Source organism: Allobosea sp. 05T438 (genome assembly GCF_056396025.1).
Genome location: NZ_JBFTKQ010000001.1, coordinates 447,679 through 558,637 on the forward strand (window position 1 = coordinate 447,679; position 110,959 = coordinate 558,637).

Consider the following 110,959-nt stretch of genomic DNA (forward strand, 5'->3'; position numbering starts at 1 on the left):
TCTCGCGCACGGTCAGGGTCTCGTCGAGCTTCGGCTCCTGCGGCAGATAGCCGACGCGCGCGCCCTCCGCGACCCAGGCCTCGCCGGTCCACTCCTTGTCGAACCCGGCCATGATCTTGAGCAGGGTCGACTTGCCCGCGCCGTTGACGCCGAGCACGCCGATCTTGGCGTCCGGATAGAACGAGAGATGGATGTCCTTCAAAACCTGCTTGCCGCCCGGATAGGTCTTGGACAGGCCGCGCATATGGTAGATGAACTGGCGGGACATGAGGCGAGCGGGCTCCGCTTTCAGGCGCTTGGCGACGAGATGTCGGGAAATCTGGCCGCTATGTAGCGAGCGGCAGCCCGCGCCGCAACCGCATCGGGCGGATTGCGGCCGCCGCGCGCCTCCTGAACAATGCGGACCGACCGCGGCAAAGACCTGATCCGAGATGTCAGACCAGAACGGCAAGGCCCTGATCGAGCTGAGGCTGCGCGACGGCGCGCAGCTCTACAACAGCCTCGACCCTTTCCCCTTTCGCGAAGGCGACCTCGCCGCCGAGGCCGAGGAGTACATCCTCGACTGGGCCCGCGATCTGCCGAAGGATCGGCGGATCGCAATCGTGATCCATCTGGAAAGGCCCGACACGCCCGACAGGCCGCTGCCGGACCTCGCCGCTACCATCACCCGCTGGTTCGCCGGCCGGGCCAGCGCCGAGACCCGGGCGATGCACGAGCTCTTCCGGGACGGCCGGCTGGCCTTGATGATCGGCTTCGCCGGGCTCGCCGCCTGCCTGTTCCTCAGCTGGCTGCTGACCCGGGGACAGGAGGGCCCCTTCGCGCGCGTCTTCCAGGAGAGCCTGATCATCATCGGCTGGGTCGTGATCTGGCGCCCGGCGGAGATGTTTCTCTACGACTGGGTGCCGATTCTGCGGCGCAGGAAGCTTTACCGGCGCCTCGCCGAGGCGAATGTCGAGGTCAGATTGCCCAAACAGTGAAATGCGGGTCGCGGGCCGCCCCTCGGCGCCAGTTCACAAAACCGCCAGAGCGCTTCCAACGGCCCACCCTTTGCCTGATCGTCGCAGGCAAAGGAAAGCAGGAGCCGTCCGATGAATCTGTCGAGCCCCTTCGCAGCACTGGCATTTGTTGTCGCCGCTATCGCAGGTTTCATCCCCTCGCCCACCCGCGCCCAATCCGGCGAGCCGGGCTGCCGCCCGGAGATGGCGCGCCTCGGCCTGCCGATCCAGCGCGTGCAATTGGCGAAGGACGAGGTCCGGCTCACCTTCGTCGGCCATGCCACCTTCCTGATCGAGACGCCCGGCGGCGTGAAGATCGCGACCGACTACAACGACTATATCCGCCCCCCGGTCACGCCCGACATCGCCACGATGAACAAGGCGCATTCGACCCATTACTCGAACCATCCCGACCCGGGCATCAAGCAAGTGCTGCGCGGCTGGGATCCTGAGGGCAAGGGCGCCGCCCATCATGACGTCACGCTCGGCGATGTTCGCGTCCGCAACGTGCCGACCAATATCCGAACCTATGACGGCGGCACCGATTACGACGGCAACTCGATCTTCGTCTTCGAGATCGGCGATCTCTGCATCGCCCATCTCGGCCATCTGCATCACCCGCTCGAACCCGGCCATCTGCGCGCGCTCGGCCGGGTCGATGTGGTGCTCTTTCCGGTGGACGGCAGCTACACGCTCGACCAGGAAGGCATGGTGGAGGTGCTGAAGTCGCTGCAGGCTCGCGTGATGATCCCGATGCATTTCTTCGGCGGCGGCACGCTGAACCGCTTCCTCGCCCGCACGCGGGATCTCTGGCCGGTCGAGCGCCGCGAGCAGCCGACGATCACGCTGAGCAAGGCCACGCTGCCGGCGACGCCCACCGTGATCGTCATGCCCGGGCATTAGAAAACCTCCCGAGCGCCATGGTCACGAGATGCTCGGGTTCAAGCCCGAGCATGACGGCGCCATTTCAGGTGTTGACGCCGCCGTCGATGGCGAAGCCGGCACCGGTGATGAAGCGGCCCTCATCGCTGGCGAGATAGGCGACGGCCCCGGCGATATCTTCCGGCCTGCCATAGGCGGGAATGGCCATGCGCGCGAGCTGCGCCTCCGCGCCCGGACCGTTGGCCGGGTTCATGTCGGTATCGGTCGAGCCGGGATGGACGATGTTGACCGTAATGCCGCGCCGGCCGAGATCGCGCGCCAGCCCTTTTGTGAAGCCGATCAGCGCCGCCTTGCTCATTGCATAGAGCGTGATGTCGGACTCGACCACCCGCTCAGCAAGGCAGGAGCCGATCGAGATGATACGCCCGCCCTCGCCCAGATGCGCAGCCGCGGCCTGCGAGGCCAGCACCACGGCGCGGATGTTCACGGCGAGCGTCGCGTCGATATCGGCGAGGCTCCAATCTGCGACCGGGCCACCGCGATAGATGCCGGCGTTGTTGACGAGGATGTCGAGACCGCCGAGCGCCTTCGTCGCCTCGTTGACCGAACGCTTCACGGCCTCGGCATCGGCGCTGTCGGCGGCGATGGCGACGCCTTTGCGACCGAGCGCCTCGATCGCATTCACGACCTCGGCGGCCTTGTCGGCGGAACGTTCATAGGTGAGCGCGACATCCGCACCTTCGGCAGCCAGCCGCTTGGCGATGGCAGCGCCGATCCCGCGGCTACCGCCGGTGACGAGAGCACGCTTTCCTGCGAGGCGGGACATGGCAACTCCATTTATGTGATGATCGCTACATAAACGAATGACGTGCTTGCCTGAAGGCGTCAAGCAAAATACATAGTGATCGACACAGAATTATTTCGGAGGGGGGAGCGGCATGGCCGAACGAGGCCGCCCACGCAGTTTCGACCGGCAAGCAGCGCTGGAACGCGCCACGGACGTGTTCTGGGAGCGCGGCTACCAGGCGGCGTCGATGAGCGACCTCACCGACGCCATGGGCATCAATTCGCCCAGCCTCTACGCCGCCTTCGGCAGCAAGGAGGAACTCTATCGAGAGGCCATTGCCCATTTCGCCGCGACAGAGAGCGACGACATCGTCGCCCCCCTGCAGAACGCACCGACCGCGCGCGCGGCGGTCGAGGGCTATCTCATGGCGAGCGCCGCGACCTTCACCCGGCCCGGCCGCCCGCCCGGCTGCATGGTCGTGCTCTCGGCCGTCAATGCGGTCGGCGTCGGCGAGGAAACCAGCCGAATCCTGCGCGAGATGCGGGCCGGCAGCGTCACCATGATCGAAGAGCGGCTGAACCGGGCGATCGCGGCAGGCGAACTGCCCGCCTCCCTCGATCCGCGCCCGATCGCGAGCTACTACGTCACGGTTCAGCAGGGCATGTCGATCCAGGCCCGGGACGGCGCCTCGCGCACGATGCTCGAAGCGATCGTGCGCGGCGCCATGGCGGCATGGGACAGCCTGACCCGGGAACATGCGGCAGCCTGACCATTCGCGTTAACGCCTCGCTGATGCTGATCCGAGGCTTTCCTTGCCGTTGCGGCAGATCGCGGCATCCTGCCTGCAATCGGGAGATCGCTCCATGCGCCGCATTGCTGCCCTCGCCTGCCTGCTCGCTGCCGCCACCTTCCTGCCGGTGCAGGCGGAGGCAGCCAGATTCCGTGGTGGCCGCAGCGGCGCCACCGCCAAGACCAGCCGCAGCATCGTCATCGTCCCCGGCGCAGCCGCCGCCAATCGCACTCAGGCTGCAGAAGCTGGCAAACCCGAGCGGGTGCCCTTCCCGCCCTCCGGCACACCGCGCGAGGAACCCGTTCCGCTGCGCCTGACCGCCAACGAAGGCGACCAGAAGACCTGGTGCCGGACCGAGGTGGTGGTCGGCGGCTTCTGCATCCTGAACTGAGCTGACGCCCGCACTCAGAGGCCGTTTGGGAACTCCAGCCCTCATCCTTAGGAGCCATTCCTGCCGGAAGGGCTCCTAAGGATGAGGGTTCAGTGAATTTTCAAACAGTCTCTCAGCTCTCCCCGCCGATGTCGTCGGGCAAATTCGCCGGGATCTGGCCGGGTCGCTTCGGCTTCGTCAGCGGCGTCGGGGTCGGCGCGTTGTTCCTGAGGAGTTCGCGCCCGGAGTAGAGATCACCCGCCAGCTGAAGGTCGAAGCGCTCGTCGTCGCGGCGGCGCACATCCGCCTCGATCGCGTCGGCCTCATCCTCGGGAACGCCGAGGCATTTCAACAGTGCCGTGCCGAAGACCATCGCCGATTCGAAGGTCTCCCGGATCTGATACTCGACGCCGGCATGGACGAGGTCGAGCGCATGACCTCGGTCATAGGCACGCACGAACAGCTTGGCATGTGGGAATTCGGCCTGCGCCAGCCGCACGATCGCATCCGCGGTCTGCCGCCGGTCGACGCAGACCACGATCACCTCGGCCCGCTCGGCGCCGGCGGCGTGGAGGATGTCGCTCCGCGTTCCGTCGCCATAATAGAGCTTGAAGCCGAACTGCGACGCAGCCCGGATCATCTCGACATCGAAATCGATGATCGAGACGCTGATGCCGCGGGCGAGCAGTGCCTGGCTCGCAACCTGGCCGAAGCGGCCGAAACCGACGATCAGCGCCTGCCCCTTCAGCCCGTCAGCGACCTCAATGCCATCGAGATCGGTCGGCGGCGCAGGCATGAAGCGGTCGAGCGCCAGCGCGAGCAGCGGCGTCAACGCCATCGAGATGATCACGGTGCCGCTGGCGATGGCGGTCATGCGCGAATCGAAGATGCCGGCGGCAGCGGCGGCGGCATAGAGCACGAAGGCGAACTCGCCACCTTGCGAGAACAGCGCGACGCGCGTGATCGCCTCGCGCCAGTCCGACCCAAAGAGCTTGGCAACGATGAAGATGCCGAGCGCCTTGACCGCCGTGAAGCCGATGACGGCGGCCAGGACCAGGCGCCATTCGCGCGCCACGACACCGAGATCGAGCGACATGCCGACGGCGAGAAAGAAGAGCCCGAGCAGGATGCCGCGGAACGGCTCGATGTCTGCTTCGAGCTGATGGCGGAAGGTGGATTCGGACAGGAGCACGCCGGCCAGAAACGCGCCCATCGCCATCGACAGGCCACCGAGTTGCATGGCGAGCGCCGCGCCGAGCACCACGAGCAGCGCTGCGGCGGTCATGACCTCCCGCGCCTCGGCGGCCGCCAGCACGCGGAACATCGGGTTGAGCAGCCAGCGCCCGGCTGCGATCAGCCCGCCGAGCGCGCCCGCGGCAATGGCGAAGGAGACCCAGGCCTGTTCGTGGCCGCCCCGCTGCGGCGACAGGAACGCGACGATGGCGAGCAGCGGCACGATGGCGAGGTCTTCGAGCAGCAGGATCGAGACCGCCTTCTGCCCCTGCGGCGTCGAGGTCTCGCCACGCTCGTTGAGCATCTGCATGACCACGGCCGTCGATGACAGCACGAAGCCCATCCCCGCAATGAAGGCGACCTTGGCACCGAGGCCGCCGGCCATGCCGAACAGCGTCAGCAGGAAGCCGCAGGCGAGAACCTGCGCGATGCCGAGCCCGAAGATGCTGCTCCTCAGGCCCCAGAGCCGGGAGGGCTGCATCTCGAGCCCGATCACGAACAGGAACATCACCACGCCGAATTCGGCGATGTGCAGGATGCCTTCGGGATTGGAAAACAGGCCGAGGCCGAAGGGGCCGATCACGATACCCGCGCCGAAATAGCCGAGCACGGAACCGAGCCCGAGCTTGCGGAAGACCGGCACCGCCACGACGCCGGCGCCGAGCAGCGCCACGACCTTGACGAGGTCGCTCGTCAGTCCTGCCTCGGCCGCCATTCGCCCTTCCTTCGCGGCGGGCTCCCTGGGGCCCGCCGTTCAAACTAGCGGGCGCGCCCAATGTTCAACAAGCCAAGCGTTCAACAAAGCAGGTGTTCGATCTGCCCGGACAGTACTAACCCGCCCGGCTGATCCGCCCTTCGAGCGGATAGGCCGGATCGGAATAGCCAGGCGTCGAGGGGTGGCCCGGCGGCACGAGGCTGTCGACCAGCGCCTCGTCCTCCTTGTCGAAACCGGCGTCGAGCGCCGCAAGATAGGCCTGCCATTGCTCGAAGGTGCGCGGCCCAGCGATCGCCGCCGTGACGAAGGCGTTGTTCAGCACCCAGCGCACGGCAAACTGGATCGGGGTCAGCCCCTTCCTGGCGGCATGCTCCTTGAACGTCTGGGCGATGACGAGGCTCTCCTCGCGCCATTCCGCCTGCATGATCCGCCGGTCGCCGCGCCCGGCGCGCGTGCCCTCGGCCGGAGCCTCGCCGGGCGCGTACTTCGCCGTCAGCACGCCGCGCGCCAGTGGCGAATAGGAGGCGACGCCGAGCCCGAAATAGCCGCAGGCCGGCAGATGCTCGACCTCGGGCATGCGATTCATCGCGTTGTAATAAGGCTGGCTGACGACGGGCCGGTCGATGCCGAGCTCGTCGCAGAGCCGGCAGATCTCGGCCAGCCGCCAGGCCCGATAGTTCGAGACGCCGAAATGCCGGATCTTGCCCTGGCGGACGAGATCGGCAATCGCATGCACCGTCTCCTCCAGCGGCGTCTGATGATCCTCCTTGTGGAGATAGTAGATGTCGATCGTCTCCGTGCCGAGCCGGCGCAGGCTATCCTCGCAGGCGCGCATCATCCAGCGACGCGACAGGCCGCCGCTCATCGGGCCCGGCCCCATCGCATTCGCCACCTTGGTCGCCAGCACCCAGTCGTGGCGATTGGCGGCGATGGCGCGGCCGGTGACCTCCTCCGAGCGCCCCTCGTTGTAGACATCGGCCGTGTCGATGAAGTTGATGCCCGTCTCGCGGGCGCTGTCGACGATCCGGCGCGAGGTCGCCTCATCCGTCGGGCCGCCGAACATCATCGTACCCAGGCACAACGGCGAGACCTTGAGGCCGGAGCGGCCGAGACGGCGATAATCCATGGCAGTCAACCTTCGGATGGGGGAGCGCCGAGCCTGCCGCAGCGCTGCGGGCGACGCCAGAGCCGACGGCGCAGGCGCGCCCTGCGCGGCACGGCCAACAGCAAGGAAACGCTTAATCTTTCGTGACAGGATGGGCCGTCGTCACATGGCAGCCAGATGAACCTCACCCAGCTCGTCAAGAGCCAGACCTTTGCCACCCTGCTGCAGGCGCTCGAAGCGGCGGGCGAGCTGACGGCTGGCCGGACGGTGCAGGCCAGGTTGCTCTCTCTGGAGACGGACGGCACGGCAACGGCCATGATCGGCGACAGCAAGGTCGCCCTCGTGCTGGCCGGCCCTCAGGCGAAGCAGGCGGAGCTACAGCCTGGAGCCACCCTGCTGCTGCGCCTCGACCCTCCCGAGCAACCCGGCGGCGATCTGCGCGCCACTCTGGTCGAGGTGCGTCCGCCCCCAGCCTCGCCCCCGAGCCCGGCAGCCGCGCAACCGGCCGTCGCGTTTCCGAGCCCGCGCCCGGACATGTCGCGGCCGGCCGGCAACCCGGCATCCACCGCGCCAGCACCGGCTCCGGTTCCAACGCCTTTGCCGCCAGCCACCAGCCAGGCGCCGCAATCTGCTCCGACGGCCGCTCCTGCCAATGCGCCCGCACCATCTGCGGGCAGCCCACTTGCCACCTCTTCTCCTGCCATCCCTGCCGGCGTGGCCGCGCAGCCCGGGGCGCCCCCGGCTGGCCCCGTCATTCCAAACCCCGCAGCGGCGCGCATGCTTGCCGGGCCATTGCTCGGCTCCGTGCTGCAAACCCAGGACAGCCTCGCCCCGCTCTTCGCCAATCTGCGCGGCCTGGCGCAGGGCTCGATCGCACTGACCTTGCCGAAGCCCCTGCTGGCGGCCATCGATCGCGTTCTGGCTCAAGCGATACCTGCTGAACGTCAGCCGGTCACGGCGCTGCGCCTGAAGGAAGCGTTCCAGGGTTCAGGTCTATTCACGGAGGCTCGCCAGGCTGCCGGGGCGCCCGCCCCGAGGCAGGGCGATCTCAAGACCAGCCTCCAGGCGCTGCGCGAGACGCTGCAGCCGATCATCGACAGCCTGTCGCCGGGGCCGAAGGCGAGCCAGCTGGACCGCGCCGCCGCTGCGCTCGCGCCCGACCGGCCATCCGACAGCCTGCCGGGCACCGCAGCGGACAACGCCAACCGCACCGCCCCGCCTCGGCGGGATGGCCCGCTGCTGCCCCAGGCCGCCGTCGAGCCGACGCTTTCGCCGGGCGAGAAGCCGCTCGCCATTGCTGAGACGCTGCTCGATCAGACCGACGCGGCGCTCGACCGCATCAAGCTCACCCAATACGCCTCGCTGCCTCTCGATCAGGCGCGGCAGGACATCAGCCAGCCGGCGCAGCGCTGGCTTGCCGAGATCCCGATCGCCTTCCAGCACGGCACCGCGATCCTGCCGCTGCAAGTCGAGCGCGAAGCCCCGCGGAGGGATGTCCAGGGTGTAACTCCGCCGCTCTGGCGCATCCGCTTCGCCCTCGATGTCGAGCCGATGGGACCGTTGCAAGGCGTCGTGACCCTGCAGGCGCGCGATGTCGGCGTGACGCTCTGGGCAGAGCGCGAGGAAACCAGCCGGCTCCTGCGCGGCGCGGCACCCGGCCTGGAAAGCGCCTTGCTCCATGCCGATTTCGCCAGTGGCGCCGTCGATATCCACACCGGCCAGCCCCGCGTGATGCAGCAGACAGCCGGCCAGTTCCTGGACCGCCTGTCATGAGTGCGCCGCAGCCGCCCCGAATCGCCGTCGCGCTCGAATATGACGGGCATGGCGCGCCGCGCGTCACCGCCAAGGGCCGTGGCGAACTGGCGGAACGTATCGTCGCCACAGCGCGCGAGCATGATGTCGCGATCGAACAGAACGCCATCCTCGCCCAGGCGCTCTCGGCCGTCGAACTCGACGACGAGATTCCGGAGGAGCTTTATCGGGCAACGGCGCAGGTGATCGCCTTCGTGCTGGCGCTGCGCGGCGAACTGCACCGGCTGAACCGCGACGGCCATCGACTTTGACCAGTATCGTCGTCAGGCGCATCGGCCCAGCCGCTTATGCGGAACTGGGCCCGGCTTTCGCGGAGCTCGCCCATCACGCGCTCGAGCCCAATCCGCATATGGCGCCGGCTGCCGTCCGCGCGGCAACCCTGCTCGTCCCCGAGGACGAGATCATCGTGCTCTGCGCCTGGTTCAGCGAAGCGCTCGATTTCGAGCGGCTGGTTGGTGTCTGGGCATTCCGGCGCGAACAGGGCTGGCGCAGCGGCTTCGCCGGCGCCCTCGCCTCGCCGCTCGTGCCACTCTACGAAGTCTCCTCGCTGCCGGTGCTCGACCACGACCACGCGGCGGAGTCTGCCCGGGCGTTGATGCGCTATCTCCTTGCCTCACGCGACCTGCCGCATGTGCTTCTGCTGCCACTGCTGCCGCTCGACGGCCCCTGCTACGCCGCCCTTTCGGAAGCTTCCCGCCAGACGGGCAGCCGGATCTCGATCTACGAGCGCTGGAGCCGGCCGGTGATGATCCCCCAGCCCGGCGACGATATGGAGCGCTATCTGCGGCGCTCCCTCGGCTCCAGCTACAAGAAGCGGATGCAGCAGTTCCGGGCGGTGGCGAAGCATGGCGCGCTGACCTTCCGCCGCAGCCGCGGCCGCGCGGCGCTCGACGCGCTCGACACCTTCCTCACGCTCGAAGCCTCGGGCTGGAAGGGCGCGGCCGGGACGGCGATCGCCTGCCTGCCGGCGGACGCCGCCTATATCCGCCGGATGGCCGAGCTCTTCGCCGGCGCCGACGCCCTGCAGATGGATACCCTGCTGCTCGACGGCCAGGTCCTTGCCATGGGCCTGCTCGTCGAAAGCGGCGACCGCCGCCACTTCCTCAAGATCGCCTATGACGAAGCGCAGGCGCGCCATTCCCCTGGCCGCACCCTGACGATCGCGATGCTGCAGGCCGATCTTGCCGGCACGCCGCCCGCCTTTTTCGACAGCGGCGCCGGTGAAGGCGTCGATGCCGGCACCTATGCGTGGGGCGAGCGCCGCGAGATGGCCAACGCCATCATCCGCATCGGCCCCGGCCGGCCCGGCGCGGCGCAGTTCGCGGCCCTCGGCCGGATGTGGCTGCGGCGCCTGCGGGAGGCAGCCCGAGCCCGATCGGGGCAAGCATCCCCTTCCAAGCGGTCTTGAGAAGCAGGCCGAGGGGAGAGCCCGCACGGCTCCCGCGCTTGACCACCCTTCGGGCTCGCCGATAGAGCCGGAGCGCTACGCAGGAGACGCCAGATGTCCGCCATCGCCCGCATTGGAATCGTCACTGTTTCGGACCGCGCCTCGGCCGGCGTCTATGCCGACGAAGGAGGGCCGGCGATCCGTGACTACATGGCGAAGGTGCTGACCTCTCCCTGGGAAGCCATCGAGCGCGTCATCCCCGACGACCGCGGGCTCATCGCCGAGACCCTGATCGCGCTCGCCGACCGTGAGGGCTGCTGCATTGTCGTCACCACCGGCGGCACCGGCCCTGCCCCGCGCGACGTCACGCCGGAAGCGACCGAGGACGTGATCGAGAAGCCGATGCCGGGTTTCGGCGAACTGATGCGGCAGGTCAGCCTCGCCAAGGTGCCGACCGCGATCCTCTCGCGACAGACGGCCGGGATCCGCGGCAAGACCCTGATCGTCAACCTGCCGGGCCGTCCACGCGCCATCGCCGAATGCCTCGACGCGGTGATGCCGGCGATCCCCTACTGCATCGACCTGATCGAAGGGCCCTATATCGAGACCGATCCGGCTTTGATCGCGGCTTTCCGGCCGAAGAAGTAAAAGCACCCATACACTTGCTAACCCTCATCCTGAGCAGTAAGCGCAGCTTGCGTCTCGAAGGATGCTTCAGGAGGCTCTTGCGACATCTTGATCATCCTTCGAGACGCAGCCTCCGGCTGCTCCTCAGGATGAGGGCTGGGCTGAAAGCCTATCCCGCCGCCAATTCCCGCCCGATCGCCTGGACGAGCTGCGGGGAGAGCGGATCGGTTGCCGCAGGGAAGCCGCCTATCAGCGTGCCGTCGCGGCCGATCAGATATTTGTGGAAGTTCCAGCGCGGCGCCTCGGCCGGTCGCTGCGCTGCCGCCCAGCGATAGAAGGGGTGCGCCTCGGGCCCGCGCACGACGGTCTTTTCGACGAAGGCATAGGTCGCGCCATAGCTCTCCCGCGCCGCCTCGGCGATGGCAGCGCCTTCGAGCGGCTCCTGCCCGCCGAAATCATTGCTCGGCACGGCGACGAGCATCATCCCGCGCGCCTGGTAGCGCTGCCAGAGCTGTTCCAGCGTCGCCATCTGCCCGGCATAGCCGCAACGCGTCGCCGTGTTGACGACGAGGACCGGCCGGTCGCGGTAGTCGGACAGGGCAAGCCGTCCGCCGCCCGGCCGGTCGAAGCCGAAGGCATGGGCGCCGGTCAGAGCCTGCGCCACAGTTGCACGTGCCCCGATACCCGTGGCGACGGCTCCGGCGATCCCAGCCACGATCTGGCGGCGTGACAGCAGCATGGCTTCTCTCCGGTTTGACCGTCGAACAGGCGGCATCATGCCCCAAAGCAAAAAGCCCCGCAGCCGGTCGGCGCAGGGCTTTGCTTCACGATGGCGAGACCGGGTGCCTCAGCAGGCGAGGACCTTCTTCACCCGCACTTCGAGGTCGCGCAGCTCGTAGGGCTTCACGACATAATGGTCGGCGCCGTTGCTGGTCGCCTCGTCCATCTTGTCGACCGAGCGCTCGGAGGTCGCCATGATGATCTTGATCTGGTTCAGCTCCGGCACGGAGCGGATGGCGCGCAGCAGGTCGATGCCGCTCATGCCTTCCATGTTCCAGTCGAGCAGCAGCAGATCGTAGCGCTTCTGCTGCATCTTCATCAGCGCCTCGCGGGCGTTCTCCGCCTCGTCGATGTCCTGAAACTCGATCTGCTTCAGGAAATAGGTCGCCAGACCGCGCATGCTCTTCTGGTCGTCGACCACCAGGATGCGGAACTCGCTTCTGGCCTTTGACATAACTTTGCTCCTTACGCGCTCCGCAGATTCGGGCGCTCGCCGATCAGCTGCGCGACCGCCGCGCCGATCTGGCTGAGCGGAACGACCCTGTCGGCGGCTCCTATCTCGAAGGCCGCTTTCGGCATCCCGTTTACCACGCAGGTCTCACCACTTTGGATTAACGTCTCGGCCCCTGCTTTGCGCATAGCTAACAAACCGTCAGCGCCGTCACGGCCCATGCCCGTGAGCAGGATGCCGACCGCATGAGCGCCCAGGCTGCGCGCCACCGAATGGAACATGACGTCGACCGAGGGCGAATGGCCGCTGACGAGCGGGCCCTCCTTCAGGACGCAGACAAGCTCGCCGCGCCGCTCCTCGATTTCGAGATGGCGCAAGCCCCCCGGCGCCACCACGGCCATTCCCGGTCGCAAACGGTCGCCATCCGCCGCCTCGCGGACATCGAGGCCCGTCGCCGTCGCGAGCCGCGTCGCGAACTTTGCCGTGTAGCCCGGCGGCATGTGCTGCACCACGACGACCGGCATGCGCAGATGGGCGAGATCACGCATGACCGTCTGGACGGCCGGCACGCCGCCGGTTGAAGCGCCGATCGCGATCAGCGAGGTCTTGCCGGCGCGCGCCGGCTCCTTCGGCGGCGCCGGGCGCGCCGGCGCGGCGATCTGCGCCATCTGGCGGGCGGCGGCGATCATCTTGCGGCTCGCCGCGGCGCGCTGCAGCGCCGCGACCAGATGCTTCATGAAGCCTTCGAGCGTGTGGGTGGTGCCGTCCGGCTTCTCGATAAAGTCGATGGCGCCGAGCTCGAGCGCCTGGATCGTGTTGTCGGCGCCCGGGCCGCCGAAGGCCGAGACGATCAGAACGGGCAGCGGGTCCTGCTTCAGCACCCGCGCCAAGAGCTTGAGGCCGTGCCGACCGGGCAATTCGAGATCGAGCGTCAACACGTCGGGCCGGAGCTCCTGGATGGCATCCCAGCCCTCCTCGGCGCTGCCGGCGACGCCGATCACCTGGAAGCCCGGCGCAGAATCGATGATCTTGGTCATCAGCTTCTGCATCAGGATGGAATCGTCGACGACGAGAACCTTGACAGGTGATGCGGAGGACGTCGGCATGTTCATCACCAAACCTCCACTTCACCAGCCACGGGCTGGCTCTTGAGCCGGTTGAGATAGGCGATTTCCTGCTCGTGGCCGCTGTCGCGTGCCGTGGGCTGGACATGCTGAACCCAGGCCCGGCCCGTCGAGGGCTGGTAGTGGATGCGTCGCGAGCGCGTGCCGCCGACATCCCGAGAGACGACGGGAATGCCCTCGACCCTCAGGAACTCATTGACGAAGGCGATGTTGCCGTCGCCGATCGCCAGCATCGTCGCGCCCGAAAGCACCCGCGCCCCGCCGAAAACCTTGGCCTCGAAATTCTGGCGCCGGGCGCCGCGCTTGAGCAGGTCGTTGATCAGGACTTCCATCGCCGTGTCGCCGTAGCGCTCGCCGGCGCTGGGATCGGCGTTGCCGTTGTTCTTCGGCAGCAGGAAATGGTTGAGCCCGCCGACGCCGATCTGCGGATCGCGCATGCAGACCGAGACGCAGGAGCCGAGCACCGTCGCGACGATCTCGTCCTTGGCCGAGGTGATCTCGTGCTCGCCGGGCGCAACGGTGATGATCGTCGCTTCGAAGCGCGGATCGAAATAGCGGCGAGAGGACCGGGAGACGCTCATGCTGTCCTCTCATAGATAGTCCGGCCGATCAGGCGCAGATTTGGGTGCGGCTGCGGCAGCGATTCCGAATGGCCGAGATAGAGAAAGCCTCCGGGCGACAAGAGCGCCACGAAGCGATCGAGGATCGAGGCCTTGGTCTGCGTGTCGAAATAGATGAAAACGTTGCGGCAGAAGATCACGTCGAAAGGCCCACTCATCGGCCATTTCTCGATGAGGTTCAGGCGCTTGAAGGCAATCAGCCGGCGCAGGTCCTCGCTGATCCGGGCTTCGCCTCGCCCCCCGCCGCTCTCCAGCTTGAGCAGTGGCTTCACATCCGCGGGCAGCCGCTCGAACTGCTCCGCCGGATAGATGCCGGCCTCGGCGCGTGCCAGGATGTCGGTGTCGATGTCGGTCGCCAGGATCTTGAAGTCGAGGTCGCCGCGCGCCCCCATCACCTCGCGGCAGGAGGCCGCAATCGAATAGGGTTCCTCGCCCGACGAGCAGGCCGAGGACCAGATGCGGATGCGGCCGCGCCGGCCGGCCCGCTCCTGCAGGAGCCGCGGCATCACCTCCTTGCGCAGGTGATCGAAATGATGGCGCTCGCGGAAGAAGGCGGTGTGGTTCGTCGTCACCGCGTTGATCAGCTCGGGCAGTTCCCCCGCCGCCTGCGGCGTCTTCAGGAAGGCGCAGTATTCGGCGACCGAGCCCATGCCGAGCGCCTTGACGCGCCGCGCCAGCCGCCCGCGCGTCATCGCTTCCTTGTGCTCGCGGATGACGATGCCGGCCTGCTCATAGACCAGCGCCGCGATGAACTTCATGTCGTCGCGCGTCAGGGTGATGTCGGCCATTGCGGGCTGGAGCGACGGCACCATGCTCGGGAGCGATATCGGCCTGGACATGGCTCAGCCTCCCGTCCGTGCGCCGGCGACAAGCCGGCGAGGCTGCATTTGCAACGGCGTGCGCTGCTCGACCGGGATCGGAGCAGGCGCCCAGCGCCGTGCGCGCGGAGGCTCGCTGCGCACCGCCACGCTGGCGGGGCGGAACGTGTCGACGATCTCGCTCAGCGTGGCGACCTGGTCGGCGAGCTCGCCGGCTGCCTCGACGCCGCGCCCAGCCAGTTCGGCATTCTGCCGGATACCCTTGTCCACCTGCGCCACGCTGCGACTCACTCCTCCCATGCCGCGCGCCTGCTCGGCGCTCACGGCGGAAATCTCGGCGACCGTCTCGGAAACCTTGCCCACCGCGGCGACGATGCGGCCGAGCGTCTCCCCGGTCTCGCGCACGAGGCCGACGCCTTCGGCGACCTGCCCGTTCGAGGTCGCGATCAGCCCTTTGATGTCCTTCGCGGCCTGGGCCGAGCGCTGCGCCAGCGACCGCACCTCCGAAGCGACCACGGCGAATCCCTTGCCGGCATCGCCGGCGCGGGCCGCCTCGACCGCCGCGTTGAGCGCCAGCAGATTGGTCTGGAAGGCGATCTCGTCGATCACTCCGACAATCTCGCCAATGCGCAGCGAAGAGCTTTCGATCCGCTCGATCGCGCCGACCGCCTTGGCGACCACGTTCCGGCCTTCCTGCGCCACGCCCATCGTCGTGCCGGCGAGCTCGCTGGCCTCGCGCGAACGCTCATGGCTGCGTCCGACCGAGGCCGCGATCTCGACCGCCGCTCCCGATGTCTCGCCCAGTTCGGCGGCGACCTTCTCGGTCCGCGCCGCAAGGTCGGTCGCGACGCTGTTCACGTCGATGGCGACATGGCAGACGGAGCCCGCCGTCGCGCGGATCATTTCGATCCGCTCGTCGAGCAGGCCGAGCGCCTGGTTGAGCTCGTGCTGGAGCCGCCCCAGACGGCCGGAGCGGCCGCCGGCCATGCGGCGGGTCAAATCGCCTTCCGACAGGGCCTCGACCACCGCGTCGATATCGGCGAAGACCTCGTCGAGCTGCCCGTTGATCCGGTTCATGCCCTCGGCGATCCGGGCCACCGTTTCGGATTTGCCCTGCGGGGCGATCCGCCGCGAGAAATCGCCTTCGACGGCGGCCTCGATCACCTGCGTGACCTCCCTGGCGACCGCCAGTTCTTCGGTCAGTTCGTGCCAATCCACCGCCGTCCCGAGGCTGCGCCCATCGGCCGTCTCGATGGCCGTCAACGTCAGGCAGACGATGCGGCGGCCGAGCGTCAGGCGAACCGAGGGGCCGGTCGCGAGCCGAGGCTCGGCCCGCACGCGCTCCATCACGCGCCCGAGCATGTCCTTGGCCGAACAGCCAGGAAACGCCGCGCGAAAATCCTCCTGCGCCTCGGCGAAGAAGCGCAACAGGCCCTTGCTGGCATAAATGACCCGTCCGTCCGGATCGCAGATCATGACGTTGGCGCGGCCATGGTCGAGCGCGGAGCGCAGCCGGACAGCTTCCTGCGCCCGATCCTGCAAGCTGGCTAGCGCACGTGACAGCTCGCCGGCTTCGTGGCTTCCACCGACCTCCGGCAGAGCCAGATCCACGTCATCCACCAGACGCGGCGCGACCCGCGACAGGCTGGCCACGGATCGGCTCGCGCCCCAGGCAGCGAACCCGCCGAGCAACGCCACGGCCGAGACGGCGAGAGCACCCATGATGGGAGCTCCGGCCCCAGCCGCATAATAGGCAATCCCCCCGGCAAGTGCCGCGGAGCCGACCGCGGTCAGCGGCTGGCTGACCGAGAGTCGCGAAAAGGGGCCGAGCGCGCTGCCCATAGGTCCTGTCGTTTCTTGTTCTGGCCCGCTTGGACGCTACGCTCGGGCTGTGTTTTGAAAGCTGTTCAGGCGGCGCGGCTGGTCTTGAGCTGCGCTTCGCCGCCGCCGTCGCGGATGACCGCCGCCAGATCGAGCAGCGCCACGATGTCGCTGTCGAGCAGGACAAGGCCCTCGATCAGGCCGTGCTCGTCGCGCTCCAGATCCGGCGCCGGACGCACGGCCGAAACCGGCACGTCGACGATGTCCGAGACCGAGTCGACCAGCAGGCCCGCCGTCTTGTCCTCGACATCGACGACGACGATGACATGCGTGGCGGAGGCGTCGGTGACGCCCATGCCGATCGCGGTACGCAGGTCGTAGACCGCGAGGATCACGCCGCGCAGGTTGAGCACGCCGCGCACATGCGGAGCCGCGTGCGGCAGCGGGGTCGTCGCCTGCCAGCCCTTGATCTCGCGGACCATGCCGACATCGATGCCGAAGGTGCGGTCGCCGACCTTGAAGGTGACGATCCGCCGCGCCGCCGCTTCCGGCTGCGCAGACGAGAAGTGCTTTTCGCCGAGTTGGAGGGTCATGGTCATCCAGCCATCTTGAGATCTGACACGGGAGTCCGGCCGCCGGACGCGGCGAGCCGCAGCATGGAGTCGATATCCAGGATCAGGGCGACGAGGCCGTCGCCGAGGATCGTCGCCGCCGAGGCGCCGTTGACGGTGCCGTAATTCGCCTCGAGGCTTTTCACGACCACCTGTTGCTGGCCGACGATCTCGTCGACCGCAATGCCGACATTGTTGCCGCGCTCGTTCTCGGCGATGATCACGATGTTCTCGTTGGTCGTGCCGGTCGAACCCATGACCTCGCCGAGGCGATAGAGCGGCGTCACCTCGCCGCGCCAGCGCAGCACCTCCTGGCCGAAGGGCAGCCGCTCGATCGGCGTCGAGGCGAGATGCTGCGTCTCGATGACGGAGGCGATCGGGATGACGTAGCGATCGTCGCCGCAGCGGATCACCATGCCTTCGAGCACGGCGAGCGTCAGCGGCAGCGCCAGCGTGAACTTGCAGCCGCGGCCCGGCTCGGAATCGACGCTGATGCGCCCGCCGAGAGACTCGACGTTGCGGCGCACGACGTCCATGCCGACGCCGCGGCCGGAAATGTCGCTGACCGCTTCCGCCGTCGACAGGCCCGCGGCGAAGATCAACTGGTCGATCTCCTCCGGCTGCAGCCGCTCGTCGGCGCCGACGAGGCCGCGCGAGCGGGCCTTGGCGAGCAGCCGGTCGCGGCCGATGCCGCGCCCGTCATCGGTGACGGAGATGACGATGCGGCCGGCGCGATGCTCGGCGATCAACTTGATCGTACCCTCGCGCGGCTTGCCCGCGGCGACGCGTTCGTCCGGCGTCTCCAGTCCGTGATCCATCGAATTGCGGATCATATGGGTGAGCGGATCGGCGAGTTCCTCGATGATCGTCTTGTCGACCTCGGTGTTCTCGCCTTCGAGCACCAGGCGCACTTCCTTGCCCAGCGTCTGGGCGAGTTCGCGCACCAGGCGCGGCATGCGCTGGAACACGGCCTTCACCGGTTGCGCGCGCACCGCCATGACATGGTCCTGCAATTCGCGCGTCTGGCGCGAGAGCGTCAGCATGCCCTCGGCGGTCTTGGCATGGACGTCGTAAGGCAGCGAGCGGACGCATTCGACCAGCATCGACTGGGTGATGACGATCTCGCCGACGAGATTCATCAGCTTGTCGATGCGGTCGAGATCGACGCGCACGCTGACCGCCTGGCGCTGGCGCGCCGAGGTATCCGCAGCCGGGGCACGCGGGGCCGTGCGGGCGGCTGCCGGCGCTTCGGCAACCGGTGCAACGACGGCCGATGCAGCGACGGCAGGGGCGGCGACCGGCAGTATTGCCTGCGCGGGAGCAACCTCGGGCTGGCTCGTGGCATCGGTCGCCGGGCCGAGCTTGGCCAGGATCGCCGAGAGATCGGCAGCGACCGAACTCGGAACCTCGGAGGCATCGGCAGCCGGCTCAGCGGGAGCCGCTTCGGCCGCGAAGGCGCCTTCGAGCATTTCGATCTCGAATTCTTCGTTCGCCAGGCTGAAATCGAAGCGCCCGTGCAATTCCTCGACCGACAATTCGGTACGCAAATCGACCTCGAAGCGCATCCAGCAATCGGTGACGTCGAGGGTTTCGAGCGAGGGAACCTGGCCGAGATCGCAGCGGATCGCGACGACATCGTCCGCGGGCAGCGAGCCGAGTACGACGCGCGGCTCGATCACACGGCGGAACAGGTCGTTCTCCGGCGTGATGCGCAAGCGCAGGTTCCGTCCCGGCTTCTCGGCGGCGGCCGCCGGTGCAGGGATTGCGACCGGCTCGTCGTCCCAGCCGTCATCGGCAGGCGCCGTTGCGGCAACGGTCTTAGCCTCGACCATGGCGAGGAGGTTGCCGAGCGCGGCGATGCCGAGAGGGGCATCGTTGTCCCCGGCAGTGGCAGCAGGCACGGCGACAGTGGCGGGAGCGGCAATGGACGCTGGGGCCGGAGCTGCCGGCTCCTTGCCGACCTGCTCCAGCGCGGCCAGCAGATCCGGGCGCTCGGTCCCGGGCTCGGAGTTGCGGGCGGCGGAGACCAGATCGGCGACGGCATCCGCACAGCGCAGGAACAGCGTGAACGGCGCATCCTCGATGGCGACGCGGCCGGACCTCAGATGATCGAGAGAGGCCTCGAAGACATGCGCGAAGCCGACCAGCTCCGTGCAGCCGAAGGCGCCCGCGCCGCCCTTGATCGAGTGAATGGCGCGGAAGGCGGCATTGACGTCCTCAGGATCGACGGAGCCCTCGTCGAGAGCCTGGAGCTTCTGCTCCAGCGCGCCGAGGAGTTCTTCGCATTCCTGGAAGAAGGTCTGCTTGAGTTCTGCCAACGGATCCATCGGCCGACCTTCAGTTCTGGTAGCGCGCGACGAGGCCGAGCAGCGTGTTGGGTTCGAAAGGCTTGACCATCCAGGCGCTGGCGCCGGCGCGGCGGCCTTCCGCCTTGATCTCGGCTCCGTTCTCCGTGGTCAGCACGATGATCGGCGTGTTCTGCCCGGCGGGCCGCGAGCGGCAGGCGCGGGTGAACTCGATGCCGTCCATGATCGGCATGTTGAGGTCGGTGATCACGAGATCGGGCTTGAACTGGTCGAACTTGTTCAGGCCGTCCTCGCCGTTCTCGGCCTCCGCCACTTCGTGACCGGCGTTGCGCAGAGTCAGGCTGAGCAGGCTGAGCAGGGTCTTGGTATCGTCGATGGCCAGGATTTTCATGCCTGTCACTCCAGAACGAGAGCGCTGTGAGCGGCATCGAAGCCGATCGCCCGCAAGGATTCGCGGCATTCCGAGGAGGCCGCCTTGAGCGTGACCGAAAGCCCCCGCGCCTTGGCGCTGGCAGCTGCGGAATGAAGGAGCTGGATCCACAGGCTCGGCAGCGGCCCGGCTTCCGCGCATTCGACGGCGACGCTTTCCTTCTGTTCCAGCGCTACGAGCAACTGGTTGCGGAACGTCGCAGCCTCGGAACGACCGAGGAAGGGCGGAAGCGAGACGGTGATGACCATGAAGGGCGACCCAGGATTGCCCACGGAGCATCACAACAAACTGGTAAAAACTTCGCTAAATGACGCGACGCCCGTCAAGACTCGTGACGCTTTCGCGACGATTGCGCGGCCGGGCGGCCCGGCTCAGAACATATTGTTGCTGATGGCCCGGGGCACGAGCGTGATCTTGCCGTTCGCCTCCCGGTATTTCCGCGGCATGTTGATGATGCCCGACATATGCAGCCAGAGGTTGTTGGGCGAGATTGGCTTGGTGATGATCTCATGTGCGCCGAGCTTCGCCGCCTGGACGATCGAGCGCCGGTCGGGCCGCTCCATCATCACCAGCACCGGCGCCTTGGCGAAGGGCGAGGTCTTGAAGGAGCGGATCGCGGCCAGGCATTTCACGCTGCCGCCATCCGGCAGATCCCAGTCCAGAATGACGATGTTCGGCTGCTTCTGAATGAAGGTCGTCGCGGCCGAGGACAGGTCCGGCGCCTCGAAGATGCGGTTGAGCTGCGTCTGGTACAGCATCGTGCGGATGATCCGCCGATAGTGCGGGCTCGGGTCGATGAGCAGCACCGACAGGTTCGGGAAGGATGGCGCGATATGCATGGCGCTCGCTCGGGTACTCGCTCACTCGACTCTACAGACGGCCCGACTGACCGCTACACCTTCAGCCCGATGCGGAAGCCGCCCCAGTGCCGCCCCTTCACCAGGATCGGCGCCGACAGGTCCTCCATCACCAGGAACTGCCCGCCGCCCATGTCGCGCCTGTAGCTCTGCAACAGGAAGGGCTTGCGGTTGCGCGCGGCGGCGAGCCCGGTCCGGTCGTCGAAGATGCGCCGGTTGCGGCAATTGGCATTGTTCCACGCCGCATCCCTGCCCTGCGGTTGCGCGTATTTGCGGTTATGCGTCGGCAGGAAGCCGTTGCGGTCGACGGCGGCGCAGAACACGATCCGCCCGTTCGAGCCCAGCAGTTGCTCCTGCAGCGGCGGCAGCAGCCGGTCGGTCAGGCCAACGAAACGGGTCATGTGCTGGACCGGATCGGAGCCCGGCACCGGCCGATAGGCTTCGTCGAACAGATCGGCGAGCGTCACATCGCCCCGCGCCAATGCCGCCTCGAACAGCTCTCCGATCGTGGCTGCCGTCTCCATCACCGTCGCGATCAGTTCGGATTGCGCAGTCCGCACGCCGGAGGCGGCGATCGAGCCGAGAATGCCCTCGCTGATCGTAACCAGCGCGTCGGTGCGCTCGACGGCCTGCTCCAGGGTGTGGGTCGACGCATCGACCCCGGCAACGAGCCCGGCAAGGTCCTGCCCGGCCTTGGCACAGGCCTCGGCATTCTCCCGCGTCGGCCGCGACACCGCCTCAATCTCGCCGATCAGCTCGACCACCGAGCGGCCGAAGCTGTCGAACTCGCCGACCTGCTGCGAAATCATCCGGCTGCCCTCGCGGGCACGCTGTGCCGTCTGCGCATTGTTCTGGCTGCGGCGGGAGAGAGCGTCGACCGCCTTGACCAGAAGGTCGAGCTGCGTCGCGCTCGCCGCTGTCGCTTCCCGCGTCTGCTCGGCCAGCGCCTTCACTGCGGCGGCGATGACGGCGAAGCCCTTACCGGCCTCGCCGCTGCGCGCCGCCTCGACGCCGGCATTGATCGAGAGCAGCTGGATCTCGCGGGTGATCGACTGGATCGCATCGCTGGAGGCACGCGCCTTGTGCGCGTCGCTGACGGCCTGCGCCAGCGCCTGCGACATCGACTGCGCCTCCTCCGAGAGCGTCTCGATATCCGTCTGGGCGGCATTGAGGCCGAGCTTGACCGAGCCGGCGACACGTTCGAGCCCGCTGCGCACCACCGAGGCCGCAGCTTGCGCCCCCTCGGCCGACTGCCGGATCGCATGGTTGGCGCGCGAGACCTGCTCGACCGCCCCGACGACACGCCGAAGCCCCGTGGTCTGAGTCTCGAATTGCTGGGTCACATCGCCAATTCGGCCGGCCACATCGGTGATCTCGGCACTGAGCTTGCCGAAGCGATCGGCGATCTCGCGCACCGCGCGCTCGGCGCCCGTCTGCGTGGTTGCTACCGGGCGGACGGCTGTATTGACGGACGCCGCCGCGTCGTTGAACGACTCGTCCAGGGTCGCCAGATCGGCCTTGAGAGCCAGTGCGTGCATGCGAGGCGTTCCCCGAACCGACGGATTTCCTTCCAGACCGTAGTGAAACGCGGTAAATCGCTGGTTAAGAAGGCATTCCGGGCGTTAAGGGCGCCGGAACTTGGGGGTGAGCCTTCATCGCTGCCGCCGGCTGGCGCGCCAGCGGCCCTTCCTCGATCCGGGAGACGCCTCAGCCGCGGGAACCCGCTCGACCTTTCGACGTAGACAAAGCAATGCTCAATGATGGCAACCGGCAGCGCTGCCTGCACAAAGCTTCACATCGGAGGACGTCATGACAGAGTTTTCGGTCTTCTCCCGCCGTGCCGTTCTCGGGCTCGGCGTCGGTGCTCTCGCAGCCGCCGCGGCGCCCAGGGTTTGGGCACAGGCCACAGCGCCGGCAGCGCCCACCGGCCCCTTCTCGCTGCCGAAGCGCGCTTATGAGCCCAACGCGCTCGAACCGCATATCGACACGACGACGATGGATATCCACTACAACCGCCACCATGCGGCCTATGTCGCGGCGCTTAACAACGCCGCCAAGGACAATGGCGTCATCGCCAAGGCCTCGGTCGGCGAATTGCTGGCCGACCTCAACCAGCTGCCGGAGAGCGTGCGCACCCTCGTGCGCAACAATGGCGGCGGCCACGCCAACCACACCATGTTCTGGGAGGTGATGGGTCCGGGGGCCGGCGGCGCGCCGACCGGCGACGTCGCCGCGGCGATCACCAAGGACCTCGGCGGTTTCGACAAGTTCAAGGCCGATTTCGAGGCTGCCGGCCTGCGCGTCTTCGGCTCGGGCTGGGTCTTCGTCACCGTCGACAAGGACGGCAAGCTCGCCTTGCTGGCGAAGCCCAACCAGGACAGCCCGATCATGGAGAAGCAGATGGTCCTGCTCGGCAATGACGTCTGGGAGCACGCCTATTACCTGAAGTATCAGAACCGCCGTGCCGACTATCTCAAGAGCTGGTGGAACGTCGTGAACTGGGCGAAGGTCAACGAGCGCTATGCCGCAGCCAAGGCCGGCAAGCTCGCGATCTGACGGGCGGCTGACAGGCCCGGTTCAAGCCGGACATTGAGCGCATGCGCGCCGCCGACGGCCGCGCGCATGCGGAAATCACAACGAACGGCGTGCTCGGAGGTCAGGCAACCCCGACGCTGCCGTAGACCATGCGGCCCCGATGGAAGGTGGCGCTGCGCTCCGGCAGGCGGGCGACGGCCTCGGCCGAGCAACTGGCGGGGACCAGCGTGAAGGCAGCCTCGTCGCCGGMCTTAGGCCAGGCCCGCTTGCCGCTGTCGTCTAGCGGCAGCACGCCGCCCGTGGCGATCGCCATGGCACGCGACAGACGGAACTCGTCGCTGCCCCTGTAGAGCTGCGCGTAGAGGTTCGCCTTCTCCAGCATGTCGCCTTTGCCGAAGGGCGACCAGTGATCGATCACGCTGTCGGTGCCGGTCATCACGAACACGCCCTTCTCGCTCAGCTGCGGCAGCGGCATCGTCAGGCTTCCCAGCGGCACGGTCGAGGCGATGGTCATCTGCTGCGCCGCCATGCGCCCGATGGTTTCCGCCAACGCGCCTGCGGGCAGCGTGGTGAGGGCGAAGGCGTGGCTGATCGTCACCTTGCCGCGCAAGGCCGGATTCTTCTCGACCGTGTCGATCATGTAGTTGATCGCAGCGACGCCGGCCGGGTTGGTCTCATGCAGGTGGATGTCGACGCCCTTGCCCGAGTCGAGCGCGATCTGGAACATGGCGTCCAGCGACTTCTCCATCGCTCCGTCGACATTGGTCGGATCGAGCCCGCCGACATAGGCGGCGCCCATCTTCATCGCCTCCCGCATCAGGCCGTCGACCTTCGAATGCAGCAGGCCGTGCTGCGGGAAGGCGACGATCTCACAGACGAAGTCGTCGCGATGATTTTCCAGCGCGCGCTGCAGGTGTTCGAGGCTCTTGAGGCCGCTCACCGGATCGATGTTGCAATGGCTGCGCGCCACCGTCGTGCCCTTCGATTGCAGCAGGGTGATCAGCGCCTCGGCGCGCTGCTGCGAGGTCGGCAGGAGCTGCGGCAACAGCTTCTCTTCCAGCGCGATCATGTCGAGGATCGTCTTGCCCTGGCGCGGCCGCGGCGCCTGCCACGGGCCGCTATAGAAGGTCTTGTCCAGATGGATGTGCATGTCGCGCATCGCCGGCAGGGCGAGCTGGCCATGGGCGCGATAGCAGGGCACGCCGGCCGGCAGGGTCGCACCGGCCGGATGCAGCGCCGCGATCTTCCCGGCCTTGATCTCCAGCGTGTACAGCGCCGTGCGGGTGCCCACGACGATCTCGCCGTCGCGCTCGAAGCCGTCCTCCAGCCGCACGTCGGTGAGGCAGTAATGCTGGTCCGTCAGCCTGCTGACACCCGCCTCGGACATCGGACGCGCCGGAGGGGGCGCAGCCGGAGCGGCCTGGGCGGCGCCGCTCGCCAGCCCGGCGACCGCATAGGCGGCGGTGACTTTTCCGGTCTGGCTGAGAAAGGCGCGTCGGCTGTGATGGTGCCCGGTTTCCATGGCGGTTTTCCATTGCCTCGGGGGTTGCGTTTCCTCCTCTGGATGTACGCGCGGGCAGCTCCGCTTGGCAGCGATATTTGCCAATCCTGGCTATTCGAAACGGCAATGCTGCGCGCCAGCCCGCGCTCGGTCACCATTCCAGCTTGCAGAAATCGGCCAATCGCTCGGCCAACACGATGGCCGCGGCGGGGGCATTGTCGCGGTAGTAGAGCGCAAGCTCGAAGTCCGTGATCTCCGGCAATCCCTCGGCTGCTCCCAGCGTCCGGTGGCCGGGCAAGCGGCAGCTCGCAGGCAGCAGGGTCACGCCCAGCCCGGCCGCCGATGCGGCGGCAAGTGCCGCGAGGCTCGCGCTGCTGTAGCTGACGCGCCAGCGAATGCCGAGGCCGTCGAGCGCCTCGCAAAGCTCCTCGCGGTAGAGCCCGTTGAGCGGAAACACGGCCAGTGACACCGGCGAGCGCTCGATCGCCGGATGGGCCCTGCTGTCGAGCCACAGCAATGGCTCCGGCCGGGCGGCCCGGGGCGGCTGGCGGCGGCGCTGCTTGACCAGGATCAGATCCAGCTCTTCGCGATCATAGGCGCTGCGCAGATCGGCGCTGAGGCCGCTGGTGACGTCGAGCCGCAAATGCGGCTGCTCGCGGCTGAACGCCGCCAGCAGATCGACCGTCGGCACCGTGAAGTCCTCGGGCATGCCGAGCCGCAATACGCCGTCGCGCCAGAAGCCGGTCAGCGCATCATGCGCCTCCTCGTTGAGGGCAATGATGCGCCGGGCATAGCTCAGGAGCCTCCCGCCCTCCTCGGTCAATTCGACCTGATGCGAGGATCGCTCCAGCAGCGACTTGCCGAGCAGCTCCTCCAACCGCCGGACCTGCTGGCTGACGGTCGATTGCGAAAGGGACACGCGATCGGCAGCGCGGGTGAAGCTCAGCGTTTCGCATACCGCGACGAAGCTGAGCAGCAGCTGTGGGTTGAACATCGGATAGCGATTCATTCGCCCACCGCGAGGCACGTCATGGGCCGCTTGTCCAGGACCTTGAGGGGCGAGCGCCGCCCAGGCGGCAGGCAGATTGCAGGGTTGGCGAAGCCGCCGGAGCTGTCAACGCCGAAGCAGTGCTCATCCAAGCCTAGGGCGTTGCCGTCGCTTTTGGCGTATCCTGCGGCAAGGTACGCGGCCGAAGCACTCGCCCCTCGGCCAATTCCCACGGAAGCATGCGCGCTCTGAATTGGCGAGGACGGACATCTACCCCATTCGCGATCAAGGATGAGAGGTCCTGGGATGGCTGGAGACGAGCGGGAAGCGTGGCTCAGGAAGCTGAGGGAGGCCCGCCGGCTCATGATGGTTCATTATCTTGCGGACCGTCATGACGAGGGCGACAAGATGAAGAAGCTCGCGGCGGACCTCGAAGACTTCGGCCGGTCCCGAGACTGGCCAATTCCAGACGAAGAGTATTCCCGAACACCCGGTCACTGAAGCCTGGCCGCCGCCCTGTGCGCTGGACCGAGCATCAGCTTGTGGCGGTCTCCGACTGGAGAGCCCAAAGCCGATGACGCCTCGCGAGGATTGGCGGGCCGCGCCGGAGCACCTTACCCAAACAAGATCAATATTTAAGCTTGAGCAGGAAAGTTGCAGCCGCTGCGACTTTGCCGGCCTTTCGGCCGGCTTCTTTCCCACGCCCACGTTCGGAATCCGCTTAGTCCGGGATTCACGTCGCGGGCCAGCTTCGTCAGCTTTTCTGATAATCAGCTCTCGACCCGTCCAGGACGTTCCAGCCAAACGATAAAGGCCGGCCCCTTCGAAGACCGGGCATCTTGTGAAATCAACGCCGTTGTCAAGCATCTGGTGGTAGAGTTCAATCTGTAAGCCGCACCGGGAGAAACAGCATGAAGATGCTTGCCGTTACCGCATGCTGCGCCTTCCTTGCTGGGTGCGCAACCTATGTCCCGCCTCAGCAGAGCGCCGCGGTCTTGGTCACTCGCGACAGCATGCGCACCTATCGGCCACTCCCTCGCGAAGAGCGACGAGTGGACATATGCACCATGACTGAGCAAAACAAATCCGTCATTTGCCGCTAAGCGACGCGACCCCCGCGGAATCTGAGAGGTGTAGTTGCGTCGAGGCCGCTGACGGGCAGATTCCCAGTCAACGCTTCGTACGGTCTAGCCAACGCTTGACCGCATTTGGTCAACTCACATGCAGGCCGGTGATTCTCTGACCGCTATCGACCCATCTGTGACTGAGGGGAGGTCCGCTTCCTGACGGGCCGATTGACCCGAAAGGAGAGACCGAGATTGGACCGTCCGCTTGCCGGCGAATTTCCCGAAAAGCGAGATGATCTTCGGAGCGGCTGCTGCCAATTGTGTTACTTCGTCGGTTGAGAGCGCGCGCTGAGCTTGTTTCCGTCCGGATCGCGAAGGTAGGCGACGAAGGCTCCGTTCGGGCGCTCGCTGGGCGGGCTCTCGATCGCCGTCCCACCGTGCGTGGCGCCGGCTTTATGCCACGCGAGAACATGGTCACGGCTCGCAGCGGCGATACCAATAGTCCCACCGTTGGCCGCGGTCGCTGGATTGCCGTCGATCGGCTTCGTGATCATCAGCCGACCGCCCTTGTGGGCATAGATCAGCCTGCCTCTGGCATCTATCTCGCCAGGCTCGCCTCCTAACGCGGCGAATGTGGCGTCGTAGAAATCTCTAGCACGCTCCAGGTCGTTGCTGCCGATCATGACATGAGTGAACATATCTTTATCTCCAAAGAGGGCCTGCGCGAGATAATCGAGCGCGGAGACGAGCGGCTGACCGCGAATAAAAACCGATGATCGTCAGCTGCCCTGTGCGGCCTTTGAGAAATGATCAGTCCGTCACAAGGCACTTCCGCAGGGTTGGGGGCAAGCCCCGCACCTACCCACCTCTGAAGATGCAGCGATTACTGCAAGCCGAATGTCCGCTCACAGACACCGAACCAATCTCCGCTTCCGACCCAGTTCGGGCTCTGACATCAGCCCTGTTTGACTGGCCGGCACTTGCAGTGAACGCAGTTGCGCCTGCCTTCCGACGCCCCCAAAGCCCGGCTGGCGTCGCGCGGAAAAGACATCAAAACAAATTCAATAACTTACAGGATAATTGGTGGGCCGGGCCGGACTCGAACCGGCACCGGCGCTGTTATGAGCAGCGAGCTCTAACCATTGAGCTACCGGCCCATCACTCGCCTAGCACCGCCCGAGGCCGGCAAGCAAGGCGCCAGCGGCCACTTTGAAAAGGAAAAGGCCCCGCGCAGCTGCGCGGGGCCTTCGTCTTGTCAGCGCCTTGCAGTTCAGGCAGCGCTCGCCATGGCCGGCTTGTCGTGATGCCCGGCTGCGTGCCCCTCGCGGAAGGTGAAGCGAGCGATGTGCTCGGTCAGCGCACGGGTCTGCTCGTCGGTCAGCGCCAGCGCTGCGTTGGTCTCCTCGACGAGCGCCGCGTTCTGATGCGCCATCGTGCCGATGCCGTCGATCTCGGTGTTGATGGCCGAGACGTCGGTCGCCTGGTTGCGCGCGGTCTGCGAGATGCCGTTCATCAGCCCGGTCAGCTCGTTCACCGAGGAGACGATCGCGCCGAACATGGCGGATGTCTCCTCGACCAGGCCGACGCCGACCTTGACGTCGCCATGCGCGGCTTCGACCAGCTTCTTGACGTCGTTCGAGGCATCGGCCGAGCGCTTGGCGAGGCTGCGCACCTCGGTGGCGACGACCGCGAAGCCCTTGCCGGCATCGCCGGCGCGCGCCGCCTCGACGGCCGCATTGAGCGCGAGCAGGTTGGTCTGGAAGGCGATCTCGTCGATCATCGCGATGACCTCGGAGATCTTGCTCGAGGACTGGCGGATGCGCTGCATCGCTTCGAGCGCGGAGGCGACGACCTTCTCGCCCTGCTGCGCACGCTGCTCTGCACCCTGCGCCATGCCGGTGGCCTGGGCCGCCTCGCTTGCGGTCTTCTTGACCGTGCCGGCGAAGGCGCCGAGCTGGTTGGTGGCCATCGAGACGGCGTTGCTCTCCTCGCTGGTGCGCTCGGCGAGATCGGTGACGCCGTCAAGGATCTCGCTCGTGGCGCTGCGCACGGCCGAAACCGTTTCGGCAAGACGCGCCAGCGTGCTTTCGAACTCGTCGGCCAGCGCATTGGTGCCGTCCTTGAGCTCGGCGAAGGCGCCCTGGTAGAGCCCCTCGATGCGGGCTGAGAGATGCCCGGCCGAAAGCTCCGCCAGAACCTCGCAGGTCTCGGACAGACCGGTCCGGACCGTCTCCAGCAGGGTGTTGACCGAGCCGGCGAGCGCATTGAGCTCGGCATCCGCGAACTGGGCCGCGACGCGCTGGCTGAAGTCGCCGGCCGCAGCCGCAGCCACCACCACGCCGAAGGCCTCGCCCAGCTCCTGCATCATCTGCCGGCGCTGCTCCTGAGCCCGGGCCTGGTCCTCGATCTTGGCGGCCTCGGCGGCGCGCAGTGCCACCGCATTGTCGCGGAAGAGCAGCACGCTCTTCGAGATGTCGGAGATCTCGTCATTGCCCTTGGTGTCGACCGCAGTCTCCAGCGCACCGTCGGCAATCGCCCTCGTGGCAGCCCAAAGCCGATTGAGGCGCCCGACGATCATCGGCCGGACATAGAACAGCGACAGCGCCAACGCGATCAGCAGCGAGCCGAGCCCGATGCCACCGAGCCAGAGCTTGCTCTGGTCGATCAGCGCCCCGCTGGCATCGCCCGAAGCCACGGCCTCGCTGCGCGCCGTGCTGACGAGCTCGCCGACCTGGGCGCGGACCGCTTCGGCCGCGACATGGGTCTGCTTGAGACCGGCATCGATCGCGCTGCGGGTAGCGAGATCGCGCTCGCGGATCGCGATCAGCCCGCTCTGCCCCTCGCCGAGATCGATCACGGCGTTGACGGCCTGGGCGCGTGCCGGATTGGCCTGGATCTTGTCCGCCGCGGCGAGGAAGCCGCGAACCTGGCCGAGGATCGCCTTGAAGCGCGCCTTTGCGTTCTCGAGCTTCTCGGGGCTCTCGATCTGCGAAATCTCGCGCAGCAACCCGACCAACTCGCTGACCTGGAGCTGCAGCGCTTGCGCCGTCTGCAGCGCCGCCAGGTCCTTGTCGATGATGCTGGACAGCGCCTCCTCGACCTCTTTGCCCGTGAGCTGGGTCGCGCTGGCGATGTTCATCTTGACGTTGAACTGCGCATCGCCCGTCTCGAAATCGGCGAGCGCGGTGAAGCCTTCGCGTGCCTTCGAGAGCTTGTCCAGCGCCTCGCCCTGTTCGGAGACGTTGCGCAGCCGGTCTCCGGTCAGGTCGTTGATGTCGTTGATCTGGCGCGACAGCGTGTCGATCGCGGCCTGTGCCTTCGCCTTGTCGACCTGACCCTGCTCGGCGATGCGGCGCAGCAGGTCGATCTGCCGGGCTTCGACCTTGTCGAGATCACCCGTCAGGGCGGAGCGCTGCTGGACAGTCTCGATTTCGCTGAAGCGCGCTGCCAGCGCGGTCGACTGGGTCGCGGCCTGCGACAGCTCCAGCGCGAGCTCCACGACCGGCATTTTCTTGCCGACGAGATCGTCGACCGTCTGGTCGACGCGATTGTAGGAGAACCATGCAACCGAGGACGAGACGAGGGTCAGGGCCGTCATCATGCCGAGTGCTGCATAGATCCGTGCCGCAATGCCGATCCGCAACGGCTTGCCCTCACGCGCGGGCTTGGCTTTCGTCATGAAGTCGTACTCCGGATATTACGCAACGCTGAACGAAGAACTCAAGGGAAAACGAATGCTTGCCGGGCCACAGCCGGGAGGTGCCGAACCGGTAGCGCCGGGGCCATGGGAATCCCCTCCCTCCCCTGGCAACGGCCAGGCGGCTGGACCCGCATGCGGCATCGAACGGACATGAATTCCCCCGGCCGGGTCTTCCCCGGTCTGTCGTGGCGCAGCATCGTCCGGACGCGCTTAAAGAACGGTTTAAATGGATTCTTTTGAATCACATCGTTCGGGGGCAGCTTCACGCCCCGTTAGGAATTGCGGCGCGCTCAATCCTTGGCCGGTTTCGGCACCGGGCGCGGCCGGCCCTCCTCGTCGATCGCGACGAAAGTGAAGGTCGCGTCGGTGACCTTCTCGTGCAGGGTCGTGCGGAAGCGCTTGGCCCAGGCCTCGACATGGATCTTCATCGAGGTTCGGCCGATCGACTCGATCTCCGTGTAGACGCTCAGCACGTCACCGACCTTCACAGGGTGGATGAAGGTCATCGCATCCACCGCGACCGTGACCACGCGCCCCTGCGCCTGGTCGACACCGGCGATGCCGCCGGCCTGGTCCATCCGCGACATCACCCAGCCGCCGAAAATGTCGCCATTGGCGTTTGTGTCGCCGGGCATGGCAATGGTCCGCACCGTCAGCGTGCCGCGCGGCTCGTTGTCATGGCGATGGTCGGCTTTGGTCATGGGCGTCCTGCAAGGCTTGGCGGAGATCCGCCCGGCGATGATGGCGAGGCGGCCAGCGACAGGCAAGCGCCCCTGCCTCCTTTGCTTCGCGCAAAGTTACCGGCGACAGTCACCGAGGTTTCACCGAAGGGGATCGCCGCCAATGTCCACGCCGGAGCCGATGATCTGCATCTCGCTGCGCTACGCCGATGCGCCGCGCATGTATGACTGGCTGATCGAGGCGTTCGGCTTCGAGAAGCACGCCGCCTACTATTCGGACGATGGCAGGACGCTGCTCCACGGCGAATTGCGCATGGGTGCGAGCTTCGTGATGCTCGGCTCGTCCGACAACAACGCGTTCGGCAAGCTGGTCTCGCGCCCGGCCGAGCTCGGCGGCACCACCGCCTCGCCCTACATTGCGACCGACGACATCGACGCGCGCTGCGAGCGCGCCCGCAAGGCCGGCGCCGAGATCTGCATGGGACCCACAGACCAGCCCTATGGCAGCCGGGATTTCATCTGCAAGGACCCGGAAGGCCATATCTGGTGCTTCGGCACCTACCGCCCCGCCTCGCCGGCAAGCTGAGCCGGCGGCGCAGGCCGCCGCGACCGCAGCATCAGCCAGCAGACAACGCTCAGATTGACGAGGTTCCAGGCGAGGCCGTTGAGGAAGGCCATCCGGTAGGAGCTGAAATAGTCGAAGATCACGCCCGACAGATAGCCGCCGACCGCCATGCCGAGCACCGTCACCGACATGACGATGCCGATCCGCACACCCGCCTGCTTGGCCGGCAGGTATTCGCGGATGACGACGGCGTACATCGGCACGATGCCGCCCTGGAACAGGCCGAAGATGCCGCTGACGACATAGAGCGAGGTCAGCCCGTCGAACCAGAGATAGAGGAAGAGCGCGACGCCCTGCATCAGCGAACCGAGCGCCAGCGTCGCCGCTCCGCCGATCCGATCCGCGACAAAGCCCGAGCCGATGCGGCTGATGATGCCGAGCAGCATCATCAGCGATAGCATTTCGGCGCCGCGGGCGACGCCGTATCCGAGATCGCCGCAATAGGCGACGATATGCACCTGCGGCATCGCCATCGCGACGCAGCAGGCGAAACCGGCGACGCAGAGCAGGAGCTGGAGCTGGTTGGCGCTCAGCCCGAGATCGCCGCGCGCCCCGGCGCTGTGCGCCTCCGCGGCGGCCAGCGTCGCGGCCGTGGGCTGGCGCCGGAAGAACGGAGCCAGCGGCAGCATCACCACCAGCGCCACGACGGCGATGCCGAAATGGGTGGCGCGCCAGCCATGATGGGCCAGCCCCCAGGTGATGACCTGTGGCCAGACCACGCCGGCGAGATAGCTGCCCGAGGCGCCGCAGACCACGGCGAGCCCGCGATGGCGGCGGAACCAGTGCGACAGGTCGGAGATCAGCGGCGAGAAGCCCGCCGCGCTGCCCATCCCGATCAGCAGCCCATGCGCCAGCGCAAACTGCCAGAGCGAATGCGACAGCCCCGCCGCGGTGTAGCCGGCCGCGAGCAGAAAGGCGCCGGCGATGATCGGCACCATGATGCCGTAGCGATCCGCGACACGGCCCATGATGATGTTGCCGGCGCCGAAGCCGAGCATGGCGAAGGTGTAGGGCAGCGAGGCGCCGGCGCGCAGCGTCTCGAACTCGCCCTGCATCGCCGGCAGTACCACCACGACCGACCAGGAGCCAACGCAGGCGACGGTGCCGATCACCAGCGCGACGGCAAGGCGCAGCCAGGCGTAAGGAGAATCGGGTTGGTAGCGGTCGGCAGGATGGGACATGTTTCCTCGGCGGCCACCTGTTTGGAGATGACTCTTCTCCCGGCAGCTTTAGCGACTGGGATGCCCCGGACAAGCGCGCCGGAGGCAGGACGGCCGCGCGACCGCGGCAGGATCGGCCTGCCGACTGCGCTTGACGACCCCGCTCTTTGACGGAACACCGAAGCGGCGGGAGCGCGGGACATGACGAGGATCTGCATCTACGGCGCCGGCCTGATCGGCTGCTATCTCGGTGGGCGCCTCCTCGCCGCCGGTGGCGATGTCCGCTTCGTCGGGCGCCCCGCCATCGGCGAGGTGCTGACGCGCGAGGGCCTGACCGTCTCATACTATGACGGCCGCAGCTGGCATGTGCCGCCCGAGGCGATCGTCTTCGGCGCGGACGCCACCATGGCGTCCGATGCCGATCTCGTGCTCGTCACCGTCAAATCGGGCGGCACGGCTGTGGCCGCTCGTGATCTGGCGGGGGCGCTGCCGCCTGCCGCCGCCATCGTCAGCTTCCAGAACGGCCTCGGCAACGGCGCCCTGCTCCGGGAAGCCCTGGGCGATCGCACCGTCCTCGACGGCATGGTGCCGTTCAACGTCGTCTCGAAGGAACCGGGTCGGTTCCATCAGGCTTCGGAAGGGCACCTCTATGTGCAGGCCGGCGGCGATGCCGACCAACGCCTCGCGATTTTCGGCCGCGCCGGCCTGACGCTGACGCGACCGGTCGACATGCGCTCCGTTCAGTGGGCCAAGCTGCTGCTCAACCTCAACAACGCCATCAATGCGCTGGCGGGCCAACCGCTGAAGCAGGAACTGTCGCAGCGCGGTTTTCGGCGCTGCCTCGCCGCGGCACAGCGCGAGGCGCTTTCGCTTCTGGACAAGGCGGGCATCGAACCCGCGCGGCTTACGCCATTGCCCGCGCGGTGGATCCCCGCCCTGCTCGAATCGCCGGACCTCGCCTTCAGCGCGCTGGCGCGGCGCATGCTTGCCATCGACCCGAGCGCGCGCTCCTCGATGGCCGAAGACCTCGCGGCCGGCCGCCTCACCGAAATCGACTGGATCAATGGCGAGGTGGTCAGGCTGGCGGCAGGGCTCGGACAAACCGCCCCCGTCAATGCCCGGCTCTGCGAACTCGTCCATGATGCCGAAGCGCAAAGCCCATGGTCCCCATGGACCGCAGACCAGCTTCTGCAAGCGCTGCGGCGGGCCCCGGGCAAATAGCGCGCCTCGGCTGCGCCGGCGCCAGTGCTCAGCGGAAGATTCGTTCGCCTTCCATGTCGACGATCTGCTGGCCCTTTATCAGCGTGAAGTCTGCGGCTTCGGCCTGCCCCGGGAAGCGGTCGGCGCGGATGAAGCGATGGCTCTTCGTCTCGCCCTCGATCACCTTCTCGATGACGCCGCAGAGCTGGTACTGGCCGCCCTCCTGATAGGGCGTCGCGTGAATGGTGAAGCCGTTGTGCTCGATGCTCTTGACCGGGCCGGCCGGCTTCTCCTCCGCGGCCTTGCGACCGCCGAACAGGGATTTGAAGAAAGACATGGCACCTCCGGATTGCTTGCCGCTGATATAGGACAGGAGCAGCGCCAAGGGGAGCACTGTTTCGGCGCGCCGAAACTGGCCCGCCGCGCTGCCTCGGGCGCTTGAACGACCGTACGGACTTCCCACATCAAATCTGTTCTGGGCGGTCGCAAGACTTGCCGTCGTCGTGCCGCCCAGGCGGCCGCCTCCGGACAGGGAGGTGGCCGTGACATTGATCAAGGTCCTGATGATCGCTGGATTGGCCGGCGTGGCATTTGCGCCCCGCGTCCTCGCCCAGCAGCCTGCGCCGCCGGAGCGGCCTTGTGCCGAACGCGCCCATGTTGCCGGAAAACTCCGCGAGACTTTCGGCGAGCGTATGGTCGGGAGCGGTCTCACCGAGAGCGGCATGCTGTTCGAGCTCTATGTCGGTCCCGCCGGCACCTGGACCTTGCTCGCCACCGCGCCCACCGGCATCAGCTGTCTCGTTGGCGCCGGCGAATCCTGGGAGCCCTTGCCCGCCCCTGACATTTTCGTGGCGCGGTAGACGGCTTGGCAGCGCCACGCCAATCGACTATGGAGCCGCCATCGGGCTTCGTTCCCGTTCGTAAGCGTCTCACGTCAGGCAACGCACCCAACCGGCTCATGGCCGTATCGGGTGCTCCCGAACGGCCTGCCACTTGCGAAAGCCTGACTGATGCCTCGCCTTGTTTTCCGCCGCCTCCCTGCCCGCTACGCCGGGGTGGCGATGCCATTCTTCCTGTCCGTGCTGATGACCTTCGTCGTCTCGGGTATCTCGACGCTGAAGGCGCTGGGCCCGACGGCCGAATTCCTGCAGACCTGGCCCGGCTCCTGGGCCCTGTCCTGGATCGTCGCCTTCCCGACCCTGCTGCTGGTGCTGCCCGTGGTCCGGCGCCTCGTCGCGCTGGTCGTGGCTCCGCCGGCCTGAGTCCGCTACGCGCCGAGGTGCAGCGCGACCTCGCGCCGATGCGGCCTGGCCCGGTGCTCGAAGAGATAGATGCCCTGCCAGGTGCCGAGCGCGAGCCGCCCGCCCATCACCGGAACCGAGAGGGAAACCGGCGTCAGCGCCGCTTTGATATGGGCGGGCATGTCGTCGGGCCCCTCGGCGCGATGGACGAGATAAGCCATCGCCGGATCATCCGCGGCCGGCACCAGCCGGCGGAAGAAGGCGTCGAGATCCTGCCGCACGTCGGGGTCGGCATTTTCCTGGATCAGCAGGGAGCAGGAGGTGTGCCGCACGAACAGCGTCAGCAGCCCGCTCGTCTCCCCGCCGGCGCGCACGAAGGCCACGGCGCGGTCGGTGAACTCGTAGAGCCCGGCCCCGAGCGTATCGATCGTCAGGATCGTCTGGCGCGGCATTGCGATTTCAACGCTCGGTGAGCGCGAGCTTGGCGCCGAGCGCGACGAAGGCGGCAGCGAAGCTGCGCCTGAGCCACGCCATCACCGCCGGGCGGCCGATGACCTTGTCGCGCATCGCCGCGGCGAAGAGCCCATAGAGCGCGAAGACGATGAAGGTCATCGCCATGAACACGCCCGAGAGCTCCAGCATACGCCCCATCGGACTGGCTTCGTCGGCCGCGATGAACTGCGGCAGGAAGGCGACGAAGAAGATCGAGAGCTTGGGGTTGAGCAGGTTGATGGCCAGCCCGTCGCGCAGCACGAGCCAGGCCGAGCGCGCATCGGCCTTGGTTTCGACCTTGAGCGCGCCATGTTCCTTCAGGGTCTGCCAGGCCATGTAGAGCAGATAGGCGACGCCGGCATATTTCACCATGGCGAAGGCGAGCGCGCTGGCGTGCAGCAGCGCCGCGATGCCCATCATCGCCGCGATCAGATGCGGCACGATCCCGATCGTGCAGGCGATAGCCGCGAGCACGCTCGCTCGGCTGCCGCGCGTGAGGCCGGCGGCAATGGTGTAGATCGCCCCCGTTCCCGGCGAAGCGACGATGATCAGCGAGGTCAGCAGGAATTCTGGGGACATGGCGCCTCCGGCGGCTGGGAGGCGCAGGAGGCCCCTCTCTCGCCCGGAAGATCAAGTCGCGCCAGCCCGCGGTGACATCAGGCGCGTCAGCGCGCCTGCCAGAAATAGAGCTGGCCGGTATGCCTGTTGCCAGCCAGTTTTTCCTCCTGCGCGATGATGGTGGTGCCGTCGAACAGGTCCCAATGGTCGCCATTCGTCCATTGAAAGAACAGAAAGGAACGCCTCTTGTCCCCGCTCGTCTGGTAGCAGTTCTCCAGATAGAGCACGCCCTTCCGGCCCAGCACCTTGGAGGTGACATCCTTGCAGACGCCCTCGATATCGGCCGGGCCATACGCCCGCTGAACACGCGGAAGCAACTCCGAAGCGCGGATGAAGAGGAGCTGGCTCAGCCCGCCGAGCGGTCTCCCCGAGCCGGGCAGCACTCCCGGGCGAGGCCCGCCCGCCAGCGGCGGAGCGCCCTGGAAGGATGCCCTGATATCCGCATTCATGATGGTCTGGATCGTCGCGTCGTCCTGCGACGGCGTCAGGCGCAGCGTGTAGCCCATGCAGATGGCGCAGCGATTGGTGGCGTCGCCGATCGCGTTCTTCGCCCAGGGGCGGATCGTGGCGAAGCGCTCGGCAAGGGCATCGTAGCTGAACGGAAGCACGGGCAACCTCCTGAGCGCAAGGCAGCGATGTCGATGACCGACCGACCGCCAGATCGTCGAGCGGCGGCAGACTGACCAGCCGCCGGCCCGGCCGCATCCTGCATTCGCAGGAGGACCGATCTGGCGCTGGCTTCAGCGCGTGCCAAAAGAAAAGCCCGCCTCCAAAGCATGGAAGCGGGCTCCGTTCTCGATCGGCAGGCGTCGCCGCCGGCCTGCTCGCGATCAGTTGTCGAGGAAGCTCCGAAGCTTCCTCGAGCGGCTCGGATGCTTCAGCTTCCTGAGCGCCTTTGCCTCGATCTGGCGGATGCGCTCGCGGGTGACGCTGAACTGCTGGCCGACCTCTTCGAGGGTGTGGTCGGTGTTCATGCCGATGCCGAAGCGCATGCGCAGCACGCGCTCCTCGCGCGGGGTGAGCGAGGCGAGCACCCGCGTAGTGGTCTCACGCAGATTGGACTGGATCGCAGCGTCGATCGGCAGGATCGCGTTCTTGTCCTCGATGAAGTCGCCGAGATGGCTGTCTTCCTCGTCGCCGATCGGCGTTTCCAGAGAGATCGGCTCCTTGGCGATCTTCAGGACCTTGCGCACCTTCTCCAGCGGCATGGCCAGTTTCTCGGCCAGCTCCTCCGGGGTCGGCTCGCGGCCGATCTCGTGCAGCATCTGGCGCGAGGTCCGCACGATCTTGTTGATCGTCTCGATCATGTGGACGGGGATGCGGATCGTGCGGGCCTGGTCGGCGATCGAGCGGGTGATCGCCTGCCGGATCCACCAGGTCGCATAGGTCGAGAACTTATAACCCCGGCGGTACTCGAACTTGTCGACCGCCTTCATCAGGCCGATATTGCCTTCCTGGATCAGGTCGAGGAACTGCAGGCCGCGGTTCGTGTACTTCTTGGCGATCGAGATCACGAGACGCAGATTGGCCTCGATCATCTCCTTCTTCGCCTGCCGGGCCTCGCGCTCGCCCTTCTGGACCATCAGCACGATCTTGCGGAATTCCTGGATCTCCAGGCCGGTCTCGGAGGCGAGCGTGTGCACCTCCTCGCGCAGGTCCTTGATCCGGTCCTTCTCCGAGGCGACGAATTCCTTCCAGCCGCGCGAGCCGAGCTTGGAGACGCGCAGCAGCCATTTCGGATCGAGCTCGCCGCCGACATGCTGTTTGAGGAAGTCCTCGCGGCCGACGCCATAGCTCTCGGCGAGGCGCAGCAGGCGCGTCTCATGGCCGATCAGGCGCTTGTTGATGTCGTAGAGCTGCTCGACCAGCGCCTCGATGCGGTTGTTGTTGAGCGAGAGCGACTTCACCGCGGTGATGATGTCGTCCTTGAGCTTCTTGTACTTGCGGTCCTGCGACGGCGAGAGCTTGGTGTTCTCCAGCCGGTTGGCGATGTCCTGGTCCTGCAGGCGACGCAGCTTCTTGTAGTCGTCGGCGATGGCGTTGAACGTCTCGAGGACGCGCGGCTTGATCTCGGCCTCCATGGCCGAAAGCGACACGTTGTTCTCGATGTCGTCGTCGTCCATCTCGGGCGGAGCTTCGCCCTCGGCGGCCTCAGCCTGCTCGCCTTCCTCGCCCTCCTCCTCGCCGGGGACGGCCGGGTTCTTGCCGTCCGGGCCGGCATAGGTCGCTTCGAGATCGATGATGTCGCGCAGCAGCACTTTGCCGTCGACGAGCTCGTCGCGCCAGATGATGATGGCCTGGAAGGTCAGCGGGCTCTCGCAGAGGCCCGCGATCATCGCCTCGCGGCCGGCCTCGATGCGCTTGGCGATGGCGATCTCGCCCTCGCGGGAGAGAAGCTCCACCGAGCCCATCTCGCGCAGATACATGCGCACCGGGTCGTCGGTGCGCTCGGTCGGCTCGAGGTTGCGCTTGGTCTCGGTCGGAAGCGTCTGGCGCGATGCCTCGACCAGATCTCCGCCCTCGACCTCGTCGTCGTCGCCGCCGGCGGCATCCTTGCGGTTGGCGCGTTCCTCGCCTGCCGCTTCCGGATCCTCGTTGTCGACGACGTTGATGCCCTGCTCGCTGAGCTGGCCGAGCACGTCCTCGATCTGCTCGGAGGAGAACTCCTCCGAGGGCAGCACTTCGTTCAGTTCGTCATAGGTGACATAGCCGCGCTTCTTCGCGAGCTTGATCATCCGCCTTACGGCCTGATCGGTCAGATCGAGCAACGGGCCGTCGGTAGTCGGGGGGGCATCCGGCGCGACCTGATCGGTCTTTTCCCGTTCGCTCGCTTTCGTCGCCATCAATCAGCGCTCCGCACTCGCGCGCCGGCCATGACCAGAAAAGTCATATACCGACGCATAAAAGGGCGGCGCGACCGCAGGCCCGGCGCGCTCACCCACCCAAATCTATTCGCAGATGGCACCAGACGTCGTTGACGAATCGTGAACCACCCCACCAGCCCCGCGCGCATCGAACCTGCGTCCACCATTCGCTGGGCTATCAATCCTCGGACATTGCCTCGGTGCCCTCGATCGCTTCGAGGCGGGCCTTCACGTCCTTGATCCAGGCGAAATTGGCTTCGGTCGCATCGTCAGCCAATGCACGCTCGGCTGCTCTCAACTCGCTATTTAGCGTTCGAGCGCGATGATGCAAGACGATAGCCTGATAAATCGAGTCAAAAACCGATTCAGGATCAGCATCTTGCGCCAGCTTGCGCCGTTCTGCGGGGCCGGTGACAGCCATGAGTTGATTATGGGCCTCCCGCACACGCGGTTGCACCAGCCGATTCGCCAGGATCTCCCGGTCGAGCTTATCCTCGACCGCATCGAGCAGTGCCTGCCGGAAGCGCTCGGCTGCTGGCCCGTCCAGCGAAAGCTCGGCAATTTCGTCGGCGCAGCGCAGGATGAGGTCGGGGTGGCTGGCCAGCGCCAGCAGGATGAAGGCCTCGCGCTGGTCCTCGCCACGCACCTTCGCCACGAGTCGCGACTGGGTCAGCGCGCTCGAAGCCCGCAAGGGGCCGGCGAGCCAGGACGGCACCTGCCGGCCGCCGCGCGGGGCTGGTCCGCCCCGGCCRCGCTGGAAGTTCCCGCCCCCGCCGCCACGCTCCTGCCGTGCCGGGGCAGCGCTGGTGAAGAGCTGCGCAAGCCGCTCGTCCATCTCGCGGCGGTAATGCTTGCGGGTCGTCTCGTCGCGGATCTCGGCCAGCGGCTCCTTCAGACGGCGTTCGAAGGCGGCGCGCCGCTCCGGCGTGTCGAGCGGGCTGGCCTCGACCTCGCGCTGCCAGAGCATGTCGACCAGCGGGCGCGCCCCGGCAATCACCTCCGCGATCGCCTGCCGCCCGCCCGACCGGGCGAGATCGTCGGGATCCTGCCCGTCCGGCAGCAGCGCGAAGGAGAGCGACTTGCCGGGCTCCAGGAGCGGCAATGCCAGATCGATGGCGCGGCTCGCCGCCTTGCGCCCGGCCTTGTCGCCGTCGAGGCAGATCACCGGCTCGTCGGCCATCCGCCAGAGCAGGCCGAGCTGGCCTTCGGTAAGCGCCGTGCCGAGCGGCGCCACTGTCTGCGGAAAGCCCGAAAGCGACATCGCGATGACGTCGACATAGCCCTCGACCACGATCACCTGGCTCGTGTCATGCGCCGCCTTGCGGGCATTGTGGTGGTTGAACAGCAGATGGCCCTTGTGGAAGAGCGGCGTCTCCGGCGAGTTGAGGTACTTCGCCGCCACCTCCGCGCTCATCGCCCGCCCGCCGAAGGCGACGACACGCCCGCGGGAATCGTGGATCGGGAACATGACGCGGTCGCGGAAGCGGTCGTAGGGCACGGCGATCTCATCGCCATGCACGAGCAGCCCCGCCTCCATCATCAGCTCGGCCGGCACGCCCTTGCCGGCAAGATGGTCGCGCAGCGCGAAGCGGTCGACCGGGCCGTAGCCGAGGCGAAAACGTGTGCGCGCCTCGCCGTCGAGCCCGCGCGTCGCGAGATAGCGCCGGGCTGCGCCGCCGCGATCGCCCATCAGCTCGGCCTCGAAGAATTGCGCCGCGAGCTCCACGACCTCGTGCAACCCCTTGCGCTTCTCCTCCTGGACCTGCGCCTCCTGCGTGATCTTGGGCAGAATGACGCCAGCCTCGGCCGCAAGCTTCTCGACCGCCTCGGGGAAGGAGAGCCCTTCCGTCTCCATCACGAATTTGAAGATGTCGCCGTTCTTGCCGGAGGAGAAATCGAAGAACGAGGCCTTCTGGTCGTTGACGAAGAAGGAAGGCGTCTTCTCGGCGTTGAACGGCGAGAGCCCTTTCCATTCGCGTCCCGCTTTTTGAAGGCGCACGCGCTTACCCACGACCGCCGAAACCGGCAGCCGCGCCTTGATCTCCTCAAGGACGGAAGGGGGGAATTTCATCGACCTTATGTGGACCTGCAAAAGCCGAAAGCCAACCGCCGATCGCGCCGGCAGTTGGCTTTCTCCCGTGATTCACAAAGATGACGGCGGCAGCCGAAAAGCGGCTGTCCGGGCAGCTCAGCCGCCCAGCGCGGCCTTCACCATCGGGCTGACCTTGCCGAAATCCATCTGGCCGGCATAGGCGGCGCGCAGGATGCCGATGACCTTGCCCATGTCCTTGACCGCAGTCGCGCCGCTCTCGGCGATGGCCTTGTCGATCGCAGCCTTTACCTCGTCGTCCGACATCTGCTTGGGCAGATAGGATGAGATCACCGCGACCTCGACGCGCTCACCATCGGCGAGCTCGGGACGGTTGTTGGCGTCGTAGATCGCGATCGATTCCTGGCGCTGCTTGATCATCTTCTGCAGCACGCCGAGGATTTCGTCGGCCGTGGCCTCGCCCTTGCCGGCGCCGCGCGCCTCGATGTCCTTTTCCTTGAGCGCCGCCTGGATCAGGCGGATCGCGCCAACCCTGCCCTTTTCGCCGGCCTTCATCGCTTCCTTCAAATCGCTGGTGAAGCGCTCGCGCAGGCTCGTCATCTCGTTGTTCCTTTTTCTCTTGTGCGGCCTGCGCCAACCTTGATTGACGGGCAGCGCCCGGCTCTTTATGGCTCGCGTTCCAGACCGGCGGAGTGGATTTCTGCAGCCCCGCCCCCGCATTCTGCCGCTGGCGCGGCCTGGACCGAGACATAGACATGACCGCTTCCGAAGGAAACCCCGCCCCAGGCGGCTGGACCGAACCGCACGCGACCGCGCTCCTCGTGCTCGCCGACGGCACGGTGCTGGAAGGCTTCGGCCTCGGCGCCGTGGGCGAAGCGCCCGGCGAGGTATGCTTCAACACCGCGATGACCGGCTATCAGGAGATCCTGACCGACCCGTCCTATGCCGGGCAGATCATCACCTTCACCTTCCCGCATGTCGGCAATGTCGGCGTGAACGAGGAGGACACCGAGACGGTGAACGCCGCCGCCTCCTCCGGCGTGCGCGGCTGCGTGCTCCATGCCGCCATCACCGAGCCCTCGAACTGGCGCGCCAACCGGCATTTCGACGCCTGGCTGAAGGCCCGGAACATCGTCGGCATCTGCGGCATCGACACCCGCGCACTCACCGCGCTGATCCGCGACAACGGCATGCCCAACGCCATCCTCGCGCACAGCCCGGACGGCGTCTTCGACATCGAGCGGCTGAAGAAGCAGGCGGCGGAGCTGCCCTCCATGGCCGGCCTCGACCTCGTCCCGCTCGTCACCGCCTCGCAGCGCTACGATTGGGATGAGACCCCCTGGGTCTGGCCGGCCGGCTATGGCAAGCGCGAAACCAGCAATTTCAAGGTCGTCGCCATCGACTATGGCGTGAAGCGCAACATCCTGCGCCTGCTCGCCAAGGCCGGTTGCGACGTCACGGTGGTGCCCTCGACCGCAACCGCCGAGGATATTCTGGCCCTCACCCCCGATGGCATCTTCCTCTCCAACGGCCCGGGCGACCCGGCCGCGACCGGCGAATACGCCGTGCCGGTGATCAAGCAGCTGCTCGACCGGAAGATCCCCACCTTCGGCATCTGCCTGGGACACCAGATGATGGCGCTCGCCATCGGCGGCCAGACGATGAAGATGAAGCAGGGCCACCACGGCGCCAACCATCCGGTGCAGGACAAGACCACGGGCAAGGTCGAGATCGTCTCGATGAACCACGGTTTCGCCGTCGATCCCGCCAGCCTGCCAGCGAATGCGGTCGAGACCCATGTCTCGCTCTTCGACGGCTCGAACAGCGGCATCGCGCTGACCGACCGCCCGGCCTTCAGCGTCCAGCACCACCCCGAGGCCTCGCCCGGCCCGCAGGACAGTCACTATCTCTTCAACCGTTTCGTCGAGCTGATGGTGGCGGAGAAGGGCAAGAAGGCGGCCTGAAGAGGTCGCTGCTTCAGCGTCAGAGCCCTCATCCTGAGGAGCAAGCGAAGCTTGCGTCTCGAAGGATGCTTCGGCAGGCTCCGGCGCACGGCAGACCATCCTTCGAGACGGCCGCCATTGCGGCCTCCTCAGGATGAGGGCTCGGTAAGACGCGGTCCCGATTGGAGGCAGGCATGATCCACCAGTTGCGCATCTACGAGATTTTCGAGCGCAACAAGGCGGCCTTCCATGCCCGCTTCCGCGACCACGCCGCCCGCATCATGGGCCGCCACGGCTTCAGGATCGTGGCGATGTGGGAAACGGCGAGCGCAGGGCGGACCGAATTCGCCTATATCCTCGCCTGGCCCGACGCCGAGACGAAGGCCAAGGCCTGGGCGAGCTTCATGGCCGATCCGGAATGGAGCGAGATCAAGCGCGCCACCAAGATCGAGCACGGCGACATGGTCGGCGCGATCGAGGACCGCACGCTGACGCCGACAGACTATTCGCCCCCGCTCGATTGACAGCGTTGCGCCCGCGAGCTTTAAACGGGCCATGATCAGCCTGATGGCCAGCTTCCGCAGCTATTACGCCCCGTCCTCATAGAGGCGGTGGCATTCCCATGTTCAACCGCCGCGCTGGCGGTTGAATTCAGGCAGATCACCCGGCATCGCGGCCCACCACCGGACCAGAGCGATGTCTTCCACGATCAGAGCCGTCACCTCCATCGGCATCATGGGCTTCGGCGCCTTCGGGCGGCTGATGGCCCGCCATCTCCAGCCGCATTTTGCATTGCGCATCTGTGACCCGGCGCATCCGCCCGAGCCGGATGCGAGCGGCCAGGGGCTGGCTCCCGCCAGCGCTGCCGAGGTCGCCGCCTGCGATCTCGTCATTCTCGCAGTGCCCGTCCCGGCGATCCCCGAGGCGATCGCGTCGCTGCGCGCGCATCTCAAGGCCGGCGCCGTGGTCCTCGACGTCGGCTCCGTCAAGATCGGCCCGGCACGGGCGATGGAGGCGGCCTTGCCGGAGGATGTCGAGATCATCGGCACGCACCCGCTCTTCGGCCCGCAGAGCGCCCGCAACGGCCTCGACGGGCTCAAGATCGCGCTCTGCCCGATCAGGGGCGGCAGCACCCCGCGCATCGCCGCCTTCCTGCGCCGCGTGCTCAAGCTGAAGGTCATCGTGACCACGGCCGACGCCCATGACCGCGAGGCTGCCATGGTGCAGGGCCTGACCCATCTCATCGCCAAGATCCTGGTCCGCATGGAGCCGCTGCCCCGGACGATGACCACTGCGAGCTTTGACCACCTGATGCAGGCGACGGAGATGGTCCGCTACGACGCACCCAACGTCTTCATGGCGATCGAGCGCGCCAATCCCCACGCCAAGGCGGTGCGGGATCGCTTCTTCGCCCTGGCCGAGGAGATGCGGCTGTTTCTGGAACACGGCCAACAGGATATCGCCCCGCCCGATCCCACCCTGCCTCACAAGGTCGCAGAAGCCGTGCGGGCCTAGCCTTCTCCGCTCGGCCCGCAGACAATACGGGAAACCTCGAATGCCCCAAAGATGACCGACAACCCCCTCATTCATCCGGGCGCTGCCCACCCTGACCTGCGCGAGCCGATGATCGCCGAGCTGGTCCGCACCTTCTATGAGCGGGCGCGTCAGGACGACCTGATCGGCCCGGTCTTCGCGGCAGCGGTGGAGGACTGGGACGATCATATCGGCAAGATCACCGATTTCTGGAGCGGCGTGATGCTACGCTCCGGCCGCTACAACGGCCGGCCGATGCGTCCGCATCTCATCCTGCCCCTGGAGGGCAAGCATTTCGACCGCTGGCTCGACCTGTTCGAGATCACCGCGCACGAGGTCTGCCCGCGGGATATCGCGCAGGCCTTCATCGTCAGGGCGCGACGCATCGCCGACAGTTTCGAGATGGCCCGCGCCAGCCAGCGCGGGGAGTTCGCCGCTCCGCGGCACAGCTTGCGCTGAACGCAGTCCCCCGTTCTCGGGCTTGTCCCGAGAATCTCAGGCCAAAAGAGGTTCCGGCACCTGCTGGTCACGAGATGCTCGGGTCAAGCCCGAGTATGACGCGGATCAAGCAGCCCGCGCCTCCCGGCTCAGGAACGCCTCGATGTCGCCTCTGGCCGCACCGGCCGCCCGCGCAATGCGCTCGGCCAAAGCTGCCGCCGAAGGTCTGAGCGCGCCATGGGGCCGGTCGAGCCAGTAGGACACGGGGTTCAGTGCCTCGCGTGCATCCACGCGCATGATCCGACCCGCCGTGAGCTGCTCGCGCGCCAGCGGCGGACGGGCCAGCGCGATGCCGAGGCCGTGCGCCGCAGCATCCAGCACGAGGTTGTAATCCTCGAAACGGCGGTCCTGCGGGCGCGGGCGATAATCCAGCCCCTGCGCGGCGAACCAGGCCTTCCAGCCGGCGGCGTCGGAATCATGGATCAGCGGCTGGCCGAGCAGACGCTCGGGAGGCCCCTCCCCGATCAGCGCAGCGAGCTGCGGTGAGGCGATCGGGAAGCACCACTCCTCGAACAACTTGAGCGAAAGCCGGTCCGGCGCGCCGCCGCGTCCGCAACGTATCCCTAGGTCTACACCTTCCTCTTCAAAATCCACCTTGCGATGCTCGACCTGCAGCACGATGCGCAGGGCGGGCATGCCCGCCTCCAGAACCGCCAGACGCGGCATCAGCCACAAGGCGCAAACCGAGGGCGGCGCGCTGACCCGCACCACCGAAGCGCCGCGCACCTCGCGCCAGCGCTCGGAGGTATCCGCGATCAGCGCGAAGGCCTCCTGCGTGCGCTGGAGCAGACGCTGACCCTCCGGCGTCAGTGAGACGCCGCGCGCCTGCCGCAGGAAGACGCGCAGGCCCAGCCAATGCTCGAGCTTGGCGATCTGCCGACTGATGGCGCCATGGGTCAGGTTCAGCACCTCGGCCGCCGAAGAGAAGCTGCCTGTGCGCGCCGCGGCTTCGAAGGCGCGCAAGGTGTCGAGCGGCGGCAGGTTCGAGCTGTGATCCATTCTCACAGCTCATGCGCGAATTGTTCGTTTGTCAATCAGCTCGCTGAGGCGTCTATCGGGAGCAACCTTTCGTCACCAATGGATCGACGCCATGTCCTCCTCAAGTTGCGCCTCCCCCGCGCCAACCACTTCCGGTTCTCAGCGCCTCGACCCGACGCTGGTCTTCACCGTGACCTTCACGGTCATGGCCTGGGCTTCTTCCTTCCCGGCGATCCGTGCCGGCCTCGCCGGCTTCGGCCCGGCCGAGATGGCCGCGCTGCGCTTTGCGCTCGCCGGCGGCCCCGCCGCGCTCTTCCTCCTCGCGACGCGGGCGAAGCTGCCGGAGCGCGCCGATATCTGGCGCTTCCTCGTCGGCGGCGTCATCTTCATCGCGGGTTATGCGCTGCTGCTGAACTTCGGCCAGCGCGTCGTGCCGGCCGGCCCTGCCGCCTTCATCATCAACACCAACCCGATCATGACCGCCGTCCTCGCCATGATGATCCTGGGCGAGCGCTTCAGCCTGATCGCGTGGCTCGGCACCGCCCTTTCCTTCGCCGGCATCGGCGTGATCGCGATCGGCAAGGGGCTCGATGTCGAGATCGGCATGAGCGTGCTGCTGATTCTCGGTGCAGCGTTCTGCAACGCCATCACCACTGTCGTGCAGAAGCCGCTCTTCGCCCGCTACAAGCCGCTCCATGTCGCGGCCTGGAACATGGCGATCGGCGGCTTCGTGCTGCTGCCCTTCCTGCCTTCCGCGATCGCGCAGGCGCAGGTCGCCCCGGCCGTCTCCTTCTGGTCGGTGGTCTATCTCGCCGCCGTGCCGAGCCTGATCGCCTACGGCACCTGGGCGATCACCCTCTCGCGCCTGCCGGCCGCCCGCGCGTCGAACTTCCAATACGCCGTGCCGCCGATGGCGATGCTGATCGGCTTCCTCTGGCTCGGCGAAGTCCCGACGGCCTTCGGCCTGATGGGCGGCGCCATGGCACTCGCCGGCGTGGTGATCGTCAATCTGAAGCGGTAAGGCGCTTTCCTCGGCCTATGTCGTCATTGCGAGGAGCGAAGCGACGAAGCAATCCAGGCGCGGCAGAGCCCTGCGCCTCCTGGACTGCTTCGCTGCGCTCGCAATGAGGGCAGCCCGCTCAAAACCCCTTCGCGGCCAGAGCCTTCTCGTCATCCGCGATGTAGTCGCGGATGATCGGGACGGCGCTCTTGTGCGGCCCGAGCAGCAGTTGGAACACCATGTCGCCGCCGATGTCGAAGGAGATCGAGCAGGCGCAGAGATAGAACTCCCACATCCGCGCGAAGCGCTCGCCCATCATGCCGACCACTTCCTCGCGCCTCGCCATGAAGCGCTCGCGCCAGGCCTCCAGTGTCCAGTGGTAGTGGCGGCGCCAGAACTCGCAGTCAGAGGACCAGAGCCCGGTCTGCTCGACTGCGGCGAACACCTCCGACAATGCCGGCGCATAGCCGCCTGGGAAGATGTACTTCTCGAAGAACGGCCCGGTGAAGCCGGGCGGCCCGGCGCGGCCGATGCAGTGGACGAGTGCGATCCCGTCCGGCGTCAGGAGATCGCGGATCCCCTCGAAATACTCGCCGTAATGCGCGACGCCGACATGCTCCATCATGCCGACCGAGACGATGCGGTCGAACGTCCCGGTAAGCTCGCGATAGTCCTTGTTGACGAAGGTGACGGCATCGCCGACCCCAGCCGCTTCGGCGCGCCTCGAGGCCGCCGCCATCTGGTCGGGCGAGACGTTGAGGCCGGTCACCTTCGCCCCGCAGGCCTTGGCCAGATAGATCGCCAATTCGCCCCAGCCCGAGCCGATGTCGAGCACACGCATGCCGGGCTCGATCTTCAGCTTGGCGGCGATGTGCCGGAGCTTGGCCTTCTGCGCGTTCTCCAGCCCGACATCCGGCGAGTGCCAGTACGCACAGGAATAGGTCATGCTCTCGTCGAGCCAGAGCCGATAGAAATCGGTCGGGATGTCGTAGTGGTGCTTGACCTTCTTGCCGGCGAGGCCGAGCGGGTTGTGCATGCGCCAGCGCCGGATGCGGAAGCGCACCTGCCGGATCACCTTCTGCAGCGGGTGCTTCCGCAGCTCCTTGCGCTGCAGCCAGAACAGCGTCAGCAGATCGTGGATCGTGCCCTCCTCGAAGTCGATCCGGCCATCCATGTATCCTTCGGCCAAGGCGAGCTCGGGATTGAGGAAAAGCTCGCGCTCGATGCGGTTGTCATGGAAGCGCACCGTGACCGAGGGCGCCGTCTTTCGCACGCCGGCGAACAACATCTCGGCTGGACCGGGTCCGAAGACATGGCGCTTGCCGTCCGGCGTGATGACGGTGAGGCGTCCCTGCCGGACGAACCCCTTGAGCAATCGCGGCAGCAGCAGCATCGGCATCCCCCGTCCCGCGCGCCCCGAGTCGGGGACGCCATCGTGACTTAAGCGGAAACCGCCGCGTCCCGGAACCCCGGCTGTTGCGAAGCCCTGCCGCTTGCGTCTAGTCATCGGGCAACGGTCGTGAGCGACCCCGAGGATCGATACGGCCCATGTCCTGGCGCGATTTCTGGAACGGCGAACATTCCATCTACGTCTCGCCGCGCCACAAGGCGCTGCACTACCACGCCATAGCAAGCGACGTGATCGCACATGTTCCCGCGCCCGACGCCGTCGTGCTCGACCATGGCTGCGGCGAGGCGCTCGATGCGGCACGCGTCGCCTCGGCCTGCGGCAGGCTCTATCTTTGCGAAGCTGCGCCCACCGTGCGTGACAAACTGCGCGCCCAGTTCGGCCGCAAGGTCAACATCACGGTCGTCTCCCCCGAAGAGGTCGAGGCTCTGCCGGAGGCTTCGCTCGATCTCGTCGTCGCCAATTCGCTGGTCCAGTATCTGTCCCGCGACGAATTGAAGGCGCTGCTCGAAACCTGGCGCAGCAAGCTCAGGCCCGGCGGCAAGCTGGTGATAGCGGACGTCATTCCGCCCGACGTCAGCCCGCTCACTGATGCCTCGCAGCTTCTCGGCTTCGCCTGGCGCGGCGGCTTCCTGATGGCGGCGCTCGCAGGCCTCATCCGCACCGCCTTTTCGGACTACCGGAAGCTCAGGGCGCAATACGGGCTGTCGACCTACACCCCGGACGCCATCTCCGAACTGATCGGTGAGGCCGGCTTCGCCGACCTGCAGCGGCCCGCGAATTTCGGCCACAACCCGCACCGGATGACGTTCAAGGCGACGAAGCCCACCTGATCGAAATAGGTCGCGCATCCATTACGGCAAGAATGCTGACTTATACTAAAGTTCCGCTAGGGGAGCGCGCAAAGTAGCTTGATTTGGCGGAGCGAACGTGGCTCTGAGCGCGGCTTGCCCCAAAGGCGTGAGAGCTCCGTGCAGGATCAGTTCAACTGTCCCTATTGCGACGCCACGCTCAATGCGGGCGTCCTGTCCTGCCGTTGCTGCGGGCGTGACCTGACGCCGATCCTTCCCCTGCTGCGTCGCCTCGGTGCTCTGGAGGAGCGGCTCGCGGCCTTCGAGAAGCGTGCCGAAGAGGACCGCGCCGCACTGGCTGCAAGACCCGTTGCAGCCCTGGAACCTGCAGCATCCGAGAAGGTGGACGCGCCTGAGCCTGCCCCGCCGACCGCCCATTCCGTAGCGCGCCGCCGCTACTGGGTGTTGCCCTTCGGCCTGACTTTGCTGCTGCTGGCCTATTGCGCGATCGTCCTTTGGCTCGACCTGCCGCTCTGGGCGCTGCGCCTCGCCTCGATCGCGATCCCCTTCATCACCGGCATGCTCTATTTCGGGCTTCGCCCGCGGCTGATCGCCTTCGATATCGGCATCGCCATCGGTTTCGCGATTTTTTCCGTCGTGACCATGAACGCATTGCTCGGTTGGCACGACAATATACCGCTCCTTCCGCAAGGGCTGGCAGCTTGGCGCGAGACTTCGTTCTATGCGCTGAGCATCGGCGCCTCCATGTTCTCGGGGATGTTGCTGCGCGTGACGCAGGCTGCGCTCGCCGCGCGGGGCCTCGTCTCGCTGCCGGAACTGCGGAAGGGGCTGCTGGCCGTGCATGGCAAGGTGCCGATGGAAACGCTGAAAACCATCGAAACCACCATCCTGATGGCCGGTACCATCATTTCTGCCATCGCCGGCCTCATCGCCGGAATCTTGGGAGTGAAATAGGGACGATGATGAAGACTGTGCTCATCCCGCACATTCTGCGTGTTGTTCTCGCCGCCGCTGCGATGTCGACGACGGCACACGCCGCCGAACCGGTTCAGCTCATCACCCGTGAGGAAGCGGGCTTGCCGACCACAGCCAAGGCCCCAGCCAGCACGCGCAACCTCACCCGCGGCCCCAGCATCGACACCTTGCCGACGCCCGACAAGGGTGTTGACGGCAAGCCTTTCCGGCTGGCCGTTCGCTTCATGCCGAGCAACGGCGTACCGATCGATCCGGCGACCGTGCGCGTCTTCTATCGCCGCCAGCCTCCGGTCGACATCACCGAGCGGATCAAGCCTTTCATCACGCCGGCTGGAATCGACGCGCCCTCAGTCCTCGTCCCCAGCGGAAGCCACATCATCGAGATCGAGGCGACCGACAAGGAAGGCCGCATCGGCCGCCGCCAGCTCACGCTGACGGTCGCCCCGCAGCAGTGAGGAAAACGACCGGGCGGCGTGCCGTCAGGCCGCCCGGTCGGCGAAGCTGAAGAATTTGTGACCGAGGAACGAGAACACCATCACCACGCCGGTGGTGACGATCTGCATCGGCAGATAGGGCAAGCCAGCCCTCGTCACGAAGAAATGCATCAGGATTCCGGTGAGCACGAAGCCGCCGGCTGCGATCAGGGCGAAGCGCCACCCCGCTTGCGCATGGGTGCGCGTGGCGTCGAAGGTCATCCAGCGGTTCAGCGTATAGGAAACCAGCGCGCCGACGACGAAGCCGGCGAGCGTCGCCGGAACAGGATCGATCCGGCCGAGCTCGACGAGCCCGATCAGCACGCCGTAATGCGCGACCGCGGTGAGCCCGCCGGCGACGACATAGGCCATGAGCTGGCGGAACTGGCGCGGATAGCGGCGAAACGGCATCCGCGCTTCCTAGATCATGGACAGCGCGGGGCGAACGATTTTTTCGCCCCGCGCTGCTTCACGAATTATCCGGCGTCGCTGCCGGCAAGGTTGGCGGGCATGCCGCCGACCGGCATATCGAGCCCCTGCTTCAACGTGTGGAGATGATATTCGCGGATGCGCGCGTTCGTCGGGTCGCTGACGAAGGCGCTGCCCCCGATCACGGCGAGACTCGGCGTTGGCGTCTTCGCCGCGTAGGCACAGTCGAAGGCCGGGACCGCGTCGAAGGAGGCGATTTCCTTCCAGGCGGGCCCGACCTCGTAGATCCTGAGCTTGCCGTCCGGCGTCAGATTGGCGAGCCGGCTGCCATTGCTGCTGAGCTCGAACTGGCAGACAGCCTGCTCGCCCGGCACCGGCAGCACATCCTCGGCGGAGAGCGCCTTCGCTTGGGGATCGATCCGGAGCAGCGCGTCATAGGGCGCCTTCAACCCGTAATTGCCGACGAGATGGCGTCCGCCTTCGCGGGACTTGAGCGCGCTGCTGCGCCGTTCGTCGGGATAGGCGAGCTTCCGCGCGCTCCAACCGTCTGCGGCGCCCTTCCCGGCTTTGGACAGCACCAGCAAACCGCCGCCCTCGCCCTCGGCGCAGCCGAAGACATGGCGCCCGCCGCGCGCCGGCGCATAGCCGTGATAGAGCTTGCAGGAAGCTTCCGCTCGCGCCGGGTCGTTGAAGCCTGCGACACGCTTCCAGCCGCCATCGTTCTGTGACGCTCGGCCCTGCTCGAGGATCTCGAAGCCGTTGGGACGTGGCGAGGCGCTGCGGTCATCGCCCTTGGCATAGGCGGGGTTGGGCACCGAGATCAGCCATTGCCGCGCTCCGAGCGGCACGGCAATGCCATGCTGCGGCGCCGGGCTCGGCCAGATCGTGACCTCGGGTTCCGGCTTGGCCAGGGCGTCGATGGCGAGCATCACCACCTTGGGCTCGCTCTTGCCTTCCCAGGGACGTAAGCCGTCATAGAACAGCGCGAGCTGCCCATGGCCCGAAATGACATGGGCAGGCCGGTCCCCTTTCGTCGAGAAGTCGAGGAGCTTCGGCTCGGCCTTGTCGATATCGACATGGTCGCCATGCGACTCGGCGATCAGCCCGGTGTCGAGGATGCCCAGCGTCCCCGCGTCGTCTCCCGTCTTGACCACGACGTAGCGCCCGCCGGAAACCGCGGCGAAACCCGGATTGGCTTTTGGCACGTCGAAGCTATGCGTGACCTCGCCGCTGTCGAGGTCGAGGATGCGGACGACCGCTTTTTCGTGGTCGGCGAAGACGAGCCGCCCGCGTAGCACCGCATGGTCATGCGCAAGGGCCGCGGACGCGAGCAGGCAGCCGACGAGGCCGAAGCCGGCCGCAACGAGGCGAGACGAAGACAAGGGAAAACTCCACTCATTATGCAATGATATAACATTGCACAACAACCACCGACACCTCAACTCGCTTCTGCGGCGAGCGGTGGACAAATCCCGCCCCCCCTGCGGCGCTTCGGACCGCGCTCCCTGGGTTTCAGCCGAACCGTGTCAGGCCCGCACCTCGAAGACCATGTTGAACGGCGTCTCGGTCGCCCGGCGGAAATGCGAGAAGCCCGCATCCATCGCGACCTTCCGCAGCCGCATCTCGCCGGCCTGCGCGCCGAGGCCGAGCCCGACCTCCTGCGAAAGCGAGGCTGGCGTGCAGATCATGGTGGACGCGCCGTAGAAGATCCGCCCGACCGGGTTCAGATTGTCCTTGAGATGGTCGTGCGCGAAGGGTTCGACGATCATCCAGCTGCCGTCCCGCGCCAGCGACTCCCGCACATGCTTCCCCGCGCCGACCGGATCGCCCATGTCGTGCAGGCAGTCGAACATCGTCACGAGGTCGTATTTCCGCTCGGGGAAGTCCTTCGCGGAGGCACGCTCGAAGACGATGCGGTCGGCAACGCCCGCCTTCTCCGCCGCCTCGCGCGCCCGCTCGATCGAAGGCCCGTGATAGTCGAAGCCATAGAAGCGCGATTGCGGATAGGCCTGCGCCATCAGGATGGTGGAGGAGCCGTGCCCGCAGCCGACGTCGGCGACGGTCGCGCCCTGCATCAGCTTGGCCTGGACACCGTCCAGCGCCGGAATCCACTCCGCGGTCAGATGCGCGTTGTAGCCGGGCCGGAAGAAGCGCTCGGTTCCCCGGAACAGGCATTTGCTGTGCTCGTGCCAGCCGAGGCCCGAGCCGGTTCGGAAGGCCTCCTCGACCTTCGGCTCGTCGACCCACATCGACTGCACGATCTCGAAGGCACCGGCGAAGAAGGCGGGGCTGTCGTCTTCGGCGAAGGCCATGGCCTGTTCCGGCGAGAGGCTGAAGCTGTCGCTGCCTTCGTCATAGTCGACATAGCCGGCCGACGCCTGGCCGGCGAGCCATTCGCGCACATAGCGCTCCTTGAAGCCGGTCTTCTCCGCCAGTTGCCGGGAGGTGACGGGCTCGCCGTCGCCCATCGCCTTGTAGAGGCCGAGCTGGTCGCCCAGCACGATCAGGGCGCCAGTGACGGAGGCTCCGACGTCACCGACGAGACGCCCCACCAGGGCATCGAGTTTCTGAGGGTCAGCAGCACGCATGGCCATGCTCCTCGGGTTCGGGCGTGGCCGGTGCCGTGTCGCGATCCGGCTCGACGCCATCGCGGAAGAGAGGACGCTAAACCTGCGCCGGACGCTGTCAACGGGGCGAAGTCGAACCCTGCGTCTCGTCGCCGCCTGAAAGCCATTCGGGACCGAGCCGCGGCAGGTTCGGGTCACGCCGCGCGGTCTCGATCACGCTGTCGATCAGCCCGGGAAAGCGCTGGTTCAGCTCGTCGCGCCGGATGCTGAGATAGCGCGACGTTCCCTCCACCCGCATGCGGGTGATGCCTGCCTCGCGCAGCTTGGCGAAGTGGTAGGACAGCAGCGAAGGCGAGGCGAAGGCGGTGAAATGGCTGCAGCGCGCCTTGTCGACCTCGCTGACATCGGCGAGCGCGACGAGGATGCCGAGCCGTATCGGATCCGCCAGCGCCGCGAACACGTCGGCGGGGGCGACATCCTCGATATCGGGGTGGAAGACCGGCTTCATCGCCTCCGAAATAGGCGATGAAGCCGCCGCTGACAATATTCAACATTCATTGAAATTATCCTTGCGGGCAGCGAGCGGCGCTCTTAAAATTCAACGATCATTGAAATTTTGAAGCTTGCCTTCGAAACAGCGATCATCCGCAAGGATCATTCCCATGGATACGCGTCTTCTTTCCCTCGCCGGCGGCGCCTTCGCCATCGGCACGGGCAGCCTGATCGTCACCGGCATCCTGCCCCACCTCGCCAACGGCCTGAGCGTTTCTGTCGACACCGCCGGCCTGCTCATCTCGATCTTCGCCCTCGCCTATGCGATCGGCTCGCCGATCCTCTCCACCGTGCTCGGCGATGCCGACCGCAAGGCGGTGCTGGTTGGTGCGATGACGGTGTTCGGCCTCGCCAATCTCGGCGCCGCCTTCGCCAGCGATTTCTGGGTGGTGATGGCCGCCCGGATCGTGATGGCGCTCTCGGCGGGCGTCTTCATGCCGGCGGCGAACGCAGTCGCCGTCGCGGTCTCCGCGCCGGAGCGGCGCGGCCGCGCCATCGCACTGGTCACCGGCGGTATGACGGTCTCGCTGATTCTCGGCATCCCGATCGGCACGGCCGTGGTCGGCTTCGGCGGCTGGCACCTTGCCTTCCTGATCGTGACGCTGTTCAGCGCGTTGTCTCTGGCGGGCCTTCTCGTCAAGCTGCCCAAGGGCCTGCCGCACAGCACGAACACGCTACGCGAGCGCCTTCAGGTCGCGGGGCGCAGCGACGTGCTGCTGGCGCTGGCAACAACGATGCTTTGGACCACCGGCGCCTTCGTTCTCTACACCTATATCGCGCCCTTCCTGACCAACCATGCCGGTCTCGCCGGCCCCTGGCTCGCCGCGGCACTCGTCGTTTCCGGCATCGGCTCGGCCATCGGCAACCAGCTCGGCGGCATCGCGAGCGACCGCTTCGGCCCGGAGCGGACGCTGACCGTCGTGCTGACCGTGCTGGCCGCGGCGCTGCTCACCGCCTCGCTGATCGCCGTCAACCTGCCGCCTGCAGTTGCGATCTACCCGATCCCCTTCGTGCTGCTGGTCTGGAGCGCGGCGGGTTGGGCGGGGCACCCCTCGCAGATGTCGCGCCTCGCGGCGATGGCACCGGACGCGGCCGTGGTCGCGCTCTCGCTGAACGCCTCGGCACTGTATTTCGGCATCGCGGCCGGCGCGGCGCTGGGCCAGCAGGTCATGCGCCACGCCGGCACCTGGCCGCTCGGCTTCGTCGGCGCCGCCTGCGAGATTGCGGCCCTCGCCGTGCTCTTCGTCGCCATGCGACGCAAGCGCCAGCTGGACCGCTCCTTGCTGCGGCCACTGGAGATCGACCTCGCAGCCCCCGCGGCACGGCCTGTGCGTTGAGTGAAGGCGGAAGCGCTTTTAGCTTCCTTCCGCCGCCTTGCCCGTCTATAGCGAGCGCCTAGCATTCATTCAGACGTTCGCCAGGCCTCCGCTCGCCCGATCGGACCGGCCTTGCGCGCGCCCGCAAGACCGGTCGAGATCATGCCCAAGCGCACAGACATCAAGTCCATCCTGATCATCGGCGCCGGCCCCATCATCATCGGACAGGCCTGCGAGTTCGACTATTCCGGCACCCAGGCCTGCAAGACGCTGAAGGCCGAGGGCTACCGCATCATCCTGGTCAACTCGAATCCGGCGACGATCATGACCGATCCGGACCTGGCCGATGCGACCTATGTCGAGCCGATCACGCCCGAGATCGTCGCCAAGATCATCGAAAAGGAGCGCCCCGACGCGCTGCTGCCGACCATGGGCGGCCAGACCGCGCTGAACTGCGCGCTCTCGCTGAAGAAGATGGGCGTGCTGGAGAAGTTCAACGTCGAGATGATCGGTGCCACGGCCGAGGCCATCGACAAGGCCGAGGACCGCGAGCTCTTCCGCGAGGCAATGACCAAGATCGGCCTCGACACCCCGCGCTCGCATCACATCAAGACGCTCGGCCAGGCGCTCGACGCGCTCGAGGATATCGGCCTTCCCGCGATCATCCGCCCGTCCTTCACCATGGGCGGCACCGGCGGCGGCATCGCCTACAACAAGGGCGAGTTCATCGACATCGTCGAGCGCGGCATCGACGCCTCCCCGACCAGCGAGGTCCTCATCGAGGAGAGCGTGCTGGGCTGGAAGGAATACGAGATGGAGGTTGTCCGCGACAAGAAGGACAACTGCATCATCGTCTGCTCGATCGAGAACTTCGATCCGATGGGCGTCCATACCGGCGATTCGATCACCGTCGCCCCGGCCCTGACGCTGACCGACAAGGAATACCAGATCATGCGCGACGCCTCGCTGGCGGTGCTGCGCGAGATCGGCGTCGAGACCGGCGGCTCGAACGTACAGTTCGCGATCGACCCGGCCACCGGCCGCATGATCGTCATCGAGATGAACCCGCGCGTCTCGCGTTCGTCTGCCTTGGCGTCCAAAGCCACCGGCTTCCCGATCGCCAAGGTCGCGGCGCGCCTCGCCGTCGGCTACACGCTCGACGAGATCGAGAACGACATCACCGGCGGGGCGACACCGGCCTCCTTCGAGCCGACGATCGACTATGTCGTCACCAAGATCCCGCGCTTCGCCTTCGAGAAGTTCCCGGGTTCCGAGCCAACGCTGACGACCGCGATGAAGTCGGTCGGCGAGGCCATGGCGATCGGCCGCACCTTCCAGGAATCGCTGCAGAAGGCGCTGCGCTCGCTGGAAACGGGCCTTGACGGGCTCGACGAGATCGAGATCGAGGGCTTCGGCCATGGCGACGACCGCAACGCCATCAAGGCCGCGATCTCGACGCCGACGCCGGACCGCATCCTCCACGTCGCCCAGGCCATGCGCTTTGGCTTCAGCGACGAGGAGATCCACGAGAGCTGCAAGATCGATCCCTGGTTCCTCGCCCAGATGCGCGGCATCGTCGAGACCGAGGAGAAGATCCGCAAGTTCGGCCTGCCGCAGACGCCCGGCGCCTTCCGCCAGATCAAGGCGATGGGCTTCTCGGACAAGCGCCTCGCCGCGGTTGCGGGCAAGACCGAGGCCGAGGTCAGGGCGCTGCGCAAGTCGCTCGACGTTCGCCCCGTCTACAAGCGCATCGACACCTGCGCGGCGGAGTTCGCCTCGCCGACCGCCTACATGTATTCGAGCTATGCCATGCCTTTCGCCGGCAAGACGGCGGACGAGGCCAATCCTTCCGATCGCAAGAAGGTCGTCATCCTCGGCGGCGGTCCGAACCGCATCGGCCAGGGCATCGAGTTCGACTATTGCTGCTGCCATGCCTGCTACGCGCTGCGCGACGCCGGCTACGAGACCATCATGATCAACTGCAACCCGGAGACGGTCTCGACCGACTACGACACCTCCGACCGGCTCTATTTCGAGCCGCTGACCGCCGAGGACGTACTCGAGATCCTCGAGACCGAGAAGCAGAACGGCACGCTACACGGCGTCATCGTCCAGTTCGGCGGCCAGACCCCGCTGAAGCTCGCGAACGCGCTGGAAGAGGCGGGCATCCCGATCCTCGGCACTTCGCCTGACGCGATCGACCTCGCGGAAGACCGGGACCGCTTCAAGCGCCTGCTCGACAAGCTGCATCTCAAGCAACCGAAGAACGGCATCGCCTACTCGGTCGAGCAGTCCCGCATCATTGCCGGCGAACTCGGGTTGCCCTTCGTCGTTCGCCCCTCCTACGTGCTCGGCGGACGCGCCATGGCCATCATCCGCGACGAGGTGATGTTCGAGGACTACCTGCTAGGCACCCTGCCCTCGCTGATCCCCTCCGAGGTCAAGGCCAAGTATCCGAACGACAAGACGGGCCAGATCAACACCGTCCTCGGCAAGAACCCGCTGCTGTTCGACCGCTATCTTTCGGACGCGATCGAGGTCGATGTCGACTGCCTGGCGGACGGCAAGGACGCCTTCATCGCCGGCATCATGGAGCATATCGAGGAAGCCGGCATCCACTCCGGCGATTCGGCCTGCTCGCTGCCACCGCGTTCGCTCTCGGCCGAGACCATCGCGGAACTGGAGCGCCAGACTAAGGCGATGGCGCTCGCGCTCGATGTCGGCGGCCTGATGAACGTGCAATACGCCATCAAGGACGGCGAGATCTACGTCCTCGAGGTCAATCCGCGCGCCTCGCGCACCGTGCCCTTCGTCGCCAAGGTCATCGGGCAGCCGATCGCCAAGATCGCGGCCCGCATCATGGCCGGCGAGCCGCTGGCGGGCTTCGGCCTGAAGCCGGCGGTGCTCGACCATGTCGGCGTCAAGGAAGCGGTCTTCCCCTTCGCGCGCTTCCCCGGCGTCGATGTCCTGCTCGGGCCGGAGATGCGCTCGACCGGCGAGGTCATCGGCCTCGACCGCTCCTTCGACACCGCCTTCGCCAAGAGCCAGCTCGGCGCCGGCTCCAAGGTGCCGGTCAAGGGCACGGTCTTCGTCTCGGTGCGTGACGACGACAAGCCGCGCATCGTCCCCTCCGTGCGCATCCTCGCCGATCTCGGCTTCCGTATCGTCGCGACCGGCGGCACGCTGCGCCTGCTGCAGGAACAGGGCATCGACGCAGCGCGGATCAACAAGGTTCTGGAAGGTCGGCCGCATGTCGTCGACGCGATCAAGAACGGCGAGATCCAGCTGATCTTCAACACCACAGAGGGTCCACAGGCGCTTGCGGATTCCCGTTCGCTCCGTCGAACAGCCCTCTTGCACAAGGTGCCCTATTATACCACCTTGGCCGGAGCGATCGCTGCCGCGGAGGGCATCAAGGCCTATTGCAGCGGCGATCTCGAAGTACGATCGTTGCAGTCATACTTCGAACGCGCGGCCTGAGAGGCCGTTCGCGGCGAAGTTCAAAAATTGAGCGGAAGCGCGGAAACACCGACGGTCACTTTGCCGCCGGTGGGCCGCGCTTTCGGAGCTTGTGGGACGGAAAGAATGGAAAAGGTTCCGATGACCGCGGGCGGCTTCGCCGCCCTGGAGGCCGAGCTGAAGGACCGCCAGCAGGTCCAGCGCCAGCGCATCATCACCGCGATCGCCGAAGCGCGCGCGCTGGGTGATCTCTCCGAGAACGCGGAATATCACGCGGCCAAGGAAGCGCAGTCGCTCAACGAAGGCCGGATCATGGAACTCGAATCGCTGATCGGCCGCGCCGACATCATCGATGTCAGCAAGCTCGGCGGCGACACGATCAAGTTCGGCGCCACCGTCAAGCTGATCGACGACGATACCGAGGAAGAGAAGAGCTACCAGATCGTCGGCGAGCCGGAATCGGACGTCAGGTCCGGCAAGGTCTCGATCGGCTCGCCGATCGCGCGCGCGCTGATCGGCAAGAAGGTCGGCGATTCCGTCCAGGTCAACACGCCCGGCGGCGGCAAATCCTACGAGGTCGTTAGCGTCGACTTCCGCTGAGCTCAGCATCTCCGCAGACAGCACCATGTTCGCCCTGGTGGCGAGCATTTGTGTTTCGGGCGCGGCCGGTGATGAACGAGCACGGAGATGTTCGGGGCGAACCCGGCGTGGCGACGCCGGGCGTCACCCCATCAAGACGATCTTCACCGCCTTGATGATACCGTCCACAGCCACGCTCGCCAGGATAAGCCCCATCACCCGGCTGATGACGCTCGCACCCGCATTGCCGATGACGGCGATGATGCGCGAAGCGCAGAACAGCAATCCGAGCAGGACGGCGAAGATAATCGCAATCTGAACCACAGTCTCGGCCTGTTCGGCGATGCTGAATCTCGAATTGTCGGTGATGGTCATCACGGTCAGCATCGCGCCGGGGCTGGCGATGCTCGGGATTGCCAGTGGATAGACCGCCTTCTCGAGGTCTGAGGAGCGCAGAAGCTTCTGATCCTCCTCAAGTTTCGATTCGCCGAAGATCATCGTCAGCGCGAATAGGAACAGCACGATGTTCCCGGCGATCTGGAAGGAGCTCAGCTCGATATCCATTGCCGTCAGCAGGATCTGGCCGAGCACGACGAAAAACAGCAGCACGAGGAAGGCGACGAGCGATCCCTGAATGGCGATACGCCGCGCCGCTGCAGCGCTGAGCCCGGCCGTGACCGCCAGGAACACCGGCAGGGTGCCGATCGGATCGATCACCACCCAGAGCTTCACGAATTCCGTCAACCAGCGTTCCATCGAATCCCCCGCGTCTGGCGCCCCATAGAGCATGCCCGGTCGATAGCGGATATGCGGCCGCCCCCCCCGACACATCTTGGCAACCAAGATCGAGGGAAAATGAGGCGCGGGCCTGCTGCCATGGACTATCGCAGCCGCGCACCTACATTGAAGCGGCAAGCATTTGGAGACCCCGGCCATGATGACGCGTCGACTGTTTCTCGCTTCCTCGCTCGGCGCCGCGGCGTTGGCTCTGGTGCCCGGCATCGCCTCCGCTCAGACCGTGCCGATCGGCTCGATCAAGATCCAGTTCTCGCCAACCGTGACCCAGGCCTGGGGCGAAAATGTTGCGATCGTGAAGAGCGAGCTCGAACGCACGCTCATCGACCTGCTCGGCCCGTCGCTGCAGCGCGGCGCCGGCACGATCCTCGTCGTCAACGTCAGCAGCATCTGGCTGGCGAGCTATGCCGGCGGCGGCGGCGGCGGCAAGCCGTCCGATGGCGGGGCTTCCAATGACTATCTGGAAAGCATCGCGACGCTCTACGATCGCAAAGGCCGCGAGCTTGCAAGTTATCCGATCATGTCGACGGAACTCTCCGGCGGCGCCGGCGCCTGGTATCGGCCGGACGTCGATCAGCTTCGCCTGAAGGCGCTCGCCCGCAACAACGCCTACTGGATCAAGCGCTACGTCGGCTGAATGCAGATCGTTCGGAGCATTCTTGAGCTCTGAGGCACTGCCAACGGCGTCTCGAAGGAGGCTCCGGAGCCAGCTGAATCATCCTGCGGAGTAGCCGAAGGTTGCGTCTTGAAGGATGCGGGGCTGGATGCTCGGAAGCCGCTCAGCCGAAGGGCACGATCGGCTCGTCCTTGACCCGGTCGAGGGCGAGCGCGGTGCGGACGTTGCGGACATTCGGCATGGCCGTCAGTTCCCCGACGAAATCCTGGAAGGCCTTCAGGTCCGGCGCCACGCATTTCAGCGCGAAATCGATGTCCCCCGAGAGCGTCCAGCATTCGCGCACCGTAGCCCATTCGCGGATACGGCCCTGAAACGCAGCGAGATCGGCTTCGGCCTGGCTCGCCAGATGCACGAAAGCGAAGCAAACCACCTCGTAGCCCAGCTTTCGTTCGTCGAGATCGGCATGGTAGCCGCGGATCAGCCCGGCTTCCTCAAGCGCCCTGACGCGGCGCAGGCAGGGCGGCGGCGAAATGCCGACGCGGCTGGCGAGCTCGACATTGGTCATGCGCCCATCGGCCTGGAGCTCGCGCAGGATGCGCAGGTCGATATCGTCGAGTTTCGGACGCACGAAGATCCCCGAAGGCAAAGTATCCTCAAAGAAAAGCCGGGCTGGTGTAGACGGCAGCGACGGGCGATACAAGGCGCATGCCGCAGACGCAGACAGCCATGCACGAAAATCCGACGCCGACCGTCTGGGTCCTGAGCGACGGCAAGGCCGGCGACGAGTTGCAGTGCCTCGGCGTGGCCGAGCGGCTGGGTGCCGCCCCGGAAATCCGCCGGGTGAAGCCGCGCAAGCCATGGGCCTGGCTGATGCCGCGCGGCCCGATCGATCCACGCGAGGCGCCGGACCGGCCGGGAAGCCCCCTCAGCCCGCCCTTTCCGGAGGTCGCGATCGCCTCGGGACGGCGCGCCGTCGCCTATCTGCGGACGCTGAAGAAGGTCTCGAACGGCGCGACCTATACCGTTTTCCTCAAGGACCCGCGCACCGGCCCCGCCGCCGCGGACCTGATCTGGGTTGCCGGGCATGACCGGCTGCGCGGCGACAATGTCCTCGTCACCACCACATCCCCTCACCGCCTGACACCGCAGAAGCTGGCCGCCGCGCGCGCTGCTCCGCCCGCGGCGATCGCCGGCCTGCCAAGGCCGCGCGTCGCGGTGCTGGTCGGCGGTGACAGCCGCCATCACCGCTTCACGCCGGCCGATATCGAGCGCTTCGCCGGGCAGCTCGACGCGTTGGCACGGTCGGGCGCGTCCCTGATGGGCTCGCCCTCCCGGCGCACCTCCCCCGCACTGGCTGCCGCCGTCGCAACCGTCTTCGCCCGTCACGGCGGCTGGTGGTGGGACGGTTCGGGCGAGAACCCCTATCTCGCCCTGCTCGCCAATGCCGATGCCATCGTCGCAACCGCCGATTCCACCAACATGATCGGCGAGGCCACCGCGACGGGCGCACCGATCCTGGTGTTCGAGCCGCAAGGCGGTCACCCCAAGATCGCGGCGCTGATCCATGCGCTGGAGCGCGAGGGCGTTGTGCATCGCTTCTGTGGACGCCTTGAAGGCGAGGGCTACCAGCCGATAGACTCCACGCCCGTCATCGCCGATGCGATACGGCAGGGCTGGCAGCGCCACCGGGCCGTTTTGGGGCTGGGCGCGGCTTGAGCCCGATGGCTCTTGTTTCGGCGCCGCGCCGCCGTATCTGACGGATCGAAGCCGCGGCGCCCGGCCGCAGGAGAGGAATTGAGACGATGGCCCACACCCACGCCCGCGTCATGATCGTCGGCTCCGGCCCGGCCGGCTACACCGCGGCGATCTACGCCGCCCGCGCCATGATGGAGCCGGTGCTGATCTCCGGCATGCAGGCCGGCGGCCAGTTGATGATCACCACCGATGTCGAGAATTACCCCGGCTTCGCCGACGTGATCCAGGGTCCCTGGCTGATGGAGCAGATGCGCGCCCAGGCCGAGCACATGGGCACGAAGATGGTCTCCGACCACATCGCCCGCGTCGACCTCTCGCAGCGCCCCTTCCGCCTTTGGGGCGATGGCGGGGAGACCTATTCCTGCGACGCGCTGATCATCGCGACCGGCGCCCAGGCCAAATGGCTCGGCCTCCCCTCGGAGCAGGCCTTCCAGGGCTTCGGCGTCTCGGCCTGCGCGACCTGCGACGGCTTCTTCTTCCGGAACAAGGAGGTCGTGGTCGTCGGCGGCGGCAACACTGCGGTCGAGGAGGCGCTCTACCTCGCCAACCTCGCGAGCAAGGTCACGCTGGTCCATCGCCGCGACAGCCTGCGCGCCGAGCGCGTGATGCAGGAGCGCCTGTTCAGGCATCCGAAGATCGAAGTGGTCTGGGACAGCGCCATCGCCGAGATCTGTGGCGGCACGCAGCCGCCGAACGTCACCCATCTGCGCCTGACCAATACCAAGACCGGCGTGGCGAGCGAGCTGAAGGCCGACGGCGTCTTCATTGCCATCGGCCACAAGCCGGCGACCGAACTCTTCGCCGACCAGCTCACGATGCGCGAATCGGGCTACATCGATGTCGAGCCCGGCACGACCCGGACGAACGTTCCGGGCGTCTTCGCGGCCGGCGACGTCACCGACGAGCACTATCGTCAGGCGGTCACGGCGGCCGGCCTGGGTTGCATGGCCGCCCTCGATGCAGAGCGTTGGCTCGCTGCGAGCGAGCTCGACCAGCGAGAAGCGGCTGAATAGCCGCTTTTTCCGTACTCATCACCGAATCTGATGGGACGTGTAACCAGATTAAGTACGGATAATGGGCGACATTTGTCACACGGACATTGACGCACCGCCTCTTTATCCCCCATCATGCAAAAAACGCATAGCGGGGGAAGCGCGGTGGATTGGGACCGCATTAGAATCTTTTATACGGTCGCGGAGTCAGGCAGTTTTACCAAAGCTGGCGATGTTCTGGGCTTGAGTCAATCGGCCGTCAGCCGGCAGATCGGGGCGCTTGAGCGGGAGCTGCGCGCGCCGCTGTTCCATCGGCATACGCGCGGTCTGATCCTCACGGAACAGGGCGAATTGCTCTGGCGCGCGGCTCGCGAGATGACGCAGCGCCTGGAGCGGACCCGCTCGCAGCTTTCGGAGACGCGCGAGCACCCTTCCGGCGAGCTCAAGGTCACCGCGACGCGGGGCCTCGGCGGCCACTGGCTGACCCCGCGCCTCGCCGAGTTCATGGATCTCTATCCGGACATCCGGGTCGAGCTCATCCTCACGGATGAGGAACTCGACCTGTCGATGCGCGAGGCCGACATCGCGATCCGCCTGCGCCAGCCGCAGCAGCCGGACCTGATCCAGCGCAAGCTCTTCACGGTGCACTTCCACGTCTACGCTTCGCCTGCCTATGTGAAGCGCTTCGGCGAGCCGAAGACCTATGACGACCTGGACAACCACCGCATCCTGTCCTTCGGCGGCACCTCGCCCTCCTATCTGACGGCGGTGCACTGGCTGGGCACGATGGGGCGCGACCAGCGCAACCCGCGGCCGATCCACCTGACGGTGAACAACATCACCGCGATGAAGCGTGCGGTGGATTCGGGGGCCGGCATCGCGGTGCTGCCCGACTATCTGATCGAGACCGGCTCCCCTCTCGTGCAGCTGATGCGCGAGACCGAGATGCCGCAGCTCGAAAGCTATCTGGTCTATCCGGAAGAAATGAAGTCGGTCGCCCGCGTCCAGGTCTTCCGCGACTTCCTGATCCAGAAGGCCCAACGCTGGACCTACTGACAGCAGGCCTGCCTCTTCTTCGATATCGCAGTTGAATCGGGCGCCTACGGCGCCCGTTTTCAATTCTGGCGGTTTTGTGACCAGGGCAGCGCAATCCCTGCGCAAATCCGCACATCGAGAACCACGGATAACCGCCAAAAGAGCGAAAACACCCCGTTCAACGACTTAAAATTGTACCCGCAAGCGAAGCGAACGTGCAATGAGTGCATATTTCTCAATCATTTAGGCTCAAATTCGTACCATTTGCCACTATCTCATGCAGATAACGCATGGCGGACCCAAACTATGCTGCATTGCAAAACGGCAGGTGATGCCCGATATTGCACTCACGGTTGTTCGGAACGGGCTCCGCAATCTCCTCCCGGCGTTGAGTTCGTTTCAGCCGTTCCCCTCTGAGATGTTTGGCGGTTTCGCCAGATGTTTCAAACTTTCAAGGCCGGCTCCCCTCGGGGACGCCGGCCCTTTTTTTGCCCCGCCACTGGCCCGCAAAAAGGCGCCGCCCGGAAAGGCGACGCCTGCGATGGAAGTTCGCGGGAAGCGCCTGCCCCGTCAGGCCGCGAGCTTGGCGGCGATCCCGGTGAACTGATCGAGGAAGCCCTGCAGGAAGGCGCGCGTGCCTTCATTGGCGATGTTGTGCTCGGCGTCGATCAGGCCGTCCTTGAAGGTGATGAAGACCTGCCCGCCAACCACGACGCCGGCAAGGTTGGTCAGGATCATGCGCAGCTCCTGTTGCGACACGGCAGTACCGACCACGCCGGCGCTGGTGCCCGTCACGGCCACCGTCTTGTTGGCCCAGGAATTCCGGCCATAGGGCCGCGACGCCCAGTCGATGGCGTTTTTGAGCACGGCGGGGATCGAGCGGTTGTGTTCCGGCGTCACGATCAGGATCGCGTCTGCCGCCTCGATCTCGCGTTTCAGCCGGAGCGTCGACTCCGGCCGCTCGGCCTCAAGATCCTGGTTGAACATCGGCAGGTCGTCGATCTGGACGAAGGACGCGTCGAAAGCGTTCGCTCCCAGCTTCACCAGCGCCTGGGCGAGCTTACGATTGATCGAGTCGCGACGATTGCTGCCCACGATGACGGCGAGCTTGAGTTTGGCCATGATATCTCTCGAAGAAGCGTGGAAATGCCCGAACAGTAGCGGCCCCTGTGCGCGCCTCGCAAGCGACCTCGCTGCAAACGCGCTATTGCGCGATTTCAAGGAAAACAGGTGATTGCGCGGCTCAGCGTCGGGCAGGCCGTGCCGCAAGCGGCAGCGCCCCGAACAGGCCGGGCTCGGCGCTCGTGCGCGCCTTCTCGATCGTCAGGATCCTGAGCTTGGTCTCGACGCCGCCATCGGCCGAGAAGCCGCCAGTCTTGCCGCCTGCAGCCAGCACGCGGTGGCAGGGCACGATGATCGGCCAGGGATTCTGGCCGAGTGCGACGCCGACGGCCCGCGCCGCGCCGGGCTCGCCGATGCGCTGCGCCACCTCGCCATAGGTCAATGTCTCGCCCGGCGGGATGGAGAGCGCAACCTCGTAGACTTTGCGGTTGAAGTCGGAGACCATCTCAAGCGCGACCGGCAGATGGGCGAGATCGCGCTTCTCCCCATCGAACAGCGCCCGGATGCCGGCCACGGCCTCGGCGACGAACCCGGTCGCCCCGGCCTCGTCAGCCTCCGGATAGCGCCGCGCCAGCCGTTTGTGCGCCGTATCCTCGTCGCGTTCGGGCAATTGCGCGCCGATGAAGCGCTCGCCCTCCCAGACCAGCGCACAGATGCCGATCGCGGTGTCGAAGAGATGGAAATGCTGGGTGGCCATGGGCGTTTCGTGCCGTTCCAACTGCATGGTGGCTTCACGCTACCACGGCCCGGTGCGGCTTGGGCACCCGAAACCTGTTCCTCTCACATGAACAGGCGCTCGTTCTCCATCCCCTTGTAGAGCCCGGCAACCTGCTCGCCATAGCCATTGTAGATCAGCGTCGGGCGCCGGTCGCGCGAGCCCAGCACCTGCTCACTCGCCTGGCTCCAGCGCGGATGCGGCACGGCCGGGTTCACATTCGCCCAGAAGCCGTATTCGGAAGCCTGTAGTCCCTCCCAGAAGGTCTTCGGCCGCTCGGCGACAAAACTGATCTTGCGGATCGATTTCACCGACTTGAAGCCGTATTTCCACGGCGTGATCAGCCGGATCGGCGCGCCATGCTGCGTCGGCAATGGCTTGCCGTAGATGCCGGTCACCAAAAGCGGCAGCTCGCTGGTCGCCTCCGCGATCGTCAGCCCCTCGGTATAGGGCCAGGGATACCAGCGCTGCCCCTGGCCGGGAGCGACGCGCGGGTTCAGGAATGTCTCGAAGCGGATGTATTTCGCGCCCGAGAGCGGCTTGGCCAGCGCCACGAAGGATGCGAGCGGGATGCCGGTCCACGGCACCGCCATCGCCCAGGCCTCGACGCAGCGGAAACGGTAGAGCCGCTCTTCCAGCGGAAGCTTGCGCACGAGGTCGTCGAAGCCGATTTCGAAAGGCTTTTCGACCAGACCGTCGACCTGGATCGACCAGGGCCGCGTCGCCAACCGCTGCGAGGCGTCGACGATGTCCTTCGACATGCCGAACTCGTAGAAGTTGTTGTAGTTCGCCGCGTCCTCCGCCTTGGTCAGCGGCACGTCGAGCTTGTAGGCGTCGTTGCGCTTGGCCGGGTAAAGGTCGAGCGTCGGATCGGGCGTGTCCGCTGCCGCAAGGCCAGGCCAGGCTGCCCCCGCGATCAATCCCGCTCCTGCGCTCATCAACTGGCGGCGGTTGAGAAACACGCTCTCCGGCGTGGCCTGGCTTTCCGGCATTTCCCAGCCGGCACGGCGCTTGATCAGCATGACGGACATACTCCGCTTCGTTGGGCCCGTTAGGCCACGAAAGCGAGGTCACGGCAATTCACGAGGGGGAGAGGCGCGAGATCAACCTCCGTCATGCTCGCCCTTGTGGCGAGCATCCACGACTTAAACACGACGCCCGACCAGCGGAGACGCGGATGGTCGGGACAAGCCCGACCATGACGCCTGAACTGAAATCAGCCCCGCGCTTCAAGCGCCTTGATGATCGCAGCGCCCATCTCGCTGGTCGAGACGGCGTTGGCGCCCGGCGCAGCGATGTCCTTGGTGCGGGTGCCGGAACCCAGCACATCGGAAATCGCGCCTTCAAGCCGGTCGGCCGCCTCGCCTGCGCCGAAGGAATAGCGCAGCGCCATGGCGAAGGAGCCGATCATCGCGATCGGGTTGGCGAGGCCCTTGCCGGCGATGTCCGGCGCCGAGCCATGGACGGGCTCGTAGAGCGCCTTGCGCTTGCCCGTTGCCGGGTCCTCGGCGCCGAGCGAAGCCGAAGGCAGCATGCCGAGCGAACCGGTCAGCATCGCCGCGACGTCGGAGAGGATGTCGCCGAAGAGGTTGTCGCAGACGATGACATCGTACTGCTTCGGCCAGCGCACCAGCTGCATGGCGCAGTTGTCGGCGAGCACATGCTCGAGCTCGACATCCCCGTACTCGGCGGCGTGCAGCGCGGTGACCGTCTGCTTCCAGAGCACGCCGGTCTTCATGACGTTGTGCTTCTCGGCGGAGGAGACCTTGTTGCGGCGGGTGCGCGCCAGCTCGAAGGCGACGCGCGAGATGCGCTCGATTTCCGGCGTGGTGTAGAGCTGGGTGTCGACGCCGCGCTTGGAGCCGTCCTCGAGCGTGACGATCTCCTTCGGCTCGCCGAAATAGACGCCGCCGGTGAGTTCGCGCACGATCAGGATGTCGAGGCCTTCGACCACCTCCGGCTTGAGCGAGGAGGCCGAGGCCAGCGCCGGGTAGCAGATCGCGGGGCGCAGGTTGGCGAACAGGCCGAGTTCCTTGCGCAGGCGCAGCAGGCCGGCTTCCGGACGATGCTGATAGGGCACATCGGCCCATTTCGGGCCGCCGACCGCGCCGAAGAGCACGGCGTCGGCGTCCTGGGCGAGCTTCATGTCGCCCTCGGAGATCGCAGCCTTGTGCGCGTCATAGGCCGCGCCGCCGACCAGACCCTTCTCGATCTCGAACGAGGCGAGGCCCTGCTTGCCGAACCAGGACACGATCCGCTCGACCTGGCCCATCACCTCGGGGCCGATGCCGTCGCCGGGGAGCAGCAGGAGCTTGTGGGTCGCCATGATCGTCGCCTCGCCTTGTCGCGTGTTTGCGTTGGCGGGGTGATTACGAGCGAGTGGCGACACACGCAAGCGCCGCGATGCAGCCCTGCCCTGTGCGGGCTAAGCGCCGCTTGAAAAACTCTCCGAGCCCTCATCTTGAGGAGCGCCGCAGGCGCGTCTCGAAGGATGTTTCAGGAGGCTCGGAAGACATCTGGAGCATCCTTTCGAGACGCCGCTGCGCGGCTCCTCAGGATGAGGCTGAGGGCTTTCCAACAGCCTCTAAACGGCTTCAGGTCTTAGGCAGCCTTGCCGTGACCTCGATCTCGACCTTCATCTCCGGCTTTAGAAGCCCGGCGACGACATAGATGCCGGCCGCGGGCCTGATCTCACGGAAGAACTCGCCGCAGACCGTGAGAACCGGTTCGCAATAGCTGCGGTCGGTGACGAAGTACTGCGCCCGCACAGCCTGCGACAGCGACGATCCCGCTTCCTCCAGCACGGAGCTTATCGTGCGGAAGATGTTGCGCGCCTGCTCGGCCGCATCCTCCGGCAGCGTCATGGTCGCGTAATTGTAACCCGTCGTACCGGAAACGAAGACGAGATCCCCGTCGATGACGGCGCGCGAATAGCCGAAAGAACGCTCGAAGGGCGAGCCGGTGGAAATGAGGCGGCGCATGGGGTTCTCCGAATGAAACACCGGTCATCCCAGGCGACCGAAGGGAGACCCGGGATCCATGCCTGAGCCTCTGTCGTCCAGGCTCAGGCATGGATCCCGGGTCGGCACCGCCGACGCGGCTTGTCCGGGATGACGCAGTTCTTCGCCCTGCCGAAAAACCGATGCCACCCGTTTTCTGGAAAGGCTGCTAGACCCGCCCACTCTTCAGCGCGCGCAACACCTTCTCGCCCGGCCGCCCGGTCTGCGGCATGCCGAGCTTCCCCTCGATCTCCTTGATCGCCGTCCGGGTCAGCGACCCCACCGCGCCATCGGGCTCGCCGACATTATAGCCGCGGGAGATCAGCAGGCGCTGGAGCTCGCGCCGCTGCTCACGCGAGAGCGGCAGATCGTCGGTCGGCCACTCGCCCTGAACGCCCGGCTTGCCGCGCAGCCGGTCGGAGAGCAGCGAGATGGCGAGCGCGTAGGAATCCGCGCCGTTGTAGCTGTAGGCCGCGTCGTAGTTCTTGAAGACGAGGAAGGCCGGACCGTTGCGGCCGGCCGGCATCAGCAGGCCGGCATTGCCTGTGCCGTTCAGCGGCGAGCCATCGTATTTCACGATGCCGCGCGCCGCCCATGTCGAGACCGGTTGCTTGGGGTTGCGCCCGGTCGGACCGGAATACCCATCCGGCACGCGCACTTCGTAGCCCCAGGTCGCGCCGGTCACCCAGCCAGCCTTGGCCATGAAGTTCGCGGTCGAATGCAATGCATCGGGAATGGAGTCGACGAGATCGCGCCGCCCGTCTCCGTCGCCATCGACGGCAAGGCGCAGATAGGTCGAGGGGATGAACTGGGTGTGGCCGAAGGCGCCGGCCCAGGAGCCGAACAGCCGTTCGGGGCGCACGTCCCCACGCTGGATGATCTGCAGCGTCGCGATCAGCTCGCCCTTGAAGAAGGCGTTGCGGCGCGGCGCGAGGCACGCGCCGGTGGAAAGAGCCTGTACGAGAGGCATCTTGCCGCGCGCCTTGCCGAAATCGCTCTCGACGCCCCAGACGGCCGCGATGGTGTGACGGTCGACGCCGAAGCGCTGCTCAGCCGCCGCAAGGGTCGAAGCATGCTGGCGCATCATCGCGCGCCCCTCCGCCACCTTCTCGTCATCGACCAGCGTGCCGAGATAGTCCCAGATCGGCGTCTTGAACTCCGGCTGGTTGTTCATCGCCTCGATGACCTTCATGTCCGGCTCGACGCCGGCCATGGCCCGGTCGAAGGTCGCGCTCGAGACGCCCTTGGCCGCCGCCTCCGAGCGCAGGCCCGCAAGGCAGGACTGGAAGCTCCCTTGGGCCGAAGCCGTGGAAGCAAGCAGGACGAGTGGCAAGGCCAGTTGATAGACGCGCATGGTCTCCACCGATTCGGACAGATTCTCGGGCAGGCTAGGTCGCTGTGGTTAATGGAGGTTAACCGTCGAGAATGGCGGCACGAAGAAGCGAATTCCGCTATGGGGAAGCAACCCTTCTTCCCGCGATTCGCCGCCATGTCGCCAGCCGCCATCGAACTCCTAGGCTTCGCCGCCGCGACGCTGACCAGCCTTTGCTGGCTGCCGCAGGCTTGGCGGACCATACGCACCCGCGACACCCGCGCGATCTCGCTATGGACACAGGGGCTTTTTGCCGCAGGCACTGCGCTGTGGCTGAGCTATGGCATCCAGATCCTCTCATGGCCGGTCATAGCCGCCAATGCACTCACGCTCCTGCTCGTCCTCCTCATCATCACCATGAAGCTCCGCTTCGGCTGACGGCCGGAACCGCGATGCGGAAAGCCCGTTATCTGTCGTCGTCAAACAGGCCGTCGCGAAGAAAGCCCACCCTGCATGCCCTCCTTGAGTCTTTTTCACGCCAAGGGCTGAGCACGCTCAGCTCTGGCCGATGCTCCAAACCGACGAACCGACTGGGGATACCAGCCTTGAACAAGACGGCACTGATTCTCTGCGGCCTCATGCTCGCACCGGGCGCGGCGATCGCCGGGCCGACTTGCAGCCCGAGCAGCGACACGGCCCGCATCCTCTCCGCCGCCTCGCCGAGCGCCATCCATCGCAGCTGGCAGGGCGGCAAGCAGCTCGGCTATGGCTGGTCGCTGCAGGTCGAGCGCAGCACGCGCGATGCCACCGGCACGGAGTACTATGTCGGCGACCTCTATGACGCGGACGGCCACCTCTCGACGCGCAAGGTCTTCGCCGTCGAAAGCGAGTGGGATTGCGGGCCGTAAGGCGCCCCGCAGAACGTCATTCTCGGGTGTAGCGAAGCGTAGACCCGAGAATCTCGGGCAGTATGAGGCTGAAGGAGCCTCCTTCGGCGAGAGGTGCTTGGGTCAAGCCCGAGCATGGCGTGTCCCTATGCTCACTTCGCCGGCCGCACCCGCAGGATCTTGCCGTTGTCGTCGTCCGTGAGCAGGTAGAGGAACCCGTCCGGCCCCTGGACCACGTCACGGATGCGCTCGCCGATCGTGGTGAGGAGCCGCTCCTCGCCGGTCACCGTTTCGCCCTGCGTCGAAAGCCGGACCAGCATCTGGCCGGCAAGCGCCCCGACGAAGAGCGAGTTCTTCCAGGCCGGCCAGACCGGGCCAGTGTAGAAGGCCGCGCCGGAGGGCGCGATCGACGGGTCCCAGTAGAACAGCGGCTGCTCCATGCCGGGCTTGGCCGTGCCCTCGCCGATCTTCGCTCCGGAATAATCGACCCCGTAGGTGATCACCGGCCAGCCATAGTTCAGCCCGGCCTTGGGCGTGTTGATCTCGTCGCCGCCGCGGGCGCCGTGTTCGGCCGTCCAGAGCTGGCCCGTGTCCGGATGCAGCGCCGCGCCCTGGACGTTCCGATGGCCGATCGACCAGACTTCCGGCGCCCAACCCTGCTTCTTGGGGTTGTCGGCCGGCGCGCCGCCGTCTGGGCGGATACGGATAACCTTGCCGAGATGGTTGGCCGGATTCTGCGCCTGATCGCGCTGGCTGTAGCGGTCCCCCACCGTGACGAACAGTGCCCCCGTCCGATCGAAGACCAGGCGGGAGCCGAAATGCATGTTGGACTCGATCGAGGGCATCTGCCGGAAGACCACCTCGACATTGGTCAGCGCCGTGCTCTGCTCGTTGAGGCGCCCGCGTCCGACGCTGGTGCCGTTGCCGCCTGAACGCGGTTCCGCGAAGGAGAAATAGACGAGGCGGTTCTGCGCGAAGGCAGGGTCAAGCGTCACTCCGAGCAACCCGCCCTGCCCGCGCGCCACCACGCTGGGAACGCCGGTGATCGGGCGGGACAGCTCGCCCTTGGCATCGACGATCCTGAGCCTGCCGGGGCGCTCGGTGACGAGCATGCGCCCGTCCGGCAGGAAGGCGAGCCCCCAAGGATGCTGCAAGCCGCCGGCAACGCTCTCGACGGCGAGTTCGCCGGCGCTGGAGGGGAAACGCTGCTGGGCGGCAGCAGGTAACGTCAGCAGCACGACTGTCAGGAACGTGGCGAGGTGGACTAAACGGCGCATGGTTCCTCCCCGAAAGACGGCACGTCCTTTCAAGATAAAGCCGGCCGACGGCGGCGCCAGTCTCACCCGGCGATCAACGCCTTGCCTATCCGGCAGCTATGTTCACGATGTCGCGGGCAACGCTGCGGAGGCCTGCCTTCGCCCTGTCCTCTTGCCGGCGTTGGTCGGGAGCAGCAGGCGGCGCGCAAGGAAGTAGCTTCCGGTCGCGATCATCAGCCCACCCAACACGTCGCTGAAGTAATGTCCTCCATCGATCGGCGTGGCAACGATCATCAGGGTGTTGGCCAGGAAGAAGGGCCAACGCAACCAACGGTTGGACCAAGCCCCAAGAAGTGCGAGCAGCCCGAGCGCTGCATGGTAGGATGGGAACGTGACGATGCCGTGGGCCTTCGTCAGGTCGAGATGCAACGGCCGTCCGGAATGAGCCGCGAGCAGGTCCGACATGTGGATGAAGGCTGCGGCGGGTCTCAGCTGCGGATAATCGGCAAGGTCAATCCGGTAATGGGCGAAGGTCGAGAGTGCCGGAAACAGGCCCGAAATCGCGATGGTGACGACGCCGGCGAAGATCATGGCCAGGACGGTGATTCGCGCCTCCTGCCCCTGTCCCATAAGAGGCAGGGCGATCAGCAGAAGTAGTATTTGCGGCATGAAGCTCGCATAAGCGAAGCTCAGGATGTGGGCGAGCCGGGCATGGCCATCCAGCCAGCGTAGATAGCCGAGCCAGTCGAGCCCGAGCACACCATCGGCCCTGACGAGCTCAGCGTCGCGCATCGGCAACCCCGGCGTCACGACGAGATAGGAAAATAGCGCGCCGACAGCCATGAAGGCGATCATCTGGCCGACGGAATCGAGCGCATCCGCCAAGCGAGGCTCCCCTCGCCAGACACGATAATAGGCGGCAATCGCCGCCCCGCCCACGCCGGCGGCGAGCGGGCCAATCAGCGATAGCGGGACGAGTGAGATCGCGGTCTGAGACATCCAGACCAGATCGATCAGCAGCAAGCCGCCAATGACGGCCCAGGCCAAGCGGTTCGACCGTTGCGCCACGTTCACAGACGACCTTGCCACCTGACCGGGTTGGAGCATGCCCCACATCCTGCCAAACGGCGCTTAAGATGAGGTCAACGCGATTGGTTAAGAACTGACGAGCTCACGACGCAGCGCCACGATCGGCTGGCTTTCGTCCAGCGTCACATCCGCCTCCGTCACCGGCTGGCCGGCTGCCACGTCGCGCTTGAGCTTCACGCCATGGGCGAGTCCGATCGGCAGTGCGCCGCAGGCGCGGCTCGCGGCGGCTGGCATCAACCGGCCGTAGACGGTGTAGCCACCCTCGCCGTCCAGCATCTCGCCTGCCTTCAGCGCCCGCTTGGCGACTGCGACGGCATCGCCCCGCCAGCCCCGCGTCGTGCCGGTCGGTTCGGCCCTGAGTGCCGCGTTCAGCACCGAAATCGGCAGTTCGAGGCCGATCAGGTGGAAGGGCTTGTACATCGCGGCATAGCGCCCGGTCGCATCGGTCGGCAGGCCGTACTGCCTGAAGCAGGCGGCGGCATAGTCGTTCGGCGCCTTGAGCACGACATAGACGCCCCAGCGCAGATCGCGGAAGACCGGGCGGCCGTCCCGCTCCAGCGAGGACACGACCTCGACCATACCGTCCCGTTCGAGCTGCCCGCCGACGCTGCGTGGGCGCAGCACATGGGCGAGATCGTCGACGCCGCAGGGCGGAAATGCGAGACCTGCCTCCGGCACGTCGAGCTCGCAGGCGTTGGCGATGGCCGCCATCTCGATGGCGGACTTCGTACCGTCGAGGAAGGAATTGAACATCTGCGGGTTCATGCCCGCCGTCTTCGCCGCCTGCGGCGTCAGGCCGTAATGGGCCCAGACGTCGTCGGGCGTGACGCTGTGATAGGCCGGCAGGTACTTCGTGCCCTTGCCGGCGGCGGCGACGGTGAAGCCAGTGGCGCGCGCCCAGTCGACCATCTCGCAGACCAGCGCAGGCTGGTCGCCATAGGCCATCGAATAGACGACGCCGGCAGCCTTCGCCCGCTTCGCCAGCACCGGCCCGACCAGCACATCAGCCTCGACATTGACCATGACGACATGGCGCCCGGCCTCGATGGCGGCGAGCGCATGCCGGGCACCTGCGGCAGGATGCCCCGTCGCTTCCAGCACCACCTCGACGCCATCTGTGCGTGCAGCCTGAACACCATCGTCGAGGAAGCGGGTTCGTGCGATCCGCGCCTCGTCCCAGCCGACATTGCGGCAAGCGGCCCGGGCACGCTCGGGGTCGAGATCGGCGATGACCACGACTTCAAGCCCCTCGATATGCGGCACCTGCGACAGGAACATCGAACCGAACTTGCCGGCGCCGATCAGCGCCGCGCGCACCGGCTTCCCGGCCTCGCGACGGGCGGCGAGCTTGGGCATCAGGTTCATGGCTTCACTCCGTCCGGAGCGCCGTCATGCTCGGGCTTGCCCCGTGCATCTCTTCGACGAGATTCCCGGGTCTGCGCTCCGCTCCGCCCGGGAATGACGCTCGAGGCGCCTTACTCCGGCTTCACGCCGGCATCGGCGATGATCTGCTTCCAGGTCGCGATCTCCTGGGCGTGATAGGGCTTGAACGCCGCCGGATCACGCACCTTGAGCGTGAAGCCGAGCTTCAGGATGGCCTCACGCGTCTCGGGCTTGTTCAGCGAGGCGATGACCGCCTTGGACAGCGTGTCCAGCACGGCATCCGGCGTCTTCACCGGAGCGAAGAAGGCGGCCCAGGAGTCGGCGTCTGCGTTGCTCACGCCCTGCTCGCGCAGTGTCGGGATGTCCTTGGCGCGCGGGTTGCGCTCGGGGCTGGCAAGCGCGAGCGCGCGCAGAGCGCCGCCGTTGATCTGCTCGAGCACGCTCGGCAACGTCGAATTCGCGATGTCGATACGGCCGGCGATGATCTCCTGCACCAGCGGCGCGGCGCCCCGGAAGGGCACATGCGTCATCTTGATGCCGGTGCGCTGCATGAACAGCTCCATTGCGAGGTGCGAGCCGGAGCCCACGCCGGTCGAGCCGTAATTCAGCTTGCCCGGCTCGGCCTTGGCGAGCGCGATCAGCTCCTGGATGTTCTTGGCCGGCAGGTCGTTGCGGACGACGAAGGCATGCTCGAAGGCGCCGACACCTGCGAGCGGCGCGAAATCCTTCACGGCGTCGTAGCCGGGCTCCTTCAGCAGGAACATGTTGTTGCCATGCGTCTGGTTGTTGCCGAAGACGATGGTGTAGCCGTCAGCAGCCGCATGAGCGACAGCGCGCGTGCCGACCGCGCCCGAGGCGCCGGCCCGGTTGTCCACGATGACGTTCTGGCCGAAGGCCGTCGACAGATCCTGCGCGACGAAGCGCGCGATCGCGTCTGTCGGCCCGCCCGCCGGATAGGGCACGACCAGGGTGACGACCTTGCTGGGGAAGCTCTGGGCCCGGACGATCGACGGAGCGAAGACGGCGCCGGCCATCAGGCCGAGCGTGGAACGACGGGTCAACGACATGAGCATCCTCCGGAGCGCCCGGTTAGGAGACGGGCCTTGGTTGTGGCGAGAATTAGGGGGAAAGCCTGCCGACGTCCAGCGCGGGAAGGAATGCCAGGATGACGTACCATCCTGCGCTCGGCGCGCTGTAGCGCGGCCGGCCCCTCGGGTAGCGTAAGGTCGCGGCCGATTCGAGCCGCATGCGTGGGGGCCTTTATCTGTCTATGCCTAAATCGTTGTTGAGGATGGCCGCGAAGCTTGTCGCGGCCATTTGTGTCTTGCCTGGCCTTGCCGTCGCACAGGATGCGGAAGAGCTCTCGAAGAAGCTCCAAAATCCGGTTTCGCCTATGATCAGTCTGCCCTTGCAGGGCAATTTCGAGTTCCGGGGAGGCGCCAAGAACGATGGCTTTTCCTCAACGACGAATATCCAGCCCGTTATTCCAGTCCATCTGAACCAGGACTGGAACCTGATCGTCCGGACTATCCTGCCGGTCATCCGGCGCGAGCGATATGGCGCGGCCGACGCGGCCGGGGTCGGCGACATCACCCAGAGCTTCTTCCTCACGCCGAGCTCACCCAAAAACGGCGTGATATGGGCGCTGGGCCCTGTCTTTCTCTGGCCCACGGCCTCGAGCGAAAAGCTGGGCTCCGGCAAATGGGGCGCAGGACCCACCGCGCTCCTGCTGGTGCAGGAAGGGGCGTGGACCGTTGGCGGCCTGGCAAACCACATCTGGTCCTATGCCGGGCCTGATGGTCGCAGCGACGTCAGCACGACCTTGCTTCAGCCATTCCTGTCCTACAGCTTCGGGCAAGGGTTCAGCGTCGGTCTCAACACCGAGACGAACTATGATTGGGTCAACCGCAAATGGACCGTCCCGATCAATTTCAGTGCCTCGCAGGTCTTCAATGTCGGCAAACAGGCGATGAGCGCCAGCATCGGCCTCAAATACTATGCCGTCAGGCCCGATGACGCCCCGCGCTGGGGTGTGCGTGCCGTACTGACATTCCTGTTCCCGGAGCGCTGAGACGGGCGCGGGTCAAGGCCTGCGTCGAAATGGCTTTCAGCTGACCTGGAATCCGGCACGCTTGAGGCGCTGGACCGCGACGTCCAGCGCCTGCAGGAAAGCGGAGCGGTCGCGGGCGGAGAACGGCTTTGGCCCGCCGCTCGCCGCCCCCATCGCCCGCAGGTCCTCCATCATGTCGCGCGTCGCCAGCGCCATGCCGATCGAGGCCTCGGAGAAGGGCTTTCCGGTCGAGCCGATCACATCGGCGCCGGCTTTTATGCAGCGATCGGCCAGCGGGATGTCGGAGGTGATCACGATGTCGCCGCGCGAGACCCGCTCAGCGATCCAGTTGTCGGCGGCGTCAAAACCATCCGAGACGATGACGCGCTCGAGCCACGGTTCGCGCGGCACGTTGATGAAGCTGTTGGCGACGACGAAGACCTTGATGCGATGCCGCTCGGCAACCCGGTAGACCTCCGGCTTCACCGGACAGGCGTCGGCATCGACATAGATCGCGATGGTTGCGGCTGCGCTCGTCATGTCCCGGCCTTCGCATGCCGTGACCGCAAGGGCAAACCGCCTCGAATTCATGACGCTTCTGCAAAACATCAAGCAGTTGCGCTTGCGATCATTGCCGCCGAGTCATAAACCACGCGCGCGCCTCACTGGGCGCTCACCATTCCGCTCCTCCGGAGACCAGTCCCATGGCCTTTCTTGCCGATGCCCTGAAGCGCGTGAAGCCCTCAGCGACCATCACGATCACGCAGAAGGCCCGGGACCTGAAAGCCCAGGGCAAGGACGTGATCTCGCTCTCCGTCGGTGAGCCCGATTTCGATACGCCGGACAATATCAAGGAAGCGGCCATTGCCGCGATCCGTCGCGGCGAGACCAAGTACACCCCGGTCTCCGGCATCCCGCAGCTGCGCGAGGCCGTCGCCCGCAAGTTCAAGCGCGAGAACGGCCTCGACTACAAGGCAAGCCAGACCATCGTCTCCACCGGCGGCAAGCACGTCATCTACAATGCGCTGCTCGCCACGCTGAACCCGGGCGACGAGGTCATCTGCGTCTCGCCCTACTGGGTCAGCTATCCCGAGATGGTGGCGCTCTGCGGCGGCACGGCGACCTTCGCCGAGACCTACCTGAAGAACGACTTCAAGCTGCAGCCGGAAGATCTCGAGAAGGCCATCACCCCCAAGACCAAGTGGGTGATCCTGAACTCGCCGTCGAACCCGTCCGGCGCCGCCTACAGCCATGCCGAGATGAAGAAGCTCACGGATGTGCTCATGCGCCATCCGCATGTCTGGATCCTGACCGACGACATGTATGAGCACCTCGTCTATGGCGACTTCCAGTTCGTCACCCCGGCGCAGGTCGAGCCCGCCCTCTATGAGCGGACGCTGACCATGAACGGCGTTTCCAAGTCCTACGCCATGACCGGCTGGCGCATCGGCTACGCCGCCGGCCCGCAGCACCTCATCAACGCCATGGACCTGGTCCAGGGCCAGCAGACCTCGGGCACCTCGGCGATCTCGCAATGGGCCGCGGTCGAGGCGCTCGATGGCACGCAGGAGCACATCCCGGTTTTCAAGAAGGCCTTCGAGCGTCGCCGCGACCTCGTCGTCTCCATGCTGAACCAGACCCGCGGCCTGAAATGCCCGGTGCCGGAAGGCGCCTTCTACGTCTACCCCGATTGCTCCGCCCTGATCGGCAAGACCCTGCCGAACGGCAAGAAGATCGAGACGGACGAGGACCTCGTCATGGGCCTGCTGGAAACGGAAGCCGTCGCGGCCGTGCACGGCTCGTCCTTCGGCCTCGGCCCGAACTTCCGCATCTCCTACGCCACTTCGGACGAGAAGCTGGAAGAGGCCTGCCGCCGCATCCAGCGCTTCTGCGCCGAGCTGCGCTGAGCACAATGATCAAGGGCGCCGCAACGCGCCGCACCCTTCTGGCCGGGAGCCTCGTGCTCCCGGCCTCTTTCGTTTTCGGGCAGGCAACGGCAACGCTCTCCGCACGCGAGGCCTTCGAGGCCGCCCAGGCGAAGCGGATCTTGCTGGTCGATATCCGCGGCGCGCAGGAATGGGCCGATACAGGTCTGCCCCAGGGAGCCGTGCCACTCGACGTCGACGCACCGGCCTTCGAGGTCAGGATAGCCGGGCTTCGCCTCGACAATCCCGGCAAGCGCATCGTGCTGATCGATCGCACCGGCGCGCAGGCCGTTGCCGTGGCGCAGAGGCTGGGCGGACGCGGCTGGCGCGATCTCGCGGCGGTGCGCGGCGGCGTGCTCGGGCCGGGCGGCTGGCTGGCCGAGAAGCTGCCGGTGGTTGGATATCCATAAGAGCTGAGCACCGTCATGCTCGGGCTTGACCCGAGCATCTCATGCCGAAAGAGGCCCCGTGTTTCTTCCGGGAAGAGATTCTCGGGTCTGCGCTACGCTCCGCCCGAGAATGACGCGAAGTCCTAGACCTCGCCGCGTCCTTTCAACAAATCCGGCCGTCTCTCCCGCGTGATCTTATCCGCCTGCTCGCGCCGCCATTTCGCGATGCGGGCATGGTCGCCGGAGAGCAGCGCGTCCGGCAGGCCCCTGCCCTCCCATTCACGCGGCCGCGTATAATGCGGATATTCGAGCAGCCCGTTCTCGAAGCTCTCGTCCTCGCCCGACGCCACCTTGCCCATCACGCCGGGGATAAGCCTCACGCAGGCGTCGAGCAGCGTCAGCGCCGCCATCTCGCCGCCGGAGAGGATGTAGTCGCCGATCGAGACCTCGATCAGGTTGCGCCCTTCGATCACGCGCTCGTCGACGCCCTCGAAACGCCCGCAGACGATGACGAGGCCCGGCCCCGCGGCCCATTCACGCGCCTGCGCCTGCTGCAAGGGCCGCCCGCGCGGCGACATCAGCAGGCGCGGACGTTGATCATCCGTCGCTACCGCCGCATCGATCGCCGCCGCCAGCACGTCGCAGCGCAGCACCATGCCGGCGCCGCCGCCGGCCGGGTTGTCGTCGACATTGCGATGGCGGCCGATGCCGTGGTCGCGGATCTGGTGAGTGTCGAGGGACCACAGCCCCTTGCGCAGCCCCTCGCCCGCCAGCGAAATGCCGAGCGGCCCGGGAAACATCTCCGGGTAGAGCGTCAGGATCGAAGCGCGAAAGGGCATGGCCGACCTTGAAATAAGGCAATTGCTTCCAGCCTGTCATCCCGGGCGGAGCGTAGTGGAGACCCGGGATCCATGCGGGAACGGTTCAGGCATGGATCCCGGATCGGCGCCGCTCACGCGGCTTGTCCGGGATGACCCGCCAAGATGGACAGCAACTAACTGAAGCGCAGCGCCGGCAAGCCGTCCAGCGCCGTGAAATCGGGAGCCGACGCAATCAGGTTGTCATAAGCAGCGAAGCCGCTCGCATCGAGCAGGGTGAGCAGCGCCACCGCCCGCATGCCGGCACGCCGTGCCGCCTCGACGCCGAGCGGCGCATCCTCGAAGACGATGCAATCAGCGGGGTCGACATTCATCCGCTCGGCCGCAGCCAGGAACATGTCGGGATGCGGCTTGCCGCGAAAACCCTGGCTCGGCGAAACGATGGTGGCGAAACGCCGGCGCAGGTCCAGCGCATCGAGCACCACCTCGATATTCGGCGGCGGCGCGGCAGTACCGACGGCCATCGGCACGCCTGCCGCATCGGCTCGCGCCATCAACTCCAGCAGACCGGCCGTCGCCGCGACATGCGGGCGATAGGCCTCGCGATAGAGCGCTTCCTTGGCATCGCCCATCGCCGCGATCTCGTCGGCGGTCGCATGCGGGAAGTAGGGCCCGACGATCTCGGCCAGCGCCATCCCGGCCGTGCGGGCCGAAAAGGTCTCGCGGTCGAAGGGCAATTTGTTGCTGACGTGCCAGCTTTCCCAGGCGTCGTCATGGAAACGCATATTGTCGACGATGGTGCCGTCCATGTCGAAGATCAGTGCGCAGGCCGGCCTATCGTTTGTCATCGTCGGGCTCGAACAATCCCAGGGGCGGCTCGGCCTCGATCCGGCGCGCCGCGATGTCGATGCGCGGTGCGAAGGCCTTGGTGAAGGGCATCAGGACGGATCGTCCGTCCGGCGTCTCGATGTCGAGCAGGTCGCCCGCACCATAGTTCTCGACCGCTGTGACGGTGCCGAGCACGATGCCGTCCGGCCCGGCCACGCTGCAGCCGATCAGATCGGCCTGCAAAAACTCGTCCTCGTCCTCGCCTGCCGACAGCTTGTCGCGCGCGACGAACAGCTCGACGCCGTTCAGCGCTTCGGCCGCCTCGCGCGTCGTCACGCCCTTGAGCCGGGCGACGACCACTTCCTTGGCAGGGCGGATATCGGTGATCTCGAAGCTGCGGCCCTTGCTGTCGGAGAGCGGGCCGTAACCGGCGATCGCGAGCGGATCGCCGGTAAAGGTCTTGATCCTGACCTCGCCGCGCACGCCATGCGGCGCACCGACGATGCCTAGCAGGATGAGTTCGCTCATGTCAGCACGTCATGCCCGGGCCTGACCCGGGCATCTCATGCAGGAGATTCTCGGATCGAAGCTGCGCTTCGCCCGAGAATGACGTGCGAGCAGTCAAGCTCACGCCTCGGCGGCTTCTTCGGCAGCCGGAGCAGCGGCCTTCTCGGCCTTCTTCTCGGCGCGCTCCTTGGCCTTCTCACCCGGGACAGCCTTGTTCGGGTTGTTGCGGGCCGGACGCTTGGCAATGCCGGCGGCGTCGAGGAAGCGCAGGACGCGATCGGTCGGCTGGGCGCCCTTGGCGAGCCAGGACTGGACCTTCTCGATGTCGAGCACGACGCGGTCGGCAGCGTCCTTCGGCTTCATCGGGTCATAGGAGCCGATCTTGTCGATGAAGCGGCCATCGCGCGGGCTACGGGCGTCGGCGACGACGATGCGGTAGTAGGGGCGCTTCTTGGCGCCGCCGCGGGTCAGGCGGATCTTGAGGGACATGGTCTTCTTCCTTTGGTTTGAAGTTTGAAGTCGTGCGTAACGTTGAAGGCTACTTCTTCTTGCCGAACGGGTTGCCGCCCAGCCCGGGCAGGCCGCCGCCACCCAGGCCCGGCAGCTTCGGCATCATGCCGGCCGGCGGGGTCACGCCCTTCGGCAATCCTGGAAAACCGCCCGGCGGCATCGACGGCAGGCCGCCACCGCCCGCACCGAGCTGTTTCTGCAATTCGGCAAGCTGCGCCGGGTCCATCTTCGACGGATCGGGCATGCCGGCCGGCAGGCCGCCGCCGAGCCCGAACATCGAGCCGAGCTTGCCGAGCATGCCGCCCTTCTGCTTGCTCATCATCTTCATGGCGTCGGCCATGCCGCGATGCATCTTGAGCAGCTTGTTGATCTGCTCCGCCGAGGTGCCGGAGCCGGCCGCGATGCGCTTCTTGCGACTGTTCTTGAGCAAATCGGGATTCTTGCGCTCGGCCGGCGTCATCGAATCGATCGCGGCGATCATGCGCTTGAACATCTTGTCACCGACGCCGGCGCTGGCGAGCTGGGACTGGGCCTGCTTCATGCCGGGCAGCATGCTCATGACGCCGCCGATACCGCCCATCTTCTCCATCTGCTGGAGCTGCGCGCGCATGTCGGAGAGGTCGAACTGACCCTTCGCCATGCGCTGCGCGGTCGCCTGCGCCTGCTCGGCGTCGATCGTCTCGGCCGCGCGCTCGACGAGGCTGACGATGTCGCCCATGCCAAGGATGCGATTGGCGACGCGCGAGGGATGAAAATCCTCGAGCTCGCCAACCTTCTCGCCCGTGCCGACCAGCTTGATCGGCTTGCCGGTGACGGCGCGCATCGAAAGGGCCGCGCCACCGCGCGAATCGCCGTCCATGCGGGTCAGCACGATGCCGGTGAGACCGACGCGGGCATCGAAGGCGCGCGCCGTGTTGACCGCGTCCTGGCCGGTCAGCGCGTCGGCGACGAGCAGCACCTCATGCGGCCCGGTCGCGGCCTTCACCTGCGCGACCTCTTCCATCAGCGTATCGTCGAGCGTCACGCGGCCGGCGGTGTCGAGCATCACGACGTCGTAGCCGCCGAGGCGGCCCGCCTCGATCGCACGCCTGGCGATCTGCACGGCCGACTGGCCGGCGACGATCGGCAGCGTCTGCACGCCGACCTGCTGGCCGAGCACGGCAAGCTGCTCCATGGCGGCCGGGCGTCGCGTATCGAGCGACGCCATCAGCACCTTCTTCTTGTTGCGCTCGGTCAGGCGCTTGGCGATCTTCGCGGTCGAGGTGGTCTTGCCCGAGCCCTGCAGACCGACCATCAGGATCGGCACGGGCGGCACGGCATCGAGGCTGATGACCTCCCCCTCTCCGCCGAGCGTCTCGATCAGGACGTCGTTGACGATCTTGATGACCTGCTGGCCGGGCGTGACCGATTTCAGCACCTCGGCGCCGATGGCGCGCTCGCGCACCTTGTCGGTGAAGCTGCGGACGACCTCGAGCGCAACGTCCGCCTCGAGCAGCGCCCGGCGCACCTCGCGCAGGGCGGCGTTGACGTCCTCCTCGGTCAGCGCACCCCTGCGGGTCAGCCCCGAGAGGATGCCGGAGAGTCTTTCGCTCAGCGTGCCGAACATGCGGACCTGCCTACTTGCCTCAGGGAACCGTCAACACCAGAACCTCACTGCCAAACGGTTTCGCGCCCGAGGGCGCAAACGCGCTGTCGGACGTTGACCTCCGGGCTCGTGGAAGCGGCTGGCGCGGCCCGGTCGGCTGATGTGGTTTCGGCGATGTCGGCGAAACGGATGCGGCCTTAAAGCCGAAGAATGCGGCGAAAGTCAAGGTTGGGATTGGTTTCGCTGCGGATGAACGTGTCTTTGCGGCGCCCCAACGCATCGCCGCAGAAAACAGGTCTGCCGGCTTCCTGTCCGGCAGGACACGATATCACGAGTCTCGGCCGTAGAATGGCCCTGATCTGACGGCATCGCTGCTGCCCCCGATTCGACAGCGATGCCCATGAAGATTGCGACCGCCCTTCCTCTGCTTGCCCTTACCCTCTTCCTGGCCGCCTGCGCCGGCGATCCGCGGCGCGAGGGCCCGCTCGATCACCGCATGGTCGAGAAACTCAACGCCGTTTCGCTTGATCCGGCCCAGGCCGGGCGCATCCTCAATGCCTACCGCGCCAGCAACGGCCTCGGTCCCGTCCGGCCGGATCCGCGACTGATGGCGATGGCACAGCGCCAGGCGGATGCGATGGTCGCCGCGAACGCGCTCTCGCACGACGCCGGCGGCGACTTCACAGCCCGCATTCATGCCGCGGGCATCGACAGCGCGCGGGCGGCGGAGAACCTCGGCGGCGGCTACTTCTCGGTCGAAGAGGCTTTCGACGGCTGGCGCAAATCACCCGGCCACGATGCCAATCTGCGGATGAAGGAAGCGACCCGCTACGGCATTGCACTGTCCAAGGACCCGCGCACGACCTACCGCGCCTGGTGGGTGCTGGTGGTCGCGGCCGAGCCCGGGCAGCGCGCAACCCTCGATACCGGGCCGCTCATCCCCGCCCAAAGGCGTTGACGAGCGGAAATTCCGAGATGACAGGCCGTGGTCCTTGCAGCTAGCAATCGTGTCCTTTCATAGAGGATACGGACTGCAATGGCCAAATTTTCAGGAATAGCATTCTCGCTAGCCGTCCCATTTCTGATCGCGGGCGTAACGCAAGGTCAAGCACAGCCTTGCATGACGAATTTCAACTCCGCCGGCGTCCCGATGGTCTCGCAGATTACCTATAAGACCTGGGATCTATTCAAGAAGCCGCCGGCCGCTGTGCTCCCTGCGATCGCCAAAGCGATCCAGGCCGATGGCGACTTCATGGACATCCGGACCGACAAGGCCAGCGGCACGATCTCCGCCATGCAGGAAGTGACGGGCTCCGGCCGCCCACAGATCCTGAAGGTGACGGCGCGCAAACAGGCCACCGGCACGCGCGTCGACATCGCCTTTACCGTGCAGCCCGGCCAGATGTCGCCCGAAGGGGCTGTCCGGACAGCCCTCTGCGACTTCCTCAACAGTGCGCGCTGAGCCGTCGCGGACCTAAAAAAGAAGGCTTCGTCGAAAACGCCGGGCACCAATTTTCAATTCCCGGGACCCGGCTCTTTACAAGACGCCACTTCTGGTGATGGCTCTGGTTTTTAGCGGAGCCATCATCATGACCTTCGAAGCCTGGGCCGCCTTCGCCGCCGCCACCGCCGTCCTGCTGGTCATCCCCGGGCCGACGATCCTCCTGGTCATCTCCTATGCGCTCGGCCAGGGCTGGCGCACGGCCTTCCCGATCGCCGTGGGCGTCGCGCTCGGTGATTTCACGGCGATGACGCTCTCCATGCTCGGTGTCGGCGCTTTGCTCGCCACCTCCGCCATGGTCTTCACCGCTCTGAAATGGATCGGCGCCGCCTATCTCGTCTGGCTCGGGATCAAGCTCTTCCGCGCCGGCGGCTCTCTCGACGCCAAGCCGCGCGAAGATGCCGCGCCCGCCTGGAAGATGCTCGGTCATGCCTGGCTGGTGACCGCGCTCAACCCGAAGAGCATCACCTTCTTCGTCGCCTTCCTTCCGCAGTTCCTCGACACCAAGGGCGATTTCTGGACGCAGATGCTGATCTTCGAGGCGACCTTCATCAGCCTCGCCTTCGCCAATGCCATGGGCTACGCGCTGATCGCCTCGCGCGCCCGGGCCGTGGTCAGCAACCCCCGCGCAATCGGGCTCTTCAACAAAGCTGGCGGCACGCTGCTGATCGGCGCCGGTGTCGCGACGGTCGCGATCCGCTCCGGAAGCAACTGACGCCGCAATGTCGAGCAAGGACAGTCAAACCCTCGGCTTCTATGCCGAGGAAGCCAGCGCCTATGCCGGGCGGGACAGGCAGGCCGAAAACCGCCGCATCGACATCTTCGCCGCAGGCCTTGCTCCCGGCGCCCGCATTCTCGAACTGGGTTGCGGCGGCGGCCAGGACAGCGAGGAGATGCTGCGCCGCGGCTTCGACGTGGTCCCGACGGACGGCTCGCCCGAGCTGGCGAAGCAGGCCGCACAGCGGCTCGGCCGCGAGGTCCGCGTCCTGCTTTTCGAGGATCTGGCCGAGGTCGCGGCCTATGATGGCGTCTGGGCGCATGCCTGCCTGCTGCACGCGCCGCGCCCGGCCCTGCCCGGCATCATCGACCGCATCCGTGCCGCGTTGCGACCGGGCGGCGTCTTCTACGCCAGCTTCAAGGCCGGAGAAGCCGAAGGACGCGACAGCCTCGGTCGCTATTTCAATTATCTCTCATCCGCCGAATTGCGCGACGCCTACGGAGCAGCCAGCTGGCAGTCCCTGCAGATCGAGGAGGAGATGGGCTCCGGCTACGACCGCATGGCCACGCGCTGGCTTCATGCCCTGGCGATCAAGGCCCCGGAGACTTGACCCGGCGTTGCGGCGACCTACCTCTTCTGGGCCATGACCCGCCGCAAACTCCTCTCTTTCGTCGGTCTCGGTGCGCTGCTGGCCTCGACCGGCGCCGCCTGGGCCACGATTTCCCGCTCGCGCAACCCCTATTACCAGGGCCCCGTCAGCGACCATTTCAACGGCATCGTCTTCAGCGATGGCCGCTTGGGCAGCAAGGGGCTGCTCGACGTCCTGCGCTGGCAGACGGGCAAGCGCGAGCGTGAGACCTTCCCGCTGCAATATGCGGCGCCGCCGCAGGACAAGCCGCCGGCGCGCGTCGATGGCATTCGCATCGTCCATCTCGGCCACGCCTCGTTTCTCTATCAGGTCGGCGGCCTCAACCTGCTGGTCGACCCGGTCTATTCCGAGCGGGCCAGCCTCTTCTCCTTCATTGGCCCCAGGCGTGTGAACGAGCCCGGCGTCGCCTTCGACGATCTGCCGAAGATCGATACGGTCCTGATCACCCACAACCACTACGACCATCTCGACATCGAGACGCTGGCGCGCATCCATCACCGCGACCAGCCGCGCATGATCATGCCACTCGGCAACGACACCATCGTGCGGGCCCGCATCCCGGACGCCCATGCCGAGGCCCACGACTGGAACGACCGGCTCCAATTGTCGGAAGCCGTCGCGATCACGCTGCTGCCGAGCTATCACTGGTCGGCGCGCGGCGCCTTCGACCGGCGCATGGCGCTCTGGTGCTCCTACGTTCTCGAAGCGGCCGGCACGAAGATCTTCCATATCGGGGACACCGGCTATCACGACGGCTCGCTCTATGAGCGGCTGGGCCGCGAGCATGGGCCATTCCGTCTCGCCGTGCTGCCGATCGGCGCCTATGAGCCGCGCTGGTTCATGTCGGACAACCACATGAACCCCGACGAGGCGGTCAAGGTCATGCAGGCGCTGCGCGCCGAGCAGGCCATCGGGCACCACTGGGGCACCTTCCAGCTCACCGACGAGGGCGTGGAGCGGCCGCCGGAAGCGCTGAAAGTGGCGCTCGCCCAAGCCGGTCTGCCGGAAGAGCGCTTCAGGCCGATGCGGCCGGGGTTGAGCTGGAGCGCGTAGCGCTCACCGCGTCATTGCGAGCGAAGCGAAGCAATCCAGGCGGATCGGGCTCGACATCCACCCGGTCCCCCTGGATTGTTTGGTCGCGTCGCTCCCCGCAATGACGACGCGGCACAAGCGCTCTATTTGGGCTGCACGTAGACGTTGATCTCGAGATTCGGGTCACCCGGATCATTGAGTTCGCTGACATATTCCTCGAGGAAGGCATCCTTCACGACGATGCTCTTGGCTTCGAGATAGGCGGTGATCGTCTCATAGGTCGAGTCGATGTCGTCATAGGGCGCCTGGTGCAGGAAGCGCAGCGCCGGCCCCGCGGGCGAGGTTCCCATCCTGAAATCCGCGCCCAGAGACGGCGCTTGCCCACCGGGCGGAATCGCGACCGGCAGCATCGCATCGAAACGGAAGCCGTCATCCGTCGTCTCGACGAAGAGCGCGAGCGGCCTGCCGGCGACCGCCAGCCCTGCCCTTTGTGCCTCGGCTCGCAGGGTCTTGATGCTGTTGGAGAGTTTCTGGAACCCCTGATCCCAGGTCGCCTGCCCGGACAGCATCAGCACCGGCTTCGGCGCGAGCACGACCTCGCCGACATCGCTGCTGTCCGTGCCCTTCCCGGCCAATGTCGAATTCGGATCGGGCACGCCGGTCTGCTGCTGCGACGGCGCGGGCGGCAGCGGCTGGCCCGGGGCGGGCAGCGTCGGCGGCGGTTGCACCGGCTGTGGCTCGATCGGCATCGATGGCGTCGGCGCGGGCTGGACAGGTTGCGGCGTCACAGGCCCCTGCAGCGCCGGAGGCGGCTGTACCGGCTGCGGGCTCGACGGCTGCCCGGGCGCAGGCGCCGGCGGCGTCTGTGCCGGGGTGGCCGGCACCTGGGCCGGAGCAGCGCCCGGCGGCGGCGCCAATGGCGCGGACTCGACCGGGCTCGGCGCAGCAACGCGCTGCTGCGCGAAGACCGTTCCACTGGAAACGCTCGCCATACCGGCAAGCGCCAGAACACAAATCCGGGAATACCGCATCGTCACGGCCCTGAGTTTCACGCGATTCGCGCCCTTGCAGCGCAACATAGAATGTCCACCTTTTCACAGGAACGGGATGAGGGTGGCTTTTTCACATCGCCTCGGCCATAGACCCACTATTCATGGGACATGTGACCAAATGAACGCTCTGGCCAATCGCCGGTTCCTGAAAATGAACGGGCTCGGCAACCAGATCACGGTGCTCGACCTGCGCGGCACGAAGCATGTCGTCAGCGAAGCCGAAGCCCGCGCCATCGCTGCCGAGCCCCGCGCCCGCTTCGACCAGCTCATGGTCCTGCACGATGCCGTGACGCCCGGCACCGACGCTTTCGTGCGCATCTACAACACCGATGGTTCCGAGGCCGGCGCCTGTGGCAACGGTACGCGCTGCGTCGCCTGGGCGATGATCGCCGATCCGCAGATGGGCGACGCCGCCAAGACGCGCCTCGCCCTCCAGACCAAGGCCGGGCTGCTGCCGACGGTGCGCGAAGGCGAAACCCTCTTCACCGTCGACATGGGTGCGCCGCGTCTCGACTGGGACCAGATCCCGCTGGCCGAGCCCTTCGAGGACACCAGCCGCTTCGAATTGCAGATCGGGCCGATCGACAACCCGATCCTGCACACGCCCTGCGCCGTCAACATGGGCAATCCCCACGCGGTCTTCTTCGTCGACGACCCCTACGCCTACAATCTCGAGCAGATCGGCCCGCTGCTCGAGAACCATCCGATCTTCCCCGACCGCGCCAATATCGAACTCGCCGCGGTGAAGGCGCCCGATCATATCGTCCTGCGCGTCTGGGAGCGCGGCGCCGGCATCACCCAGGCCTGCGGCTCCGGCGCCTGCGCGGCGCTGGTCGCGGGCGTGCGGCGTGAACTTACCGCCCGCAAGGCCACGGTCAGCCTGCCCGGCGGCGACCTCGCGATCGAATGGCGCGAAAGCGACGGCCATGTACTGATGACCGGCCCGGTCGAATTCGAATGGGAAGGCCGGATCGACCCGGCCCTGATCGAGCGCGCGGCCTGATGGCGCTGGAGGTCGTCACCTTCGGCTGCCGCCTCAACATCGTCGAGAGCGAGGCGCTGCGGCTCCAGGCGCAGGCCGCCGGGCTGAAGGACGCCGCCATCGTCAATTCCTGCGCCGTCACCGCCGAGGCGACGCGCCAGGCGCGGCAGGCCGTGCGCCGCCTGAAGCGCGAGAAGCCGGACCGCCCGGTCATCGTCACCGGCTGCGCCGCGCAGATCGAACCCGCCCGTTTCGCGGCGATGCCGGAGACGGACCGTATCCTCGGCAATGACGAGAAGCTCAATCCCGCGAGCTGGGCCGCGCTTGCCCGCTCCAACAGCCTTGGAAGCGCGGATGCAGCCGCCGCGGACAAGCTCGATGTCGGCGACATCATGGCCCGCACGACATTGCGCGCGCCGGCCACCGGCCGCTTCACCGGCCATACGCGCGGCTTCGTCCAGGTCCAGAACGGCTGCGACCATCGCTGCACCTTCTGCGTCATCCCCTTCGGTCGCGGCCATTCGCGCTCGCTCCCGGCCGACGATGTGGTCGCGCAATGCCGCCGGCTGGTCGAGGCCGGCGCGCGCGAAGTCGTGCTGACCGGCGTCGATCTCACCAGCTATGGCCGCGACCTGCCGAACCAGCCGTCGCTCGGTGCTCTCGCCCAGGCAATTTTTCGGGCGCTCCCCGAACTGCCGCGCCTGCGCCTGTCTTCGATCGACGCGGTCGAGGTCGACGACAGGCTGCGCGACCTGCTCGCGACCGAGGCGCGGCTGATGCCGCATCTGCACCTGTCCCTGCAGGCCGGCGACGACCTCATTCTGAAGCGCATGAAGCGCCGCCACAGCCGCGCCGACGCCGTCCGCTTCTGCTCCGAGATCCGGGCCTTGCGCCCCGACATCGTCTTCGGCGCCGATCTCATCGCCGGTTTCCCGACTGAGGACGAGGCGATGTTCACCGGTTCGCTTGGACTGGTCGAGGAGTGCGGGCTGAGCTTCGTGCACGTCTTCCCCTACTCCGCCCGCCCGGACACGCCGGCCGCGCGCATGCCGCAACTACCCGGCGGCGTCGTCGCGGAGCGCGCCGCACGGCTGCGCCTGGCAGCAGACGCTGCGCAGGAGCGGCATCTCGCCGAGCGCGTCGGCCGGCCGCTCAGCGTCCTGACCGAACGCGGCAACACCGGCCGGGCCGAGGATTTCACGCTGGTCCGCTTTAGCAGCGACATCGCGGCCGGCCAGATCGTCAGGACGACCGGCCATACGGCCGATGGCAAGGCCCTTCTTGCGGCCTGACCTCGGTGCGTCATGTTCGGGCGAGCCGAAGCGCAGACCCGAGAATCGCGGCTCGTGAAAAGCGCGGGAGCCTCATCTTGCAGGAGATGCTCGGGTCAAGCCCGAGCACGACGAGCTTGCTCGGGCCAGCATGCGCGCGATCGGGGAAGAATAGCCGCCCCGGTCGCCGATGGGAGGAGGAGGAGAGACCGGGGCGGCGGAGCCTTGCCGGTGCGGCGGGCCCGAACATTAGACGCGGCGAGAGCCGAAAAGGTTCAAACCTTCAGGCGACGACCGAACCGCGCAGGCGCTGCACCTGGTTGTTGCAATAGCCACGCGGGTTCCAGGCGATCTCCAGCGGCTGGCTGTTGCCTGCCACATCATGCGCCCGCACCATGATGACCAGTGGCCCGACCTGGTCGGCGGAAACCTCCGCCTCGAAGCGCCGCCAGGCGAAAGGCCCCTCGCCCGGCTGCAACGGGATGTCGTGCCAGTTACCGCCGCCATCGCAGGAAAGCGCGACCGAAGCGAGCGGAATGGCCCCGCTCCAGGCGAAACCGCCGACTGTCAGCAGCTCTCCGTGCTTCACCGTGAAGCCGTCGACCGGGGTGGTGATGAGCGATTTGACCGGCATGTCGGTGATCACCGCGAAATTGGCCGGATCGAACGCCTCGCCCGGCCGCGGCGCCTCGACCGGCATCCGATAGTCGGTGCCGCGCATCTTCTCGCCGTCATGCTCGACCGGGCGCAGGCTGATCCCGTCGAGCCATTTCTGCCAGGCCGAGCCGGGATAGCCCGGCGCGACGATCCGCAGCGGTCCGCCATGCAGGCGCGGCAGCGGCTCGTCGTTCATCGCGAAGGCGATCAGCGTTTCCGGTGCCAGCGCCTTGGCCATCGGCAGGCCGCGCGACAGCGCCGCCTTCTCCGGCCTGCCTATCTGCCGGTCGGGCGCATGATGCCCGGTATAGACGGCTCTCGGCTTCGGCCCGGCATGCTCGAGCACATCCGCCAGCCGCACCCCTGTCCAGCGCGCGCAGCCGACGGCCCCGAGCCGCCATTGCAGCCCGTCGGTGGCGGGAGAGAACTGCGAACGGCCGTTGCCGGCGCATTCGAGGACGGCCGTGACTGTGACGGTCTCGAAGCGCTGGCGCAGGCCCGCAATGGTCCAGACGGTCGGGCGCTCGACCTCGCCCTCGATCGTCAGCGTCCAGTCCTGTTCGTCGCCAACCTCCGGCAGATCGCCGTTGTTGCGGATGAAGAAGGAATCGATCGGCGTGATCGCCTGGTCGAGCAGGCCGATGGCCGGCTCGGCATTCAGCGCCTCCTCGTCATAGACATGGAGCCCAGGCTTCAGCCGGCGCAGCAGCGGAAATTCGACGAGACGGCGAGGCAAACGACAATCTTCTCCGTGACGGCTCGCGGCGGCGATTCCCTCCCGCGAAACCCCGCACAGAAGACACGTTGCTGTCCTGACTGTCGACCACGCTGCCGCCGTCCGCTGGATCGCCATGCGCGCCGCCGGGCGCAGGGTGGCGATCCAGTTGCTTGTTCGGCATCGGATTTTTCCGAAAGATGGGCTCCACTTTTCGGCCCGTCGCGCTAGCGCTTGACGACGACCTCCTCGCGCAGCGCGCGGCGCAACACCTTGCCGACATTGGTCTTTGGCAGGGTTTCCCGGAAGAAGATCTGCTTGGGCACCTTGTAGCCCGTCAGGTTCTCCTTGCAGTAGGCGCGCAGCTCCTCCGCCGTCAGCGTCTGGTCCTTGCGCACGACGAAGGCGGTGACGGCCTCGCCGGAATGCTCGTCGGGCAGGCCGATCACCGCCGACTCGAGCACGCCCGGATGCGCGGCCAGAACGTCTTCGACTTCGTTCGGATAGACGTTGAAGCCGGAGACCAGCACCATGTCCTTCATGCGGTCGACGACCTTGATCTGCCCGTCCGGCAGCATCACGCCGATATCGCCGCTGCGGAAGAAGCCGTCCGCCGTCATCGCCTTGGCGGTCTCGTCCGGGCGGTTCCAGTAACCGGCCATCACCTGCGGCCCGCGGATGCAGATCTCGCCGGATTCGCCCAGCGGCATGTCATGGCCCTCGGCGTCGCGTATGGCGATCTCGGTCGAGGGGATCGGATAGCCGATGGTGCCGGTAAATTCCTGGATATCCGGCCGGTTGATCGTCGCGACCGGGGAGGTCTCGGACAATCCATAACCTTCGATGATCGGGCGCCCGGTCACGGCCTTCCACTGCTTGGCGACCGCGGCCTGCGTCGCCATGCCGCCGGCCACGGCGAAGCGCAGCTCGGAGAAGTCGACGTTCTTGATCTCGGGATGATTGGCCAGCGCGTTGTAGAGCGTGTTGACGCCTGAGATCAGGGTGAAACGGCTCGACCTCAGCGTCTTGACGAAGCCGGGGATGTCGCGCGGGTTGGCGATCAGCAGGCTCTTCGCGCCGATCCGCAGCAGGAACAGGCAACAGCAGGTCAGCGCGAAGATGTGATAGAGCGGCAGCGCCGTGACCATGACGTGCTGATATTCGCCGCGCCCTTGGGGCGGCTCCAGCACCCATTCCAGCCAGAGCCCGGCCTGCTGGACGTTCGCCGCGACATTGCGATGCGTCAGCGTCGCGCCCTTGGCCACGCCGGTCGTCCCGCCCGTATATTGCAGGAAGGCGACATCCTGCGACGTCACCGTTACCGGTGTCATCCCTCCGCCGCTCTGCAGGATCTGCTGCAGCGGCACGGCGCCCGGCAGATTGAACGGCTTGACGACCTTCTTGATCCGGCGCGCGACGAAATTGACGATCTTGCCCTTGAAACCCATCAGGTCGCCGGCCGTGGCGATGACGATCGCATCGACCTTCAGGTTCGGCTTCGCCTCCTCGACGACATGGGCGAAGTTCTCGATCACCACGAGGACGCGCGCCCCCGCATCGTTGACCTGATGGGTCAGCTCGCGCGCCGTGTAGAGCGGGTTGACGTTGACGACGGTGAAGCCGCCGAGAAGCGTGCCGAAGATCGCCGACGGATAGGCCAGAATGTTCGGCATCATCAGCGCGACACGATCCCCCTTCTTGAGCCCCTTGGCCTGCAGCCACCCGGCGAAGGCCTCGGCTGCGCGCAGGGTCTCCGCGAAGGTGATCGTCTTGCCGAAACTCTCGAAGGCCTGCCTGTTGGCATAGCGCGCGCAGGACGAACGGATCAGATCGACCAGCGTGCCGATCTTGGCGGCGTCCAGCTCCGCCGGCACCGCCGGTGGATAATGCGCAAGCCACGGCCGCGAATCTTGCGTGGCCTGCGTGGCGCCGATCGCGTTCATCATCTCCTCCCTGTCGCCCGGTTACCCGTCATCGCCGGGTTCCGAGCCTTGTCGACATCGTTGGACTGTCATCGTCATAGAGTGCGGAACAGCGAACCAAGGCGCAAGCGCCGGCTGTTCCGCTCCGCACAACGTTTACATATAAACTGTCCGAAAGGGATGAAGGCAAGCGAAACCGGAAGCGGCTGACGAACCGGGATGCGGACGATCTCGCCGGGATGGCGAAACCATGCACCCTCGTGCGTCTTTGGCTTATGCTGATTCCACCGGGAACCGAGGTGTCATCCCGGGCTTGCCCCGCGATCCATGCCAGAGCGCTTCCGATAAAGGTTCGGACATGGATATCGCGGCTCTCCGCTTCGATCCGGCCGGGACGACATCCTGGTTACGCATAAGCCTCGGCACGCTCTAATGGCCCGGCTTGGTCAACAGCCCGTTGGCCTCGTCCAGCAGGGAGCGAACCTCGTCGTCGCTGGTTTGCGAGAAATCTGAATACCAGCTTCCGACGCCCACGAAGTAACGCGGCATCGTCACGCAAACCACCTCGTCAGCGACGGCCTTCATCGCTTCGCAGATCTCCCGGCTGCCGACCGGAGCCGCGACCACGATGCGGGCCGGATGCTTGTCCCGAAGCGCCATGACCGCGGCCCGCATCGTCGCGCCCGTGGCCAGGCCGTCATCCACGACGATGACGGTCCGGCCCTCCAGATAAGGCGGCGCGCGATCTCCGCGGTAGAGACGCTCGCGGCGAAGCAGTTCCTGCTCCTCTTTGGCGATCACCTTGTCGATCACGTCCTGGGCGATGCCAAGCGCGGCGATAACGTCCCGGTTCAGGACACGTGTCCCTGCCGTCGCGATCGCGCCCATGGCCATTTCTTCGTCTCCGGGAAAGCCGAGCTTGCGCACGACGAGAACGTCGAGCGGAGCCTTCAAGGCTCGCGCCACCTCGAAGCCGACGGGCACTCCCCCTCGTGGCAGCGCCAGGACGATGACATCGCCTCGCTCGCGATACCGGCGAAGCCTGTTCCCCAGCTTTCGGCCGGCCTCACGGCGATCGGAGAAGACGGTGGCCACGTGTCGGCCCTCCCCATGCGCCCGGATGCGTTGCCTTTCGAGATTGCGTCCGGCGGCTTCGGAGCCGGGCCGTCCATCCCGGTCAGACGGCCCGAACAACTTCGGCATTCCACGCGAGCCGGCGATGGGGCCAATACCGAAGGCCGACGCGTCATTCGCAGACATTGCCGAACGCCGAGAAGCTGCCTTTTGCATCCCGCCATGACGGTAGCGATCAATTCCGAAGACGGCGGGAGCCGAAGCTCCCGCCACTGCGGTACGGTTCAGGCGGGTTCCCCGTCAGCGCCCCTGGGCGGAAGCCAGGGCCTGCGCGGACACGACCGCCTCCGCCGGTTTGCCGGCGAGCTCCGCCAGATGGTCGAAGCGTGCGTTGAACGAGCCGACGCCCGAGGTCGCCGAGCGCAGCTCGACGATCAGCCCGGGCATCTCGGCCTCCGGCACCAGCGCCTTGATCTGGTCCCAGCCGCGCCAGCCCGCTCGCGTATCGTATCCGAGGATCTGGCCGCGCCGGGCAGAGATCAGAGCCGATGCGCGCGACATCGCCTCCGACGGGATGACGACATCGACGGACAGGATCGGCTCGAGCAGGACGGGCTTCGCCTGCGGCATCGCCTCGCTCATCGCCAGCCGCGCCGCCTGCCGGAACGCCATGTCCGAGGAATCGACCGTGTGGTAGGAGCCGTCCGTCAACGTGACCTCGATATCGACGATCGGGAAACCGAGCGGCCCCTTCTCGCAGAAGTCGCGCATGCCGGCCTCGACCGAGCCGATATACTGGCGCGGCACCACCCCGCCGGTGATCTTGTCGACGAAGCGAATGCCGTCCCCGCGGGGCAGCGGCGCGACCTCGATCACGACATCGCCATACTGGCCATGGCCACCGCTCTGCTTGCGATGCCGGCCGCGCGCGCCGGCGTGACCGCGGATGCTCTCGCGATAGCCGACCTGGGGCGAACGGCTCGCGACAGTCACGCCGTAGCGGCCCGCGAGCTTCTCGAGCGCGACACGCAGATGCATCTCGCCCTGCCCGGTCAGACGGGTCTCGCCCAGCTCAGGGACCTGCGTGACCGAAAGCGCCGCGTCCTCCTCCGTCAATCGCTGCAAGGCTGCGGCCAGCCGGACATCGTCCTTGCGGTCTTTCACCGCGATGGCGACCGCATGGACAGCCTCCGGCGGCGCGATCGCGCTGACGACGCTTGCCCGCTGCTTGCCGAGCATGAAGGATTCCCCGGTCCCGATGCCTTCCAGCTTGGCGAACGCCGCAACCTCGCCCTCCTCGGCCGCCGGCTTGCGGCTCTGCTCAGCGCCCTTGAGCGCCAGCACACCGGCAATGCGCGCCTCCACGCCGCCCGACGATGTCACGGTGTCACCTTCGGCCATCCGGCCGCGCATCACCCGCGCCAGCGAGAGCTTGCCGCCCTGGCTCGAATGCCAGGTCTTCATCACCTGGGCGAGCGGAGGCCCTTCGGCCAGGACCCCGGCGCGCCCGCGGGTCTCGGCGAGCCCCGGCGCCTCGTGCCTGAGTGCCTTCAGGAGCCGAGTCACGCCATTGCCGCGCTCCGCCGCGCCGATCAGCACCGGCACGACATGGCGATGCTGCAATTCGCGGGCGAGATCGTCGAAGATGCGGTCGCGCGGCGGCTCCATGTCACCGAGCAGCTCTTCCATCAGCTCGTCGTCATAGTCTGCGAGCCGCTCGAGCATGGAGAAGCGCGCCTCCTTCTCCCGGCCACTCTCATCCACAGCCAGCGGCACGATCTCGCTCGGCGCATGCTCGCGGTAGATGAAGGCCCGCTCCAGCGCGAGGTCGATGAAGCCGACGGCAATGCCGTTCTTCCAGATCGGGATCTGTCGCAGCAGCAGCGGCGTGCGCGAGGCGCGCTGCAGGATGCCGAGCGTCTCCCGGACCCGGCGCGAGGCCGTGTCGATCTTGTTGAGGAAGAGAAAGCGCGGGATGTCGGCTTCCTCGAGTTCGCGCAGGACCAGTTCCAGCGCCGGCGCCTTGCGGTCATCCGCCTCGCAGACGACGACGGCGGCATCGACCGCCGGCAGAACATGGCGCATCTCGTGCAGGAACTCGACCGAGCCGGGGCAATCGACGAAATGGAAGGTGTCGCCGAGGAATTCGACTGTCGCGACGCTGGGCTCCGTGCTCATCTGATGCGCCCGCGCCTCGGGCGCCGCATCGCCGACCGTATTGCCGTTCTTGGCCGAACCCGTGCGCGAAAGCGCGCCGCAGCGCATCAGGATGCTTTCCAGCAAGGTCGTCTTGCCGCTCTGGAAGGGGCCGACGATCGCGATGCATCGCGGCCCCGCGCGCCTGGTACCGCGGGCCGTGTCTCCTCTGCCATTTTGTGCTGCCATGACGTCCTCCTCCGGGTTGGACCGCGAGGACGAAAGGGCTCGCCCCTCATCGTCGCGGATGAAGGCCAGCGCGGCGGGAAGGAAAGCCCCGAGGCGCCGGTCGGGCGGCGGTCGCACCGGCCCGAGCTGGTCGGGCGGCCGTCGAAGAGGCATAGGAGGGGAGGTTCGCGCCGTTCCGCGGCCAGCGCAAGGGATTTATCCGGGGCGCTGCAGTGACGGCAAAGACTGCGGTCGGCCCCGGGCTCGACCGTCGATCAGGGCTTGGCAAGCCGCTCCATGGCCAGCCGCAGCGGCGCATCGGACACCCGGATATAGCCGAGATAGGGGTGGTCCATATCGATGATGAGCACCAGCGCCCCTGCCACGGATATCGCCGACACGAGGAGGAAGACGACCACCGTCGCGTTTCCCGGCGCAAGCAATCCGAAGGATGTGAAGAGCAGCGCCAGCCAGAAGACGATGAAGACGACGAAAACGCCCGGAAATCCTCCCGCCTCGGTTTCAGGCCGCGACCATCGTGTCTCCGCGACTTGCCCGGTCAGTTGGAGGGCCCGTGACTGAAGCCAGCGCTGCCCATCCGTCGTCGGTACCAGGTCCCGCAGGCGATCCTGGATCGGCTCGACGTCCAGCCCGTCATTGAGCGAATCGCTGTTCAGCATGCCGTTGTCGATTTCGAGCTTGCGGTGCTCCACGAGCCGGCGGAGCGATTGGCGCATCTCTGCGGTCTCGGGGCCGTAATGCGCCAGGACCCTGTCCAGCAGCAGGATGCGCGCAGCAGTCGCCCTCAGCTCGGCCCCCGCATCGTCGAAGGAGCGCTTTGCCGATGCAATCAGAAGGCCCAGCGCCAGCGCCGAGAGCGTTCCGATGATCGCCGTGGCCAGCTTGATGGCATCTCTCGAGTCGGGCGTGAGATGGTGCTCGGGAAGCCGGCTCTTCACGAACATCCCGAACAAGGCCGCCCCGAAGATGACGATGAGCGCGAAAATGCCAATCGTGAACGATTCCATCGCGAACCAGCCCCCCACATCAGCCTTGTCTACGATTCCGGTGGCTCCGCAGACACTCTGGACGCCACCATTTGGCGGACGCGGCCGGGCCCTGACAATCCCCTCGGGTTCGGCCTCAATCCCCGCAACGGTGCCGCGCCCTGCTCAAGGCTCGCCGACCCGGCAAAGAACGCCGAAATGGTGAAGGCAATGGCGAGGACTGCATGACCGCGGTCATCGCCGGGTCCATGGCGATCGGGGTCGAAAGGCCGGGCAGGCCTGCGGCCCAACCGATCCCCGGCGCATCCAGCACGGCAGGACGGACGGATTCAGGCTCTCCGCCAGCCCTGCTGGAGCCGGTTAGGCCGTAAGGCATCAGCGCGAAGCCCGCGAGCGCGACTCGCGCGCCTAGAGGTTCCGCCTCTCCCCGCGCAGCGTCGCCAGCCCTATGCCTGTGGCGTCGAAGCCGCCATCGACCGCCAGCACCTGCCCGGAGATGTAGCTCGCGCGCTCCGAGCACAGGAAGAAGATCGACTCGGCCAGTTCCTCCTCCAGCCCATAGCGGCCAAGCGGAATCGCGTCGCGGTAGTCCGCGCGGATCTCGGGGCTGTGCACGGCCTTGGCCATCGCCGTCTCCACCGGCCCCGGCGCGACCGCGTTGACGCGGATACCGAGGCCCGCGAGCTCCGCCGCCTGCTGCTTGGTCAGATGCGCCAGCGCCGCCTTCGAGGTGCCGTAGGCAACGCGCAAAGTCGAGGCGCGCAGGCCCGAGATCGAGGTGATGTTGACGATAGCGCCGCCGCCATTGTCGGCCATCAGCGGCGCGGCGAGCTGTGTCGCCAGGAACGGCCCGGTGAGGTTGACCGCAAGCACCCGCTGCCACTCCTCATAGGTCGTCTCCAACAGCGGTTTGAACACCGCCGTGCCGGCATTGTTGACGAGCGCGTCGAGCCGCCCGAAGCGCTTGGCGAGCCCGGCGAAGGCAGCCTCCAGCTGCGCCGGATCGGCGACGTCGCAGGTCAGCACCAGCGTCCGCGCCGGTTGCGCGATCTCGGCCGCGGCCCGCTCGAGCCCCGCCCCGTCGATGTCGAGCAGGCCGACCTGCCAGCCTTCGGCGAGAAAGCGCTTGGCGGTGGCAAGCCCGATGCCGCGCGCGGCACCCGTCACAAGGGCGATCTTGGTGGCTTGGTCGGTCATGGCCTGCGTCCGGTCGATGTGGCGTCTCGGTTCGGGCAAGGCTAAGCATGCCGCGCGGATCGCCAACAAGCGAGTAGGCGCCGACGCGCTTTGCCGGCATTGCCGCTCGACAAATCCGCCGCGCTCCTGTATGGCCGCGCTCTCAACTGAAAACAGCGCGCCGTAACGCCAGCGTGCCCGCACGCGAACACGGCCATGGAGAGACCCATGAACATCATCGAACAGCTCGATGCCGAGCAGATCACCAAGCTCAGCGACGGCAAGAACATCCCCCAGTTCCAGCCCGGTGACACCGTGCAGGTCAACGTCAAGGTCAAGGAAGGCGAGCGCACTCGCGTCCAGGCCTATGAGGGCGTCGTGATCGCCCGCAACGGCGGCGGCCTCAACCAGAGCTTCACCGTCCGCAAGATTTCCTATGGCGAGGGTGTCGAGCGCGTCTTCCCGCTCTTCTCGCCGAACCTCGACTCGATCAAGGTGGTCCGCAAGGGCAAGGTTCGCCGCGCCAAGCTCTATTACCTGCGCGATCGCCGCGGCAAGTCGGCCCGTATCGCCGAGCGCGTCGAGGCCAAGCCGGCCAAGGGCTCGAAGGCAGCCGGCAAGTAAGCCGCAGCCTCAGTGCAAAGAGATTGAAACGCGGTCCTTCGGGGCCGCGTTTTTTTATTGCCCAGGGCCACCTCAACCCATTCCAGAAACGCATATCGCAACGCAATATCCGCATTTGATATGCATCAATGACGCATATAAGTAAGATAATCATTAGCATGCTATTTATATCAGCGTCATGGACCTCGCCCCGCTTCAGGCCGCCTTCACTGCCGAGCTCGCTGCCGTCAACCGGAAGCTGAGGGCGCTCGTCGACGAGCGCGCCCGCGACATGGGTTTGACCCTCTCGCGCGCCCGGCTGCTGATGGAGCTCGCCAAGGAAGACGGCCCGATCCAGTCCGATCTCGCCGGCCTGCTCGACATCGAGCAGCCGACGCTGGTGCGTCTCCTCGACGGCCTCGAACGCAACGGCATGATCGAGCGCCGCGCCGTCGAAGGTGACCGCCGCGCCCGCCGCGTCTTCCTCACGGAGACCGCCCGCGCTCAAGCGCAGGACATCCTGAACTTCCTCGCCGAGCTGCGCGCCGGCATCCTGCAGGGGATCGCACCCGAGGAGCTGGAAGCGGCGCTCGGCGTCCTGCGCCGCACCTCGCGGAACATCGCCGCCGGACGGAGCGTGGCCCCATGAGCGCGCCCGAAACCACGACCGGCCCGGCCGCGCAACCGTTCGGCCTCACCATGCCGCCCGCCCGTGCGCTCGCCTATATGCTCGCCTCGGTGACGCTGGCGATGACGCAGCAGGTCGGCCAGAACATCGTCAACACCAATGTCTACCAGATCCAGGGCGAGCTCGGCGCCACCCTCGCCGAGACGAATTGGCTGATCGCCGCCTACATGGCGCCGAACGTCTCGCTCTCCATCGCCCTGATCAAGATCCGGATGCAGTACGGACTGCGCAATTTCGCCGAGATAAGCTTGGCCGGCTTCGTTTTCGCGACGCTGCTCAACCTCCTCTTCGTCCGCGATCTGCAATCGGCCGTGGTGGTCCGCTTCATGAGCGGCATGGCGGCGGCGCCGATGTCCTCCCTCGCCTTCTTCTACATGATCGAGCCGCTGCCGCCGCCGAAGAAGCTCACCGTCGGGATCTCGCTGGCGCTCACCAACACCACGCTCGGCATCCCCGTGACGCGGCTGATCTCGCTCTGGCTGCTCGATATCGGCGGCTTCCACGGCCTGACCCTGTTCGAGATGGGGCTCGCCCTGCTCGCCTTCGGCTTCGTCTACGCATTGCCGCTGACCTCGCCGCCGCGGGTGAAGTGCATCGGCCCGCTCGATCTCGTCAGCTACCTGTTCATCGCCGTCGGCTTCGGCTCGATCGCCGTCGTGCTCAGCCTCGGCCGGATCTACTGGTGGTTCGAGGCGCCCTGGCTCGGCTGGCTCCTCGCCTGCGCCATTCTCTGCCTGATGCTGGCAGCGATCATCGAGCTGCATCGCGACAGCCCGCTCATCGACATCCGCTGGCTGACGAGCCCGACGACTCTGCACTTCGCCGGCGCATTGCTGCTGCTGCGCGTGCTCCTGGCGGAACAGACGGTCGGCGCCTCCAATTTCTTCCAGGCCCTCGGCATCCAGAACGAGCAGACGCTGTCGCTCTATACGGTCATCTTCTGCGCGATCCTGGCGGGAGGGTTGACCTGCGCGCTGCTGCTGCGGCCGGGCCGCGAGAACTGGTTCTACGGTGTGGCGCTGGCCTGCGTCTCGCTGGGCGCCTGGCTCGACAGCGGCGCGACCAGCCTGACCCGGCCGCACGACATCTATCTGAGCCAGGCGCTCGTCGCCTACGGCTCGGGGCTTTACCTGCCGACGGCGATGGCGCAGGGCATGGGCAGCGCGATCGCGCGCGGCCCGGTCTATATCCTGAGCTTCATCACCGTCTTCCTGTTCACCCAGAGCATCGGCGGCTTGCTCGGCTCGGCCATCTTCGGCAGCTTCATCACGCTGCGCACCAGCTTCCACTACCATGTGCTCGCCGAGCATTTCGCGATGTCCGATCCGCTCGTCGCCCAACGCATCGGCCAGCTCGGCGGTAGTTACGGCCATGTCCTGACCGACACGGCCCTGACGCGCGCCGAGGGCGTGGCGCTGCTCGCCCAGCAGGCGACGCGGGAAGCGACCGTCCTCGCCTACAACGACGCCTTCCTGCTCATCTCGCTGCTCGCCGGCCTCGCACTGGCCGGACTCTTCCTCCATCTCGCCGTCCTGCGCCTCAAGGCGCTCTCCGCCACCGCCCCTGCTCCCGCAGCCGGCTGATCAATGCACCGACCATGACCCGCCTCTTCCGCTCCCTTTCGACCTACGTCGCCCTGGCCATCGGCCTCGCCGGCCTCGCCGTGATCCTGTTCGCCTGGCGGCTGCCGCCCTTCGCCAGCGCCATCGAGACCACCGAGAACGCCTATGTCCGCGGCCAGGTCACGGTGATCGCACCGCAGCTCGCCGGCTACGTCGCAGAGGTGCCGGTGCAAGATTTCGCCGCGGTGAAGCAGGGCGATCTGCTTCTGCGCATCGACGACCGCATCTATGCGCAGAAGCTGGAGCAGGCCCGGGCCTCGCTCGCTGCCCAGCGTGCGGCGCTCGCCAATTCGGATCAGGCCCGCGCCTCCGCCGAGGCCCGGCTGCGTGCCGCGGTGGCGAATGTCGCCAGCGCCGAGGCCGCACTGCGCACCGCCGAGGCGAACTGGGGCCGCATCGAGCCGCTGCGCGAGCGCGGCGTCGTCAGCCAGACCAGCACCGACCAGAGCCAGCAAGCGCTCGACCAGGCCCGCGCCTCCCTAGCCGCCAGCAATGCCGCTGCAGAAGTGGCGCGGCAGGATATTCAAACCGCCATCGTCAACCGCCAGTCGCTCGTCGCCGCGGTCGAGGGCGCCGAGGCCACCGTCCATCTCGCCGAGATCGATCTCAGCAACACCCGCATCACCGCCCCGCAGGACGGGCGCCTGGGCGAGGTCTCGGCCCGGCTCGGCCAATATGTCTCTGCCGGCACGCAGTTGATGACGCTGGTGCCCGCCCAGACCTGGGTGATCGCCAACTTCAAGGAAACCCAGCTGCCCGGCATGCGTGTCGGCCAGCCTGTGACCTTCACGGTCGATGCGCTGCGCCATGCCACGCTCACCGGCAGGATCGAGCGCTTTTCTCCCGCGGCAGGCTCCGAGTTCAGCATCATCCGGGCGGACAACGCCACTGGCAACTTCATCAAGATCGCGCAACGCGTGCCGGTCCGCATCGCCATCGACCCGGGCCAGCCGCTGGCGGAAGAGCTGGCGCCCGGCATGTCGGTGGTCGTCAGCGTCGACACCTCGCGCCGCTAGGCGATCTGGCGTCAGGCCAGCGTCGCAAGGCGCTCCAGCAGAAGCTGCGCGTCGTCAGCGTTCTGATAGAGCCCGAAGCCCAGGCGCAACCTGTCGCCGCGCAGGTCGACGGTGACGCCCGCTTGTGCCAGCCGTTCGTACCAGAGCTGCGCGTCCGCATGGCGGAACGTGAGGAAATTGCCGTGTGCCGGTTCGGAGAGCGGCAGCATGAGGTTCTCCGGCGCGAGTACGCCACAAGGCCGGCGCGCCAGCCCCTCCGTGACGATACCTTGTAAGGCATGGGCGTGGCCGTGGATCGCCGCCGCGTCGAGGCCCTTCGCGCCGAGCCAGTCGAACACCGCCCCCATGCGGTAGAGGCCGGAGGGATCAAAGGTCGCGCCCATGAAGCGCCAGCCGGTCTCGGCATAGCCGACGCCGCCCTGCGGGCCGGAGAGCGCGCCGAACGAGGCGTACCAACCGGTGTCGCGCGGCCGCATGGCGAAGCCGGGCGGGCAGTGCATGAAGCAGGCGCCCTCGCCCGCCATGGCGTATTTGTAGCCGCCGGCGATGTAGAAGGCCTTGTCGGCGATGGCGGAGAGATCGGTCGGCCGCGCCAGGAAGCCGTGATAGCCGTCGATGACGACGAGACGACCCGGCGCGCCGACACCCGCAACCAGCCCCTCCAGATCGGTCAGCGCATAGCCGGAATTGAACTGCACCTGGCTGACGAAGACCATGTCGGGGTCGCTCGCCTTCGCCGCCGCGATCAGCCGCTCCGTCAGGCCTGCGAACGGCTCGGCCGGCACGATGGTGAGCGTGACCAGCCCCTCCTCCGCCAGCCGCTCGATCTGCCGCCGGAAGGAATGGAATTCGGCATCATCAGTCAGGATGCGCGGCGTGCGCTCGCGCGGCAGGCAGGAGAGCAGCCGGTTGACGAATTCATGGGTGTTGTTGGCCGGCACGAGCCCATCGATGCCGGGCAGGTTGAGATGCCCAGCCACGCCTTGCGCCACCTTCCGCCAGACCGGGCCAAGCACCTCCTCCCACTTGCCATCGACCAGGCGGGCGGCATCGTCCCAGCAGCGCAGATGCGCCTCGCGCGTGATATCGGGCCAGAAATGATGGCTGTGAGCGGCGAAATGCAGCTGCTCCGGCCAGTTCCGGCGGAAATGGGAGAAGTCGGCAGCCAGATCGAAGGGCGGTCGGTCGAGCCGAGCGGGAACGGTCGTCGCTGGATCGATCGCCATCGTCACGTCCTGCCCGCCTTGTCCGCATGCCAAAATACTTTAAACTTAAAATATAGGCCGCCTTCGCCTCGTCAAGGCGCGCGGCGAGGAGGTCAGAACGATGGGCACCGGCACAGGCGAGCACCACAGCCGCATCGAACCCGGCATGCAGACGGACTTCAAGGAGCGCATGGATTACAGCTCCTATCTTGGCCTCGATCTGCTGCTGGCGGCACAGAAGCCGCTGAGCGACGCCCCGGACGAACTGCTCTTCATCACCATCCATCAGGTCCAGGAACTCTGGCTGAAGCTGGCGGCACACGAGCTCGACGGCGCCATCGCGGCGATCCGCGCCGACCAGCTCCAACCCGCCTTCAAGTCGCTGGCGCGCGTCTCGCGCATCCAGGCCCAGCTCGTCACTGCCTGGGACGTGCTCTCGACGATGACGCCGGCCGACTACCTGGCCTTCCGTGACGCGCTCGGCCAATCCTCCGGCTTCCAGTCCTATCAGTATCGCGCGCTGGAATTCCGCCTCGGCGCCAAGGACCCGCGCATGCTGGCGATGCACCGGCACCATCCCGAGCATTACGCCCATCTGCAGGCGCTGCTGGACGCGCCGAGCGTCTATGACGAGGCGCTGCGCCTGCTCGCCCGGCGCGGGCTGCCGATCCCGGCCGACTGCATCGAGCGCGACTGGAGCGTGCCGCACGTGGCGAGCGAGATGGTGAAGGCGGCGTGGCTCACGATCTATCGGGACACGCAGCACCATTTCGATCTCTACGAGCTCGCCGAGGAACTGGTCGATCTCGAAGACCAGTTCCAGCAATGGCGCTTCCGCCACATGAAGACGGTCGAACGCATCATCGGCTTCAAGCCGGGCACAGGCGGCTCCAGTGGCGTGAAGTTCCTGAAGACCGCGCTCGAACGCTCCTTTTTCCCGGAGCTCTGGCAGTTGCGCAGCGAGCTGTGACGCGCAGGCTGCTCACCGCCCACCCCTGCGCCGCGGCGATGACGCTCCTGCGACGGCGCCGATTGTCCGGCTTCATTGGAACTGCTACATAGTGGCCATGTCGCCGTGTGAGCATCAGTTGCAGCGCTTCAGCGCCGTGCAGGGAGAGGGCCATCTGCCGCCCCTGCCGACGACGCAGGATTTTGCCGCGCTGCACGACCATGCCCGCCTGCCGTGGCGCTTCTTCGGCCGCTTCACCGCCTCCATCGCCGCGGGCCTTACCGGCGCCTGAGACCGGCCGCTCTTGCGGCCGGCGACAGGCGACTGTTTTGAGCGCGTCGGAATGACCGGCGCGGCGTGCATCGATTTTCCAGATCATAGTTCCCAAGACCGAGACCAAGCCATGACTGCGTCAACAGGCCCCCGCACCCTCTACGACAAGATCTTCGACGATCACGTCATCGATCGGCAGGACGACGGCACCTGCCTGCTCTACATCGACCGCCACCTCGTCCACGAGGTCACCAGCCCGCAGGCCTTCGAGGGCCTGCGCATGACCGGCCGCAAGGTCCGTTCGCCGGAGAAGACGCTCGCCGTCGTCGACCACAACATCCAGACGACCGACCGCTCCAAGGGCATCCAGGAAGAGGAAAGCCGCATCCAGGTCGAGGCGCTCGCGAAGAACGCCAGGGACTTCGGCGTCGAGTACTTCAACGAGCTGGATAAGCGCCAGGGCATCGTCCACATCGTCGGCCCCGAGCAGGGCTTCACCCTGCCGGGCACCACGATCGTCTGCGGCGACTCGCACACCTCGACGCACGGCGCCTTCGGGGCGCTCGCCCACGGCATCGGCACCTCCGAGGTCGAGCATGTGCTGGCCACGCAGACGCTGATCCAGAAGAAGGCGAAGAACATGCTCGTCCAGGTGGACGGCACGCCTGCTCCCGGCGTCGGCGCCAAGGACATCACGCTCGCCATCATCGGCGAGATCGGCACCGCCGGCGGCACCGGCTCGGTGATCGAGTACGCCGGCGAGGCCATCCGCGGCCTCTCGATGGAAGGCCGCATGACGGTCTGCAACATGTCGATCGAGGGCGGCGCCCGCGCCGGCATGGTCGCGCCCGACGAGAAGTCGTTCGCCTACCTGCAGGGCCGCCCCAAGGCGCCGAAGGGCGAGGCCTGGGACGCCGCCGTTCGCTACTGGGAGACGCTGCGCTCCGACGAGGGCGCGCATTTCGACCGCATCGTCAAGCTGGACGCTGCCAACCTGCCGCCGATCGTTTCCTGGGGCACGAGCCCGGAGGACGTCATCTCGGTGCTCGGCGCGGTGCCTGATCCGGAGCTGATCGCGGACGAGGTCAAGCGCGCCTCGAAGAAGCGCGCGCTCGAGTATATGGGCCTCTCCGCCGGCACGAAGATGACGGAGATCCCGCTCGACGTGATCTGGATCGGCTCCTGCACCAACGGCCGCATCGAGGATCTGCGCACGGTTGCCAAGATCGTCGAAGGCAAGAAGATCCATGACAGCCTGGACTACGCCATGATCGTGCCGGGCTCCGGACTGGTGAAGCAGCAGGCGGAGCTGGAAGGCCTCGACAAGATCTTCCTCGCCGCCGGTTTCGAATGGCGCGAGCCGGGCTGCTCGATGTGCCTCGGCATGAACCCGGACCAGCTCAAGCCGGGCCAGCGCGCAGCCTCGACCTCGAACCGCAACTTCGAGGGCCGCCAGGGCTATCGCGGCCGTACGCACCTCGTCTCGCCGGCGATGGCGGCGGCGGCGGCGCTGATCGGCCACTTCGTCGACGTGCGCACGCTGGGCTGAGCCACAGAGGCGGGGACCGCATCATGTCGAACGATCCCCGCGAAACCGGACGCGAAGCCGAGGCAAAGGCTGCGCTCGAGCGCGTCAAGCGCGACAGCGAAAGCCTGCTCGGCTCCTCGATGGGCCGGGCTGCCCAGCACTTCTCGGGCGCGGACGCGCCGGAGGGCGACAGGGTCGAGCTCTGGGGCCGGCGCATCGGCCGGTCCCTCTCGCTGCTGGGCGTCGTCGTGCTGGCCTGGTGGCTCGGCCATCAGCTGAAGATCTGGTGACGGATATGGACGCCGTGGTGAACAAGGGCACGGAAATCGACTGGGATGGGGCCAGGGCCCCGTCGCTGGAGGCGTTGGAGGTGCTGGCGCAGGCCGCCTTCGACCGCCTGCCGGAAGAGTTCCGTGCGCTCTGCGCCGACGTCGTCTTCAACGTCACCGAGTTTCCCGAGGACGACGTGCTGAAGGAGCTGGAGGCGGAAAGCCCCTTCGACCTGCTCGGCCTGTTCAGCGGCGTCGGCCTGCCCCAGCAGGGCTATTCGCCTCAGACCGGCCAGATGCCCAACACCATCCATCTCTACCGCAGGCCGATACTCGACTATTGGGCGGAAAATGACGAGAGCCTGGGCGCCATCGTCACCCACGTGATGGTCCACGAGATCGGCCACCATTTCGGCTTCTCCGACGAGGACATGGAAGCCATCGAACAGGCGGCCGGCTGAGCCGGCCTTCACGCAAGGACAAGAACCATGCAGCCCTTCACCACGCTGACCTCGACGCCCGCCCCGATGAAGGTGGTCAATGTCGATACCGACATGATCATCCCGAAGCAGTATCTGAAGACGATCAAGCGCACCGGCCTCGGCACCGCGCTGTTCTCCGAAATGCGCTACAAGGAGGACGGTTCGGAGAATCCCGATTTCGTGCTGAACCAGCCGGCCTATCGCAAGGCGGAGATCCTCGTCGCCGGCGACAATTTCGGCTGCGGCTCCTCGCGTGAGCATGCCCCTTGGGCGCTGCTCGACTTCGGCATCCGCTGCGTGATCTCCACGAGCTTCGCCGACATCTTCTACAACAACTGCTTCAAGAACGGCATCCTGCCGATCAAGGTCACGCCCGAGCAGCTCGACATGCTGTTCGACGATGCCGAGCGTGGCTCCAACGCGACGCTGACGATCGACCTCGAGAAGCAGACGATCAAGGGCCCGGACGGCGGCGAGATCACCTTCGAGATCGACCCTTTCCGCAAGCACTGCCTGCTCAACGGCCTGGACGACATCGGCCTGACCATGGAGAAGGCCTCGAAGATCGAGGCCTTCGAGGACAAGCTGAAGCAACGCGCCTGGGCTTGAGGCCGGCGCTTCGGAGATCCACGTCATGGTCGGGCTTGTCCCGACCATCCACGTCTTGACGCCACCTTCGGGTTCAACGCACGAGACGTGGATGCTCGCCACAAGGGCGAGCATGACGCACAGCGCTAAACCACCAACCCCTGCACGGGCCTTAAGTCCCCCGTTCCCGGAAACACCTTCTCGGCCAGAACCGGCCCGGACATGCCGAAGAGATCCGCAACCACCCCCTTCGCGACCGCGCGGATGTCGGTCGTGGGCCTGAGGTCGCGGTTCTGGTAGAGCTGTTCGGGCTTGAGCCCCGGCCAGTCCGCGATCATCCGGCCGCCCTTCACCGCCCCGCCGACGAGGAAGGCGACTGTGCCGGTGCCGTGGTCGGTGCCGACCGTGCCGTTGACGGCAGCCGTGCGGCCGAACTCGGTCGCGACCATCACCACCGTATCCTTCCAGACCGGCGCCAGCCCGCGCTCCAGCGCCGCGAAAGCCCCGTCGAGCCCGCCGAGCAAATTCGCCAGACGCCCCTTGGCGCCGCCCTCGTTGGCATGGGTATCCCACCCCTCGAAGGCGAGCGCGGCGATGCGCGGCCCGTCATCGGCACCGACGAGCCCGGCGACACCCTCGGCGATCCGGCGCATGCCGTCGGCCGTGTCCGGCCCGCCGCCGCCCTTCGGCTCGGCCATGCCGCTGCGCCTTGCTACGCCCTCCGTCTCGATCGCCTGCTGCAATGCCGCGGCGAGGCCGGGATCGCGCTGGCCGTAGAGATCGGCCAGCCGCATCGTCAGATCGACGCCGGCCCGCGCCATGCGCGGCGGCGCCCAGCCCAGCACCGGCGCCTGTCCGCGCACCACCAGCGGCGGCACGACGCCGACGCCGAGGACGCCCTTGCGCGAGATGCCCTCCCCGGCCGGCAGGCTCGCGATCAGCCGGTTGAGCCAGCCGTTCTCAGTGTGGCCCGGCCCCGGCTGCCCGCTCTCCAGCACATCCTGCCCGTCGAAATGCGAGCGCTCGCGATAGCCCGTCGCGGCGGCGTGGACGATCGCCGCCCGCCCCTCCCGATAGAGCCGGGCGAGATTCGGCATTGCCGGATGCAGGTAGAAGAAGCCGTCGAGTGGCAGCGCCGCCTCGGGGCCGTCCTTGGCGAGCGCGATGCCTTCGCGCAGGCCGGCATAGTCGGGATCGCCGATCGGCGGAACAGCCGAAAGCCCATCGAGCGCTCCGCGCAGCACCACCAGCAGGAAACGCGGGTCGCGGCTGCCCGGCGCCGCA

General features: G+C 66.6%; 112 protein-coding genes and 1 tRNA gene (2 of these 113 running past the window's edge). 50 read left to right on the top strand and 63 right to left on the bottom strand.

Features of this window, described 5'->3' with window-relative positions:
• Positions 1–268: the start of an energy-dependent translational throttle protein EttA gene (gene ettA / locus AC1DIN_RS02175; protein WP_476808508.1), read on the bottom strand. The gene continues 1,385 nt to the left of window position 1, outside the view; the window shows 268 of its 1,653 coding nt (coding positions 1–268); its start codon is at positions 266–268; its stop codon lies beyond the left edge, outside the window.
• Between the two features lie 163 nt (positions 269–431).
• Here ettA and AC1DIN_RS02180 point away from each other — a divergent pair, with 163 nt between their 5' ends.
• The gene (locus AC1DIN_RS02180; RefSeq protein WP_476808509.1) at positions 432–977 is read left to right on the top strand and encodes a hypothetical protein; all 546 of its coding nucleotides are present in this window, start codon (positions 432–434) and stop codon (positions 975–977) included.
• A 111-nt stretch (positions 978–1,088) separates the two neighbouring features.
• Positions 1,089–1,898, top strand: a complete 810-nt coding sequence (locus AC1DIN_RS02185; RefSeq protein WP_476808510.1) for an MBL fold metallo-hydrolase — start codon at positions 1,089–1,091, stop codon at positions 1,896–1,898.
• A gap of 64 nt (positions 1,899–1,962) precedes the next feature.
• Here AC1DIN_RS02185 and AC1DIN_RS02190 read toward each other — a convergent pair whose 3' ends face one another.
• Positions 1,963–2,703: a 3-oxoacyl-ACP reductase family protein gene (locus AC1DIN_RS02190; protein WP_441469727.1), complete on the bottom strand. Its 741-nt coding sequence runs from the start codon at positions 2,701–2,703 to the stop codon at positions 1,963–1,965.
• A 112-nt stretch (positions 2,704–2,815) separates the two neighbouring features.
• Between AC1DIN_RS02190 and AC1DIN_RS02195 the strand changes: the two genes are divergently transcribed.
• Together AC1DIN_RS02195 and AC1DIN_RS02200 are read left to right on the top strand one after the other, a co-directional pair.
• The gene (locus tag AC1DIN_RS02195) at positions 2,816–3,433 is read left to right on the top strand and encodes a TetR/AcrR family transcriptional regulator (protein WP_476808511.1); all 618 of its coding nucleotides are present in this window, start codon (positions 2,816–2,818) and stop codon (positions 3,431–3,433) included.
• 94 nt (positions 3,434–3,527) lie between these two features.
• Entirely contained in the window at positions 3,528–3,845 is a 318-nt protein-coding gene (locus tag AC1DIN_RS02200) for a hypothetical protein (protein WP_476808512.1), read from the top strand.
• 112 nt (positions 3,846–3,957) lie between these two features.
• Here AC1DIN_RS02200 and AC1DIN_RS02205 read toward each other — a convergent pair whose 3' ends face one another.
• On the bottom strand, positions 3,958–5,772 hold the full coding sequence (locus AC1DIN_RS02205) for a monovalent cation:proton antiporter-2 (CPA2) family protein (protein WP_476808513.1): 1,815 nt from the start codon (positions 5,770–5,772) through the stop codon (positions 3,958–3,960).
• Between the two features lie 115 nt (positions 5,773–5,887).
• Positions 5,888–6,898 carry an aldo/keto reductase gene (locus tag AC1DIN_RS02210; RefSeq protein ID WP_476808514.1) on the bottom strand — a complete coding sequence of 337 codons (1,011 nt, stop codon included), beginning with the start codon at positions 6,896–6,898 and terminating at the stop codon, positions 5,888–5,890.
• Between the two features lie 156 nt (positions 6,899–7,054).
• Here AC1DIN_RS02210 and fliK point away from each other — a divergent pair, with 156 nt between their 5' ends.
• The 4 genes from fliK (at position 7,055) to mog (ending at position 10,724) form a co-directional block, all read left to right on the top strand.
• Positions 7,055–8,650 (top strand): flagellar hook-length control protein FliK, encoded by a 1,596-nt coding sequence (gene fliK / locus AC1DIN_RS02215; protein ID WP_476808515.1) that lies wholly within the window; start codon positions 7,055–7,057, stop codon positions 8,648–8,650.
• Positions 8,647–8,940: an EscU/YscU/HrcU family type III secretion system export apparatus switch protein gene (locus tag AC1DIN_RS02220; protein WP_476808516.1), complete on the top strand. Its 294-nt coding sequence runs from the start codon at positions 8,647–8,649 to the stop codon at positions 8,938–8,940. The genes fliK and AC1DIN_RS02220 overlap by 4 nt, the downstream gene beginning before the upstream one ends.
• Entirely contained in the window at positions 8,937–10,097 is a 1,161-nt protein-coding gene (locus AC1DIN_RS02225) for a GNAT family N-acetyltransferase (RefSeq protein WP_476808517.1), read from the top strand. Before AC1DIN_RS02220 ends, AC1DIN_RS02225 begins: the two co-directional genes overlap by 4 nt.
• A 93-nt stretch (positions 10,098–10,190) precedes the next feature.
• Positions 10,191–10,724: a molybdopterin adenylyltransferase gene (gene mog / locus AC1DIN_RS02230; protein ID WP_476808518.1), complete on the top strand. Its 534-nt coding sequence runs from the start codon at positions 10,191–10,193 to the stop codon at positions 10,722–10,724.
• Positions 10,725–10,872: 148 nt separating this feature from the next.
• Here mog and AC1DIN_RS02235 read toward each other — a convergent pair whose 3' ends face one another.
• The 12 genes from AC1DIN_RS02235 to AC1DIN_RS02290 all read right to left on the bottom strand — a co-directional run bounded on the left by AC1DIN_RS02235 (position 10,873) and on the right by AC1DIN_RS02290 (position 22,059).
• Positions 10,873–11,442, bottom strand: coding sequence for a glutathione peroxidase (locus AC1DIN_RS02235; RefSeq protein ID WP_476808519.1), 570 nt, complete (start codon positions 11,440–11,442; stop codon positions 10,873–10,875).
• A gap of 108 nt (positions 11,443–11,550) precedes the next feature.
• On the bottom strand, positions 11,551–11,937 hold the full coding sequence (locus AC1DIN_RS02240; RefSeq protein WP_089174559.1) for a response regulator: 387 nt from the start codon (positions 11,935–11,937) through the stop codon (positions 11,551–11,553).
• An 11-nt stretch (positions 11,938–11,948) separates the two neighbouring features.
• Positions 11,949–13,046 carry a chemotaxis-specific protein-glutamate methyltransferase CheB gene (gene cheB / locus AC1DIN_RS02245; RefSeq protein WP_476808520.1) on the bottom strand — a complete coding sequence of 366 codons (1,098 nt, stop codon included), beginning with the start codon at positions 13,044–13,046 and terminating at the stop codon, positions 11,949–11,951.
• Positions 13,046–13,639, bottom strand: coding sequence for a chemoreceptor glutamine deamidase CheD (locus AC1DIN_RS02250; protein WP_441469738.1), 594 nt, complete (start codon positions 13,637–13,639; stop codon positions 13,046–13,048). The genes cheB and AC1DIN_RS02250 overlap by 1 nt, the downstream gene beginning before the upstream one ends.
• Positions 13,636–14,517, bottom strand: a complete 882-nt coding sequence (locus AC1DIN_RS02255) for a CheR family methyltransferase (protein WP_476808521.1) — start codon at positions 14,515–14,517, stop codon at positions 13,636–13,638. The genes AC1DIN_RS02250 and AC1DIN_RS02255 overlap by 4 nt, the downstream gene beginning before the upstream one ends.
• Positions 14,518–14,520: 3 nt before the next feature.
• Positions 14,521–16,218: a methyl-accepting chemotaxis protein gene (locus tag AC1DIN_RS02260; protein ID WP_476808522.1), complete on the bottom strand. Its 1,698-nt coding sequence runs from the start codon at positions 16,216–16,218 to the stop codon at positions 14,521–14,523.
• A 185-nt stretch (positions 16,219–16,403) separates the two neighbouring features.
• Positions 16,404–16,916: a chemotaxis protein CheW gene (locus AC1DIN_RS02265; RefSeq protein WP_149133215.1), complete on the bottom strand. Its 513-nt coding sequence runs from the start codon at positions 16,914–16,916 to the stop codon at positions 16,404–16,406.
• The gene (locus AC1DIN_RS02270) at positions 16,913–19,255 is read right to left on the bottom strand and encodes a chemotaxis protein CheA (RefSeq protein ID WP_476808523.1); all 2,343 of its coding nucleotides are present in this window, start codon (positions 19,253–19,255) and stop codon (positions 16,913–16,915) included. The genes AC1DIN_RS02265 and AC1DIN_RS02270 overlap by 4 nt, the downstream gene beginning before the upstream one ends.
• A 10-nt stretch (positions 19,256–19,265) precedes the next feature.
• On the bottom strand, positions 19,266–19,625 hold the full coding sequence (locus AC1DIN_RS02275; RefSeq protein ID WP_265054221.1) for a response regulator: 360 nt from the start codon (positions 19,623–19,625) through the stop codon (positions 19,266–19,268).
• Between the two features lie 5 nt (positions 19,626–19,630).
• Positions 19,631–19,936, bottom strand: coding sequence for an STAS domain-containing protein (locus tag AC1DIN_RS02280; RefSeq protein ID WP_441469742.1), 306 nt, complete (start codon positions 19,934–19,936; stop codon positions 19,631–19,633).
• Positions 19,937–20,035: 99 nt separating this feature from the next.
• Entirely contained in the window at positions 20,036–20,503 is a 468-nt protein-coding gene (locus AC1DIN_RS02285) for a response regulator (RefSeq protein WP_441469743.1), read from the bottom strand.
• Between the two features lie 53 nt (positions 20,504–20,556).
• A complete protein-coding gene (locus tag AC1DIN_RS02290; protein WP_476808524.1) occupies positions 20,557–22,059 on the bottom strand; it encodes a methyl-accepting chemotaxis protein in 1,503 nt (500 codons plus the stop codon).
• Between the two features lie 271 nt (positions 22,060–22,330).
• Between AC1DIN_RS02290 and AC1DIN_RS02295 the strand changes: the two genes are divergently transcribed.
• A complete protein-coding gene (locus AC1DIN_RS02295) occupies positions 22,331–23,077 on the top strand; it encodes a superoxide dismutase (protein ID WP_476808525.1) in 747 nt (248 codons plus the stop codon).
• 100 nt (positions 23,078–23,177) lie between these two features.
• Here the strand turns inward: AC1DIN_RS02295 and AC1DIN_RS02300 are convergent, their stop codons facing one another.
• The 6 genes from AC1DIN_RS02300 to AC1DIN_RS02325 form a co-directional block, all read right to left on the bottom strand.
• A complete protein-coding gene (locus AC1DIN_RS02300) occupies positions 23,178–24,578 on the bottom strand; it encodes an amidohydrolase family protein (protein WP_476808526.1) in 1,401 nt (466 codons plus the stop codon).
• A gap of 130 nt (positions 24,579–24,708) precedes the next feature.
• Positions 24,709–25,566, bottom strand: a complete 858-nt coding sequence (locus AC1DIN_RS02305) for a LysR substrate-binding domain-containing protein (RefSeq protein ID WP_476808527.1) — start codon at positions 25,564–25,566, stop codon at positions 24,709–24,711.
• 1,369 nt (positions 25,567–26,935) lie between these two features.
• A complete protein-coding gene (locus tag AC1DIN_RS02310; protein ID WP_476765099.1) occupies positions 26,936–27,310 on the bottom strand; it encodes a VOC family protein in 375 nt (124 codons plus the stop codon).
• Between the two features lie 383 nt (positions 27,311–27,693).
• Positions 27,694–27,769, bottom strand: a tRNA-Ile gene (locus AC1DIN_RS02315).
• Positions 27,770–27,882: 113 nt separating this feature from the next.
• Positions 27,883–30,291 (bottom strand): methyl-accepting chemotaxis protein, encoded by a 2,409-nt coding sequence (locus tag AC1DIN_RS02320; RefSeq protein ID WP_476808528.1) that lies wholly within the window; start codon positions 30,289–30,291, stop codon positions 27,883–27,885.
• 311 nt (positions 30,292–30,602) lie between these two features.
• On the bottom strand, positions 30,603–31,013 hold the full coding sequence (locus tag AC1DIN_RS02325; RefSeq protein WP_441469751.1) for an acyl-CoA thioesterase: 411 nt from the start codon (positions 31,011–31,013) through the stop codon (positions 30,603–30,605).
• A 142-nt stretch (positions 31,014–31,155) separates the two neighbouring features.
• Between AC1DIN_RS02325 and AC1DIN_RS02330 the strand changes: the two genes are divergently transcribed.
• Positions 31,156–31,578 (top strand): VOC family protein, encoded by a 423-nt coding sequence (locus AC1DIN_RS02330; RefSeq protein ID WP_441469752.1) that lies wholly within the window; start codon positions 31,156–31,158, stop codon positions 31,576–31,578.
• Here AC1DIN_RS02330 and AC1DIN_RS02335 read toward each other — a convergent pair.
• Positions 31,551–32,798: an MFS transporter gene (locus tag AC1DIN_RS02335; protein ID WP_476808529.1), complete on the bottom strand. Its 1,248-nt coding sequence runs from the start codon at positions 32,796–32,798 to the stop codon at positions 31,551–31,553. The two genes, AC1DIN_RS02330 and AC1DIN_RS02335, sit on opposite strands and share 28 nt — an antisense overlap.
• Positions 32,799–32,978: 180 nt before the next feature.
• Between AC1DIN_RS02335 and AC1DIN_RS02340 the strand changes: the two genes are divergently transcribed.
• Entirely contained in the window at positions 32,979–33,998 is a 1,020-nt protein-coding gene (locus AC1DIN_RS02340; RefSeq protein WP_476808530.1) for a 2-dehydropantoate 2-reductase, read from the top strand.
• Between the two features lie 28 nt (positions 33,999–34,026).
• On the opposite strand, the gene AC1DIN_RS02345 is transcribed toward AC1DIN_RS02340, so the two are convergent.
• Positions 34,027–34,314: an HlyU family transcriptional regulator gene (locus tag AC1DIN_RS02345; RefSeq protein WP_441470032.1), complete on the bottom strand. Its 288-nt coding sequence runs from the start codon at positions 34,312–34,314 to the stop codon at positions 34,027–34,029.
• Between the two features lie 205 nt (positions 34,315–34,519).
• On the opposite strand from AC1DIN_RS02345, the gene AC1DIN_RS02350 reads away from it, so the two are divergent.
• Both AC1DIN_RS02350 and AC1DIN_RS02355 read left to right on the top strand, forming a co-directional pair.
• A complete protein-coding gene (locus AC1DIN_RS02350; protein WP_441469755.1) occupies positions 34,520–34,837 on the top strand; it encodes a hypothetical protein in 318 nt (105 codons plus the stop codon).
• 150 nt (positions 34,838–34,987) lie between these two features.
• Entirely contained in the window at positions 34,988–35,239 is a 252-nt protein-coding gene (locus AC1DIN_RS02355) for a DUF2798 domain-containing protein (protein ID WP_476765093.1), read from the top strand.
• A gap of 5 nt (positions 35,240–35,244) precedes the next feature.
• Here the strand turns inward: AC1DIN_RS02355 and AC1DIN_RS02360 are convergent, their stop codons facing one another.
• The 6 genes from AC1DIN_RS02360 to AC1DIN_RS02385 form a co-directional block, all read right to left on the bottom strand.
• Entirely contained in the window at positions 35,245–35,670 is a 426-nt protein-coding gene (locus tag AC1DIN_RS02360; protein WP_476808531.1) for a secondary thiamine-phosphate synthase enzyme YjbQ, read from the bottom strand.
• Positions 35,671–35,677: 7 nt separating this feature from the next.
• The gene (locus tag AC1DIN_RS02365; protein ID WP_476808532.1) at positions 35,678–36,289 is read right to left on the bottom strand and encodes a LysE family translocator; all 612 of its coding nucleotides are present in this window, start codon (positions 36,287–36,289) and stop codon (positions 35,678–35,680) included.
• A gap of 86 nt (positions 36,290–36,375) precedes the next feature.
• Positions 36,376–36,936 carry a hypothetical protein gene (locus AC1DIN_RS02370; protein ID WP_476808533.1) on the bottom strand — a complete coding sequence of 187 codons (561 nt, stop codon included), beginning with the start codon at positions 36,934–36,936 and terminating at the stop codon, positions 36,376–36,378.
• 222 nt (positions 36,937–37,158) lie between these two features.
• Positions 37,159–39,171 carry an RNA polymerase sigma factor RpoD gene (rpoD, locus tag AC1DIN_RS02375; RefSeq protein WP_441469760.1) on the bottom strand — a complete coding sequence of 671 codons (2,013 nt, stop codon included), beginning with the start codon at positions 39,169–39,171 and terminating at the stop codon, positions 37,159–37,161.
• A gap of 199 nt (positions 39,172–39,370) precedes the next feature.
• Positions 39,371–41,263, bottom strand: a complete 1,893-nt coding sequence (gene dnaG / locus AC1DIN_RS02380; protein ID WP_441469761.1) for a DNA primase — start codon at positions 41,261–41,263, stop codon at positions 39,371–39,373.
• 117 nt (positions 41,264–41,380) lie between these two features.
• On the bottom strand, positions 41,381–41,842 hold the full coding sequence (locus tag AC1DIN_RS02385; protein ID WP_441469762.1) for a GatB/YqeY domain-containing protein: 462 nt from the start codon (positions 41,840–41,842) through the stop codon (positions 41,381–41,383).
• 155 nt (positions 41,843–41,997) lie between these two features.
• Between AC1DIN_RS02385 and carA the strand changes: the two genes are divergently transcribed.
• From carA to AC1DIN_RS02405, 4 genes are all read left to right on the top strand, one after another.
• Positions 41,998–43,206 carry a glutamine-hydrolyzing carbamoyl-phosphate synthase small subunit gene (gene carA, locus AC1DIN_RS02390; RefSeq protein ID WP_476808534.1) on the top strand — a complete coding sequence of 403 codons (1,209 nt, stop codon included), beginning with the start codon at positions 41,998–42,000 and terminating at the stop codon, positions 43,204–43,206.
• Between the two features lie 173 nt (positions 43,207–43,379).
• The gene (locus AC1DIN_RS02395; protein WP_441469764.1) at positions 43,380–43,709 is read left to right on the top strand and encodes an NIPSNAP family protein; all 330 of its coding nucleotides are present in this window, start codon (positions 43,380–43,382) and stop codon (positions 43,707–43,709) included.
• Positions 43,710–43,881: 172 nt separating this feature from the next.
• Positions 43,882–44,700: a prephenate dehydrogenase/arogenate dehydrogenase family protein gene (locus tag AC1DIN_RS02400; RefSeq protein ID WP_476808535.1), complete on the top strand. Its 819-nt coding sequence runs from the start codon at positions 43,882–43,884 to the stop codon at positions 44,698–44,700.
• Between the two features lie 51 nt (positions 44,701–44,751).
• Complete coding sequence (locus AC1DIN_RS02405) at positions 44,752–45,177, top strand: group III truncated hemoglobin (protein ID WP_476808536.1); 426 nt, start codon at positions 44,752–44,754, stop codon at positions 45,175–45,177.
• Between the two features lie 105 nt (positions 45,178–45,282).
• Here AC1DIN_RS02405 and AC1DIN_RS02410 read toward each other — a convergent pair whose 3' ends face one another.
• The gene (locus AC1DIN_RS02410; RefSeq protein WP_476808537.1) at positions 45,283–46,215 is read right to left on the bottom strand and encodes a LysR substrate-binding domain-containing protein; all 933 of its coding nucleotides are present in this window, start codon (positions 46,213–46,215) and stop codon (positions 45,283–45,285) included.
• 91 nt (positions 46,216–46,306) lie between these two features.
• Between AC1DIN_RS02410 and AC1DIN_RS02415 the strand changes: the two genes are divergently transcribed.
• Positions 46,307–47,215, top strand: coding sequence for a DMT family transporter (locus tag AC1DIN_RS02415; RefSeq protein WP_476808538.1), 909 nt, complete (start codon positions 46,307–46,309; stop codon positions 47,213–47,215).
• Positions 47,216–47,333: 118 nt separating this feature from the next.
• On the opposite strand, the gene AC1DIN_RS02420 is transcribed toward AC1DIN_RS02415, so the two are convergent.
• Positions 47,334–48,593, bottom strand: a complete 1,260-nt coding sequence (locus AC1DIN_RS02420) for a class I SAM-dependent methyltransferase (protein ID WP_476808539.1) — start codon at positions 48,591–48,593, stop codon at positions 47,334–47,336.
• Between the two features lie 149 nt (positions 48,594–48,742).
• On the opposite strand from AC1DIN_RS02420, the gene AC1DIN_RS02425 reads away from it, so the two are divergent.
• From AC1DIN_RS02425 to AC1DIN_RS02435, 3 genes are all read left to right on the top strand, one after another.
• Positions 48,743–49,435, top strand: a complete 693-nt coding sequence (locus AC1DIN_RS02425) for a class I SAM-dependent methyltransferase (RefSeq protein ID WP_441469770.1) — start codon at positions 48,743–48,745, stop codon at positions 49,433–49,435.
• Between the two features lie 138 nt (positions 49,436–49,573).
• Positions 49,574–50,368, top strand: a complete 795-nt coding sequence (locus AC1DIN_RS02430; protein ID WP_476808540.1) for a hypothetical protein — start codon at positions 49,574–49,576, stop codon at positions 50,366–50,368.
• Between the two features lie 5 nt (positions 50,369–50,373).
• On the top strand, positions 50,374–50,844 hold the full coding sequence (locus AC1DIN_RS02435; protein WP_476808541.1) for a hypothetical protein: 471 nt from the start codon (positions 50,374–50,376) through the stop codon (positions 50,842–50,844).
• A 24-nt stretch (positions 50,845–50,868) separates the two neighbouring features.
• On the opposite strand, the gene AC1DIN_RS02440 is transcribed toward AC1DIN_RS02435, so the two are convergent.
• The 4 genes from AC1DIN_RS02440 to AC1DIN_RS02455 form a co-directional block, all read right to left on the bottom strand.
• The gene (locus AC1DIN_RS02440; protein ID WP_441469773.1) at positions 50,869–51,273 is read right to left on the bottom strand and encodes a GtrA family protein; all 405 of its coding nucleotides are present in this window, start codon (positions 51,271–51,273) and stop codon (positions 50,869–50,871) included.
• 65 nt (positions 51,274–51,338) lie between these two features.
• The gene (locus AC1DIN_RS02445; protein WP_476808542.1) at positions 51,339–52,673 is read right to left on the bottom strand and encodes a hypothetical protein; all 1,335 of its coding nucleotides are present in this window, start codon (positions 52,671–52,673) and stop codon (positions 51,339–51,341) included.
• 144 nt (positions 52,674–52,817) lie between these two features.
• The gene (locus tag AC1DIN_RS02450; RefSeq protein WP_441469775.1) at positions 52,818–53,879 is read right to left on the bottom strand and encodes a class I SAM-dependent methyltransferase; all 1,062 of its coding nucleotides are present in this window, start codon (positions 53,877–53,879) and stop codon (positions 52,818–52,820) included.
• 97 nt (positions 53,880–53,976) lie between these two features.
• On the bottom strand, positions 53,977–54,366 hold the full coding sequence (locus AC1DIN_RS02455; RefSeq protein ID WP_476808543.1) for an ArsR/SmtB family transcription factor: 390 nt from the start codon (positions 54,364–54,366) through the stop codon (positions 53,977–53,979).
• A gap of 154 nt (positions 54,367–54,520) precedes the next feature.
• On the opposite strand from AC1DIN_RS02455, the gene AC1DIN_RS02460 reads away from it, so the two are divergent.
• The 3 genes from AC1DIN_RS02460 to greA all read left to right on the top strand — a co-directional run bounded on the left by AC1DIN_RS02460 (position 54,521) and on the right by greA (position 59,785).
• Positions 54,521–55,747, top strand: a complete 1,227-nt coding sequence (locus AC1DIN_RS02460; protein ID WP_476808544.1) for an MFS transporter — start codon at positions 54,521–54,523, stop codon at positions 55,745–55,747.
• Between the two features lie 141 nt (positions 55,748–55,888).
• The gene (carB, locus tag AC1DIN_RS02465; protein WP_441469778.1) at positions 55,889–59,206 is read left to right on the top strand and encodes a carbamoyl-phosphate synthase large subunit; all 3,318 of its coding nucleotides are present in this window, start codon (positions 55,889–55,891) and stop codon (positions 59,204–59,206) included.
• Positions 59,207–59,311: 105 nt separating this feature from the next.
• Positions 59,312–59,785, top strand: a complete 474-nt coding sequence (gene greA / locus AC1DIN_RS02470; protein ID WP_441469779.1) for a transcription elongation factor GreA — start codon at positions 59,312–59,314, stop codon at positions 59,783–59,785.
• 123 nt (positions 59,786–59,908) lie between these two features.
• On the opposite strand, the gene AC1DIN_RS02475 is transcribed toward greA, so the two are convergent.
• Entirely contained in the window at positions 59,909–60,520 is a 612-nt protein-coding gene (locus tag AC1DIN_RS02475; protein ID WP_476808545.1) for a MarC family protein, read from the bottom strand.
• Positions 60,521–60,698: 178 nt separating this feature from the next.
• Here AC1DIN_RS02475 and AC1DIN_RS02480 point away from each other — a divergent pair, with 178 nt between their 5' ends.
• Positions 60,699–61,196, top strand: a complete 498-nt coding sequence (locus AC1DIN_RS02480; RefSeq protein WP_476808546.1) for a hypothetical protein — start codon at positions 60,699–60,701, stop codon at positions 61,194–61,196.
• A gap of 142 nt (positions 61,197–61,338) precedes the next feature.
• Here AC1DIN_RS02480 and AC1DIN_RS02485 read toward each other — a convergent pair whose 3' ends face one another.
• Complete coding sequence (locus AC1DIN_RS02485) at positions 61,339–61,803, bottom strand: Lrp/AsnC family transcriptional regulator (RefSeq protein WP_441469782.1); 465 nt, start codon at positions 61,801–61,803, stop codon at positions 61,339–61,341.
• A gap of 98 nt (positions 61,804–61,901) precedes the next feature.
• On the opposite strand from AC1DIN_RS02485, the gene AC1DIN_RS02490 reads away from it, so the two are divergent.
• The 3 genes from AC1DIN_RS02490 (at position 61,902) to AC1DIN_RS02500 (ending at position 64,978) form a co-directional block, all read left to right on the top strand.
• Positions 61,902–62,891, top strand: coding sequence for a mitochondrial fission ELM1 family protein (locus AC1DIN_RS02490; protein ID WP_476808547.1), 990 nt, complete (start codon positions 61,902–61,904; stop codon positions 62,889–62,891).
• 86 nt (positions 62,892–62,977) lie between these two features.
• Entirely contained in the window at positions 62,978–63,943 is a 966-nt protein-coding gene (trxB, locus tag AC1DIN_RS02495; RefSeq protein WP_476808548.1) for a thioredoxin-disulfide reductase, read from the top strand.
• A 144-nt stretch (positions 63,944–64,087) separates the two neighbouring features.
• Complete coding sequence (locus tag AC1DIN_RS02500; protein ID WP_149133170.1) at positions 64,088–64,978, top strand: LysR family transcriptional regulator; 891 nt, start codon at positions 64,088–64,090, stop codon at positions 64,976–64,978.
• A gap of 549 nt (positions 64,979–65,527) precedes the next feature.
• Here AC1DIN_RS02500 and AC1DIN_RS02505 read toward each other — a convergent pair.
• The 6 genes from AC1DIN_RS02505 to AC1DIN_RS02530 all read right to left on the bottom strand — a co-directional run bounded on the left by AC1DIN_RS02505 (position 65,528) and on the right by AC1DIN_RS02530 (position 71,147).
• On the bottom strand, positions 65,528–66,079 hold the full coding sequence (locus AC1DIN_RS02505) for an NADPH-dependent FMN reductase (RefSeq protein ID WP_476808549.1): 552 nt from the start codon (positions 66,077–66,079) through the stop codon (positions 65,528–65,530).
• 121 nt (positions 66,080–66,200) lie between these two features.
• The gene (locus AC1DIN_RS02510) at positions 66,201–66,776 is read right to left on the bottom strand and encodes a methylated-DNA--[protein]-cysteine S-methyltransferase (protein WP_476808550.1); all 576 of its coding nucleotides are present in this window, start codon (positions 66,774–66,776) and stop codon (positions 66,201–66,203) included.
• A gap of 83 nt (positions 66,777–66,859) precedes the next feature.
• Positions 66,860–67,816: a protein-methionine-sulfoxide reductase catalytic subunit MsrP gene (gene msrP / locus AC1DIN_RS02515; protein ID WP_476808551.1), complete on the bottom strand. Its 957-nt coding sequence runs from the start codon at positions 67,814–67,816 to the stop codon at positions 66,860–66,862.
• 194 nt (positions 67,817–68,010) lie between these two features.
• Positions 68,011–69,120 carry a 3-isopropylmalate dehydrogenase gene (leuB, locus tag AC1DIN_RS02520; protein ID WP_476808552.1) on the bottom strand — a complete coding sequence of 370 codons (1,110 nt, stop codon included), beginning with the start codon at positions 69,118–69,120 and terminating at the stop codon, positions 68,011–68,013.
• A 268-nt stretch (positions 69,121–69,388) separates the two neighbouring features.
• Positions 69,389–69,775, bottom strand: a complete 387-nt coding sequence (locus AC1DIN_RS02525) for a RidA family protein (RefSeq protein ID WP_441469789.1) — start codon at positions 69,773–69,775, stop codon at positions 69,389–69,391.
• A 187-nt stretch (positions 69,776–69,962) separates the two neighbouring features.
• Positions 69,963–71,147 (bottom strand): lytic murein transglycosylase, encoded by a 1,185-nt coding sequence (locus tag AC1DIN_RS02530; RefSeq protein ID WP_476808553.1) that lies wholly within the window; start codon positions 71,145–71,147, stop codon positions 69,963–69,965.
• 135 nt (positions 71,148–71,282) lie between these two features.
• Between AC1DIN_RS02530 and AC1DIN_RS02535 the strand changes: the two genes are divergently transcribed.
• A complete protein-coding gene (locus AC1DIN_RS02535; protein ID WP_441469791.1) occupies positions 71,283–71,543 on the top strand; it encodes a SemiSWEET family sugar transporter in 261 nt (86 codons plus the stop codon).
• Between the two features lie 167 nt (positions 71,544–71,710).
• Positions 71,711–72,013 (top strand): hypothetical protein, encoded by a 303-nt coding sequence (locus tag AC1DIN_RS02540; protein WP_441469792.1) that lies wholly within the window; start codon positions 71,711–71,713, stop codon positions 72,011–72,013.
• A gap of 131 nt (positions 72,014–72,144) precedes the next feature.
• Here the strand turns inward: AC1DIN_RS02540 and AC1DIN_RS02545 are convergent, their stop codons facing one another.
• The 4 genes from AC1DIN_RS02545 to AC1DIN_RS02560 form a co-directional block, all read right to left on the bottom strand.
• Positions 72,145–73,269, bottom strand: a complete 1,125-nt coding sequence (locus tag AC1DIN_RS02545; RefSeq protein WP_476808554.1) for a PQQ-dependent sugar dehydrogenase — start codon at positions 73,267–73,269, stop codon at positions 72,145–72,147.
• A gap of 102 nt (positions 73,270–73,371) precedes the next feature.
• A complete protein-coding gene (locus AC1DIN_RS02550; RefSeq protein ID WP_476808555.1) occupies positions 73,372–74,355 on the bottom strand; it encodes a phosphatase PAP2 family protein in 984 nt (327 codons plus the stop codon).
• Between the two features lie 48 nt (positions 74,356–74,403).
• Positions 74,404–75,702, bottom strand: a complete 1,299-nt coding sequence (locus AC1DIN_RS02555; protein WP_476808556.1) for an NAD(P)H-dependent oxidoreductase — start codon at positions 75,700–75,702, stop codon at positions 74,404–74,406.
• Between the two features lie 110 nt (positions 75,703–75,812).
• Positions 75,813–76,787: a Bug family tripartite tricarboxylate transporter substrate binding protein gene (locus AC1DIN_RS02560; RefSeq protein ID WP_476808557.1), complete on the bottom strand. Its 975-nt coding sequence runs from the start codon at positions 76,785–76,787 to the stop codon at positions 75,813–75,815.
• Positions 76,788–77,113: 326 nt separating this feature from the next.
• On the opposite strand from AC1DIN_RS02560, the gene AC1DIN_RS02565 reads away from it, so the two are divergent.
• The gene (locus tag AC1DIN_RS02565; RefSeq protein WP_476808558.1) at positions 77,114–77,791 is read left to right on the top strand and encodes a hypothetical protein; all 678 of its coding nucleotides are present in this window, start codon (positions 77,114–77,116) and stop codon (positions 77,789–77,791) included.
• A gap of 36 nt (positions 77,792–77,827) precedes the next feature.
• Here AC1DIN_RS02565 and AC1DIN_RS02570 read toward each other — a convergent pair whose 3' ends face one another.
• The gene (locus tag AC1DIN_RS02570) at positions 77,828–78,310 is read right to left on the bottom strand and encodes a YaiI/YqxD family protein (protein WP_476808559.1); all 483 of its coding nucleotides are present in this window, start codon (positions 78,308–78,310) and stop codon (positions 77,828–77,830) included.
• Positions 78,311–78,474: 164 nt separating this feature from the next.
• On the opposite strand from AC1DIN_RS02570, the gene AC1DIN_RS02575 reads away from it, so the two are divergent.
• Positions 78,475–79,677 (top strand): pyridoxal phosphate-dependent aminotransferase, encoded by a 1,203-nt coding sequence (locus tag AC1DIN_RS02575; RefSeq protein WP_441469799.1) that lies wholly within the window; start codon positions 78,475–78,477, stop codon positions 79,675–79,677.
• 5 nt (positions 79,678–79,682) lie between these two features.
• Positions 79,683–80,105: a rhodanese-like domain-containing protein gene (locus AC1DIN_RS02580; protein WP_476808560.1), complete on the top strand. Its 423-nt coding sequence runs from the start codon at positions 79,683–79,685 to the stop codon at positions 80,103–80,105.
• A gap of 122 nt (positions 80,106–80,227) precedes the next feature.
• On the opposite strand, the gene trmD is transcribed toward AC1DIN_RS02580, so the two are convergent.
• From trmD to ffh, 5 genes are all read right to left on the bottom strand, one after another.
• Entirely contained in the window at positions 80,228–80,923 is a 696-nt protein-coding gene (gene trmD, locus AC1DIN_RS02585; RefSeq protein ID WP_476808561.1) for a tRNA (guanosine(37)-N1)-methyltransferase TrmD, read from the bottom strand.
• Between the two features lie 155 nt (positions 80,924–81,078).
• Positions 81,079–81,750, bottom strand: a complete 672-nt coding sequence (locus AC1DIN_RS02590; protein ID WP_476808562.1) for an HAD family hydrolase — start codon at positions 81,748–81,750, stop codon at positions 81,079–81,081.
• Positions 81,737–82,258, bottom strand: coding sequence for a ribosome maturation factor RimM (rimM, locus tag AC1DIN_RS02595; protein WP_476765073.1), 522 nt, complete (start codon positions 82,256–82,258; stop codon positions 81,737–81,739). Before rimM ends, AC1DIN_RS02590 begins: the two co-directional genes overlap by 14 nt.
• 99 nt (positions 82,259–82,357) lie before the next feature.
• Positions 82,358–82,726, bottom strand: coding sequence for a 30S ribosomal protein S16 (gene rpsP, locus AC1DIN_RS02600; protein ID WP_476765072.1), 369 nt, complete (start codon positions 82,724–82,726; stop codon positions 82,358–82,360).
• A gap of 49 nt (positions 82,727–82,775) precedes the next feature.
• Complete coding sequence (ffh, locus tag AC1DIN_RS02605) at positions 82,776–84,353, bottom strand: signal recognition particle protein (RefSeq protein WP_476808563.1); 1,578 nt, start codon at positions 84,351–84,353, stop codon at positions 82,776–82,778.
• 379 nt (positions 84,354–84,732) lie between these two features.
• On the opposite strand from ffh, the gene AC1DIN_RS02610 reads away from it, so the two are divergent.
• The 5 genes from AC1DIN_RS02610 to AC1DIN_RS02630 all read left to right on the top strand — a co-directional run bounded on the left by AC1DIN_RS02610 (position 84,733) and on the right by AC1DIN_RS02630 (position 88,253).
• Positions 84,733–85,290, top strand: a complete 558-nt coding sequence (locus tag AC1DIN_RS02610) for a CAP domain-containing protein (RefSeq protein ID WP_476808564.1) — start codon at positions 84,733–84,735, stop codon at positions 85,288–85,290.
• 162 nt (positions 85,291–85,452) lie between these two features.
• Positions 85,453–85,794: a hypothetical protein gene (locus tag AC1DIN_RS02615; protein WP_476808565.1), complete on the top strand. Its 342-nt coding sequence runs from the start codon at positions 85,453–85,455 to the stop codon at positions 85,792–85,794.
• Positions 85,795–85,921: 127 nt separating this feature from the next.
• On the top strand, positions 85,922–86,548 hold the full coding sequence (locus AC1DIN_RS02620; protein ID WP_441469808.1) for a LysE family translocator: 627 nt from the start codon (positions 85,922–85,924) through the stop codon (positions 86,546–86,548).
• 7 nt (positions 86,549–86,555) lie between these two features.
• Positions 86,556–87,161, top strand: a complete 606-nt coding sequence (locus AC1DIN_RS02625; RefSeq protein WP_476808566.1) for a class I SAM-dependent methyltransferase — start codon at positions 86,556–86,558, stop codon at positions 87,159–87,161.
• Positions 87,162–87,194: 33 nt separating this feature from the next.
• On the top strand, positions 87,195–88,253 hold the full coding sequence (locus AC1DIN_RS02630) for an MBL fold metallo-hydrolase (RefSeq protein WP_476808567.1): 1,059 nt from the start codon (positions 87,195–87,197) through the stop codon (positions 88,251–88,253).
• Positions 88,254–88,375: 122 nt separating this feature from the next.
• Here the strand turns inward: AC1DIN_RS02630 and AC1DIN_RS02635 are convergent, their stop codons facing one another.
• Positions 88,376–89,284, bottom strand: a complete 909-nt coding sequence (locus AC1DIN_RS02635) for a GyrI-like domain-containing protein (RefSeq protein ID WP_476808568.1) — start codon at positions 89,282–89,284, stop codon at positions 88,376–88,378.
• A 118-nt stretch (positions 89,285–89,402) separates the two neighbouring features.
• Between AC1DIN_RS02635 and dapF the strand changes: the two genes are divergently transcribed.
• Together dapF and mtaB are read left to right on the top strand one after the other, a co-directional pair.
• On the top strand, positions 89,403–90,287 hold the full coding sequence (dapF, locus tag AC1DIN_RS02640) for a diaminopimelate epimerase (protein WP_476808569.1): 885 nt from the start codon (positions 89,403–89,405) through the stop codon (positions 90,285–90,287).
• Positions 90,287–91,558 carry a tRNA (N(6)-L-threonylcarbamoyladenosine(37)-C(2))-methylthiotransferase MtaB gene (gene mtaB, locus AC1DIN_RS02645; RefSeq protein ID WP_476808570.1) on the top strand — a complete coding sequence of 424 codons (1,272 nt, stop codon included), beginning with the start codon at positions 90,287–90,289 and terminating at the stop codon, positions 91,556–91,558. Before dapF ends, mtaB begins: the two co-directional genes overlap by 1 nt.
• Positions 91,559–91,820: 262 nt before the next feature.
• On the opposite strand, the gene AC1DIN_RS02650 is transcribed toward mtaB, so the two are convergent.
• The 6 genes from AC1DIN_RS02650 to AC1DIN_RS02675 all read right to left on the bottom strand — a co-directional run bounded on the left by AC1DIN_RS02650 (position 91,821) and on the right by AC1DIN_RS02675 (position 100,473).
• Entirely contained in the window at positions 91,821–92,930 is a 1,110-nt protein-coding gene (locus AC1DIN_RS02650) for a sulfite oxidase (protein ID WP_476808571.1), read from the bottom strand.
• A gap of 206 nt (positions 92,931–93,136) precedes the next feature.
• On the bottom strand, positions 93,137–94,852 hold the full coding sequence (locus AC1DIN_RS02655; RefSeq protein ID WP_476808572.1) for an AMP-binding protein: 1,716 nt from the start codon (positions 94,850–94,852) through the stop codon (positions 93,137–93,139).
• 408 nt (positions 94,853–95,260) lie between these two features.
• Entirely contained in the window at positions 95,261–95,926 is a 666-nt protein-coding gene (locus tag AC1DIN_RS02660; RefSeq protein ID WP_476808573.1) for a phosphoribosyltransferase, read from the bottom strand.
• Positions 95,927–96,205: 279 nt separating this feature from the next.
• A complete protein-coding gene (locus tag AC1DIN_RS02665; RefSeq protein ID WP_441469817.1) occupies positions 96,206–98,290 on the bottom strand; it encodes an elongation factor G in 2,085 nt (694 codons plus the stop codon).
• A 254-nt stretch (positions 98,291–98,544) separates the two neighbouring features.
• Complete coding sequence (locus AC1DIN_RS02670) at positions 98,545–99,297, bottom strand: bestrophin-like domain (protein ID WP_476808574.1); 753 nt, start codon at positions 99,295–99,297, stop codon at positions 98,545–98,547.
• A gap of 387 nt (positions 99,298–99,684) precedes the next feature.
• Positions 99,685–100,473 carry an SDR family NAD(P)-dependent oxidoreductase gene (locus AC1DIN_RS02675; RefSeq protein WP_476808575.1) on the bottom strand — a complete coding sequence of 263 codons (789 nt, stop codon included), beginning with the start codon at positions 100,471–100,473 and terminating at the stop codon, positions 99,685–99,687.
• Between the two features lie 207 nt (positions 100,474–100,680).
• Here AC1DIN_RS02675 and rplS point away from each other — a divergent pair, with 207 nt between their 5' ends.
• From rplS to AC1DIN_RS02695, 4 genes are all read left to right on the top strand, one after another.
• Positions 100,681–101,076 (top strand): 50S ribosomal protein L19, encoded by a 396-nt coding sequence (rplS, locus tag AC1DIN_RS02680; protein ID WP_441469821.1) that lies wholly within the window; start codon positions 100,681–100,683, stop codon positions 101,074–101,076.
• A gap of 178 nt (positions 101,077–101,254) precedes the next feature.
• The gene (locus tag AC1DIN_RS02685) at positions 101,255–101,704 is read left to right on the top strand and encodes a MarR family winged helix-turn-helix transcriptional regulator (protein WP_476765066.1); all 450 of its coding nucleotides are present in this window, start codon (positions 101,255–101,257) and stop codon (positions 101,702–101,704) included.
• Positions 101,701–103,326, top strand: coding sequence for an efflux MFS transporter permease (locus AC1DIN_RS02690; protein WP_476808576.1), 1,626 nt, complete (start codon positions 101,701–101,703; stop codon positions 103,324–103,326). The genes AC1DIN_RS02685 and AC1DIN_RS02690 overlap by 4 nt, the downstream gene beginning before the upstream one ends.
• Before the next feature lie 14 nt (positions 103,327–103,340).
• On the top strand, positions 103,341–104,381 hold the full coding sequence (locus AC1DIN_RS02695; RefSeq protein ID WP_441469824.1) for an HlyD family secretion protein: 1,041 nt from the start codon (positions 103,341–103,343) through the stop codon (positions 104,379–104,381).
• An 11-nt stretch (positions 104,382–104,392) separates the two neighbouring features.
• Here the strand turns inward: AC1DIN_RS02695 and AC1DIN_RS02700 are convergent, their stop codons facing one another.
• Positions 104,393–105,607, bottom strand: coding sequence for an aminotransferase class V-fold PLP-dependent enzyme (locus AC1DIN_RS02700; protein WP_476808577.1), 1,215 nt, complete (start codon positions 105,605–105,607; stop codon positions 104,393–104,395).
• Positions 105,608–105,707: 100 nt separating this feature from the next.
• On the opposite strand from AC1DIN_RS02700, the gene kynA reads away from it, so the two are divergent.
• From kynA to leuD, 6 genes are all read left to right on the top strand, one after another.
• Positions 105,708–106,556, top strand: coding sequence for a tryptophan 2,3-dioxygenase (gene kynA, locus AC1DIN_RS02705; RefSeq protein ID WP_476808578.1), 849 nt, complete (start codon positions 105,708–105,710; stop codon positions 106,554–106,556).
• 118 nt (positions 106,557–106,674) lie between these two features.
• Entirely contained in the window at positions 106,675–106,827 is a 153-nt protein-coding gene (locus tag AC1DIN_RS02710) for a hypothetical protein (RefSeq protein ID WP_156134498.1), read from the top strand.
• 111 nt (positions 106,828–106,938) lie between these two features.
• Complete coding sequence (gene leuC / locus AC1DIN_RS02715) at positions 106,939–108,357, top strand: 3-isopropylmalate dehydratase large subunit (protein ID WP_476808579.1); 1,419 nt, start codon at positions 106,939–106,941, stop codon at positions 108,355–108,357.
• Positions 108,358–108,380: 23 nt separating this feature from the next.
• Entirely contained in the window at positions 108,381–108,626 is a 246-nt protein-coding gene (locus tag AC1DIN_RS02720) for a hypothetical protein (protein ID WP_476808580.1), read from the top strand.
• Between the two features lie 5 nt (positions 108,627–108,631).
• Positions 108,632–109,066 (top strand): metallopeptidase family protein, encoded by a 435-nt coding sequence (locus AC1DIN_RS02725; RefSeq protein WP_441470033.1) that lies wholly within the window; start codon positions 108,632–108,634, stop codon positions 109,064–109,066.
• A 27-nt stretch (positions 109,067–109,093) separates the two neighbouring features.
• Entirely contained in the window at positions 109,094–109,696 is a 603-nt protein-coding gene (leuD, locus tag AC1DIN_RS02730; protein ID WP_476808581.1) for a 3-isopropylmalate dehydratase small subunit, read from the top strand.
• A 125-nt stretch (positions 109,697–109,821) separates the two neighbouring features.
• Here leuD and AC1DIN_RS02735 read toward each other — a convergent pair whose 3' ends face one another.
• Positions 109,822–110,959, bottom strand: the 3' portion of a protein-coding gene (locus tag AC1DIN_RS02735) for a DUF1501 domain-containing protein (protein ID WP_476808582.1). It continues 113 nt past the right edge of the window; the window shows 1,138 of its 1,251 coding nt (coding positions 114–1,251); its start codon lies beyond the right edge, outside the window; it ends in the stop codon at positions 109,822–109,824.

Bases quoted from the DNA above. Each gene is read 5' to 3' on its own strand.
- AC1DIN_RS02490 (WP_476808547.1), top strand. From the start codon at position 61,902: ATGCACGAAAATCCGACGCCGACCGTCTGGGTCCTGAGCGACGGCAAG.
- AC1DIN_RS02630 (WP_476808567.1), top strand. From the start codon at position 87,195: ATGACCCGCCGCAAACTCCTCTCTTTCGTCGGTCTCGGTGCGCTGCTG.
- AC1DIN_RS02610 (WP_476808564.1), top strand. From the start codon at position 84,733: ATGAAGATTGCGACCGCCCTTCCTCTGCTTGCCCTTACCCTCTTCCTG.
- AC1DIN_RS02325 (WP_441469751.1), bottom strand. From the start codon at position 31,013: ATGACCAAAGCCGACCATCGCCATGACAACGAGCCGCGCGGCACGCTG.
- AC1DIN_RS02275 (WP_265054221.1), bottom strand. From the start codon at position 19,625: ATGAAAATCCTGGCCATCGACGATACCAAGACCCTGCTCAGCCTGCTC.
- AC1DIN_RS02435 (WP_476808541.1), top strand. From the start codon at position 50,374: ATGATGAAGACTGTGCTCATCCCGCACATTCTGCGTGTTGTTCTCGCC.
- trmD (WP_476808561.1), bottom strand. From the start codon at position 80,923: ATGCCCTTTCGCGCTTCGATCCTGACGCTCTACCCGGAGATGTTTCCC.
- AC1DIN_RS02235 (WP_476808519.1), bottom strand. From the start codon at position 11,442: ATGCTGCTGTCACGCCGCCAGATCGTGGCTGGGATCGCCGGAGCCGTC.
- AC1DIN_RS02335 (WP_476808529.1), bottom strand. From the start codon at position 32,798: ATGTCCCATCCTGCCGACCGCTACCAACCCGATTCTCCTTACGCCTGG.
- greA (WP_441469779.1), top strand. From the start codon at position 59,312: ATGGAAAAGGTTCCGATGACCGCGGGCGGCTTCGCCGCCCTGGAGGCC.
- AC1DIN_RS02550 (WP_476808555.1), bottom strand. From the start codon at position 74,355: ATGCTCCAACCCGGTCAGGTGGCAAGGTCGTCTGTGAACGTGGCGCAA.
- AC1DIN_RS02420 (WP_476808539.1), bottom strand. From the start codon at position 48,593: ATGCCGATGCTGCTGCTGCCGCGATTGCTCAAGGGGTTCGTCCGGCAG.
- AC1DIN_RS02410 (WP_476808537.1), bottom strand. From the start codon at position 46,215: ATGGATCACAGCTCGAACCTGCCGCCGCTCGACACCTTGCGCGCCTTC.
- AC1DIN_RS02395 (WP_441469764.1), top strand. From the start codon at position 43,380: ATGATCCACCAGTTGCGCATCTACGAGATTTTCGAGCGCAACAAGGCG.
- AC1DIN_RS02200 (WP_476808512.1), top strand. From the start codon at position 3,528: ATGCGCCGCATTGCTGCCCTCGCCTGCCTGCTCGCTGCCGCCACCTTC.
- AC1DIN_RS02400 (WP_476808535.1), top strand. From the start codon at position 43,882: ATGTCTTCCACGATCAGAGCCGTCACCTCCATCGGCATCATGGGCTTC.
- AC1DIN_RS02455 (WP_476808543.1), bottom strand. From the start codon at position 54,366: ATGAAGCCGGTCTTCCACCCCGATATCGAGGATGTCGCCCCCGCCGAC.
- AC1DIN_RS02475 (WP_476808545.1), bottom strand. From the start codon at position 60,520: ATGGAACGCTGGTTGACGGAATTCGTGAAGCTCTGGGTGGTGATCGAT.
- carA (WP_476808534.1), top strand. From the start codon at position 41,998: ATGACCGCTTCCGAAGGAAACCCCGCCCCAGGCGGCTGGACCGAACCG.
- AC1DIN_RS02265 (WP_149133215.1), bottom strand. From the start codon at position 16,916: ATGACCATGACCCTCCAACTCGGCGAAAAGCACTTCTCGTCTGCGCAG.
- AC1DIN_RS02185 (WP_476808510.1), top strand. From the start codon at position 1,089: ATGAATCTGTCGAGCCCCTTCGCAGCACTGGCATTTGTTGTCGCCGCT.
- AC1DIN_RS02305 (WP_476808527.1), bottom strand. From the start codon at position 25,566: ATGAATCGCTATCCGATGTTCAACCCACAGCTGCTGCTCAGCTTCGTC.
- AC1DIN_RS02345 (WP_441470032.1), bottom strand. From the start codon at position 34,314: ATGTCTTTCTTCAAATCCCTGTTCGGCGGTCGCAAGGCCGCGGAGGAG.
- AC1DIN_RS02725 (WP_441470033.1), top strand. From the start codon at position 108,632: ATGGACGCCGTGGTGAACAAGGGCACGGAAATCGACTGGGATGGGGCC.
- AC1DIN_RS02690 (WP_476808576.1), top strand. From the start codon at position 101,701: ATGAGCGCGCCCGAAACCACGACCGGCCCGGCCGCGCAACCGTTCGGC.
- mog (WP_476808518.1), top strand. From the start codon at position 10,191: ATGTCCGCCATCGCCCGCATTGGAATCGTCACTGTTTCGGACCGCGCC.
- AC1DIN_RS02190 (WP_441469727.1), bottom strand. From the start codon at position 2,703: ATGTCCCGCCTCGCAGGAAAGCGTGCTCTCGTCACCGGCGGTAGCCGC.
- AC1DIN_RS02570 (WP_476808559.1), bottom strand. From the start codon at position 78,310: ATGACGAGCGCAGCCGCAACCATCGCGATCTATGTCGATGCCGACGCC.
- cheB (WP_476808520.1), bottom strand. From the start codon at position 13,046: ATGAACATGCCGACGTCCTCCGCATCACCTGTCAAGGTTCTCGTCGTC.
- AC1DIN_RS02665 (WP_441469817.1), bottom strand. From the start codon at position 98,290: ATGGCAGCACAAAATGGCAGAGGAGACACGGCCCGCGGTACCAGGCGC.
- AC1DIN_RS02575 (WP_441469799.1), top strand. From the start codon at position 78,475: ATGGCCTTTCTTGCCGATGCCCTGAAGCGCGTGAAGCCCTCAGCGACC.
- AC1DIN_RS02670 (WP_476808574.1), bottom strand. From the start codon at position 99,297: ATGGAATCGTTCACGATTGGCATTTTCGCGCTCATCGTCATCTTCGGG.
- AC1DIN_RS02685 (WP_476765066.1), top strand. From the start codon at position 101,255: ATGGACCTCGCCCCGCTTCAGGCCGCCTTCACTGCCGAGCTCGCTGCC.
- AC1DIN_RS02720 (WP_476808580.1), top strand. From the start codon at position 108,381: ATGTCGAACGATCCCCGCGAAACCGGACGCGAAGCCGAGGCAAAGGCT.
- AC1DIN_RS02290 (WP_476808524.1), bottom strand. From the start codon at position 22,059: ATGCACGCACTGGCTCTCAAGGCCGATCTGGCGACCCTGGACGAGTCG.
- AC1DIN_RS02700 (WP_476808577.1), bottom strand. From the start codon at position 105,607: ATGGCGATCGATCCAGCGACGACCGTTCCCGCTCGGCTCGACCGACCG.
- AC1DIN_RS02675 (WP_476808575.1), bottom strand. From the start codon at position 100,473: ATGACCGACCAAGCCACCAAGATCGCCCTTGTGACGGGTGCCGCGCGC.
- AC1DIN_RS02580 (WP_476808560.1), top strand. From the start codon at position 79,683: ATGATCAAGGGCGCCGCAACGCGCCGCACCCTTCTGGCCGGGAGCCTC.
- AC1DIN_RS02250 (WP_441469738.1), bottom strand. From the start codon at position 13,639: ATGAGCGTCTCCCGGTCCTCTCGCCGCTATTTCGATCCGCGCTTCGAA.
- AC1DIN_RS02450 (WP_441469775.1), bottom strand. From the start codon at position 53,879: ATGCGTGCTGCTGACCCTCAGAAACTCGATGCCCTGGTGGGGCGTCTC.
- AC1DIN_RS02340 (WP_476808530.1), top strand. From the start codon at position 32,979: ATGACGAGGATCTGCATCTACGGCGCCGGCCTGATCGGCTGCTATCTC.
- AC1DIN_RS02545 (WP_476808554.1), bottom strand. From the start codon at position 73,269: ATGCGCCGTTTAGTCCACCTCGCCACGTTCCTGACAGTCGTGCTGCTG.
- AC1DIN_RS02295 (WP_476808525.1), top strand. From the start codon at position 22,331: ATGACAGAGTTTTCGGTCTTCTCCCGCCGTGCCGTTCTCGGGCTCGGC.
- AC1DIN_RS02205 (WP_476808513.1), bottom strand. From the start codon at position 5,772: ATGGCGGCCGAGGCAGGACTGACGAGCGACCTCGTCAAGGTCGTGGCG.
- AC1DIN_RS02220 (WP_476808516.1), top strand. From the start codon at position 8,647: ATGAGTGCGCCGCAGCCGCCCCGAATCGCCGTCGCGCTCGAATATGAC.
- AC1DIN_RS02195 (WP_476808511.1), top strand. From the start codon at position 2,816: ATGGCCGAACGAGGCCGCCCACGCAGTTTCGACCGGCAAGCAGCGCTG.
- AC1DIN_RS02560 (WP_476808557.1), bottom strand. From the start codon at position 76,787: ATGTCGTTGACCCGTCGTTCCACGCTCGGCCTGATGGCCGGCGCCGTC.
- AC1DIN_RS02555 (WP_476808556.1), bottom strand. From the start codon at position 75,702: ATGAACCTGATGCCCAAGCTCGCCGCCCGTCGCGAGGCCGGGAAGCCG.
- AC1DIN_RS02620 (WP_441469808.1), top strand. From the start codon at position 85,922: ATGACCTTCGAAGCCTGGGCCGCCTTCGCCGCCGCCACCGCCGTCCTG.
- rplS (WP_441469821.1), top strand. From the start codon at position 100,681: ATGAACATCATCGAACAGCTCGATGCCGAGCAGATCACCAAGCTCAGC.
- AC1DIN_RS02625 (WP_476808566.1), top strand. From the start codon at position 86,556: ATGTCGAGCAAGGACAGTCAAACCCTCGGCTTCTATGCCGAGGAAGCC.
- leuC (WP_476808579.1), top strand. From the start codon at position 106,939: ATGACTGCGTCAACAGGCCCCCGCACCCTCTACGACAAGATCTTCGAC.
- AC1DIN_RS02320 (WP_476808528.1), bottom strand. From the start codon at position 30,291: ATGACGAAAGCCAAGCCCGCGCGTGAGGGCAAGCCGTTGCGGATCGGC.
- AC1DIN_RS02405 (WP_476808536.1), top strand. From the start codon at position 44,752: ATGACCGACAACCCCCTCATTCATCCGGGCGCTGCCCACCCTGACCTG.
- AC1DIN_RS02525 (WP_441469789.1), bottom strand. From the start codon at position 69,775: ATGCGCCGCCTCATTTCCACCGGCTCGCCCTTCGAGCGTTCTTTCGGC.
- AC1DIN_RS02415 (WP_476808538.1), top strand. From the start codon at position 46,307: ATGTCCTCCTCAAGTTGCGCCTCCCCCGCGCCAACCACTTCCGGTTCT.
- AC1DIN_RS02505 (WP_476808549.1), bottom strand. From the start codon at position 66,079: ATGGCCAAACTCAAGCTCGCCGTCATCGTGGGCAGCAATCGTCGCGAC.
- AC1DIN_RS02330 (WP_441469752.1), top strand. From the start codon at position 31,156: ATGTCCACGCCGGAGCCGATGATCTGCATCTCGCTGCGCTACGCCGAT.
- AC1DIN_RS02480 (WP_476808546.1), top strand. From the start codon at position 60,699: ATGATGACGCGTCGACTGTTTCTCGCTTCCTCGCTCGGCGCCGCGGCG.
- AC1DIN_RS02260 (WP_476808522.1), bottom strand. From the start codon at position 16,218: ATGGGTGCTCTCGCCGTCTCGGCCGTGGCGTTGCTCGGCGGGTTCGCT.
- AC1DIN_RS02535 (WP_441469791.1), top strand. From the start codon at position 71,283: ATGTCGCCAGCCGCCATCGAACTCCTAGGCTTCGCCGCCGCGACGCTG.
- kynA (WP_476808578.1), top strand. From the start codon at position 105,708: ATGGGCACCGGCACAGGCGAGCACCACAGCCGCATCGAACCCGGCATG.
- AC1DIN_RS02210 (WP_476808514.1), bottom strand. From the start codon at position 6,898: ATGGATTATCGCCGTCTCGGCCGCTCCGGCCTCAAGGTCTCGCCGTTG.
- rimM (WP_476765073.1), bottom strand. From the start codon at position 82,258: ATGAGCGAACTCATCCTGCTAGGCATCGTCGGTGCGCCGCATGGCGTG.
- AC1DIN_RS02310 (WP_476765099.1), bottom strand. From the start codon at position 27,310: ATGTTCACTCATGTCATGATCGGCAGCAACGACCTGGAGCGTGCTAGA.
- AC1DIN_RS02440 (WP_441469773.1), bottom strand. From the start codon at position 51,273: ATGCCGTTTCGCCGCTATCCGCGCCAGTTCCGCCAGCTCATGGCCTAT.
- AC1DIN_RS02530 (WP_476808553.1), bottom strand. From the start codon at position 71,147: ATGCGCGTCTATCAACTGGCCTTGCCACTCGTCCTGCTTGCTTCCACG.
- AC1DIN_RS02460 (WP_476808544.1), top strand. From the start codon at position 54,521: ATGGATACGCGTCTTCTTTCCCTCGCCGGCGGCGCCTTCGCCATCGGC.
- AC1DIN_RS02565 (WP_476808558.1), top strand. From the start codon at position 77,114: ATGATCAGTCTGCCCTTGCAGGGCAATTTCGAGTTCCGGGGAGGCGCC.
- AC1DIN_RS02240 (WP_089174559.1), bottom strand. From the start codon at position 11,937: ATGTCAAAGGCCAGAAGCGAGTTCCGCATCCTGGTGGTCGACGACCAG.
- AC1DIN_RS02365 (WP_476808532.1), bottom strand. From the start codon at position 36,289: ATGTCCCCAGAATTCCTGCTGACCTCGCTGATCATCGTCGCTTCGCCG.
- trxB (WP_476808548.1), top strand. From the start codon at position 62,978: ATGGCCCACACCCACGCCCGCGTCATGATCGTCGGCTCCGGCCCGGCC.
- dapF (WP_476808569.1), top strand. From the start codon at position 89,403: ATGAACGCTCTGGCCAATCGCCGGTTCCTGAAAATGAACGGGCTCGGC.
- AC1DIN_RS02695 (WP_441469824.1), top strand. From the start codon at position 103,341: ATGACCCGCCTCTTCCGCTCCCTTTCGACCTACGTCGCCCTGGCCATC.
- AC1DIN_RS02590 (WP_476808562.1), bottom strand. From the start codon at position 81,750: ATGACAAACGATAGGCCGGCCTGCGCACTGATCTTCGACATGGACGGC.
- leuD (WP_476808581.1), top strand. From the start codon at position 109,094: ATGCAGCCCTTCACCACGCTGACCTCGACGCCCGCCCCGATGAAGGTG.
- ffh (WP_476808563.1), bottom strand. From the start codon at position 84,353: ATGTTCGGCACGCTGAGCGAAAGACTCTCCGGCATCCTCTCGGGGCTG.
- AC1DIN_RS02655 (WP_476808572.1), bottom strand. From the start codon at position 94,852: ATGAACGCGATCGGCGCCACGCAGGCCACGCAAGATTCGCGGCCGTGG.
- AC1DIN_RS02360 (WP_476808531.1), bottom strand. From the start codon at position 35,670: ATGCCGCGCCAGACGATCCTGACGATCGATACGCTCGGGGCCGGGCTC.
- mtaB (WP_476808570.1), top strand. From the start codon at position 90,287: ATGGCGCTGGAGGTCGTCACCTTCGGCTGCCGCCTCAACATCGTCGAG.
- AC1DIN_RS02615 (WP_476808565.1), top strand. From the start codon at position 85,453: ATGACGAATTTCAACTCCGCCGGCGTCCCGATGGTCTCGCAGATTACC.
- rpoD (WP_441469760.1), bottom strand. From the start codon at position 39,171: ATGGCGACGAAAGCGAGCGAACGGGAAAAGACCGATCAGGTCGCGCCG.
- AC1DIN_RS02255 (WP_476808521.1), bottom strand. From the start codon at position 14,517: ATGTCCAGGCCGATATCGCTCCCGAGCATGGTGCCGTCGCTCCAGCCC.
- AC1DIN_RS02510 (WP_476808550.1), bottom strand. From the start codon at position 66,776: ATGGCCACCCAGCATTTCCATCTCTTCGACACCGCGATCGGCATCTGT.
- AC1DIN_RS02270 (WP_476808523.1), bottom strand. From the start codon at position 19,255: ATGGATCCGTTGGCAGAACTCAAGCAGACCTTCTTCCAGGAATGCGAA.
- AC1DIN_RS02425 (WP_441469770.1), top strand. From the start codon at position 48,743: ATGTCCTGGCGCGATTTCTGGAACGGCGAACATTCCATCTACGTCTCG.
- carB (WP_441469778.1), top strand. From the start codon at position 55,889: ATGCCCAAGCGCACAGACATCAAGTCCATCCTGATCATCGGCGCCGGC.
- AC1DIN_RS02385 (WP_441469762.1), bottom strand. From the start codon at position 41,842: ATGACGAGCCTGCGCGAGCGCTTCACCAGCGATTTGAAGGAAGCGATG.
- rpsP (WP_476765072.1), bottom strand. From the start codon at position 82,726: ATGTCCCTCAAGATCCGCCTGACCCGCGGCGGCGCCAAGAAGCGCCCC.
- AC1DIN_RS02180 (WP_476808509.1), top strand. From the start codon at position 432: ATGTCAGACCAGAACGGCAAGGCCCTGATCGAGCTGAGGCTGCGCGAC.
- msrP (WP_476808551.1), bottom strand. From the start codon at position 67,816: ATGCTGATCAAGCGCCGTGCCGGCTGGGAAATGCCGGAAAGCCAGGCC.
- fliK (WP_476808515.1), top strand. From the start codon at position 7,055: ATGAACCTCACCCAGCTCGTCAAGAGCCAGACCTTTGCCACCCTGCTG.
- leuB (WP_476808552.1), bottom strand. From the start codon at position 69,120: ATGGCGACCCACAAGCTCCTGCTGCTCCCCGGCGACGGCATCGGCCCC.
- AC1DIN_RS02355 (WP_476765093.1), top strand. From the start codon at position 34,988: ATGCCTCGCCTTGTTTTCCGCCGCCTCCCTGCCCGCTACGCCGGGGTG.
- AC1DIN_RS02285 (WP_441469743.1), bottom strand. From the start codon at position 20,503: ATGCATATCGCGCCATCCTTCCCGAACCTGTCGGTGCTGCTCATCGAC.